The organism is Pseudomonas sp. MEJ086, assembly GCF_030209025.1.
Classification (GTDB): Bacteria; Pseudomonadota; Gammaproteobacteria; order Pseudomonadales; family Pseudomonadaceae; genus Aquipseudomonas; species Aquipseudomonas fulva_A.
Map to the genome: position 1 here is coordinate 1 of NZ_JARVSV010000025.1, position 112,354 is coordinate 112,354.

The 112,354-nt window shown below is 62.8% G+C and carries 109 protein-coding genes and 2 pseudogenes (1 of these 111 cut by a window edge); 63 read left to right on the top strand and 48 right to left on the bottom strand.

The features are described 5' to 3' along the window. Positions 1-619 precede the first annotated feature (619 nt). The 5 genes from queD to pnuC form a co-directional block, all read right to left on the bottom strand. A complete protein-coding gene (gene queD, locus QRN22_RS16145; RefSeq protein WP_082045780.1) occupies positions 620-976 on the bottom strand; it encodes a 6-carboxytetrahydropterin synthase QueD in 357 nt (118 codons plus the stop codon). Between the two features lie 68 nt (positions 977-1,044). After that, positions 1,045-2,187 carry a catalase family protein gene (locus QRN22_RS16150; protein ID WP_042553822.1) on the bottom strand — a complete coding sequence of 381 codons (1,143 nt, stop codon included), beginning with the start codon at positions 2,185-2,187 and terminating at the stop codon, positions 1,045-1,047. Further along, the gene (locus QRN22_RS16155) at positions 2,180-4,090 is read right to left on the bottom strand and encodes a c-type cytochrome (RefSeq protein WP_042553821.1); all 1,911 of its coding nucleotides are present in this window, start codon (positions 4,088-4,090) and stop codon (positions 2,180-2,182) included. The genes QRN22_RS16150 and QRN22_RS16155 overlap by 8 nt, the downstream gene beginning before the upstream one ends. Before the next feature lie 175 nt (positions 4,091-4,265). After that, a complete protein-coding gene (locus QRN22_RS16160) occupies positions 4,266-4,796 on the bottom strand; it encodes an AAA family ATPase (protein ID WP_042553820.1) in 531 nt (176 codons plus the stop codon). Further along, positions 4,793-5,359, bottom strand: coding sequence for a nicotinamide riboside transporter PnuC (pnuC, locus tag QRN22_RS16165; RefSeq protein ID WP_042553819.1), 567 nt, complete (start codon positions 5,357-5,359; stop codon positions 4,793-4,795). The genes QRN22_RS16160 and pnuC overlap by 4 nt, the downstream gene beginning before the upstream one ends. 244 nt (positions 5,360-5,603) lie before the next feature. Between pnuC and QRN22_RS16170 the strand changes: the two genes are divergently transcribed. Together QRN22_RS16170 and QRN22_RS16175 are read left to right on the top strand one after the other, a co-directional pair. Next, the gene (locus QRN22_RS16170; RefSeq protein ID WP_042553818.1) at positions 5,604-6,434 is read left to right on the top strand and encodes an undecaprenyl-diphosphate phosphatase; all 831 of its coding nucleotides are present in this window, start codon (positions 5,604-5,606) and stop codon (positions 6,432-6,434) included. A 25-nt stretch (positions 6,435-6,459) separates the two neighbouring features. Continuing rightward, positions 6,460-7,194, top strand: coding sequence for a DUF1294 domain-containing protein (locus QRN22_RS16175; protein WP_042553817.1), 735 nt, complete (start codon positions 6,460-6,462; stop codon positions 7,192-7,194). On the opposite strand, the gene QRN22_RS16180 is transcribed toward QRN22_RS16175, so the two are convergent. Genes QRN22_RS16180 through QRN22_RS16190 form a run of 3 tightly spaced genes read right to left on the bottom strand, consistent with a single transcriptional unit; the run spans position 7,189 to position 9,717 of the window. Continuing rightward, positions 7,189-7,542 carry an MmcQ/YjbR family DNA-binding protein gene (locus QRN22_RS16180; protein ID WP_042553816.1) on the bottom strand — a complete coding sequence of 118 codons (354 nt, stop codon included), beginning with the start codon at positions 7,540-7,542 and terminating at the stop codon, positions 7,189-7,191. The two genes, QRN22_RS16175 and QRN22_RS16180, sit on opposite strands and share 6 nt — an antisense overlap. Then, positions 7,539-8,738 (bottom strand): MFS transporter, encoded by a 1,200-nt coding sequence (locus tag QRN22_RS16185; RefSeq protein WP_042553815.1) that lies wholly within the window; start codon positions 8,736-8,738, stop codon positions 7,539-7,541. The genes QRN22_RS16180 and QRN22_RS16185 overlap by 4 nt, the downstream gene beginning before the upstream one ends. A gap of 25 nt (positions 8,739-8,763) precedes the next feature. Further along, positions 8,764-9,717, bottom strand: a complete 954-nt coding sequence (locus QRN22_RS16190; protein WP_042553814.1) for a LysR substrate-binding domain-containing protein — start codon at positions 9,715-9,717, stop codon at positions 8,764-8,766. Between the two features lie 148 nt (positions 9,718-9,865). Between QRN22_RS16190 and QRN22_RS16195 the strand changes: the two genes are divergently transcribed. Continuing rightward, complete coding sequence (locus QRN22_RS16195) at positions 9,866-10,474, top strand: FMN-dependent NADH-azoreductase (protein ID WP_042553813.1); 609 nt, start codon at positions 9,866-9,868, stop codon at positions 10,472-10,474. Positions 10,475-10,589: 115 nt separating this feature from the next. Continuing rightward, positions 10,590-11,369 carry a dienelactone hydrolase family protein gene (locus tag QRN22_RS16200; protein WP_042553812.1) on the top strand — a complete coding sequence of 260 codons (780 nt, stop codon included), beginning with the start codon at positions 10,590-10,592 and terminating at the stop codon, positions 11,367-11,369. 47 nt (positions 11,370-11,416) lie between these two features. Here the strand turns inward: QRN22_RS16200 and QRN22_RS16205 are convergent, their stop codons facing one another. The 3 genes from QRN22_RS16205 to QRN22_RS16215 form a co-directional block, all read right to left on the bottom strand. Beyond that, entirely contained in the window at positions 11,417-12,202 is a 786-nt protein-coding gene (locus QRN22_RS16205; RefSeq protein ID WP_231570155.1) for a DUF4394 domain-containing protein, read from the bottom strand. A gap of 152 nt (positions 12,203-12,354) precedes the next feature. Then, positions 12,355-13,059, bottom strand: coding sequence for an anti-sigma factor (locus QRN22_RS16210; RefSeq protein WP_042553811.1), 705 nt, complete (start codon positions 13,057-13,059; stop codon positions 12,355-12,357). Next, positions 13,056-13,604, bottom strand: a complete 549-nt coding sequence (locus QRN22_RS16215; protein ID WP_042553810.1) for a sigma-70 family RNA polymerase sigma factor — start codon at positions 13,602-13,604, stop codon at positions 13,056-13,058. Before QRN22_RS16215 ends, QRN22_RS16210 begins: the two co-directional genes overlap by 4 nt. A gap of 182 nt (positions 13,605-13,786) precedes the next feature. Here QRN22_RS16215 and QRN22_RS16220 point away from each other — a divergent pair, with 182 nt between their 5' ends. Together QRN22_RS16220 and QRN22_RS16225 are read left to right on the top strand one after the other, a co-directional pair. Next, positions 13,787-14,815 (top strand): amidohydrolase family protein, encoded by a 1,029-nt coding sequence (locus tag QRN22_RS16220; RefSeq protein ID WP_042553809.1) that lies wholly within the window; start codon positions 13,787-13,789, stop codon positions 14,813-14,815. A gap of 61 nt (positions 14,816-14,876) precedes the next feature. Then, positions 14,877-15,341 carry a DUF3859 domain-containing protein gene (locus tag QRN22_RS16225; protein ID WP_042553808.1) on the top strand — a complete coding sequence of 155 codons (465 nt, stop codon included), beginning with the start codon at positions 14,877-14,879 and terminating at the stop codon, positions 15,339-15,341. Between the two features lie 91 nt (positions 15,342-15,432). On the opposite strand, the gene fabB is transcribed toward QRN22_RS16225, so the two are convergent. The 5 genes from fabB to QRN22_RS16250 form a co-directional block, all read right to left on the bottom strand. Beyond that, complete coding sequence (gene fabB / locus QRN22_RS16230; RefSeq protein WP_042553807.1) at positions 15,433-16,653, bottom strand: beta-ketoacyl-ACP synthase I; 1,221 nt, start codon at positions 16,651-16,653, stop codon at positions 15,433-15,435. Positions 16,654-16,665: 12 nt separating this feature from the next. Then, complete coding sequence (fabA, locus tag QRN22_RS16235) at positions 16,666-17,181, bottom strand: 3-hydroxyacyl-[acyl-carrier-protein] dehydratase FabA (RefSeq protein WP_042553806.1); 516 nt, start codon at positions 17,179-17,181, stop codon at positions 16,666-16,668. Positions 17,182-17,411: 230 nt separating this feature from the next. Next, the gene (locus QRN22_RS16240) at positions 17,412-19,325 is read right to left on the bottom strand and encodes an ATP-binding protein (RefSeq protein WP_042553805.1); all 1,914 of its coding nucleotides are present in this window, start codon (positions 19,323-19,325) and stop codon (positions 17,412-17,414) included. After that, positions 19,322-20,245: an ABC transporter substrate-binding protein gene (locus tag QRN22_RS16245; RefSeq protein WP_042553804.1), complete on the bottom strand. Its 924-nt coding sequence runs from the start codon at positions 20,243-20,245 to the stop codon at positions 19,322-19,324. Before QRN22_RS16245 ends, QRN22_RS16240 begins: the two co-directional genes overlap by 4 nt. Continuing rightward, on the bottom strand, positions 20,246-22,351 hold the full coding sequence (locus tag QRN22_RS16250; RefSeq protein WP_042553832.1) for a TonB-dependent receptor plug domain-containing protein: 2,106 nt from the start codon (positions 22,349-22,351) through the stop codon (positions 20,246-20,248). Positions 22,352-22,541: 190 nt separating this feature from the next. Between QRN22_RS16250 and QRN22_RS16255 the strand changes: the two genes are divergently transcribed. From QRN22_RS16255 to QRN22_RS16290, 8 genes are all read left to right on the top strand, one after another. Beyond that, positions 22,542-23,564, top strand: coding sequence for an NAD(P)H-dependent glycerol-3-phosphate dehydrogenase (locus QRN22_RS16255; protein ID WP_042553803.1), 1,023 nt, complete (start codon positions 22,542-22,544; stop codon positions 23,562-23,564). Positions 23,565-23,575: 11 nt separating this feature from the next. Further along, a complete protein-coding gene (locus tag QRN22_RS16260) occupies positions 23,576-23,914 on the top strand; it encodes a DUF4389 domain-containing protein (protein ID WP_042553802.1) in 339 nt (112 codons plus the stop codon). Between the two features lie 10 nt (positions 23,915-23,924). Further along, complete coding sequence (gene sixA, locus QRN22_RS16265; RefSeq protein ID WP_042553801.1) at positions 23,925-24,389, top strand: phosphohistidine phosphatase SixA; 465 nt, start codon at positions 23,925-23,927, stop codon at positions 24,387-24,389. Between the two features lie 97 nt (positions 24,390-24,486). Then, positions 24,487-24,930: a hotdog fold thioesterase gene (locus QRN22_RS16270; RefSeq protein WP_042553800.1), complete on the top strand. Its 444-nt coding sequence runs from the start codon at positions 24,487-24,489 to the stop codon at positions 24,928-24,930. 156 nt (positions 24,931-25,086) lie between these two features. Beyond that, the gene (locus QRN22_RS16275) at positions 25,087-25,890 is read left to right on the top strand and encodes an alpha/beta fold hydrolase (RefSeq protein WP_042553799.1); all 804 of its coding nucleotides are present in this window, start codon (positions 25,087-25,089) and stop codon (positions 25,888-25,890) included. Next, a complete protein-coding gene (locus QRN22_RS16280; RefSeq protein WP_042553798.1) occupies positions 25,887-26,750 on the top strand; it encodes an alpha/beta hydrolase in 864 nt (287 codons plus the stop codon). The genes QRN22_RS16275 and QRN22_RS16280 overlap by 4 nt, the downstream gene beginning before the upstream one ends. A gap of 159 nt (positions 26,751-26,909) precedes the next feature. Then, positions 26,910-27,710, top strand: a complete 801-nt coding sequence (locus tag QRN22_RS16285) for a DUF4892 domain-containing protein (RefSeq protein WP_042553797.1) — start codon at positions 26,910-26,912, stop codon at positions 27,708-27,710. Between the two features lie 46 nt (positions 27,711-27,756). Further along, positions 27,757-28,830 (top strand): AI-2E family transporter, encoded by a 1,074-nt coding sequence (locus QRN22_RS16290; protein ID WP_042553796.1) that lies wholly within the window; start codon positions 27,757-27,759, stop codon positions 28,828-28,830. A gap of 13 nt (positions 28,831-28,843) precedes the next feature. Here QRN22_RS16290 and QRN22_RS16295 read toward each other — a convergent pair whose 3' ends face one another. Continuing rightward, on the bottom strand, positions 28,844-29,893 hold the full coding sequence (locus tag QRN22_RS16295) for a patatin-like phospholipase family protein (protein ID WP_042553795.1): 1,050 nt from the start codon (positions 29,891-29,893) through the stop codon (positions 28,844-28,846). Positions 29,894-30,034: 141 nt separating this feature from the next. Here QRN22_RS16295 and QRN22_RS16300 point away from each other — a divergent pair, with 141 nt between their 5' ends. Then, a complete protein-coding gene (locus QRN22_RS16300) occupies positions 30,035-30,307 on the top strand; it encodes a hypothetical protein (RefSeq protein WP_042553794.1) in 273 nt (90 codons plus the stop codon). Between the two features lie 48 nt (positions 30,308-30,355). Then, positions 30,356-30,964: a flavin reductase family protein gene (locus tag QRN22_RS16305; RefSeq protein ID WP_042553793.1), complete on the top strand. Its 609-nt coding sequence runs from the start codon at positions 30,356-30,358 to the stop codon at positions 30,962-30,964. Between the two features lie 3 nt (positions 30,965-30,967). Here QRN22_RS16305 and QRN22_RS16310 read toward each other — a convergent pair whose 3' ends face one another. Continuing rightward, the gene (locus QRN22_RS16310) at positions 30,968-31,276 is read right to left on the bottom strand and encodes a hypothetical protein (RefSeq protein ID WP_042553792.1); all 309 of its coding nucleotides are present in this window, start codon (positions 31,274-31,276) and stop codon (positions 30,968-30,970) included. Positions 31,277-31,565: 289 nt separating this feature from the next. Between QRN22_RS16310 and QRN22_RS16315 the strand changes: the two genes are divergently transcribed. From QRN22_RS16315 to QRN22_RS16335, 5 genes are all read left to right on the top strand, one after another. After that, positions 31,566-32,483, top strand: coding sequence for an AAA family ATPase (locus QRN22_RS16315; protein ID WP_042553791.1), 918 nt, complete (start codon positions 31,566-31,568; stop codon positions 32,481-32,483). After that, the gene (locus tag QRN22_RS16320; protein WP_042553790.1) at positions 32,480-33,436 is read left to right on the top strand and encodes a DUF58 domain-containing protein; all 957 of its coding nucleotides are present in this window, start codon (positions 32,480-32,482) and stop codon (positions 33,434-33,436) included. Before QRN22_RS16315 ends, QRN22_RS16320 begins: the two co-directional genes overlap by 4 nt. Beyond that, on the top strand, positions 33,433-35,427 hold the full coding sequence (locus QRN22_RS16325; RefSeq protein ID WP_042553789.1) for a transglutaminase TgpA family protein: 1,995 nt from the start codon (positions 33,433-33,435) through the stop codon (positions 35,425-35,427). Before QRN22_RS16320 ends, QRN22_RS16325 begins: the two co-directional genes overlap by 4 nt. A gap of 21 nt (positions 35,428-35,448) precedes the next feature. After that, positions 35,449-36,210 carry a CHAD domain-containing protein gene (locus QRN22_RS16330; protein ID WP_042553788.1) on the top strand — a complete coding sequence of 254 codons (762 nt, stop codon included), beginning with the start codon at positions 35,449-35,451 and terminating at the stop codon, positions 36,208-36,210. Positions 36,211-36,314: 104 nt separating this feature from the next. Continuing rightward, the gene (locus tag QRN22_RS16335) at positions 36,315-37,112 is read left to right on the top strand and encodes an acyl-CoA thioesterase (protein WP_042553787.1); all 798 of its coding nucleotides are present in this window, start codon (positions 36,315-36,317) and stop codon (positions 37,110-37,112) included. Here QRN22_RS16335 and QRN22_RS16340 read toward each other — a convergent pair. The 4 genes and pseudogenes from QRN22_RS16340 to QRN22_RS16350 form a co-directional block, all read right to left on the bottom strand. Then, positions 37,088-37,318, bottom strand: coding sequence for a hypothetical protein (locus QRN22_RS16340; RefSeq protein WP_042553786.1), 231 nt, complete (start codon positions 37,316-37,318; stop codon positions 37,088-37,090). The two genes, QRN22_RS16335 and QRN22_RS16340, sit on opposite strands and share 25 nt — an antisense overlap. 139 nt (positions 37,319-37,457) lie before the next feature. Further along, positions 37,458-37,964 (bottom strand): annotated as a pseudogene (locus QRN22_RS26675) (methyl-accepting chemotaxis protein); the annotation flags it as partial. 360 nt (positions 37,965-38,324) lie between these two features. Continuing rightward, positions 38,325-38,942, bottom strand: a pseudogene (locus QRN22_RS26680) (HAMP domain-containing protein); the annotation flags it as partial. A 152-nt stretch (positions 38,943-39,094) separates the two neighbouring features. Then, complete coding sequence (locus QRN22_RS16350; RefSeq protein WP_042553784.1) at positions 39,095-39,928, bottom strand: TatD family hydrolase; 834 nt, start codon at positions 39,926-39,928, stop codon at positions 39,095-39,097. Between the two features lie 206 nt (positions 39,929-40,134). Between QRN22_RS16350 and QRN22_RS16355 the strand changes: the two genes are divergently transcribed. The 3 genes from QRN22_RS16355 (at position 40,135) to QRN22_RS16365 (ending at position 42,605) form a co-directional block, all read left to right on the top strand. After that, positions 40,135-41,553, top strand: coding sequence for an MltF family protein (locus QRN22_RS16355; protein WP_042553783.1), 1,419 nt, complete (start codon positions 40,135-40,137; stop codon positions 41,551-41,553). Positions 41,554-41,653: 100 nt separating this feature from the next. Next, a complete protein-coding gene (locus tag QRN22_RS16360) occupies positions 41,654-42,088 on the top strand; it encodes a DoxX family protein (RefSeq protein WP_042553782.1) in 435 nt (144 codons plus the stop codon). A gap of 217 nt (positions 42,089-42,305) precedes the next feature. Next, complete coding sequence (locus QRN22_RS16365; RefSeq protein WP_042553781.1) at positions 42,306-42,605, top strand: hypothetical protein; 300 nt, start codon at positions 42,306-42,308, stop codon at positions 42,603-42,605. On the opposite strand, the gene greB is transcribed toward QRN22_RS16365, so the two are convergent. Genes greB through QRN22_RS16380 form a run of 3 tightly spaced genes read right to left on the bottom strand, consistent with a single transcriptional unit; the run spans position 42,606 to position 46,324 of the window. Then, positions 42,606-43,103: a transcription elongation factor GreB gene (gene greB, locus QRN22_RS16370; RefSeq protein ID WP_042553780.1), complete on the bottom strand. Its 498-nt coding sequence runs from the start codon at positions 43,101-43,103 to the stop codon at positions 42,606-42,608. A 33-nt stretch (positions 43,104-43,136) separates the two neighbouring features. Beyond that, the gene (locus tag QRN22_RS16375; RefSeq protein ID WP_042553779.1) at positions 43,137-45,641 is read right to left on the bottom strand and encodes an ABC transporter permease; all 2,505 of its coding nucleotides are present in this window, start codon (positions 45,639-45,641) and stop codon (positions 43,137-43,139) included. Next, complete coding sequence (locus tag QRN22_RS16380) at positions 45,641-46,324, bottom strand: ABC transporter ATP-binding protein (RefSeq protein ID WP_042553778.1); 684 nt, start codon at positions 46,322-46,324, stop codon at positions 45,641-45,643. The genes QRN22_RS16375 and QRN22_RS16380 overlap by 1 nt, the downstream gene beginning before the upstream one ends. A gap of 10 nt (positions 46,325-46,334) precedes the next feature. Here QRN22_RS16380 and QRN22_RS16385 point away from each other — a divergent pair, with 10 nt between their 5' ends. The 3 genes from QRN22_RS16385 to QRN22_RS16395 are packed head-to-tail and all read left to right on the top strand — an operon-like array spanning position 46,335 to position 48,309. Next, the gene (locus QRN22_RS16385) at positions 46,335-46,952 is read left to right on the top strand and encodes an arylesterase (protein ID WP_042553777.1); all 618 of its coding nucleotides are present in this window, start codon (positions 46,335-46,337) and stop codon (positions 46,950-46,952) included. Positions 46,953-47,010: 58 nt separating this feature from the next. Further along, entirely contained in the window at positions 47,011-47,292 is a 282-nt protein-coding gene (locus QRN22_RS16390; RefSeq protein ID WP_042553776.1) for a hypothetical protein, read from the top strand. 60 nt (positions 47,293-47,352) lie between these two features. Further along, on the top strand, positions 47,353-48,309 hold the full coding sequence (locus QRN22_RS16395; RefSeq protein WP_042553775.1) for a L,D-transpeptidase family protein: 957 nt from the start codon (positions 47,353-47,355) through the stop codon (positions 48,307-48,309). 122 nt (positions 48,310-48,431) lie between these two features. Here QRN22_RS16395 and oprI read toward each other — a convergent pair whose 3' ends face one another. Then, positions 48,432-48,683 (bottom strand): outer membrane lipoprotei OprI, encoded by a 252-nt coding sequence (gene oprI / locus QRN22_RS16400; protein ID WP_042553774.1) that lies wholly within the window; start codon positions 48,681-48,683, stop codon positions 48,432-48,434. 360 nt (positions 48,684-49,043) lie between these two features. Between oprI and QRN22_RS16405 the strand changes: the two genes are divergently transcribed. After that, on the top strand, positions 49,044-49,325 hold the full coding sequence (locus tag QRN22_RS16405; RefSeq protein ID WP_042553773.1) for a GNAT family N-acetyltransferase: 282 nt from the start codon (positions 49,044-49,046) through the stop codon (positions 49,323-49,325). Positions 49,326-49,386: 61 nt separating this feature from the next. On the opposite strand, the gene QRN22_RS16410 is transcribed toward QRN22_RS16405, so the two are convergent. After that, the gene (locus QRN22_RS16410) at positions 49,387-50,463 is read right to left on the bottom strand and encodes a 3-deoxy-7-phosphoheptulonate synthase (RefSeq protein WP_042553772.1); all 1,077 of its coding nucleotides are present in this window, start codon (positions 50,461-50,463) and stop codon (positions 49,387-49,389) included. A gap of 133 nt (positions 50,464-50,596) precedes the next feature. Continuing rightward, positions 50,597-51,013, bottom strand: coding sequence for a PilZ domain-containing protein (locus tag QRN22_RS16415; RefSeq protein ID WP_042553771.1), 417 nt, complete (start codon positions 51,011-51,013; stop codon positions 50,597-50,599). Between QRN22_RS16415 and QRN22_RS16420 the strand changes: the two genes are divergently transcribed. From QRN22_RS16420 to cysB, 3 genes are all read left to right on the top strand, one after another. Beyond that, positions 51,012-51,398, top strand: coding sequence for a thioredoxin family protein (locus tag QRN22_RS16420; protein ID WP_042553770.1), 387 nt, complete (start codon positions 51,012-51,014; stop codon positions 51,396-51,398). The two genes, QRN22_RS16415 and QRN22_RS16420, sit on opposite strands and share 2 nt — an antisense overlap. 125 nt (positions 51,399-51,523) lie before the next feature. Further along, positions 51,524-52,021 (top strand): universal stress protein, encoded by a 498-nt coding sequence (locus tag QRN22_RS16425; RefSeq protein WP_042553769.1) that lies wholly within the window; start codon positions 51,524-51,526, stop codon positions 52,019-52,021. Between the two features lie 105 nt (positions 52,022-52,126). Continuing rightward, positions 52,127-53,101, top strand: a complete 975-nt coding sequence (cysB, locus tag QRN22_RS16430; RefSeq protein WP_042553768.1) for an HTH-type transcriptional regulator CysB — start codon at positions 52,127-52,129, stop codon at positions 53,099-53,101. Positions 53,102-53,156: 55 nt separating this feature from the next. On the opposite strand, the gene QRN22_RS16435 is transcribed toward cysB, so the two are convergent. Beyond that, entirely contained in the window at positions 53,157-53,777 is a 621-nt protein-coding gene (locus QRN22_RS16435; RefSeq protein ID WP_042553767.1) for a phosphoadenosine phosphosulfate reductase domain-containing protein, read from the bottom strand. 133 nt (positions 53,778-53,910) lie between these two features. Here QRN22_RS16435 and thrH point away from each other — a divergent pair, with 133 nt between their 5' ends. Next, complete coding sequence (gene thrH / locus QRN22_RS16440) at positions 53,911-54,528, top strand: bifunctional phosphoserine phosphatase/homoserine phosphotransferase ThrH (RefSeq protein ID WP_042553766.1); 618 nt, start codon at positions 53,911-53,913, stop codon at positions 54,526-54,528. Positions 54,529-54,571: 43 nt separating this feature from the next. Here thrH and QRN22_RS16445 read toward each other — a convergent pair whose 3' ends face one another. Genes QRN22_RS16445 through rloA form a run of 3 tightly spaced genes read right to left on the bottom strand, consistent with a single transcriptional unit; the run spans position 54,572 to position 57,624 of the window. Further along, positions 54,572-55,558: an alpha-L-glutamate ligase-like protein gene (locus QRN22_RS16445; RefSeq protein ID WP_042553765.1), complete on the bottom strand. Its 987-nt coding sequence runs from the start codon at positions 55,556-55,558 to the stop codon at positions 54,572-54,574. A gap of 4 nt (positions 55,559-55,562) precedes the next feature. Then, on the bottom strand, positions 55,563-57,089 hold the full coding sequence (gene rloB, locus QRN22_RS16450) for an osmotic stress tolerance membrane protein RloB (protein ID WP_042553764.1): 1,527 nt from the start codon (positions 57,087-57,089) through the stop codon (positions 55,563-55,565). Between the two features lie 4 nt (positions 57,090-57,093). Continuing rightward, positions 57,094-57,624 carry a retropepsin-like aspartic peptidase RloA gene (gene rloA, locus QRN22_RS16455; protein ID WP_042553763.1) on the bottom strand — a complete coding sequence of 177 codons (531 nt, stop codon included), beginning with the start codon at positions 57,622-57,624 and terminating at the stop codon, positions 57,094-57,096. A gap of 308 nt (positions 57,625-57,932) precedes the next feature. Here rloA and QRN22_RS16460 point away from each other — a divergent pair, with 308 nt between their 5' ends. The 5 genes from QRN22_RS16460 (at position 57,933) to prpF (ending at position 64,681) form a co-directional block, all read left to right on the top strand. Next, a complete protein-coding gene (locus QRN22_RS16460) occupies positions 57,933-58,640 on the top strand; it encodes a GntR family transcriptional regulator (RefSeq protein WP_231570154.1) in 708 nt (235 codons plus the stop codon). Beyond that, the gene (prpB, locus tag QRN22_RS16465; RefSeq protein WP_042553761.1) at positions 58,637-59,521 is read left to right on the top strand and encodes a methylisocitrate lyase; all 885 of its coding nucleotides are present in this window, start codon (positions 58,637-58,639) and stop codon (positions 59,519-59,521) included. Before QRN22_RS16460 ends, prpB begins: the two co-directional genes overlap by 4 nt. A 71-nt stretch (positions 59,522-59,592) precedes the next feature. After that, positions 59,593-60,753 carry a bifunctional 2-methylcitrate synthase/citrate synthase gene (prpC, locus tag QRN22_RS16470; protein WP_042553760.1) on the top strand — a complete coding sequence of 387 codons (1,161 nt, stop codon included), beginning with the start codon at positions 59,593-59,595 and terminating at the stop codon, positions 60,751-60,753. Between the two features lie 13 nt (positions 60,754-60,766). Continuing rightward, entirely contained in the window at positions 60,767-63,376 is a 2,610-nt protein-coding gene (acnD, locus tag QRN22_RS16475; protein ID WP_042553831.1) for a Fe/S-dependent 2-methylisocitrate dehydratase AcnD, read from the top strand. Positions 63,377-63,493: 117 nt separating this feature from the next. After that, positions 63,494-64,681 carry a 2-methylaconitate cis-trans isomerase PrpF gene (gene prpF, locus QRN22_RS16480; protein ID WP_042553759.1) on the top strand — a complete coding sequence of 396 codons (1,188 nt, stop codon included), beginning with the start codon at positions 63,494-63,496 and terminating at the stop codon, positions 64,679-64,681. A 9-nt stretch (positions 64,682-64,690) separates the two neighbouring features. Here prpF and QRN22_RS16485 read toward each other — a convergent pair whose 3' ends face one another. Together QRN22_RS16485 and ppsR are read right to left on the bottom strand one after the other, a co-directional pair. Further along, on the bottom strand, positions 64,691-65,329 hold the full coding sequence (locus tag QRN22_RS16485) for a LysE family translocator (protein ID WP_042553758.1): 639 nt from the start codon (positions 65,327-65,329) through the stop codon (positions 64,691-64,693). Between the two features lie 25 nt (positions 65,330-65,354). Next, complete coding sequence (gene ppsR / locus QRN22_RS16490) at positions 65,355-66,173, bottom strand: posphoenolpyruvate synthetase regulatory kinase/phosphorylase PpsR (protein WP_042553757.1); 819 nt, start codon at positions 66,171-66,173, stop codon at positions 65,355-65,357. Positions 66,174-66,348: 175 nt separating this feature from the next. Here ppsR and ppsA point away from each other — a divergent pair, with 175 nt between their 5' ends. From ppsA to QRN22_RS16530, 8 genes are all read left to right on the top strand, one after another. After that, positions 66,349-68,721 (top strand): phosphoenolpyruvate synthase, encoded by a 2,373-nt coding sequence (gene ppsA, locus QRN22_RS16495; protein WP_042553756.1) that lies wholly within the window; start codon positions 66,349-66,351, stop codon positions 68,719-68,721. A gap of 168 nt (positions 68,722-68,889) precedes the next feature. After that, positions 68,890-69,894, top strand: a complete 1,005-nt coding sequence (locus QRN22_RS16500) for an alpha/beta fold hydrolase (RefSeq protein WP_042553755.1) — start codon at positions 68,890-68,892, stop codon at positions 69,892-69,894. A gap of 106 nt (positions 69,895-70,000) precedes the next feature. Beyond that, positions 70,001-70,486, top strand: coding sequence for a ribonuclease E activity regulator RraA (gene rraA / locus QRN22_RS16505; RefSeq protein ID WP_042553754.1), 486 nt, complete (start codon positions 70,001-70,003; stop codon positions 70,484-70,486). 51 nt (positions 70,487-70,537) lie between these two features. Continuing rightward, positions 70,538-71,533, top strand: a complete 996-nt coding sequence (gene cmaX, locus QRN22_RS16510; RefSeq protein ID WP_042553753.1) for a divalent cation transporter CmaX — start codon at positions 70,538-70,540, stop codon at positions 71,531-71,533. A gap of 54 nt (positions 71,534-71,587) precedes the next feature. Beyond that, positions 71,588-71,836: a hypothetical protein gene (locus QRN22_RS16515; protein WP_042553752.1), complete on the top strand. Its 249-nt coding sequence runs from the start codon at positions 71,588-71,590 to the stop codon at positions 71,834-71,836. A 1-nt stretch (position 71,837) separates the two neighbouring features. Next, positions 71,838-72,662, top strand: a complete 825-nt coding sequence (locus QRN22_RS16520) for a mechanosensitive ion channel family protein (protein WP_042553751.1) — start codon at positions 71,838-71,840, stop codon at positions 72,660-72,662. 90 nt (positions 72,663-72,752) lie between these two features. Then, positions 72,753-73,343, top strand: a complete 591-nt coding sequence (gene sigX, locus QRN22_RS16525; protein ID WP_082045778.1) for an RNA polymerase sigma factor SigX — start codon at positions 72,753-72,755, stop codon at positions 73,341-73,343. A gap of 106 nt (positions 73,344-73,449) precedes the next feature. Continuing rightward, positions 73,450-74,430, top strand: coding sequence for an OmpA family protein (locus tag QRN22_RS16530; RefSeq protein WP_042553750.1), 981 nt, complete (start codon positions 73,450-73,452; stop codon positions 74,428-74,430). A gap of 292 nt (positions 74,431-74,722) precedes the next feature. On the opposite strand, the gene QRN22_RS16535 is transcribed toward QRN22_RS16530, so the two are convergent. After that, positions 74,723-75,037: a hypothetical protein gene (locus tag QRN22_RS16535; protein ID WP_042553749.1), complete on the bottom strand. Its 315-nt coding sequence runs from the start codon at positions 75,035-75,037 to the stop codon at positions 74,723-74,725. Between the two features lie 190 nt (positions 75,038-75,227). Between QRN22_RS16535 and QRN22_RS16540 the strand changes: the two genes are divergently transcribed. Next, a complete protein-coding gene (locus tag QRN22_RS16540) occupies positions 75,228-75,620 on the top strand; it encodes a hypothetical protein (RefSeq protein WP_042553748.1) in 393 nt (130 codons plus the stop codon). Between the two features lie 10 nt (positions 75,621-75,630). Here the strand turns inward: QRN22_RS16540 and QRN22_RS16545 are convergent, their stop codons facing one another. Next, the gene (locus QRN22_RS16545; protein WP_042553747.1) at positions 75,631-76,569 is read right to left on the bottom strand and encodes a LysR family transcriptional regulator; all 939 of its coding nucleotides are present in this window, start codon (positions 76,567-76,569) and stop codon (positions 75,631-75,633) included. A 142-nt stretch (positions 76,570-76,711) separates the two neighbouring features. On the opposite strand from QRN22_RS16545, the gene QRN22_RS16550 reads away from it, so the two are divergent. After that, on the top strand, positions 76,712-77,917 hold the full coding sequence (locus QRN22_RS16550) for an acyl-CoA dehydrogenase (RefSeq protein WP_042553746.1): 1,206 nt from the start codon (positions 76,712-76,714) through the stop codon (positions 77,915-77,917). A gap of 7 nt (positions 77,918-77,924) precedes the next feature. Here the strand turns inward: QRN22_RS16550 and QRN22_RS16555 are convergent, their stop codons facing one another. The 4 genes from QRN22_RS16555 to xthA form a co-directional block, all read right to left on the bottom strand. Then, entirely contained in the window at positions 77,925-78,119 is a 195-nt protein-coding gene (locus QRN22_RS16555; RefSeq protein WP_042553745.1) for a hypothetical protein, read from the bottom strand. After that, entirely contained in the window at positions 78,116-79,108 is a 993-nt protein-coding gene (locus QRN22_RS16560) for a TerC family protein (RefSeq protein WP_042553744.1), read from the bottom strand. The genes QRN22_RS16555 and QRN22_RS16560 overlap by 4 nt, the downstream gene beginning before the upstream one ends. A gap of 154 nt (positions 79,109-79,262) precedes the next feature. Further along, the gene (locus tag QRN22_RS16565) at positions 79,263-80,639 is read right to left on the bottom strand and encodes a substrate-binding domain-containing protein (RefSeq protein WP_042553743.1); all 1,377 of its coding nucleotides are present in this window, start codon (positions 80,637-80,639) and stop codon (positions 79,263-79,265) included. Positions 80,640-80,717: 78 nt separating this feature from the next. Next, entirely contained in the window at positions 80,718-81,530 is an 813-nt protein-coding gene (gene xthA / locus QRN22_RS16570) for an exodeoxyribonuclease III (RefSeq protein WP_042553742.1), read from the bottom strand. Between the two features lie 147 nt (positions 81,531-81,677). Here xthA and QRN22_RS16575 point away from each other — a divergent pair, with 147 nt between their 5' ends. The 3 genes from QRN22_RS16575 to tpx all read left to right on the top strand — a co-directional run bounded on the left by QRN22_RS16575 (position 81,678) and on the right by tpx (position 87,647). Continuing rightward, positions 81,678-83,411, top strand: a complete 1,734-nt coding sequence (locus tag QRN22_RS16575) for an autotransporter assembly complex protein TamA (RefSeq protein WP_042553741.1) — start codon at positions 81,678-81,680, stop codon at positions 83,409-83,411. Further along, positions 83,408-87,079 carry a translocation/assembly module TamB domain-containing protein gene (locus QRN22_RS16580; RefSeq protein ID WP_042553740.1) on the top strand — a complete coding sequence of 1,224 codons (3,672 nt, stop codon included), beginning with the start codon at positions 83,408-83,410 and terminating at the stop codon, positions 87,077-87,079. Before QRN22_RS16575 ends, QRN22_RS16580 begins: the two co-directional genes overlap by 4 nt. A 67-nt stretch (positions 87,080-87,146) precedes the next feature. Then, a complete protein-coding gene (gene tpx, locus QRN22_RS16585; protein WP_042553739.1) occupies positions 87,147-87,647 on the top strand; it encodes a thiol peroxidase in 501 nt (166 codons plus the stop codon). A gap of 54 nt (positions 87,648-87,701) precedes the next feature. Here the strand turns inward: tpx and QRN22_RS16590 are convergent, their stop codons facing one another. Next, positions 87,702-88,634, bottom strand: a complete 933-nt coding sequence (locus QRN22_RS16590; RefSeq protein ID WP_042553738.1) for a LysR family transcriptional regulator — start codon at positions 88,632-88,634, stop codon at positions 87,702-87,704. A gap of 239 nt (positions 88,635-88,873) precedes the next feature. On the opposite strand from QRN22_RS16590, the gene chvE reads away from it, so the two are divergent. From chvE to QRN22_RS16645, 11 genes are all read left to right on the top strand, one after another. Continuing rightward, positions 88,874-89,938: a multiple monosaccharide ABC transporter substrate-binding protein gene (gene chvE, locus QRN22_RS16595; protein ID WP_042553737.1), complete on the top strand. Its 1,065-nt coding sequence runs from the start codon at positions 88,874-88,876 to the stop codon at positions 89,936-89,938. Positions 89,939-90,043: 105 nt separating this feature from the next. Then, positions 90,044-91,567, top strand: coding sequence for a multiple monosaccharide ABC transporter ATP-binding protein (mmsA, locus tag QRN22_RS16600; protein WP_042553736.1), 1,524 nt, complete (start codon positions 90,044-90,046; stop codon positions 91,565-91,567). Between the two features lie 14 nt (positions 91,568-91,581). Beyond that, the gene (gene mmsB, locus QRN22_RS16605) at positions 91,582-92,769 is read left to right on the top strand and encodes a multiple monosaccharide ABC transporter permease (protein ID WP_042553829.1); all 1,188 of its coding nucleotides are present in this window, start codon (positions 91,582-91,584) and stop codon (positions 92,767-92,769) included. 71 nt (positions 92,770-92,840) lie between these two features. Then, positions 92,841-93,623 carry an SDR family NAD(P)-dependent oxidoreductase gene (locus QRN22_RS16610; protein WP_042553735.1) on the top strand — a complete coding sequence of 261 codons (783 nt, stop codon included), beginning with the start codon at positions 92,841-92,843 and terminating at the stop codon, positions 93,621-93,623. After that, the gene (gene araD, locus QRN22_RS16615; RefSeq protein WP_042553734.1) at positions 93,620-95,365 is read left to right on the top strand and encodes an L-arabinonate dehydratase; all 1,746 of its coding nucleotides are present in this window, start codon (positions 93,620-93,622) and stop codon (positions 95,363-95,365) included. The genes QRN22_RS16610 and araD overlap by 4 nt, the downstream gene beginning before the upstream one ends. A gap of 20 nt (positions 95,366-95,385) precedes the next feature. Further along, positions 95,386-96,315, top strand: a complete 930-nt coding sequence (locus QRN22_RS16620; protein WP_042553733.1) for a 2-dehydro-3-deoxygalactonokinase — start codon at positions 95,386-95,388, stop codon at positions 96,313-96,315. A gap of 2 nt (positions 96,316-96,317) precedes the next feature. Beyond that, positions 96,318-97,205, top strand: a complete 888-nt coding sequence (locus QRN22_RS16625; protein WP_042553732.1) for an SMP-30/gluconolactonase/LRE family protein — start codon at positions 96,318-96,320, stop codon at positions 97,203-97,205. 253 nt (positions 97,206-97,458) lie between these two features. Beyond that, positions 97,459-98,673, top strand: coding sequence for an MdtA/MuxA family multidrug efflux RND transporter periplasmic adaptor subunit (locus tag QRN22_RS16630; protein ID WP_042553731.1), 1,215 nt, complete (start codon positions 97,459-97,461; stop codon positions 98,671-98,673). Further along, complete coding sequence (locus tag QRN22_RS16635) at positions 98,670-101,762, top strand: MdtB/MuxB family multidrug efflux RND transporter permease subunit (protein WP_042553730.1); 3,093 nt, start codon at positions 98,670-98,672, stop codon at positions 101,760-101,762. The genes QRN22_RS16630 and QRN22_RS16635 overlap by 4 nt, the downstream gene beginning before the upstream one ends. Before the next feature lie 94 nt (positions 101,763-101,856). Continuing rightward, positions 101,857-104,958: an efflux RND transporter permease subunit gene (locus tag QRN22_RS16640; RefSeq protein WP_042553729.1), complete on the top strand. Its 3,102-nt coding sequence runs from the start codon at positions 101,857-101,859 to the stop codon at positions 104,956-104,958. Beyond that, positions 104,955-106,418 (top strand): efflux transporter outer membrane subunit, encoded by a 1,464-nt coding sequence (locus tag QRN22_RS16645; protein WP_042553728.1) that lies wholly within the window; start codon positions 104,955-104,957, stop codon positions 106,416-106,418. The genes QRN22_RS16640 and QRN22_RS16645 overlap by 4 nt, the downstream gene beginning before the upstream one ends. Before the next feature lie 96 nt (positions 106,419-106,514). Here the strand turns inward: QRN22_RS16645 and QRN22_RS16650 are convergent, their stop codons facing one another. The 7 genes from QRN22_RS16650 to gltA all read right to left on the bottom strand — a co-directional run bounded on the left by QRN22_RS16650 (position 106,515) and on the right by gltA (position 111,351). Next, positions 106,515-107,516 carry a glutathione S-transferase family protein gene (locus QRN22_RS16650; RefSeq protein ID WP_042553727.1) on the bottom strand — a complete coding sequence of 334 codons (1,002 nt, stop codon included), beginning with the start codon at positions 107,514-107,516 and terminating at the stop codon, positions 106,515-106,517. A 74-nt stretch (positions 107,517-107,590) separates the two neighbouring features. Next, positions 107,591-108,586, bottom strand: a complete 996-nt coding sequence (locus QRN22_RS16655) for a glycosyl transferase family protein (protein WP_042553726.1) — start codon at positions 108,584-108,586, stop codon at positions 107,591-107,593. Continuing rightward, the gene (locus QRN22_RS16660) at positions 108,583-108,918 is read right to left on the bottom strand and encodes a TusE/DsrC/DsvC family sulfur relay protein (protein ID WP_042553725.1); all 336 of its coding nucleotides are present in this window, start codon (positions 108,916-108,918) and stop codon (positions 108,583-108,585) included. The genes QRN22_RS16655 and QRN22_RS16660 overlap by 4 nt, the downstream gene beginning before the upstream one ends. Beyond that, a complete protein-coding gene (gene tusB / locus QRN22_RS16665; RefSeq protein ID WP_042553724.1) occupies positions 108,915-109,214 on the bottom strand; it encodes a sulfurtransferase complex subunit TusB in 300 nt (99 codons plus the stop codon). The genes QRN22_RS16660 and tusB overlap by 4 nt, the downstream gene beginning before the upstream one ends. After that, positions 109,214-109,567: a sulfurtransferase complex subunit TusC gene (gene tusC / locus QRN22_RS16670; RefSeq protein WP_042553723.1), complete on the bottom strand. Its 354-nt coding sequence runs from the start codon at positions 109,565-109,567 to the stop codon at positions 109,214-109,216. Before tusC ends, tusB begins: the two co-directional genes overlap by 1 nt. Before the next feature lies 1 nt (position 109,568). Then, positions 109,569-109,961 carry a sulfurtransferase complex subunit TusD gene (tusD, locus tag QRN22_RS16675; RefSeq protein ID WP_042553722.1) on the bottom strand — a complete coding sequence of 131 codons (393 nt, stop codon included), beginning with the start codon at positions 109,959-109,961 and terminating at the stop codon, positions 109,569-109,571. Between the two features lie 121 nt (positions 109,962-110,082). Next, a complete protein-coding gene (gltA, locus tag QRN22_RS16680; protein WP_042553721.1) occupies positions 110,083-111,351 on the bottom strand; it encodes a citrate synthase in 1,269 nt (422 codons plus the stop codon). Between the two features lie 364 nt (positions 111,352-111,715). Between gltA and sdhC the strand changes: the two genes are divergently transcribed. Then, positions 111,716-112,090: a succinate dehydrogenase, cytochrome b556 subunit gene (gene sdhC / locus QRN22_RS16685; RefSeq protein ID WP_042553720.1), complete on the top strand. Its 375-nt coding sequence runs from the start codon at positions 111,716-111,718 to the stop codon at positions 112,088-112,090. Further along, positions 112,084-112,354: the 5' portion of a succinate dehydrogenase, hydrophobic membrane anchor protein gene (gene sdhD, locus QRN22_RS16690; protein ID WP_042553719.1), read on the top strand. It continues 98 nt past the right edge of the window; only the first 271 of its 369 coding nucleotides appear in the window; its start codon is at positions 112,084-112,086; its stop codon lies beyond the right edge, outside the window. Before sdhC ends, sdhD begins: the two co-directional genes overlap by 7 nt.

Genomic DNA, 112,354 nt, shown 5'->3' on the forward strand with positions numbered 1-112,354 from the left:
CCCCAGATCTCGACAGAGGTCTGGGGTTTCGTCTTTTCGGCGCCAGAAAAGGCTGGGGCGGCCCGCACGTAGGCGCGAGCTTGCTGGCGAGCTGCGATCAAGAGCATCGCCAGCAAGCTGGCTCCTACAGCAGGTCGTCCTGCGCGTGGGGCTGTGGTGGAAGGGTGAAGCGTCTTCCACCCTACGGATCGAGGGCTCGCGTCGCTCAGCCCAGGCTACAGGACACGTGTAGGAGCCAGCTTGCTGGCGAACCGCGCTCAAGAGCATCGCCGGCAAGCCGGCTCCTACAACAGGTCATCCTGCGCGCGGGGGCAGTGGTGGAAGGGGGCGGCGTCTTCTGCCCTACGGATCGAGGGCTCGCGTCGCCAGCCCAGGCTACGGGGCACGTGTAGGAGCCAGCTTGCTGGCGAGCCGCGATCAAGAGCATCGCCGGCAAGCTGGCTCATACAGCAGGTCGTCCTGCGCGTGGGGCAGTGGTGGAAGGGTGAAGCGGCAGGCTTTGTAGCCTGGGCGGCCGAAGGCGTAACCTGGGGCGGCGTGCGGTTCGCTGGGTCGCTCGAATGAAAAAACAAAACCCGCACAAGGCGGGCTTTGGTCTTTCCACGAGGTGTGGGAGGGGTCAGTCGCCGCGGTATTCGCAGCCGCTGCTGCAGGTCTCGTGAATACGAATGCGCGACAGTTCAGGGAGCAGCGGTTTGAGTTGCTGCCACACCCACTTGGCAAGTACTTCGCTGGTCGGGTTTTCCAGACCAGGTATGTCGTTTAAGTAGTTGTGGTCGAGCTGTTCGTAGATGGGCTTGAAGATGGCCTTTATCTCCGAAAAGTCGCGGATCCATCCGGTATGCGGGTCGACCTCTCCCTCGATATAGACCGCGATGCGGAAGGAGTGGCCGTGCAGGCGCCCGCATTTATGGCCTTCAGGCACGTGGGGGAGCCGGTGGGCGGCTTCGAAGATGAATTCTTTGAACAGTTCCAAGGCCAGTCTCTTTGTCTACAGTGCGAACAGGCTGCGATTCTAGCAGCCTGCTGCACATTGTAGGGCCTTCACTGGGGCTGGGCGGCGTTACGTTCGTGGCGATAGACGCTTACCGCTTCGTAGACTGCCTTGCGCAGACGATTGATACCGCCGATTGGGCGATGCTCCGGTAAGGCGTGCCAGGGATTGAACGACAGGTTGTCGCAAAACAGGTTTTGCTCCGAGCTGTCGAAGTCCTGGGCTGGAAGGCGAATGTCGGCGACCGTTTCGAATGGAGAAATCCGCTCGTCCCATTCCACGCTGGGATCCTCGATCGGCATGTAATGGCTCGGATTCTGCCGCTGCACCTGCAGGGCGAAGCAGGCCGGCATGCGGTCCAGTGACAGCTGCTGATAAAGCGCGCTGCGCAGGAAGTTGGGCAGGTCGGTGTTGGGCTTGGGGATTGCGTAGGCCGGACAGCTTTCGGGGCTGGGGATGACCCGATACTTGATGTTGTGTGGCCCAAGCTTGAAGGGGGCGATCGAGTTGTAGGTCGTCTCGACCGGGCTGCTCGGCGCCGGCGAAAGCGTCTTCAAGGCAATTATCAGGTGGCGGATCTCCCAGGTGCGGGGATCCCAGCTGGGGAAGAAGGCCAGCGCCTTCTTGCCATCCGCCTGGGCGGCGAAGTTGCTGCGGTACTCTGCGACGTCACGCACGAAGAATGCCGGATGATTGAACATCACGAAATCCTGCTCGTCGGCATGGCGTGGATTGGCCATCAGCTTGTTGCCTGGTACGTCGAGCAGCTTGATGGCCATCCCTCTGGCATCGCGAGCACGGTCGAACTGCGGGTAAGCGTTTCCGTTGGACAGGCGCATCCAGGCCGGCCAGGTCTTGCCCGGCTCACTGAGTACGCCATGGCGCAGGGTTTCATCGAGCTCGGCACGCACCGTTACTTCGGCTTTCACACAGCCGTGAGCCTTGGCATGGGCGTCGCGCAGCACGCGAGTGTTGTCGCGGTGCTGCTCGACCACACGAATGGCGTCCTCGATGATGCCCTCGGTATAGGCTGCCTCGTTGGCAGGAATCTGTTCCTCGCTGGAAACCGGCCCGGAAAACTTCCAGCTGTAGTAGGCGGTGCCTATTGCCCAGCCACCGAGGCCGACGACCAGCAACACAACAAGCGTTTTGCCCAGAAGCCTGCCAAGCCAAAGCCAGAATCGTTTAAGCATCGTTGGACTCCTCATCGTTGGCCGTCACGCTGCCCTGGCAGAACGGGCCGGGACTCCATGGTTTGCTCGGCATTTCGCTCAATTGGTTTTCCAGCTGCGCATTACCCAGCACTTTCAGGTACTCGACCAGCGCCCAACGCTCCTCCGGCTGCAGGCCTCGGCCGATGGCGCCGTCGTTGCGGCAACCGTCGCGGAACTCGTGACCGTTGTTGCCGTTGCCTTTGATACGGGTATCGAGAAGGAAGCCGCCGGGGAACTTGTCGCTTACGAAGCCGACATGTTGGGGATCGAATTCGAAGTTGCCGACCCAGAATTGGCTGGGACGCTCCGAGACCGGCGACAGCAGATGAAAGAGCGTGGGTACCGAGCCATTGTGCAGGAAGGGCGGGGTGGCCCAGATGCTGTCCAGAGGGCGTGCCTTGTAGCCGCGGATCTCCTGTACGCCGATTTTCAGGCCATAGCCGTCCATGCGTTTGCGCTGCTCCGGCGTGATGCCGTTGTCACGATAGGCCCGTTCTTCGACATAGGCGGTGATGTAGGCCAGCGCTTCGGCGGTGGAGATGGCGCGCAAGTCGACGTTGTCGAGGCTGTTGCTGAACAGTTTGACGTCGAGTTTCGCGAGCTTGGCTTTCGTCCAGCCCAGTTTGCTGACGTCGAAACGATGGTCCGCGATATTGTCGGCGGTGGTGGAGTCGGTACCGACTATGGACGTTGGAATGACCCGCAGGTACCACTCGGGGTCGCGCTCCGGGGCCATGCGCTTGTCTGGCGGAACGACCTGTGGCGCATGACAGTGGGCGCAGTTTTCCTGGAACAGGGCACGCCCTCGGCTGGCCAGGGCGATATCCACCTTGCCAAAGATCTTTTCCGGCCACGCTGGTGGTTGCAGGCGCTTGAGCGTCTCTTCCAGTTCATAGAGATCATGGATGCGGACGCTGGAGGCATAGCGCTGATTTTCCGCGACAGCCTGGCCGTTCTCGTCGAGCAGATGCAGCGTCGCGCCAACGCCGAGCGCTTCGCCGACGTTGCGTGCCATGGGCTGCATGGCCGAGCCGTTCCACTGTACCCAGTCGAATTTCCAGATATCCCAGAGGTGCGGATAGCTGACCGGTGCATCGGCAATCCGGTAATTGGCCGCGTCGATGCTGTCACCGAACACGGTATTGGCGATGCGCCCGAAAGCATCGGTACGGCCGAAGCCTTCTTCGGTCGGGTACAGGCCTCTGTGCCAGTCGTTGTAAGCGGTACTCAGCAGCCGATCGAGGACTTGCTTGAATTCTACCCGCAGGGTGTCGTACTCGCGCTCGTAGCGCTCGCCCAATACCTCCCGGGCGAAGCGGCGGAACTTCAGCGGGTTGTAGTAGGTGAACGCCATGCTCATGCCGAGGGACTGGCCAAAGCTGCCCCCCTTTAGGGTCGGCACGGTGGAAGCCAGGGAGTGCAAGGCTGCGCCGCCGTCGATACGCACCGCCTGGCCCTTGAAGCGCAGCTCGCCGGTGTGACAGGCGGCGCAGGTGATGTCCAGGTACTCAACGCCGCTTTCGTCATCCTGATGGCGTGCGAAGCCCACCGGCAGGTTGCCAGGATTGAGTGGCGTGGCCTTTTGCCCGGGCTGGGTGAGAAAGCCGAAACGTGCCAGGTAGTCGGGGTCGGCGAACTTGGCCTTGCCGAAGGGCAGCTCCAGCGCCGAGAACCATGCGTACTGCAGACCCTTCACCCGCGTTCCCTGGGGGGTGTAGTAGTAGAACTGACGTTCCTGCTCGCTCCATTGCCCAAGGTAATGCACCTTATCTGCCGGCTTGTAGTCGGGAAGATTGGGGTTGGCGATGAAGTAGACGACAATCAGTAATGCGATGAGCAACAACAGAAGCATGATCTGCAAGGTGCGGCGAATCAGGCGCATCGGTGACGTCCTTGTGGCGTTCTTCTAGTCGTGCTCCTTTATGCCCATGCTGGCGGATAATGGCAAGATGCCACGCATGCATCCCGTGAAATTCGTAGGGTTTTTGTTGGTCTGCGACCCCCAGCGACCAAACTGCGGATCGCCGTAGGGGCATCAGGATTTCTCCCGGAGATTTTTATTCGCCAGTTGCCAGCCAGGTTTCAACCAGGCCAATCACTTCGTTCTGACGCTCGCTCCAGGTCCCTGCAATTTCCACCACGGTCTGCTCATGGGCTGTCAGCCATGCAGCGCAGGCTTGATGAAACGCGATCCGTTGTGCGAGCTCCGGCTGGCAACGCTGGCCGTCACTGACCCATTCGACCCCGCGAGGGTCGAGCAATAGATGCAGATGGTATTGGCGCTCGAGCAGGGCCTGTTCCATCCAGTCGGGGCAGTCACCGAACAGCTCATGGCTCCAGAGGATATTGCTCAGCAGGTGGGTATCGAGAATCAGCAGCTGAGGAAGCTTCTCCCGTGCGGCGTCTTCCCAGGCCAACTGGCCCCTGGCGATGGTGGGTATGTCGGCGTAGCAGGTATCGCGTTGCTCGCTGTCGATGAAGTGGCGCACGTACTCACCAACGATGATTCCCCCGAAGCGCTGCTGCAACCCATTGGCCAGCCAGCTCTTGCCACTGGACTCCGGACCCGTCAGTACCAGAACTTTCATGGTGCACGCACCGCCAGTTCGCGGCGCCAGGTCAGCCAACCGTGGCAGGCCAGCAGGGTGAACAGGCCGTACAGGGCGGCGGTTGAATAGAGCGCCTGGTCGATGAACAGCGCGACGAACAGCAGGTCGAGGACGATCCACAGCGCCCAGCATTGCAGGCGCTTCTTGGCCATCCACACCTGCGCGACCAGGCTGAAGGCGCACAGCGTGGCATCCTGCCAGGGGGCGTTGGCATCGGTGTAGGTGGTCATCAGCACGCCCAGCATGATCGAGCCCAGTAGGCCAAGTGCCAGTCCCGTGGTTGTCTGGCGCAGGTTCAGGCGTGACACGTGGAGGCGCTCGTCGGGGCGGTCGCCCCGAGTCCAGTGCCACCACCCGTAGAGCTGCAGGGCGGCGTAGACGAATTGCAGCAGCACGTTGGAATACAGCCGAGCCTCGAAGAATACCCAGGCATAGAGCACCACCATGACCAGGCCGACGGGCCAGCACCAGGGATTCTGGCGCACGGTCAGCCATACGGCGAGCAGGCCGAGCAGGGAGGCGCAGGCTTCGAGCGGTGACATGGAACCCCTGAATGCGTGGTGGTGTAGGGGGCGCATTCTATCCCGTGCCACTCGGGGCGTCTTGCCACAGCACGTTGCGTTAGGGCGGCAATTCGAGAGATTGCATTGATAGCTGTTTGAAATTGAAAACAACTGCTTTATAACTGCCGCTTTTTTCGGCCTTGCTGGAACCTACACCAGCCGCTCCAGTCCGAGAATCATCCCCTTTCCAGCCAGCCTGTCTGGCACATCCGTAGGAGTTCTGATGGACAGTTGGCTCGCATTTCAGGCGCTGATCCTGGGTATCGTTGAAGGCCTCACCGAATTTCTGCCCATTTCCAGCACCGGGCACTTGATCGTGGTTGGCGATCTGCTGTCGTTCAATGGTGAACGCGCCACGGCCTTCAAGATCATCATCCAGCTCGGCGCGATCCTGGCGGTGATGTGGGAGTTTCGTCAGCGCATCACTTCGGTGGTGACCGGCCTGGGCAGCGATCCGATGGCGCGGCGCTTCACGGTCAACGTCCTGGTCGCCTTCATTCCTGCGGTGATTCTCGGCCTGCTGTTCGCGGATATCATCGAGCACTGGCTGTTCAATCCCATCACCGTCAGCGCTGCTTTGATCGTCGGTGGTGTGGTGATGATCTGGGCGGAGAAGCGCCAGCACCGCATCGTCGCCGAGTCGGTCGATGACATGGATTGGAAACTGGCCCTCAAGGTTGGCTGCGCGCAGTGCCTGGCACTCATCCCGGGTACATCGCGCTCCGGCTCGACGATAATCGGCGGCCTGCTGTTCGGCCTGTCACGCAAGGCGGCCACCGAGTTCTCGTTCTTTCTGGCCATGCCGACCATGGTCGCGGCCACCGTCTACTCGCTCTACAAGTATCGTGAAATCCTGCAGTGGAGCGATCTGCCGATGTTCGCCATCGGTTTCGTCACCACGTTCATCGTTGCCATGCTGACGGTACGCGCACTGCTGGTGTTCATCGCCAACCACAGCTACGCGGTGTTCGCCTGGTACCGGATCGCTTTTGGCCTGGTGATCCTGGCGACCTGGCAATTCGCCTGGATCGACTGGAGCACGGCAGAGGGCTGATTGCCTCGCCAGACAGTGAAGACCTATGCAGACCAAGGAACAGGCCGGCCGAATCAAGAGCTGGAATGACGACAAGGGCTTCGGCTTCATTCAGCCCGCAGCGGGCGGTGCCGAAGTCTTCGCGCATATCTCGGCGATGCGCGGTGATCGCAGACCCAATGCCGGCGATCAGGTGCTGTTCGTCGCTGGCCGTGACGAGAAAGGGCGCTTGCGTGCCGAGCACCTGCGCCTGGCGGGTGAGCTGGCCGTCGATCAGCCGCAGATTCGTGTCAAGCCGCGGGCTGCCGCACCGTCCCGTACATCGCCGCCCGCGGCAGGGCGCGCAGCCAAGCCACATGCGCGCGATGCCCGCCGGACATCGAGCGCACTGCGCAATCCAGCTGCCAAGCTGATGATCTTCGCGGCGCTGTGTAGTTTGCCGGCGTTTGGCGCGCTGCGCTGGCTATCCGAGGGGCAGAGCATCTGGCCGCTGCTGCTTTACCCGCTGGCCAGCGTCCTGTGCTTCATTCTCTACTGGCGCGACAAGAGCAGTGCTCAGCGTGGCCGTCAGCGCATTGCGGAAAACACCCTGCATCTGGTCGAGCTGGCAGGCGGCTGGCCGGGCGCCTTGCTGGCGCAGCAAGCGTTCAGGCACAAGACGCGCAAACTTTCCTATCAGGGGCTGTTCTGGATCATCGTGGTGTTGCACCAGCTGTTCTGGGCTGACCAGGTATTCATGGCCGGGGCTTACACCGGCGGCCGGCTGGGCGGTTTGCTATAGGTCGAGCAGCAAGCCGACCTGATGTTTCCGGGGCAGCCGCCGCACGACCAGTTGGTGAGAGCGGGTCAGCAGCTCACGTAGCTCTTCGTCGCCGATGGGCGGCTTGCTACCGTTCATGCTGATCCAGTGAGCACGGGCCAGGTAGGGCGCCGGGCGAACGCCCGGGCGGTCGGTTAAACCGAGAAACAGTGCGTCATCCACCTTGAAGGCCAGGTTGTCCCCGAGAAAATCGACGATGGCGAACATCTTGTTGTGCGCCACGGAAAACACTTGGTTGCTGCCCCATTTGTAGTCGACACGAGCCCCTGGCAGGTGCAGGCAGAAAGCAACGAGCTCTTCGCGGGTCATGGCTGCACTTCCTTCGGGCGTTCCGCACGGCGCAGCAGCAGTAGGCTCAGCCCAAGGCCAAGCAGCGAGAGCAGGCCGGAGGCGAGGAACACGGCACCGTAGTCATAGGCGCTGGCGAGCAGGCCCATCAGCGGGCCGGCGATGCCCAGTGCCAGGTCGAAGAACAGCGCGTAGGCGCCCAAGGCCGAGCTGCGGCTGGCTGCGGGTATATTGCCGATTGCCTCCACACCCAGTGCGGGGTAGACCAGCGACAGTCCGAAGCCAGTCAGCGCGGCGCCACAAAGCGCCAGCGCTGGTATTGGGGCAAGCCAGAGCAGCAACAGCCCGAGGGTTTCGATCGCCAGGCAAATGGTCGCGACCCGGTAGCCGCCGCGCCGCTCGATCGTGCCGGCGAACAGCAGACGGGCGACGATGAAGGCCACGCCAAAGGCGCTCAGGCAATAAGCCGCGTGCTCCCAGCCGAGGCTGGCGTAATACAGGGTGACGAAGGTTGCCAGGGTGCCGAAACCGATGGAGCCCAACGCGAGTGCGACCCCATTGGGGGCAATGGTCAGGAATACGTGATGGAACGGCAGGCGCTTGCCTTGGATGATCGGAATGGCGGGTTTGTCGCGTGCTACCCAGAGGGCACCAAGGCTTAGCAGGGTGATCGCCAGGCCGATGCTCCAGAGGCCCAGGGCGGAGGCCATCAAGACGCCGAGCGGAGCACCTACGGCGATGGCGCCATAAGACGCGATGCCATTCCAGGAAATCACCCGCGCGGTGTTCTCCGCGCCGACCCGGCCGATGCCCCAGGTGATCGAGCCGGTACCGATCAGCGCCTGGGAGATGCCCAGCGCTACCCGCCCAGCGAGCAGCAAGCCCAGACCCACCTCACTGGACAGACCATGCAGGCTGGTAGCCGCAAGGGTCAGCACGCCGCTGCCCGCGGCACCGGCGAGGCCGTAAACCACTGCGCGCTTTGGCCCGATACGGTCGATCAGCACACCTGTGATGGGGCGTGAAACCAGAGTGACGAGGTACTGCAGGCTGATCACCAGGCCAGCCATCACCGAGCCATAGCCCAGATCGTTGAGCACGAAGCCAGGCAGCACTGCCAGAGGCAGGCCGACACACAGGAAACCGATGAAGGTGAAGAAAACCACAGCAAGAATTCGGGCGGTCTGACCGGGAACGTGGGGCTTGCGGGCGGTCATCGGGCATCCTGTTTGATAGAAAAGGCTATTGAGAGTCGTCAGGCGGATCTGACAGGGCAAGGCGCGTGTCCGTTCCAGGCATGAGCCAGCCATCGGCGCTGGCCTGGATCATGTGTTCGATCCAGGCCCTCACTGCCGGCAGCATGCCCTGACGATGAGGATAGACGGCTTGCAGATGGCCGCCGGGCAGTTCCCAGTCCGGCAGCAGACGAATCAGGCGGCCAGCCTCGATATCGGCCAGGCACTTGGTATGCGGCAGCATGGTGAAGCCCAGACCCTGAAGTGCCGCTTCCCGACGTATATCGAAGTCTTCGATGCTCAGACGTGCCTCGAAAGTCACCTCACGGCGCATTCCCGACTGACTTTTGAAAACATGGTGAATGCGCCGGTCACTTCCCACCGCGCCGAGTGCGGGAAGCTGCTGCAGATCGTCCGGGGTCTGAATGCTCAGCCCTTGTAGCAGGGGCGGGGAGGCCACCAGAAAGGCCGATGCAGGCGCCAGCTGGCGGGCGATCAGCGAGGGATCCTCATCACCTTGATCGCGTACCCGCAGAGCGACGTCGACACCCTCCTGGAGCAGATCAACCCGGCGATTGGTGAGTACCACGTCGAGCTGAACCAGCGGGTACTTCAGCAGGAAGCTGCTGATCACCTGATGCAGCCCGGCGCGGGCCAGTTCACTGGGGCAGGACATGCGAATCCTTCCGCGCGGTTCGCTGCTCAGCGAAGCCACTGCCTCCTGCGCCTGCTCGGCCTCCAGCAGCATCGCCTGGCAATGGCGCAGGTAGCGTTCACCGGTCTCGGTCAGCGCCAGCTTGCGCGTGGTGCGTTGCAGCAGACGCACGCCCAGGCGTGCCTCGAGTTCGGCCACTCGCCGCGACAGGCGGGATTTGGGAATGCCCAGTTGTTGCCCGGCAGCGCTGAATCCGCCGTGCTCGATCACCTTGGCGAAGTACATCAGGTCGTTGAGATCCTGCATCACAGGCTCCAGCTCAGGAAAAATACGGGGTTTGTTCTATCAGTAGAACGCATCATCGCATTTTTACTGACTAATCAGCGATTGGCTTCACCGGTAGGATTAATCCATCGAACATCTACTGATGAACCTGAACGTTCAAGGAGCCACCATGAAACTTCTCCATCTCGATTCCAGCATTCTCGGCAATGCGTCCGCTTCCCGTCAGCTCAGTGCCGCTGTGGTCGACGCCTGGAAGAGCGGTCAGGCCGATCTGCAGGTCACTTACCGCGACCTGGCCAGCGATGCCCTGAGCCACTTCTCGGCTGCCAGCCTGGTTGCCGGTGGTACCCCCGCCGAGCTGCGCGATGCCGCCCAGGCTCATGAAGTGGCGCTGGCCGACGCCACGCTGGAAGAGTTCCTCGCCGCTGACGCCATCGTGATTGGCGCACCGATGTACAACTTCTCCATTCCGAGCCAGCTCAAGGCCTGGATCGACCGTGTTTCCGTGGCCGGCAAGACGTTTGCCTATGACGAAAACGGCCCCAAGGGGTTGGCAGGTGGCAAGAAAGTGATCATCGCCTCGACCGCTGGTGGTCTGCATGCGGGGCAAGCCAGTGGCCAGGCTCACGAGGATTACCTGATTTTCGTGCTGCGTTTCCTTGGTATCACCGATATCCAGGTGGTGCGTGCCGAAGGCCTGGCCTATGGCGAAGAGCCGAAAGCCAATGCCCTGCGCGGGGCTCAGGAGCAGATCGACGCGCTGTTCGCCAGCGCCTGAATCCACTCCCGGCTGCGGCGTCATGGGTTTCCCTGACGCCGCAAATGTGCTTCCTTGTGGCTCTGGCGCAGCTTCGGCTGTATCGAGTGGGCACATGCACGATGGGAGTCAAACAATGAAGAAATCACTGTTGTCGGTAGCGTTGCTGGGGCTGGCGGGGTTGGCCGAAGCGGGTGTGGTGGTTAAGAACGTCCCCTACGAAATCGATGGTGAGCCGTTCGAAGGCCTGCTGATCTATGACGATGCCGTTACCGACCCGCGTCCAGGCTTGCTGATGGTGCCCAACTGGATGGGCGTCAACGATGCGTCTGCCCAGAAAGCGGCGCGTGCGGCCGGAGACAAGTACGTGGTGTTCATGGCCGACATGTATGGCAAGGCCATCCGCCCCAGCAATGCCGACGAAGCCAAGGAAGCGGCCACCGCCGTGCGCAGTGACCGGGCATTGATGCGCAAGCGCGCCCAGGCTGCGGTCGAAGTCCTCAAGGCGCAGACCACTCAGGTCGCTCTGGATACCTCCAAACTGGGTGCGATCGGTTTCTGCTTCGGTGGCGGAACGGTTCTGGAACTGGCCCGTTCGGGGGCTCCGCTGAAGGCTTTCGTGTCCTTCCACGGCAATCTGGATACGCCCAACCCGGCTGACGCGAATAACATCAAGGCACCGGTACTGGTGCTCCACGGCGCGGATGATCCGGCAGTTCCGCAGGCGCAGGTCGACGGTTTCGTGGCGGAAATGAAGGCCACCAAGGTGGACTGGCAGCTGGTGAGCTACGGTGGTGCGGTGCATTCGTTCACCAATCCGAAGGCCAATACGCCGGGTAGCAATCAATACCACCCGCTTGTCGCGGCGCGTGCCTTCAAGGCGATGAACAATCTGCTCGATGAGGTGTTCGAGTAACGCGAACCGATACAGGGGAAGGCCGCTCGGCCTTCCCCTGCTGGTGTTTACTTGGCTGGCAGGACAGTGATGTCGATGATGTCGGCAGGCAGATTCTTGATCTCGCCCAGCGCGCTGGCCTTGCCGGTTTCCAGATTCACCTGGTGCAGCGTGGTGCCGGTCAGCAGGTAAGCGGTGTTTCCGCCTTTACCGTCACTTTTGATGTCCAGAGCCGCACTTTTAAGGCCATCGGCGATCTTGCCCACGACTTGCTGAATACCGTCATTTGGCGGGTTCTGCAGCATCAGGTTGCCGGTAGCCAGGTCGACGGTGTACAGCGCGGTTTTCTCGGTGCCCTTGTAAGAATTGGTGTAGGCACCCGCGACTACCTTGGCGGTCTTGCCCGCGTACGGACCGTCTTTGGCATAGGCGACCTTGCCGTCTACCACGACTTCACCGCTCTCGACGTTGACGCGCAGGCTGGTGCCGTCGGCAGCCAGCAGGCGCAGACGATCGGCTACCGGGTTGAAGTCCACCACGGCCTGGCCGTTGCCTGGCAACGCCTGGCTTAGTTTGGCAGCCTTGCTGGCCGCGCCAGTTTTGGCGTCGACGGTGTAGAGCTGGCCAGCGTCATCCAGGCCATAGATCGAACCGTTGGACGGGCGTACATCGAGGCCGCGCAGGCTTGATACGCCGCTGAGTTTCACGTCGGAAGCGACGGTGAGGGTCTTGGTGTCGATGTGCAGCAGTTTGCCGTCCGCACTCAGCGCCAACAGATTGTCGGCGTTGGCAGTGGCACAACCCAGAGCAGCGGTGGTGATGGCGATACCGAGCATTTTCTTGGAAATGTTCATGAGCGTCCTCTCTATGGGTAAGGCGCGAAGGTCTCTTCGCGCTCGCATCCAGGCACCGTGATGAAGCACCTGATACCTATACCCATGAGATGAAGCGGCAGATGTCGGTGGAAATGTTTGCTTACATCTGCCGATCTTTCATGTGCATCCGCTCAGTCCAGCGCCGCCACCACAGCGCGGCCGATGTACAGCACCTCGCCCGTCGGTCTGTTCAGTGGCGAGCCACCGGACGGCTCCAGGGTCAATTCGAACAGCTGGCCGGCACGTACTGCCCCGATCTGCTCGGCGGACAGGGTCAGGCGTTCGCCCGGCTCGACCAGACCGAGCGAGCGCGGGCCGTCCTTCGGATCGACCAGCGTCCAGAACTGCACCGAGCGGTCTGCGGCGACCTGGTCTTCACGCAGTGGCTCAAGCAGCAAGGTGCCCGTGGCATCGATATGCACCACCCAGCCCGGTGCTGCCGCTTCGCCAGGCGGCTGCAACACGGCGGTGTAGGAGGGCGGCAGCACGTCACTGCGCCACGGCATCGGCAGCAGGGCGATGATCAGCGCCATCGCCAGGGCCGCGCTGGTCAGGCGCCAGGTGTTGAGGCTCGACCACCAGGCCTGCCAATTGCTGGCCCGCTGCCCCAGATTCAGCGTTTGCTGCAGGCGCGGCCACAGGCCCGGCGAGGGCGTGCTGGGCTCGAGCCTGTCGCTCAGTTCGAGAAAGTGCTGCTCCCATTCCAACGCCATGGCGGCAGCTTGGGGATCGTGCTCTATCAGCTCGGAGACTTCACGGGCCTGATCCTGCTCGAGCAGGCCCAGAACGTACTCGCCGATGAGCGCACGGCGTTCTGCGGGGTCGGTGCTTATCATCGTTGCAAACACTCCTGCAGTGCGCGCAGACCGCTGCGAATGCGCCCTTTGATGGTGCCCAGTGGGGTGGTCAGGCGCTCTGCAATCTGCTCATGGGTCAGGCCGCGGTAGAACGCCAGCAGAACCGGATGACGCCGTGGGCGCTCGAGCTTCTGCAGGCAGGCGCGCAGATGACGCTTGTCCGACTGTTGTTCGTGTTGCTGAGCGGCCGAGGGACTGTCGTCGATCAGGTGATCGGCGATGTCGTCCGCCAAGGCCACGGTGCGGCTGCGCTGGCGCAGCTGGTTCAGCGCGCGGTAGCGCAGGATGCTGTAGATCCATGCCCGGCCGCTGCCCAGCGAACGCTGGAAGCGCCCGGCATTGCGCCAGATCTGCACGAAGGCATCGTGCAGGCAGTCCTCGGCCGAGTCGCGTTGGCCCAGCAGGCTGATTGCCAGACCGAGCATTTGCGAGGCTTCCTGGCGATACAGTGCCTGGAAGGCGCGCTCGTCACTGCGGGCGCAGGCTTCCAGGGTTTTTTCGTAGTCGAACATCGGGTCAGACATGCCGTCGTCCTGTCATGGGCTGCGTCCTGAATGTGACAAGGGTTATACCCGAGACAAGGGGTTACGGATGCCTCGGCAATGAAACAAATAGTCTCGCCTGAGCCTTCGCCGATCCGCCATATTGGCTGAACTTGGTACGAGCGCTCACAGTCTATGCTGCTCAACGTCAGGAGGACGCCTGCATGCATCTGATTCGTCTGGGTTTTTTATTGTCTGCAGGGCTGCTGGCCGGTCTTGTCGAGGCGCGTGAATATCGTTACAGCGACGCCCATTTGCACTACGTCGATTTCTTCCAGGAAAGCGCAGGCATGGACACACTGCTGCAGCGCATGGACGAGGCGAAGGTCGATCACGTGATGTTCTCGGGCATACCGGTCGCCAAGAAATGGCACGAAGACGAGCCCAAGCGCCCGCGCTATTACGCCGGTGACGATGCCGCGGCCTACTGGTACAGCGCCACCGACGTACTGATCGCCCACGCCTACAAGCAGGTGCCGGAGGCGCAGCGCCATCGTTTTCACCCGTTCCTGTCTGGTTTCAACCCCAACGACAAGAATTCGGACGCCCATATCCGTCGGATGCTGGAGCTCGATCCGGGGCTTTGGCAGGGCATCGGCGAAGTGTTCACGCGCCACGACGACCTGACCTCGCTGATCGAGGGCAGTACCCCGCGGGCCAACAACGAGGCCATGACGCGGGTCTATCATCTGGCGGCAGAATACGATCTGCCGGTGATGGTGCATTCCAACATCACCTCCAAGCGCGAGCGTAATCCGCTCTATCTGCAGGAGATCGAAGAGCCGCTGCGCAATCATCCCCACGTGCGTTTCATCTGGGCCCACGCGGGCACCAGCATGGAGATCCATCGTCATCAGGAGAAGCTGGACTTTCTCTTCGACACCCTCGCGCGGATGCTGGAAAGCTACCCCAATCTGTACGTCGATCTGTCCTGGACGATGCTCAGGCCGTACCTTACCGACGAAAATGGCAAGCCGGACCCTAAGTGGGTAGAGCTGGTCGGCCGCTACCCGGAACGTTTCATGATCGGTTCCGATGTAGTCGGTCGCTTCGACAGCATGGGCGAGTACATGCAGGGCTTCGATCGCTTCCTCGATGCGTTGCCCGAGGAGGTCGCCCACAAGGTGGCCAGAGACAACTTTCTCGCCATCCTGCCGCGCAATGTCCGCGAGGCGCAGCCTGCGTCACGCTGATTGTCATCAGCCTGTCATCGCCGCGTCATAGCCTCGCGCCATTCCAAAGAAGGAGCGTGAGATGCAACACATCAGATTCGCAACGATGACGGCGCTGCTGCTGGCAGCAGGTCTGGCTCAGGCTGAAGTTCGCGTACAGGGGCCGGTCGAGTACGGTGTCTTCATCAGTCAGCACAAGGATTTCCAGCCGGGCGAGCGCGTGCTTACCCGATCCAGTCAGGAGATCGAGCAGACCCGCGTGGTGCCGGCCAAGCTGGGCACCAAGTTCGGCATGCGCTACACGCTGACCGGCAAGACCGTCGACGGCGAGCCGCTGACGCTGCTGTACCTCACTCCGGGCGTGACCGGTAGCGATGGCCAGCGCCGCGACAAGTTCGTGGTCACGCAGAAACTGGTGCCCGACGCCTCGCAGGACGTCATGGCATTCGAGTTCTCCGAGAATAACGAAGTGGTGCCCGGCGAGTGGCATTTCCTGCTTTTCCAGGGTGACCGCAAGTTGGCCGAGCAGCGCTTCGAGGTGCGCTGAAGCGCCGAAATACACTACCCGGGCTTGTAGTGATAAACCCGGAGCATAAAAAACGGCGCCCAAAGGCGCCGTTTTTCGTATCAGGCAGTTATCAGTTGCCGGCCCAGCGCTTCAGTACCAGGGTGGCGTTGGTGCCACCGAAGCCGAAGCTGTTGGACATGATGGTGTCCAGCTTGGCATCTTCGCGGGTCTCACGCAGGATCGGCAGATCAGCGACAGCCGGGTCCAGCTCCTCGATGTTGGCCGAGGCGGTGATGAAGTTGCCTTCCATCATCAGCAGGCAGTAGATCGCCTCGTGTACACCGGCTGCGCCCAGGCTGTGGCCGGAGAGGCTCTTGGTGGAGCTGATGGCTGGAGCCTTGGCGCCGAACACTTCGCGTACACCCTTCATTTCCGCAACGTCACCGACCGGAGTCGAGGTGCCGTGGGTGTTCAGGTAGTCGATCGGGGTGTCGACGGTGGCCAGCGCCTGCTGCATGCAGCGCACCGCGCCTTCGCCGCTCGGGGCAACCATGTCGTAACCATCGGACGTGGCACCATAGCCGACGATTTCGGCGTAGATCTTGGCTCCGCGGGCCAGTGCGTGCTCCAGTTCCTCGACGACCACCATGCCGCCGCCACCAGCGATGACGAAACCGTCACGTTGGGCGTCGTAAGCGCGGGAGGCCTTTTCCGGGGTGTCGTTGTACTGGGTGGAGAGGGCGCCCATGGCGTCGAACAGGCAGCTCTGGCTCCAGTGTTCTTCCTCACCACCGCCGGCGAAGACGACGTCCTGCTTGCCGAGCTGGATCTGCTCCATGGCCTGGCCGATGCAATGCGCACTGGTGGCGCAAGCCGAGGAAATGGAGAAGTTGACGCCCTTGATCTTGAACGGGGTCGCCAGACAGGCGGAAACGGTGCTGCCCATGGTGCGGGTCACGCGGTACGGGCCAACGCGCTTGACGCCTTTCTCGCGCAGGGTGTCGATGGCTTCCATCTGGTTCAGCGTGGACGCGCCACCGGAACCAGCGATCAGGCCGGTGCGTGGGTTCGAGACCTGATCTTCGCTGAGACCGGAATCCTTGATCGCCTGATCCATCGCCAGGTAGGCGTAGGCCGCGGCATCACCCATGAAGCGGAACAGCTTGCGGTCGATCAATTCTTCCAGGTTCAGGTCAACGGAGCCCGATACATGGCTGCGCAGACCCTTTTCGGCGTATTCCGGATTGAAGCGGATACCGGGGCGGCCAGCGCGAAGGTTGGCGGAGACGGTTTCTTTGTCATTGCCCAGGCAGGAAACGATGCCTAGACCGGTAATAACGACGCGACGCATGGAAAGGATCCTTTAGAAACTGTCGGTGGAAGTGAACAGGCCGACGCGCAGGCTTTCGGCACTGTAGATCTCGCGACCATCGACACTCACGCTGCCATCGGCGATTGCCAGGATCAGCGAACGGGTGATGGTGCGTTTGATATGGATGTTGTAGGTGACTTTCTTGGCGGTAGGTAGAACCTGGCCGAAGAATTTGACTTCGCCCGAACCCAGCGCACGGCCGCGGCCAGGGTTGCCCTGCCAGCCGAGGAAGAAGCCAACCAGCTGCCACATGGCATCGAGGCCCAGGCAGCCCGGCATCACCGGATCACCTTCGAAGTGGCAGCCGAAGAACCACAGATCAGGATTGATATCGAGCTCTGCGACAATTTCGCCCTTGCCGTACTTGCCGCCCGTTTCGCTGATGTGGACGATGCGATCGATCATCAACATGTTGGGGGCGGGCAGTTGCGCATTACCCGGGCCGAACAGTTCGCCGCGGCTGCAGCGCAACAGATCTTCCTGGGTGAAGGCGTTTTGTTTGGTCATGCGAGCTCCTCAATAATCCCCACGCGCCTCGGCTGGGTAAATCGTCCTGGCCGGCTGCGCATCGGTGATGCGCCTGCCAGCAGCCTAGTCATAGACTGTTGCGTTGTGGTGAAAGTCACAGTGTGGTGAGTACAGTTGTACTCTGCTGCGGCCAATGGTGTCACAAATGCCCCTTTGACGCCCACTTCAACCAGCAAGCGTGCAACATTTCCGTCGATATGACTAGTCATCTAATGGTTGGGTGACAGCCAGCGATCGAGCAATTCCTGCAGTTCCATGCGTTTGAACGGTTTGGCGAGGTAATCGTTCATTCCAGCCTGCAAGCAGGCCTCACGGTCGCCCTGCAGGGCATTGGCGGTCAGGGCGATGATCGGCAGCTTGCCCCGCGTGCCCAGCTCGCGGATGCGCCGGGTAGCCTCGTAACCGTCCATGATCGGCAGGCGGCAGTCCATCAGCACCGCCGCGAAATGGCCCTGGCTGACCGCCGATACGGCTTGCACTCCGTCGACGACCAGGGTGACCTGATAGCCCAGGCTGCGCAGCATGGCCTCGATCACCGTCTGATTGACCGCATTATCCTCCACCAGCAGCACCGAGTGGGCTTCCTGTAATGCAGGCTCGGAAATCGAGGTTTCGGGTAGCGATTGCGGCTGTTGCGCCGAAAACGGCAAAGGAATCTCCAGAGTGAAGCAGGAACCATGGCCCGGCTCGCTCTGTGCCCTCAGGGTGCCGCCCATGCGTTCCGCCAGCGTACGGGCGATAGGCAGGCCCAGGCCGGTACCGCCATAGCGGCGGGAAATCGAATTGTCGGCCTGCTGGAAGGCGTCGAACATGGTTTCCAGGCGTTCGCTGCTGATACCGATGCCGGTGTCGTGGACGCTGCAGGTGAACCACAGCACCTGATTGTCCAGAGCCTGCCAGTGGGCCTCGACCCGTACCTCGCCACGCTCGGTGAATTTCAGGGCGTTGCCGATCAGGTTGACCAGAATCTGGCGCAGACGGGTGGGGTCGCCCTGCACCTGCAGTGATGGCAGGGCCTCGCCAAGCTCCAGACGCAGCGCCAGGCCGCGCTGCTGAGCGCTGTGCTGGAAGGCTTGCAGCGCGGTTTTCAGCAGCACCGACAGATTGAAACTGATCAGTTCGAGTTCCAGCGCCCCGCGTTCGATCCGCGAGAAATCCAGGATGTCGTTGATCACCTTGAGCAGGTGTTCGGTCGACTCGGTCGCCAGGGCGGCATATTCACTCTGCTCCTGGTTCATGTCGGTGGTTTCCAGCAATTGCAGCATACCCAGAACGCCGTTCATGGGGGTGCGCAGTTCGTGGCTCATCATCGCCAGGAAGTCCGATTTGGCGCGGTTGGCCAGTTCGGACTCCTCACGGGCCTTGATCAGCAGAGTCATGGCCTGCTGTTGCTCCAGGGCCGCGTTGTTGAGACCGCTGGCGAGGTTGTTGATGTGCCGCGCCAGGGTAACCAGTTCGCGGCCGCCCACTTCCGGGAGCGTCGTCTGATAGTTGCCGCTCTGGATCGCCGTCACCGCATCGCTCATCGCGCTCAACGGCCGCGACAGGCGGCTGGCGAGGCGCCGGGCGAGCAGGAAGGTCAGCAACAGCGCAAACAGCACCAGCATCGCGACCTTGAAGAGAATCTCCTGCTGGCGCGTGTTGAAGGCTTCACCGGACATGCCGACGACGACGCGGCCCAGGTAGTCGCCGGTGAGTGGCGAGGAGGCGTTGGCATTTTCCTGGATGAAATCCGAGCCCAGATCGACCTGCTGCTGCTGGATGGGCGACTGGAATATCTCGATATGGCCGTGACCGGCCTGCAGGTGTTCGGACTGCTGCTCGAGGTAGACCAGGATGTTGTCGTCGCGATCGCGTACTTCCACGAAGCGTACGTGAGGTGTTTTCAGGGTGGCCTGCAGCAATGACTCCAGCACCTTGCCGTTGCCCGAGATCACCCCATATTCCGTGGCCGGAGCGAGTTGGCTGGCGATCAGCTGTCCGGTGTGGTTGATCTCGACCCGCAGGTCCTGCAGGCGATTGAAGGTCAGAAACCCGGTCAGCAGAAGCGTCAGCAGCAGGGCGGGGCCGACACTGATGAGCTGGGTGCGGATGTGGATGTTCCAGCCGCGCCACAGTTTCATGGCGTTTCTCCTTCTGACAGATGCCTGGCGAGATCCTCGTCACTGGGTAGGTCCACGGCGAGGGCGCGGGCTACCTGAGGATTGCCAAGTACTTTGAATGTGTTCGAGTAGGTGCCATGAGGCCAGCTTTGCGGCGGCTGATCGAGCAACTGGCCAAGGGTGGTCAGCCAATCGTTCTGGTCGCTGTAGGTACTGGCCAGGCTACCGGCGCGGACGAAGCCGGCGCTGGGGCCGATCAGCGCGTGCTGCTGTCCATAGCTGGTCAGCAGCAGGTTCTTGGCGGTTTGCGGGTTGTACAGATCATCGTCGGCAACGCCAAGCAGTATGTCGCTGTCGCGCAGCAGGCTCAGCAGGGGGCGGTTGTCGCGGGTATTCTGCCAGCCCTGCGAAACGATCTTCAGGCCCAGGCTGCTGGCCGCTTGCTGGATCTCGTCGAGCAGAAACGCACTGTGCTGGTCATGCAGCACGCCGACCCTATCGATATGCGGCAGCAGACGTTTTGCCAGACGCAGCTGGCGCAGCGGTGCAGCATCCTGCCAGAGCACGCTGAGGTTGGCCGGGGTGCGTTCGCCAAGGGTCGCCCGGGCCTGGGTCCTGTTGACCTGCAGCACCAGCGTCGCCGGGCCGTCTTGCGAGCTGACGCGCCAGGCCAGAGCTGGCTGGCCAAAGAGAATGAGGCGGGTATCGGCTGACAGTTCGTTGAGCGGCGGCATTTCGTTGAGGGGCACGATACGCACACGATCCTGGGGGCGCGCCGCCGCCAGCGCGGTGCCGAAGCCATGCAGAACGCTGGTGTCCCCAGCGCTGCTCAGCAGCAGCTCGGCAGCCTGTGACGGGGATTGCAGCAGACACAGCACGAGCAGCGCGCAGCGCACCCACGTGCGGTTGCCTGGCCATGCCATCGAGCGGTTGGCAGCCATCTAGAATTCGAGCTCGGCGCTGAGGTAGAACAGGCGGGGCTCGTCGTAGTTGTTCTCGCGCCAGGTCAGGGCTTCGTCATCCAGACGCCACTGCAGCACGCCTGCCACTTCCAGTTGGCTGCGGCCTATGGGCGTGCGTTTGGCCAGGCGCAGGTCCATGCGCTCGAAGCGGCGCTCGTTGAGGCGATCCGCAGCGTAGTAGAACAAGCCGCTCGACCAGCCCAGCCCCCAGTCACGCAACCAGCCGGCAGAGCCGCTGTTGCGGGCGGTTAGGCGCTGGTCGGTCTTGCTGGTGGCGCTGTGGTCGACGTAGGCGTAGGTCAGACGCAGGCGGTCGTGCACGCCGAGATTCCAGTCCAGCTGGGTTTCCGCGCCGCTGAAACGCATGCGATGGGTGTTGTTGGGCGCGAAGCGATCGACGCGCAGCGGTTCGCTGATCATGTTGTGGATTTCGTCGTAGAACAGCTTCACGTCGACGCTGACACCCGCTTCGGCGAACAGGCCGTTGTAACCCAGCTCGTGGGACCGTATGACTTCCTGCTCGAGATCGCGCGGTCCCTTCGCATTGATGAAGTAGTAGGCATCGCGCTGACCGAATGGCTGTGGCTGCAGGCCGCGAATTCGGTAGCGCCAGTCGACGTTGTTCTCGTACATGTCGGGCGAACGCAGCGCCTCCGAGTAGACAGCGCGCAGGCCGTGTCGCGGGGTGATCAGGTAGTTGACGGCGAGGCGTGGGGTCAGCGACGACCCGGTGAGCCGATCGTCCTCGAGCATGGCACCGCCTTGCAGCAGCCAGTGGTCGTCCACCTGCCATTCGAGGTGGCCGAACAGGCGCCATATCTGGTTGCTGAGACGGCCGCTGAAAAAAGTCTCCGAGTCTGCCTGGTCGTAGCGATAACCCAGGCCGCTGAGCAGCCGCAGGTTATCGGCAAGGCTGAGGGTGTCCTGCAGTTCGAGGTCGTAACGGGTTTCGCGGATGTTCTGGTTGGCCGTGCCGCAGACCTCGCGAGTCGCCCCCGACGCCAGTTGCTGCTGAATTTGCGTCGCCAGCGCGCGTTCCTGGGTGGTACCCGCAGGCACGCTGCCGAATGGATTGCGGGTGAAGCGCGTCACGTACCCGGGATTGAGTGACCATAGCTCGGCGAGCTGAGGGCTGAAGGCGATTTCCGCTTCGCACGCTCGCCAGTTTTCCAGGCGCTCCCAGTGCTGGACGGAACTCTGTAGCGACAGGCTGTGGTTGGCCGTCTGGTCGAAGCTCCAGCGCAGCGAGCCGGCGTAGTCTCGCGCCTTGATGTCAGAGTCGGTATCGCCCAGACCGATACCTGGAAACAGAGGCTCATAGAGGTAGGGGCGCTGATTGCTGCCTTCCTTCGCGGCAAGTTGCCAGTCCAGGCTCTGGCGTTCATCGAGCTGATGGCTGACCGACAGGTTGATGCGCTCGAGACGGCGGCTGTCACGGTAGGGCGCATCAAATTCATCGTGGTCGAAGCCGTCGTCCTGCTGGCCGCTGATCGACAGGCGCATCGCCCCCGTGTCCCAGTTGCTGCCCTGGCTGGCGTAGTAATCGGCGATGCCGCGTTGCCCGCGGGTGACCTTGAGGCGAGTGCCGTGACTGTCTCCCGGGCGTCGGGTGAAGATGTTGACGACCCCCATCAGCGCATTGGCGCCATAGCTCACGGTATTGGGGCCGCGAAATACCTCGATACGCTCGATGTCTTCCAGGGCCACTGGAATGTCCGACCAGTCGACGGTCGCCAAGCCTGGGTGATACACCGAACGGCCGTCGACCATCACCTGCAGGCGGCGTGCTTCCGAGGCGCTGGAGCCGTGGTAGTTGAGTGTCGGCTGATTGCCGTTGCGGTAGCCGACCATCATGCCCGGCACCAGGCGCAGCAACTCGGCGATATCGCGTGCTCCGCTGGCCCTGATCAGGGCGCCGTCGAGCACCGTCACGCTACCAGGCACCGCAGCGGGCGCCTGTTTCAGGCGCGTGGCGGTCAATACTTCGGGAACCGCCCGGCCGCCGCTGAACAGGTCATCGGCCACGGCGTCGCCATTGGCCAGGAGCGCCAGCAGCAGAAGTTTGAGAGGAGGGGAGGCTTTGATCACGCAACGACCCTGTTCGCGCAGTGTGGTGCATGTTAACCGAGCGGCGCGGCGTTGCCAGCCATGTGTCGGTAAAACACCGATTTTAGTTCAAGGGTCGATCTACCGGGGCCTGCAGTGGCAAGGCTGGTCCTGGCGCGAGTGACCCGTATAATGCCGTTATTACCACAGGGCTCACTACGGATCGGTCATGACTCAACAGCAACCTATCGCGGTGCTTGGCGGCGGCAGCTTCGGCACCGCCATCGCCAACCTGCTGGCGCAGAATGGTCATCGGGTTCTGCACTGGATGCGTGACCCCGTGCAGGCCGAGGCCATTCGGGTCAACCGCGAAAATCCCCGCTATCTCAAGGGTGTCAAGGTGCTCGACGGTGTCGAGCCGACCACCGATCTGTCGGCTGCGCTGAACAGCTGCGCACTGGCGTTCGTGGCCTTGCCGTCCAGCGCATTGCGTCAGGTGCTGCAACCCGTGTCGGCGCTGCTGGCCGGCAAGATGCTGGTCAGCACCACCAAGGGCATCGAGGCGCAGACATTCAAGCTGATGAGCCAGATCCTCGAGGAGGTTGCCCCCGAGGCGCGTATCGGCGTGCTTTCCGGGCCGAACCTGGCGAAGGAAATCGCTGCGCATACGCTGACCGCCACGGTCGTCGCCAGTGAAGACGAGGCCCTGTGCCGTGAGGTTCAGGCGGTTCTGCACGGACGCACCTTCCGCGTCTACGCCAGCACCGACCGCTTTGGCGTCGAGCTTGGCGGTGCGCTGAAGAATGTCTACGCGATCATCGCCGGCATGGCGGCGGCGCTTGGCATGGGCGAAAACACCAAGAGCATGCTGATCACCCGGGCACTGGCTGAAATGACCCGTTTCGCCGTGCATCTGGGGGCCAATCCCATGACTTTCCTCGGTCTTGCCGGGGTCGGTGATCTGATCGTTACCTGCTCGTCGCCGAAAAGCCGCAATTATCAGGTCGGCTTTGCGCTCGGCGAGGGCCTGAGCCTGGAAGATGCCGTCCAGCGTCTCGGTGAGGTTGCCGAAGGGGTCAACACTATCAGGGTACTCAAGGCCAAGTCCGACGAGTTGCAAGTCTATATGCCGCTGGTCGCCGGGCTGCATGCGATCCTGTTCGAGGGGCGCACCCTGGATCAGGTGATCGAGGCGCTGATGCGCGCAGAGCCCAAGACCGATGTCGATTTCATTCCAGCCACTGGCTTCTGAGGGATTCGTATATGAGTGAGCACCAAAAAGGCGAGCCCATCGGGTTACGCATCGTCTGGATGTTGCTGTTCCTGCTGGTCTGGCAAGTGGCCGAGCTGCTGCTGGCCGGTGTGGTTCTGCTGCAACTGATCTGTCGCCTGGTATACGGCGCGCCAAATGCTGGTTTGCTGGGTTTCGGCGACAGCCTCAGCCAGTATCTGGCCCAGATCGGCCGTTTCGGCACGTTCAACAGCGAGTCCAAGCCCTGGCCGTTCGCCGACTGGCCCACGCCGCGCCCAGCGCAGGGCGAATTTGCGCACAGCGTGCAGCCGGACGTGCCGCCGGCCAGGGACGAGGAGCCGAAACTGTGAGTCATCAGCCATGAGAATCTGGTTGTTGCGCCATGGCCAGGCCCACCCTGAAGCACGCACCGATGCCCAGCGGGAGCTGACGGACTACGGTCGTGACGAAGTGCGCCAGTCCCTCGAGCTCCTGCGTGGCCGTTCGCTGGACGCGATATTCGTAAGCCCCTATGTGCGGGCTCAGCAGACAGCCGCGCTGGTGCGCGATGCCCTGGCGTCGAGCGCCGAACTGCACACGGTTCCCTGGCTGACCCCGGAAAGCGATCCCCGTGACAGCCTGGGCAAGCTTCAGCGCCTCTCGGGCCAGGAGCTTCTGCTGGTTTCCCATCAGCCCTTCATCGGCGCGCTCGGCGGGCTGCTGGTACATGGTCATCGGCAGCAGCCGCTTTCCATGCATACCGCCAGCCTGGCGATGCTCGAAGGTGAAGAGCTGATTGCCGGGCTGATGTCGCTCGAGCTGCTGGCCCATCCCGACCTGCGCTGATACGGCTGCGCAAGGCGTGGGCGCTGTGTCACGATCCTGCTGTGCTCGCCATCGCAGGCGAGCCGGTAGAGTCCACCGCTAATGACAAGGATCGACCATGAGCCTTTGGCGACAGCCCCCAAACCTCGATGAAATCAATGCTGCCCAGCGCAACACCATCGGCGAGTTGCTGGACATTCGCTTCGAGTCCTTCGATGACGAGTCAATCACCGCCAGCATGGTGGTCGATGCGCGTACCCATCAGCCCTACGGCCTGCTGCATGGCGGCGCGTCGGTGGTGCTGGCGGAAAGCCTGGGTTCCACGGCCAGTTACCTGTGCATCGATACGCAACGGTTTTTCTGCGTGGGCCTGGAGGTCAATGCCAACCATTTGCGGGGCCTGCGCTCGGGGCGTGTCACCGCAGTGGCCAAACCGGTGCATCTGGGCCGTACCACCCATGTATGGGATATCCGCCTCAGCGGCGAGGATGGCAAGACCAGTTGCATCTCGCGGCTTACCATGGCCATCGTGCCCCACGGCAGCCCGCCGCCCGAGCGTTAGGCGCTGCTGGCTTTTCGGCCGGTGCTGTGCGCCGAGATCGATAGCCCTGGGGGCGGAATTTGGCCGGAGCGTCGTCCTTCCTGACCGTTACGGTCATTGCCGTGGGCTGGGGGCTGGCTGACAATCCCCGCATTGCCTGCCACCAGCGCGACGACCATGTCCCAGCTCATCTTCTTCGCCCACGCCAACGGCTTCCCATCGGGGACCTACGGCAAGCTGTTCGCCGCGCTCGCACCGGAGTACCGGGTACAGCATCTGGCACAGCACGCGCACGACCCGCGCTTCCCGGTGAATGACAACTGGAGCAATCTGGTCGATGAGCTGTTGCATCATCTGCAGCTTTGCGCCGGGCCGGTGTGGGGTGTGGGCCATTCGCTGGGTGGTGTGCTGCACTACCATGCGGCGTTGCGCAGGCCCGATCTTTACCGCGGTGTGGTGATGCTCGACTCGCCTGTGCTGAGCCGTGCCGATCAGATGGTGATTCACGCTGCCAAACGGTTTGGTTTCATCGACCGTCTGACCCCAGCCAGGCGCACCCTGGGGCGCCGCGAGGCGTTTGCCGATGCCCTGGAGGCGCGCCAATACTTCGCCGAGCGGGCGCTGTTCAGTCGCTTCGATCCCGATTGCCTGGATGCCTATGTCGAGCATGGTCTGCACCTCCACCAGGATGGCATGAGGTTGCGTTTCGAGGCCGCTACCGAAATCAGCATCTACCGCAGTGTCCCGCACACCAGCCCCGGGCTGCCACAGCAGTTGCAGGTGCCGCTGGCGCTGGTCAAGGGCGCCCAGAGCCGTGTGGTACTGGCCCATCATGGCCGCATGGCGCGCCGTGCACCGCTTGGCGAGTTCCTCACGTTGCCTGGCGGCCACATGTTTCCTCTGGAGCACCCGAACGAGACAGCGCAACTGATTCGCGTGCTGTTCGCGCGCTGGCAACAACCTGTAGAGGCCATTCCATGAGCCTCGGGTTCGAAGAGGTGCGGCTCCGGCTGCCGCATATCGAGCTGGCTGCCCAGCTACATGGTCCGGAAGACGGTATCCCGGTAATCGCCCTGCATGGCTGGCTCGACAATGCCGCGAGCTTCGCCCGGCTGGCCCCGAAGCTTTCAGGGCTGCGCATCGTGGCCCTGGATTTCGCGGGTCATGGCCATTCGGACCATCGTCCGCCTGGCGCCGGCTATGCACTCTGGGATTACGTGCACGACGTACTGCTGGTCGCCGAGCAGTTCGGCTGGCAGCGCTTCAGCCTGCTCGGCCATTCGATGGGCGCGATCGTCTCGCTCGTGCTGGCCGCCACTTTCGCCGAGCGTGTGCAGCGTCTGGCATTGATCGATGGCCTGGTTCCGCCGACCACCGAGGCCGATGCTGCGGTGGCCAACCTGGGCGACTCGCTGCGTGCGCAACTGGCCCTGTCGGCCAAGCGCAAGCCGGTTTACCCGAGCCTGGAGCGTGCCGCCCAGGTGCGCCAGCGCGGCGTGGGGCTGGTCAGTTTCGAGGCCGCCGAGCTGCTCGCGCAGCGTGGGCTGATGCCCGTGCCTGGCGGCTACACCTGGCGTACCGACAACCGCCTGACGTTACCGACGCCCTTGCGCCTGACCCGCGCCCATGTACAGGCCTTCGTGGCGGCGCTGCGCTGCCCGACCAGCCTGGTATTGGCCGAGCATGGCCTGCTGGCGCAGCGTGAGGGCCTGCAAGGCTTGCTGGCGGCGACGGCGATCAGCGTCGAGCGGCTGCCAGGAGGGCATCATCTGCATCTGGACGACGAGCGCGGGGCGCAACTCGTAGCAGACTGTTTCAATCCTTTCCTGAACGCGCCTTGACGGCCTGCTGCAACTGGGGAAAGGTGTCGGCATTGCAATGGAGACCCGCATGACCGACATGTATACCGTCGCGCTGGAAGCGCTGCTCCCGTCTGATGCTGTTCACGCTCTGCCACCTGCCTCGCAGACCCTCGACCCGACTGAGCAACGAGGGGCTTCATGCGTCTGAGTTACCTGTTTCCCCTGATGCTGGTCAGCGCCGCTGCCACTGCTGATGTAGCGGGCAGCCGCGATCTCGATGTATTGCCGCGCTTTCCCGGCAGTGAAATCGTCACGTTCAAGGAGCAGGCCGATCAGGAGCGGCTCTATCCGCAAGGCACCATCCGCCGTATCAGCGGGCGCCTGCGTTACGAGCGCGAGGTACTCGTCACCGGGCAGCTCACCGCTATCACCTATGAGCTGCCACGCACCCATAATGCCAATGAAGTGTTTTCCGCCGCGCGCGAAGCGCTGCAGGATAAGGACGCCCACATCCTTTACTGGTGCGAGGGCCGCGAGTGCGGGTCCAGCAGCCTGTGGGCCAACGCGGTGTTCGGCAATTCGACCCTGTACGGTTCCGATGATCAGCAGGCCTATGCTTTGCTGCGCCTGGCCGAACCCAATCAGGACAGCCTCGTAGCGCTGTACAGCATCACCCGTGGCAACCGCCGTGCCTACCTGCATGCCGAGTTGCTGGCAGCCAGCCAGCCATTGGCGAAAGTGCTGCCCACGCCTGCCACTCTGCTGCGTCAGCTGAAAAGCACCGGCGACCTGCGGCTGCCCGGGCAGGAAGAACCTCAGGAAGAATGGACGGAGCTCCTGGCGCGTAGCCTCAATCAGGACAGTACCTTGCGTGTCAGCTTGTCCGGTGCGCATGCCGAAGCCTGGCGAGAAGCGCTGATCGAGCAGCGGGTGAGGGCGGCTCGCCTGGAACTCGGTGAGAGCGACGGCGACGGTTTGCGCATCGACGTGCTACGTTGAACGCGCCCATCAGGGCCTGAGTCTGGTTTTCTGGAAACACTGAAAAATGCCGAATAACGACCGTTTGCTGGTGCAGATCCTGCTACTGGGGTTGCTGGGCGCCAGCCTCTGGGTGCTGGCGCCGTTCTGGTCGGCGCTGTTCTGGGCCGCCGTGCTGTCCTTCGCCAGTTGGCCGGTGATGCGCTGGCTGACGCGCCTGCTCAAGGGGCGACAGTCCGTCGCTGCCGGGCTGCTGACCGGCGTCTGGATCGTGCTGGTCGCGGTGCCTCTGGTCATGCTTGGCGTCAATCTGGCCGATCACATTCGCGATGCCACCGCCGTGATCAAGGGGTTTCAGGTCGAAGGCCTGCCACCCCCGCCGACCTGGTTGCACTCGGTCCCTCTGGTCGGTGCGCGCCTGGTCGGCATCTGGGAAACCCTCGATCAGCAGGGCTCGGCGCTGTTTGCCACGGTGCAGCCTTATCTCGGCCAGGTCGGCAACTTCCTGCTGGTGCGCAGTGCCAAGATCGGTGGAGGCATTCTCGAGCTGGCGCTGAGCCTGATTCTGGTGTTCTTCTTCTATCGAGATGGCCCTCGGCTGGCGGCGTTCGTCGAAAGCCTGCTCGAGCGGCTGATCGGCGACCGCGCCGAGCATTACCTCGAGCTGGTGGCCGGAACCGTGCAGCGGGTGGTGAACGGCGTGCTGGGCACTGCGGTCGCGCAGGCGATTCTCGCCTACATCGGCTTCATGATCGCTGGCATTCCAGGCGCCCTGTTGCTGGGCCTGCTCACCTTCGCCTGCAGCCTGATCATGGTGCCGCCACTGATCTGGGGGCCGGCGGTGGCCTGGCTGGTCTGGCAAGGCGAGATCGGCATGGCGATCTTCCTCGGTATCTGGGGCTTCTTCATCATCAGCGGCGTGGACAACATCCTCAAACCGTACCTCATCAGCCGCGGCGGCAACCTGCCGCTGGTGGTGGTGCTGCTCGGCGTGTTCGGCGGCATTCTGGCGTTCGGCTTCATGGGCCTGTTCCTCGGGCCGACCCTGCTGGCGGTTGCCTACAGCCTGCTCAGCGACTGGGTCGCACACAAGGCACCAGCCGGGCTCCCTCCGCGCGAAGAGCGTACGCCTCCAGGCTGAATGGCGGCGCCCTTCAGTGGTCGCCGCGTTCGTATTTGTCGAGTGTGTCCCTGGCAATCTGCCGACCCAGCATGATCAGCTCCGGCGCCTTGTAGAACTCGAAGAAACGACACACCCGCTTGGGCACGTTGATCAGGATGTCCGGCGGATAGCCGGCGATCTTGTACTGCGACAGCGATGTCTGCATGACCTCGAAGCTCTGGTTGATCAGCTCCAGCAGCGACGCCGGCCCGACCATGTTGGCGACCCGCGAGCCACTTGCCGATTTCGGTGCGGCGCCACTCTGTGGTGCTGCCGCGGGCTGCTGGGCGTGAGGATCGACCGGGTCCTGCAGCCACAGATCGGGCTGCAGCGGAGTCGTTGGTTGAACACGGTTTTCCAGCAGCAGAAGCTGGTCGTCCTCGCCACCCTTGCGGCGCAACGACGGCAGCCGTGAACCCAGTGATGCCATCAGTTGATCGAAGCGGCCTTTGAGCGCCGGCGTGCGTTCGATCACCGGCAACTGATAGTGCTGCTGTTGTGCCGAATTGAGGTTGACGGCGATGATCAGATCGCAATGGCTGGACACCACCGGCACGATTGGCAAGGGGTTGAGCAGGCCACCATCGACCAGCATGCGCTTGCCCTGAATGACGGGTGTGAACAGGCTGGGAATCGCCGCCGAGGCGCGCATCGCCTGATGCAGGCAACCTTCCTGGAACCAGATTTCCTGCTGGTTGGTAAGGTCGGTGGCCACGGCCGTGAAAGGGATGTTCAGCGCTTCGATATTGATTTCGCCGACGATGTCGCGAATCCGCCCGAAGACCTTTTCGCCACGAATGGCGCCCAGACGAAAGCTCACGTCGAGCAGACGTAGCACATCCAGGTAATCGAGGCTCTGTGTCCAGTCGCTGTAATCCTTCAGCTTGCCGGCCGCATAGATGCCGCCGACCACGGCGCCCATGGAGCAGCCAGCGACGCAGCCTATCTCGTAGCCGCGTGCTTCCAGTTCCTCGATCACGCCAATATGCGCGTAACCCCGTGCACCGCCGGAGCCCAATACCAGGGCCACTTTCTTGCTCATCCTGCTCCCCCTGAAGGTCCACTCTGGTTACTGCCAATCATGTGCCATGGCAGTGCCTGTGATAGTGGCACTTTTTCTTCGGCGCGCCGTCATAATCAGCACCGGCAACATGATTGCCGGACAACCTCTGGAGTATGCGACATGAAAGCCTGGATTCTCTTACCGATTGCGCTGTTGGCGGGCTGCTCAGCGACCACCTCCTACCGCGACAGCTGTGCGACCCAGCTGGATGCCGCGTGGCAGGAACTCGACCTGGCCAAGGCCGAAGGCTTTGCCGGAACCGTCAGTTACTCCAAGGCGGCATCGCTGATGACAGCGGCGAAAACTCAGCAACAGTTCGAAGCTTTCCGCGGCTGCACCAACAAGTCGGAGAAAGCTCGGTTCTATATCCGTGAGTCTCGGGCGGGCCGCTGACGCCTGACTGGAGTAAGCTGGCAGCCACTCGACTCGCTGGAGAATGGGATGTTGCTCGACTTCGCCAATCTGACCCCGCTGGACCGTTACCGCTGGCTCGCTGCAACCGTCACGCCCAGGCCAATCGCCTGGGTGTCGAGTCTCTCAGGGGAGGGCGTCGCCAACCTGGCGCCCTTCAGTTTTTTCCAGGTAATAAGCGATGAGCCGGCGACCCTGATGGTCAACGTCGGCACCCGTGATGACGGCGCCCTCAAGGACACCCTGCGCAACGCTCAGGAAACCGGTGAGCTGGTGATCCATCTGGTGTCGTTCGCGCAGGTCGAGGCGATGAATGCCAGCGCCGCGATCCTGCCGCGCAGCAGCAGCGAATTCGAACATTGCGCGATCGCATCGATTCCCAGCACTCGGGTCGCTCCGCCCCGCGTGGCTGGAGCAGCCGTGGCATTCGAATGCCGGGTGGCGGAAATCATCGGCTACCCGCAGCAGCACCCCAATCATCACCTGATCTTCGCCGAGGTGCTGCTCGCCCATGTGGACGATGGCGTGCTCAACGAAAAAGGCCGTATCGACCCGCATCGTCTCGATCTGGTCGGGCGCCTGGGCGGTACCGCTTACAGCAGAACCCGCGACACCTTCGATTTGCAACGACCGAGCTGAGTTCTACCAGTAGAGTTCGATGCGTGAGCGTGGCGAGCGCTCGTCCAGCCGTGTGACGGTCTGTGCCAGCGCTTCGCGATCGATGCGCGTGTCGGCATTCTGGTAGCGAATGCGGTAACCGTCCCGGCAATCGTGGTTGGTCAGCAGCAGCCCCTGGCTCTCGGCAAGGCTGTCGACCTGACAGGCGCTGTGCACAGCCAGGCGGATGCCCACCTCACCGCCAGCCATCTCGGCGAAAGCCTGGCCGCTGGTCAGCAGAGCGCCCAGCAGCAGGATCGAGGGGTAGAGGTTGTTGCGCGAGGTACTGGGCATGGTCGGTGTCCTGCCGACGCTCTGTCGGCTCAGTAGGCGAACCGATTCTAGCAATGGATTCTGGATGCTGGCGAGGTGCTATTGCGGCCGTCCGTCGCTCGCCCTTGCCATCTTCGCTCCGAGATCCGCTCACACGAAGACGCTTCGGCAACCCATGGCGCCGCTCGATCTTGGGCCTGGTGCACAGTTTTGTCAGCAAAGGTTACCTATTCGTCAGCAAAGGTTACGTAGCGCTTTGCCCGATGCCACGGGGCCAGTAGCATCGAGCCACTTGCATGAGGAGTGGACGATGCACACGAAACTGGATGCCTGCCTTGATACCGTCAACCAGGTGCTGCTCGGCAAGGAGGCGCAGGTGCGCCTGGCACTGACCTGCCTCTTGGCACGGGGTCACCTGTTGATCGAAGATCTGCCCGGCATGGGCAAGACCACCCTCAGCCACGCCCTCGCCAAGGTCCTGGGCCTGAGTTTTCAGCGCGTTCAGTTCACGTCCGATCTGCTGCCCGGCGATATCCTCGGAACGTCGGTATTCGACAAGGATACCGGGCAGTTTCTGTTCCATCCCGGGCCCATCTTCGCTGAGCTGGTCCTGGCTGACGAAATCAACCGGGCCACACCCAAGAGCCAGAGCGCCCTGCTCGAGGCCATGGAGGAAGGGCAGGTGACCATCGAGGGCGCCACGCGGCCATTGCCGGATCCGTTCTTCGTGATCGCCACGCAGAACCCGATCAGCCAGAGCGGCACTTTCGCTTTGCCGGAATCGCAACTGGATCGCTTCCTGATGCGCCTGTCGCTCGGTTATCCGGCCCGGGCGGCGGAGAAGGCGTTGCTACTGGGCGAGTCACGTCGTTCGGTGCTGCCGACCCTGGATGCGGTGCTCAACCACGCCGAGCTGGCGAAGTTGCAGGCCGAGGTGCCCAAGGTGCGGGTCAGCGATGCACTGGTCGATTATGTGCTGCGCCTGGTCGAGGCCACGCGCACCCAGCCGCAGTTCGCCTGGGGGCTGTCACCGCGTGGCAGCCTGGCGCTGCTGGCGGCGGCGCGTGCGTGGGCGCTGCTGGCTCAGCGAGATTATGTGATACCCGAGGATGTACAGGCCGTGCTGCCGTCGGTTGCCGGTCACCGGCTGCGCGACCAGGCCGACCCCGCCGGGCATGGTGGCGGGGCATTGGTGCAGTGGCTGCTGCGCGAGGTGCCTGCACTTTGACGAGTGCCCTGAAGCAGCGCTGGAGTCGCTGGCTGGACAAGCGCATTCCGGCGGCCGCTAGCATTCAGCTCAGTCAGCGGCGGATCTTCATCCTGCCAACGCGAGTCGGCGTGGCGTTTCTGTTTGCGCTGCTGGTGATGTTGCTGGCGGCAATCAACTACCAGAGCAGTCTGGCCTATGCGCTGACCTTCCTGTTGGGCTCGGTGTTCGTGGTGACCATCCTGCATACCTACCGCAACCTGGCCGGGCTGGTGCTGCATGGCGGTGGTGCCGGTGCCGTGTTCGCCGGCGAGCAGGCACGTCTGCGGGTACGCCTGGAAAGCCGCGGGCGGGTTCATGAAGCCGTGGCACTGGGCTGGCCGCCTGCCGATACGCTGCAGCAGGACGTCGCTGCCGGCGGCGCTACCGAGTGTGAACTGAGCCTGCCGACCCAGCGTCGTGGCTGGCTGCACCCCGGCAGGCTGAGGGTAGAGAGCCGTTTTCCTCTGGGCATGCTGGTGGCATGGAGCCTGATCGACCTGGATCAGGCGGTGCTGGTCTATCCGCGGCCACTGGAAGGCGAGTTGCCGCTGGCTGCCGGTGGCAGTGAGGACGATCAGGAGCAGGGGCATCTGAGCATGGGGCAGGGGAGCGATGACTTCCAGGGGCTGCGAACCTATCAGCCAGGCGACTCACGCAAGCGTCTGCACTGGAAAGCTTATTCGCGTGGCCAGGGCCTGCTGGTCAAGGACTTCGCCGCCCAGAGCGGTCGCGACCTGCTGCTGGATTTCGACGTGCTGAGCGGTGACCTGGAAAGCCGGCTATCGCTGCTCTGCCACTGGGTGCTGGTGCTCTCCGAACGGCAGCAGCCATTTGCCCTGCATCTGCCTGGCAGCCTGTTCGCAGCGGATATCGGCGAGCGCCACCGTGAGCAGTGCCTGCGTGCCCTGGCGTTGCACGGAGCTCGCGCATGAGCGCCATTCAGGGTATTCCACGGATCAGCCTGACCTGGCTGCTGGTGGCGCAGGCGCTGGTGATCGTGCCGCATCTGGGGCACCTGCCGCTGTGGGTGATCGGCCTGTGGCTGGGCTGCGCCTTCTGGCGGGTACAGATTTTCCGCATGCGTGCCGGTTATCCCACGCGTGTGCTGCGTATCGGTCTGATCGTTCTGGCCGGGTTAGGGGTATTCCTTTCTCGCGGAACGCTTGTCGGGCTGGATGGCGGCGTGGTGCTGCTGATCGCCGCCTTCATCCTCAAATTGCTGGAGATGCGTACCCGCCGTGATGCGCTGGTGCTGATCTTCCTCGGCTTCTTCGTGGTGGTGACCGCGTACCTGTTCGATGACAGCATCCTCGTCGCCCTATTCAGCCTGTTGCCGGTCTGTGCCCTGCTGGCGGCGCTGATCGGTCTGCAGCAGAGCGGTACGGCGACCCGCCCCTGGCGCACGCTTCGGTTGTCCGCCAGCCTGCTGCTGCAAGCGCTGCCGCTGATGCTGTTGCTGTTCCTGTTCTTCCCGCGCCTGGGGCCGCTCTGGTCGCTGCCTGTACCCAATGAACGGGGCGCTGTCACCGGCCTTGCCGACAGCATGGCTCCCGGAGACATCGCCGAGCTGACCCGTTCTGGCGAGCTGGCCTTTCGCGCCAGTTTCGAGGGCGAGGTGCCGCCGCGCAGCGAGCTGTACTGGCGGGCGCTGACCCTCGATCATTTCGATGGGCGGCGCTGGTCGCAATCACCGGTCGCGCAGTTCTCGCCACCGCCGCAATGGCAGCCGCGTGGTGAACCGTTGCGCTACAGCATCGTCATGCAGCCCACCACGCGGCCCTGGCTGTTCGCCCTCGACGTCGCCCAGACCGACTTGCAAGGCACCCGGCAGATGGGCGATTTCCGTCTGCAGCGCAACCGGCCGGTGGACCGTGCGCTGCTCTATGACGTCAGTTCCTGGCCCCAGGCGATTCGCGAACCGCAGGAGCGCCGCAATGGCATGCAGACCTGGCTACGCCTGCCTCAGCAGGGGGACGCACGCAGCCGCGCGTGGGCGCAGGAACTGCGTCAGCAGCACCCACAAGACGAGCAACTGGTCGCCGCGCTGCTCGGCCACTTCAACCGCCAGCCTTACGTCTACACCCTGACACCGACGCCGCTGGGCGCCGACTCCATCGATGAGTTCCTGTTCGATACGCGCAGTGGCTTCTGCGCCCACTATGCGGGTGCCATGACGTTCGTGCTGCGTGCGGCGGGGATTCCCAGCCGGGTTGTCGCCGGCTATCAGGGGGGGGAGCTGAGCGGCAACGGTCGTTATGTTCAGGTACGCCAGTTCGATGCCCATGCCTGGGTCGAATACTGGCAAGCGGGGAAGGGCTGGACAAGCGTGGACCCTACCTTCCAGGTTGCCCCCGAGCGCATCGAGCAAGGTCTGGAGCAGGCCCTGGCAGGTGAGCAGAGCTTCCTCGCCGACTCGCCTTTCTCGCCCTTGCGCTATCGCAACCTGACCTGGCTGAACGAGCTCCGCCTGGCCTGGGATGACCTCAATTACGGCTGGCAGCGCTGGGTTCTCGGTTATCAGGGCGCTCAGCAGTTCGAATTGCTGCAGCGCTGGTTCGGTCAGGTCGACAGCGGTCGCCTGATACTCGCATTGGTGGGGGGCGGCGGCTTGCTGCTGGGGCTGTTGTCGTTATGGCTGTTCAAGCCCTGGCGCGTCGAGCGGGACTCCCTGCTACGGGTGTTCGTGCGCTTCGAACGCCTGCTGGCGCAGCATGGCGTGCGGCGAGATACCGGCGAGGGCCCTCGGGCGTTCGCTGCCCGTGCCGCTCAGGCACTGCCCGGGCAGGCCGAGGCCATCGCTGCGTTCGTACGGGCCTATGAGGCGCAGCGTTATGCAGGGCAGAACGTATCCCCCCGAGCACTACTCCAACAGCTGAATGCGCTTCGCCGTCAGCTACCGTGGCGTTGGAGTCGACCCCATTGACCGGTTTCAGGAGTACCCGCGATGAGTGGTTTCGTCAGCAATTTGCGCAGTGAAGTGCTGCGTTTGCAGGTAGCGCTCTACGCCTGCCGCGAGCGTCTGCAGGCACAGACCGATGGTGAGGCGCTGCATGATCTGCGGGTGTGCCTGCGCAGACTGCGCAGCCTGCTCAAGCCCCTCAAGGGGGCTGCCGGCAGCGACCCGTTGCAGCAGCGTGCGGCCGAGATCGGGCGTCTGAGTGGTCCGCTGCGCGACCTCGAGGTGTTGATCGACACCTTGAGGCAGCATGGCGAGCATGTTGCTGCCGACCGGCGTGTGGCCGAGCGGGCCAGAGGCGACGCGATGTTGCTCGCCAGCCGTTCGCTGCCGGCGCTGTTTCGGGCGCTGGACGAATGGCCCCAGGAGCTGGCCCGACAGCAGGCCAGCGGTGAGCTCGATGACCTGCACAAGAAGGTTCGCCGCTACCTGCGCAAGCAGCGTGCCCGCCTGGTCGAGGCGTTGGCTGATGCCGAGCATGACCGCCATCGAGTCCGTCTGCTGATCAAGCGGGTGCGCTACACGACGGAGGCGTATCCGCAACTGTCGCCGCTATCCGCAGCCCAGGTTCGCCTGCTCAAGAAGGGGCAGGCGGTACTTGGCGACTGGCACGACCACCTGCAGTGGCTGGCGAGGGCCGAAACGGAGACGGACCTGCAGGTCTTCGAACAGCCATGGCGCCGCTCGATGCAGGAGGCCGAACGGGCCTCGGAAGTGATTCAGGCGCGTTTGCTCGCGGCGCTGGAGTAGGCACGCCGCTATTTCCTTACAAATGACCGAACTGGCGCCTGCCGCCGCCTCGCCGCCGGGCAGCGAGTCTCTTACTATCGTGGTGACGTCCATGGGAGGTGAGCATGAATTTCTCTGCATTGCTGGAACAGGTACGGCGCACGCCCGAGTCGCTGTCGATTCCCGCTGACTGGGGCCAGGGGCGCGCCAGTTTCGGGGGCTTGGTGGCGGCATTGGTGTACGACGTGATGCGCAACAAGGTGGCGGCGGATCGGCCACCCCGTTCGCTGGCGATTACCTTCGTCGCGCCGGTCGCGCCTGATACCGCGACCTGTTTCGAGGCCGAGGTGCTGCGCGAGGGCAAGGCCGTCAGCCAGGTGTTGGGGCGCGCGCTACAGAACGGTGAGGTCGTGGCTCTGGTGCAAGGCAGCTTTGGCGCGCCTCGTCCTTCTTCGGTCAGCGTCGAGGCGCAGCCAGCGCCTGTGCTGGAGGCCGTGGAAGGTAGCCAGGAGCTGCCTTACATCCCCCAGGTCACCCCGGAATTCACCCGCCATCTGGCAATGCGTTGGGGGCTGGGTGGCTTGCCATTCAGTGGCAGTCAGTCGCGGGAGATGGGTGGCTGGGTACGCTTCCGTGATCAGGAGCGTGTCGAAACCCTTGGTGAAGCGCATCTGCTGGGACTGGTCGATGCCTGGCCACCGGCTGTGCTTTCTCTGCTCAAGGGGCCTGCGCCAGGTAGTTCGCTGACCTGGACCATCGAGTTCATCCAGCCGCTGGTCTCGGTGACCTCGGATCAGTGGTGCCTGTATCGTGCGCAAATCGAACACGCCCGTGATGGCTATGGACACGTCGCTGCGGCACTCTGGACCGCCAGCGGTGAACTGCTGGCGATCAGTCGTCAGACGGTTACCGTGTTCGGCTGAGCCGCGGCAGCAGGCAACAGCGCCTGCCGTGCCAGGGCATAGGCTGCAATCGCTCCCAGCCCCGACAAGACCAGCGCCAGGGGGCCTGACCCACTGCCGGCAAGAGCGAGCGACACCAGCAGCAGTGGCAGGGCGATGGCCAGCGATGGCATGTCGATCGATTCGGTGCTGGCCGAGTGGGCGAGGGTAGCGTTTTGCGTGCTCATGAAAGGTCTCCTGCATCAGATGGAGCCAGTCTATGGGGCAGCCGGCCCGGCAGCGAATTGATCCCTCCTATGTGGCAGATAGCTTTTGTACTATCTGCCCAAACCTCGCTAGCGCCTCACGGCCACCAGGCAGCATGCCCTAGGGCTTGAGTTGGCGGATGGCACGCGATAGCTCGCCCGCCAGTTCTGCCAGTTCACTGCTGGTCGTGGCCGACTCCTGGGTCTGCTCGACGGTTTGTTCGGTGACGTCGCGAATGCCGATCACCGAGCGGGTCATCTCCTCGGCCACCTGACTCTGCTGCTCGGCGGCCACGGCAATCTGCGTATTGCTTTCACGCATCTGCGCCACTGCACTGGTAATCGCAGCCAGCGCCTCGCCGGCTTCATGGGCGGCCTGTACGCAATCGTCGGCTTTCAGCGTACTTTCCTGCATGAATTCCACGGCATCCCGGGTGCCTGCCTGCAGGGTGCCGATCATGCTGGTGATCTCGTCGGTGGAGTCCTGCACGCGCTTGGCCAGGTTGCGTACTTCGTCGGCCACCACGGCAAAGCCACGGCCCATCTCGCCAGCGCGGGCCGCTTCGATGGCCGCGTTGAGTGCCAGCAGGTTAGTCTGTTCGGCGATGCCATGAATGACGTTCACCACACTGCTGATCTTCTGGCTGTCGCCCGCGACCTGCTGAATCATCGTGGCCGTCTGCTGGACACCGCTGGATAGCCCGGTGATGGAGTGTACGACGCGACTGACCACGGCCTGGCCGGCGCCCGCGAGCTGGTCGGCGGTCTGGGACTGGTCGCGCGTGGTCGCCGCATGCTCGGCGATGTGGTGCACGGTGGTCGACATCTCGTTGATGGCCGTTGCGGCCTGGTCGGTTTCGCTCTGTTGACCGAGCATGCCCTGGCGCACGTCTTTCATGCTCCGTGCCAGGCGCGCAGTGCCGTCATCCAGCCTCGAGGCTGCCTGGATGACCGTGTCGACGACGCGCTGGTAGCCATCCTGCATGGCGTTGAAGGCACCTGCCATCTGCCCGACTTCGTCGCGGCTCTGCAGGGGAACGCGTGCCGACAGGTCGCCGCTCCTCTCCACGTGCAGCATGACGTCCTTGAGGGTGTTGAGGTGGCTGAGCAGAAAGCGGATCAGCACCTGCGAGGCGCCGAGCAGCGCGAGCATCAGCAGGGCTACCGCCAGCGCATAGCTGCCGGCACGCTCGGCGAATACTTGCGCCAGGCTACGACCATATGCCGGTATCGCCACCCGTTCATCGCCGCCGCGCGCGCTGATCAGCACACCGATCAGCGGATCACTGCCGAACACGCCATCGTGGGGGAGCTCGACCCAACCGTGGGTGTTGCGCAGTGCGCCGGCGTTCGTGTTACCGGGCAGGCGTGGTGTCTCGCCGCTGGTGTACGGGATCAGATCAGCGCTGCCAGGCAGTTCGCCCTCGGCCGGCCAGGCGGCGATCAGGCGTGCCTGCCTTTGCGCCGCTTCGCGGGCTGCCTGGGCGAAGGTGTCCTGTTCCTGATGCATGGCGAACAGAACGAGCAGCAGGGTGGTGAAGAAGGCGACGGCGTTGACCGCCCAGAACTTGTGTTTCAGGGATACATCGCGAATCCAGACGGGCATGTTTTTCTGCTCTCGACATGAATGAGGTTGCTAGCAAGGCGCCATCATTCTTCCACGGGCAAAATGTCCATCCCTTGATGTGAGTCAATGACTCGAAAGCTGTGCGGTTGCATCCGGATCAACGGCGGTGGTCGCTCGGGCGCGTTGGCTGGTCATCCATTTTCTTCGTCGTCAGCTCGCTCGACGATCGGTGGCAGCGCAAAAAAGGCGCGGGCACAGGCGGTGGTGTGTCGTGCCACTTCGGCCACGGATTCCTGGCGATGCAGGGCCACCTCGCGCAATACCTCACTTAGGTAGGCAGGTTCGTTACGCCCGTTTTTCGGCTTGGGTCTGAGGCTGCGGGGGAGCAAGTAAGGGGCGTCACTTTCCAGCATCAGGCGGCCAGCGGGAATTTCCCTGACCAGCGGGTGCAGGTGGGCGCCGCGACGCTCGTCGCAGATCCAACCGGTGATACCGATGTGCAGATCCAGATCCAGGTAATCGAACAGCGCGCGCCGCTCGCCGGTGAAACAGTGCACGACTGCGGCTGGCAGGCGATCGCGGTAATCACGCAGGATCTGCGCGAAGCGTGGATGAGCGTCACGCTCGTGCAGAAACACCGGCATCTGCAACTCCACCGCCAGGCTGAGCTGCTCTTCCAGGGCTTTTTCCTGCTGCGGGCGTGGCGAGAAGTCTCGGTTGAAATCCAGACCGCATTCGCCCACGGCTCGTACCTGAGGCTCGGCCAGCAGGGCACGCAGGCTTCGCGAGTGGTCGCTGCTCCAGTCCCGCGCGTTGTGCGGGTGCAGACCAGCAGTACTGAACAGGCGGTCACCGCTCTCATCCAGTTGTCGGCAAAGCGCCAGGGCATGCTCGCTTTCCTCCAGACTGGTGCCGGTCAACACCAGTTGGCAGACGCCCGCCTCGAAGGCTCTTTCGAGCAAGGCCTGGCGCTGGTCATTGAAGCTTGCATGGGTCAGATTGACGCCGATGTCGATGAGTTGCATGGTGTGACCCTGTGAAACCTGAAGGCCGCAGCATAACAGAGCTTTTCTTGGCATCTAAAAAGCTATCGATTACAAAGAGTTGTGCGTTCTTTGTAATGTGAAACCAACAATTATTGGCGTCAGAACTCCGGCTGTGCGACTCTCCGCGCCCAGCTTTCGGCTGACCGCCACTGGCCGTCGGCCGGTTTTTCGCCTCCGGAGCGTCGATGTTGCGTGTCCTTCTTGTGCTGTGCATGTTGCTCTCGCTGCCGCTCTCGGCAGTGGCGCGCATTGCCGGCCCGGTGGAAGTGACCCAGCCAGCGGCGGTTCGTGATTTACCCAGCATTCGCAAGAGTGGCGAGCTGCGTGTACTGGTCAACCAGAGCCGCAACAGTTCTGGTGAGGTCAAAGGGCAGAGCATCGGTGTCGAATACCAGCGGCTGCGTGCCCTGGAGCAGTACCTCAACCGCAATGCGCGGGATGGTCGCAGCCTGCACCTGAAGATGATTCCCAAAGCCAAGGATCAATTGCTTGCCGCTCTACAGCGCGGCGAGGGTGACCTGGTGGCGCCGGGTGAGTTGCTCAGCAGCAAGGGTGGTGCGAGCGTCATCGCCAGTGAGGCGATTCGCCGTGATGTGCCGGTGGTGATCGTCGCGCGACAGGGCAATCGGCGCTATCAGCGTCTCGAACAACTGGCTGGGCGCAGCCTGTCGCTGCCGGTGGGGAGCATCGCCAAGGATGCCCTGCACGGCATCAACCTGAAACTCCAGGAGCGCAAGCTGCCGCCCATCGTGGTCGAGTGGGTGGATCCGACGCTCGCCGTCGAGGACGTGCTGGAGATGGTTCAGGCCGGTATCTTCGACTTCACTGCCGTGGAACTGCACATTGCCGAGCGTTGGGCCAAGGTGATGCCCAAGTTGCGGGTCGATCGCCATCTGGTGCTCGATGATCAGGGCGATATGCGCTGGTACATGCGCCGCGATGCGCCGATGCTCAGCGCCAGTGTCGATCGCTTTCTGGAAGGCTACCGGGTGCCCGATGATCAGGATGCTGCCTTTCAGCGTGTCTATCGGCGGCTTTACAAGGTGCACTCGCCCATGGGACGCACCGAAAGGCAACGCCTCGAGCGCGTGCGCCCGGTCTTGCAGCGCTATGCCGAACAGCATGATTTCGATTGGCTGGCGCTGGCCGCTCTGGCTTTCAAGGAGTCGACCCTGAATCCCGGTGCGCGGGGCAGCAGCGGTGCCACCGGGTTGATGCAGATCACCCCTGCGGCGGCGCGAAGTGTCGGTGTCAGCGATATCACGCGGGTGGAGAACAACGTGCAGGCCAGCGCCAAGTATCTGGCCAAGATTCGTCGCGGTTTCTTCAACAGCCCGCGCCTCAACGAGCGCGAGCGTATGGCCTTCGTGCTGGCGGGCTACAACCTCGGTCCGCAGCGGGTGCAGAGCCTGCGTGCGGAAGCCCGCAGGCGTGGCCTGAATCCGGATCAATGGTTCTTTCAGGTAGAGCGCGTCGCCATGGAAGAGCTGGGCATGGGCGTGGTCAGTTACGTCAATGCGGTGAACAAGTACTACCTGGCCTATGCGCGGGAGCGCTATTCCCTGGAGTCTGCTGCAAAGCAGGAAGTGAGCATGCGTAAGTGATCGATTGGTTCGATTTGTTTTAGCGGTTTTATTCGGTATTCATATTTGATAATTAAATTAATATGGCGCCATCTCACTCACATAGCAAAGGAATCGCCCCATGATCGCACTCATCAAATCCCTGGCAGCCACTCGTGCAGGCTATGGCCTGACCATCCTGCGGGTGCTGGTCGGCATCACCTTCGTGGCCCATGGCGCGCAGAAACTGTTCGGCTGGTTCGGCGGTTACGGCCTGGCGGGTGTCGCGCAGTGGATGGAAAGCATCGGCCTGGCGCCCGGCTACCTGATGGCGTTGATGGCCGGTAGTGCCGAGTTCTTCGGTGGTCTGGCGCTGATTATCGGCTTGCTGGTGCGCCCCGCTGCGGCGGTACTGACCTTCACCCTGTTGGTGGCCATCTTCTCCGTGCACATCGGTAACGGTTTCTTCATGAGCGACAACGGCTATGAATTCGCCCTGGCGCTGATGGCCGCTACGCTGGCACTGCTGATCGAAGGCGCTGGCCGTCTGTCTGTCGACAAGCGCATCGCCGGTTAAACGACGAGAATCGCTGAAAAGCCCGCTGATGCGGGCTTTCTTCGTTATTGACAGGGCGATCCGCAACTCTCTAGGATTGACGTCTGCGCCGATTTAAACAGCTACTTGCGGGGCGCCTCAGAGACTCTTCAACGACTCTCGAAATTCCGCTAAAGCGCTGGTTCGGTGTTGCCTCTCACCGCTGCCCAGCGGGATTTTCGAGGCGGAGACAACACCCATGACCTGCCCACAGGCCACCCAGATTCGTATCGCACCCATCACTTCCGGCCTGCTGCGGCGTAACCCGCGCATCCTGCTAGGTGGTACCCACCAGCCAACCCTGTTGCGCTACCTCGATGGCTGGCCGAGTCGCCGTGAGGGGCGTCGCGCCTTTCTCGTGCAGTTCGCCGAACACGGCGAATCGCTGCAACGCTTCGCCGCCGACAGCTTCGATTTCGCGGTGCTGCAGCGCCCGAGTGCCGAGGCGCTGGGCCAACTGACGCGTATCGCCCGACAGGGGCTGATCACCCTGCGCTGACTACGGATAGTCGATGGTGATGATGTACCAGTACTTGTCGCCGGTTGGCGTTTCCACGCGCACTTCGGCGTCCAGACCCTTGCCGATCAGCGCCCGCGCAAGCGGTGAGTCGATGCTGATCAGGTTGAGCTTCAGGTCGAGTTCGTCGGGGCCGACGATGCGGTAGCACGAGGCGTTGCCGTCTTCATCTTCCAGGGTCACCCAGGCGCCGAAGTAGACCTTGTCCGGGTCGCTCGGGCGGGTATCGACCACCTTGAGCTTTTCCAGGCGCTTGGTGAGAAAGCGCACGCGGCTGTCGATTTCCCGCAGCATTTTCTTGCCGTAGGTGTATTCCGCGTTCTCGGAGCGGTCACCCTGGGCAGCTGCCTCGCTGACCGAGCGCGTCACCTCGGGGCGGCGTACGTGCCAGAGTTCGTGCAGCTCTGCGCGCAGACGCGCCTCACCTTCGGGGGTGATGAGGGGCGTTCCGGCGGCGCGGGGTGGGCGGTATCGGCTCATGCTGGGCTCGGTCTGGTGCGGATGCGCAGTCTATCAACCCTCGCGCAGAACGGTGAGAGGGCTGGCATCGAGCGAGCGCCGCGTGCCGAGAACGCCTGCGGTGGCGACCAGCAGCGCGCCGATCAGCGGCAGCAACAGCAGCCACGGATGCGGTTGCCAGGCCATCTGGAAGGCGTAGCGGTAGAGCAGGAAGCTGACCAGTTCACAACCCAGGGCCGCCAGCAGGCCGCTGGTTGCACCGAGCAGGCCGAACTCGGCGCGGCGTGCCTGGATCAGCAGCTTGCGTTCCGCACCCAGAGCGCGTAACAGGGCGCCCTGGTGAATGCGTTCATCCAGCGTCGATTGCAGGCCGGCGAACAGCACGGCCAGGCCAGCCGCCAGGACGAACAGCAGGACGAACTCGATGGCGATGGTGACCTGGGCGAGGATGCTGCGCAGTTGATTGAGCAGCGCCTCTACCTGCAGCAGGGTGACCGACGGGAATGCGCGCGACAGCTCGACCAGTTGCCGCTCCTGCTGTGGCGGCAGGTAGAAGCTGGTCAGGTAGGTAACAGGCAGATCCTGCAAGGTGCCAGGCTCGAAGATCATGAAGAAGTTGGGCTGGAAGTTGTTCCAGTCGACTTCACGCAGGCTGGTCACCAGCGCATCGCGGTTGACGCCACCCACGGTGAACGTCAGCCGGTCGCCCAGCTTGATCTGCAAGCTTTCCGCCAACTCGTCTTCCACCGATACGCCGGGCAGTTCCTGGCTCTTGTCGCCTGTCCACCACTGGCCCGCGGTGAGGGTATTGCCCTCCGGCAGGTCGGCGCCCCAGGTCAGGCTAAGGTCGCGACGTACCGCGCGCTCGCCACGGGAGTCCTTGCTGACGTACTGACGAACCGGATCGCCGTTGACCATCACCAATCGGCCCGGCACCACCGGGTAGAGCGGCGCGGGGTGGGGGGACAACTGCTCCAGGCGTGCGGCGAACGCGTCCCGCTCGGCAGGCAGTACATTCAGTGCGAAATGGTTGGGGGCATCGGCAGGCAATTGGTCCTGCCAGGTGTCCAGCAGTTCGCCGCGCAGCAGAGCGATCAGAGCCATGGCCAGCAGGATCAGGCCGAAGGCCAGGGATTGCCCCGCGGCAGCCAGAGGCCTGCGCAGCAGTTGGCCGAGCCCCAGGCGCCACGGCAGCGAGGCGCGAGCCAAGAGGCGGCGCAGGCTCTGCAAGCCGAGCAGCAACAGACCGCCGAGCAGTAGCGCAGTGACCAGGCCGCCGCCGAGCAGTGCCAGGGTCAATGGCAAATCCAGACTCAGGCGCCACATGATCAGCCCGAGGGCGAGCAGGGCGGTGCCGTACACCAGCCAGGAGCTGGCTGGCACCGGCAGCATGTCGCGACGCAGCACGCGCAGTGGCGGCACACGGCCGAGAGCGGCCAAAGGCGGCAGGGCGAAACCGGCCAGTGCCACCAGGCCCGTGGCGATGCCGGCCAGCGCCGGCCACAAGCCGCCGGGTGGAATCTGTGTCGGCAGCAAACCCTGCAGCAGTTGGAACAGCAACTGTTGGGCGAGCCAGCCGAGCAGGGCACCGCTGAGGCTGGCGACCAGGCCGAGAATCGCCAGTTGCAGACTGAACAGGCCAAGTGCCTGGCGACGTGACAAGCCCAGGCAGCGCAGCAAGGCGCTGGCGTCGAAGCGACGGCTGGCGAAGCGCGCAGCGGACAACGCCACGGCGACCCCGGCCAGCAGAACGGCGGCCAGGCTGGCCAGATTCAGATAGCGTTCGGCGCGATCGAGGGCACTGCCGACGCTGCGGCTGCCATCGCGGGCGTCATCGAAGCGCTGGTGGGCGGCCAGGTCTGGTTCGAGGGCCTGGCGGTAGCTGGCCAGGGCGTCGCTCGAGCCATTCCATTGTTCGATGTAGCGGACTCGACTGCCTGGTTGCACCACGCGGGTGGCGGGCAGGTCGTCCAGGTGCATCAGCACATGGGGCGTCAGGCTGTAGAAGTCGCCGGCTTCATCCGGCAGGTAGGTCAGGACGCGGGTCAGGCGCAGTGTCTTGGCGCCGACTTCGATGTCGTCCCCGGTTTTCAGATTCAGGGCAGCCAGCAGGCGCGCCTCGGCCCAGACCTCACCCGGGCGTGGACCCTGGCTCACAGCCTCCTCGGCGTAGGGCTCGGCAGCGCTCTTCAGTTCGCCGCGCAACGGGTAGCCATTGCCGGCAGCTTTGACGCTGGCCAGCTGGATGCCTTCGTCGCTGGCGATCACGCTGGAGAACTCGACCACCTGGGCGTGTTCCAGACCCCGTGACGTGCCTGCGTCGATCTGCTCGGCAGATGCCGGCGCGCTGCCGCGCAGAATCAGGTCGGCACCGAGGAACTCGGTCGCACGCAAGCTCATGCCTTCATTCAGGCGAGCGCCGAAATAGCCGATGGCGGTACTCGACGCGACGGCGATCAGCAAGGCGAAGAACAGCACGCGCAACTCGCCGGCACGTGCATCGCGCAGCAGTTGCCGGCCTGCGAGCGACAGCAGGCTGAAGAAGGACAGGGATTTCATCAGGCGTTCACCGGTGCCACGAGGTGGCCACCCTCCAGACGGATCAGGCGCTGGCAGCGGGCCGCCAGGCGTTCATCGTGGGTGACCAGTACCAGGGTGGCGCCACGCTCCTGATTGAGCTCGAACAGCAGGTCGCTGATCCGCTCGCCGGTGTGGCTGTCCAGGTTGCCGGTGGGCTCATCGGCGAACAGCACATCCGGATCGGCAGCAAAGGCGCGGGCGATGGCGACCCGCTGCTGTTCACCACCAGATAGCTGGCGCGGAGTATGGGTCAGACGTGCGCCCAGGCCGACCCGCTCGAGCAGTTGCGTGGCGCGCTGGCGGGCATCGCTTCGACCTTCGAGCTCCAGCGGCAGCATGACGTTCTCCAGCGCATTGAGGCTGTCGAGCAACTGAAAGGACTGGAACACGAAGCCGACGTGCTCGGCACGCACACGGGCGCGCTCATCCTCGCCCAGGCTGCCCAGATCGTTATCGGCCAGCAGGATGCGCCCGCTGCTTGGCAGGTCGAGCCCGGCCAGCAGGCCAAGCAGGGTGGATTTGCCAGATCCCGAGCTACCGACGATGGCCAGACTGCCACCTTTTTCCAATTCCAGTGAAAGGTCGTGCAGGATGGTCAACTCGCCTTCCGCGCTGGAAACCACTTTGTTAAGGTTCCGCGCAGACAGAATGCTTGAGCTCATGAGGAATCCGATGCGTGCGATATGGAAGGGGACCGTTCTCGGCCTGCTGCTGTTGGGACAGATTGCGGTACAGATGGCGCAGGCGGGGACCGTACTGGTCGTCGGCGATAGTATCAGTGCGGCTTTTGGCATGGATACCCGCCAGGGCTGGGTTCATCTGCTCGATGAGCGCCTGCAGAGCGAGGGTTTCGAGCATCGACTGGTGAATGCCTCGATCAGCGGCGACACCAGTGCTGGCGGTGCCGCGCGGCTGCCGGCGCTGCTTGCAGAGCACAAGCCGGATCTGGTTGTGGTGGAGCTGGGGGGCAATGATGGCTTGCGCGGGCTGCCTCCAAGCCAATTGCAACAGAATCTTGCGTCGATGATCGATGCGTCCCGCGAGGCTGGCGCCAAGGTACTGTTGCTGGGGATGCGCATTCCGCCCAACTACGGGGAGCGCTATACCAGCGCTTTTGCCAAGGTGTACGACGACCTGGCGGCAGAGAAGGATGTGCCACTGGTGCCATTTCTTCTCGAGGGGGTGGGTGGTGTCGACACGCTGATGCAGGACGATGGCGTGCATCCCGCCGTGGAGGCGCAGCCGATGCTGCTGGAGAATGTTTGGCCCACCCTGAAACCGTTGCTCTGACGGGCTTTTCCACTGGCGGAGTTTCGGCTAATGTGGCGCCCCCGCCCTGGAGCCCCCAATGCTGCGACCCGTCTGGTCTCTGTACGCCTATCAACTGATCGAGCCTGACGAACAGCTCGATCTGTTCGCCTGCCGTGAGGTTCGGGTGCACCTGGTCGCTCGGCAGTTGGAGCTCGGTGGCTATGCCGACCGCACGCTATGTGGCGGCCTGCTGCCTGCGCAGCCGCTGTGGCGCGATCTGCAGCGGGAGATGTTGCAGGATCGGCGGCTGTGTCCGGCGTGCCGGGCGACGCTCGAGGCGCAACGGCGCGGAGATCGCCCGGCCTGGCCGGGGCGCTGAGCCGGGCAGCGGTATACACTTCACGCCTCACCATCATTTCCAACCTCAAGGGTTTCCTGCATGTCGCCGCGCGTTTCAGCTCTCGCTCGCTGTCTGTCGTTGAGTGCTTTCTGTCTGGCAGGTTCTACTGTCGCGATGGAATTGCCGCTGCCGCCGCCTGGCGAGGATGTGGTGGGCGAGATTCAGGTGATCAAGGCGCGCTACGAAGACACCTTCGCCGATATCGGTACCGCCAATGATCTGGGTTATCTGGAAATGGTCGCCGCCAACCCCGGTGTCGATGCCTGGTTGCCGGGCGAGGGCACGGATATCGTGCTGCCGACGCGTTTCATCCTGCCGCCGGGGCCGCGTGAAGGCATCGTCATCAACCTCGCCGAGTACCGTCTTTACTATTTTCCGAAAGGCCAGAACGTCGTCTACACCTACCCGCTGGGAATCGGTCGTGAGGGCTGGAGCTCGCCGGTTACCGACGCGCGCATCACTGCGAAAACACCGAACCCCGGCTGGTACCCACCGCAATCGATCCGCGATGAACACGCCGCTGACGGTGATCCATTGCCCAGTTACGTGCCGCCAGGTCCGGACAATCCGCTGGGGCCCTACAAAATGTCGCTTTCGGTGCCGGGTTACCTGATCCATGGTTCGAACAAGAAATTCGGTATCGGCATGCGAGTCAGCCATGGCTGTTTCCGCATGCTCAACAACAACGTGCTAGAACTGGCTGGCAAGGTGCCGGTTGGCACGCCGGTGCGCATCATCGACGAGCCCTACAAGTTTGGCGTGAGCAACGGCAAGGTCTATCTCGAAGCCCATGCGCCGCTGGAGGCGGAAGAGGGCGCTGTGCTCGGTGACCAGCATGCGGCGGTGGTCAATGCGCTGATCAAGCGCAGTGATCTGAACGCGCAGAATCTGGATTGGGCTGTGGTGCGTGACGTGGTGGCTGCACAGGATGGGTTGCCGATCGAGATTGCCGCGCCGCGTGATGGCGTCATTCAGGCGCAGTCACCGGCTCTCTGAGGTGGTCAGCCATCGAGCGACCGTTGTTGTTCAGCGGCTGCTCCAGAGGCGCCAGTACGGCGAGTGCTGCAGCAACGAAAAAACCGGCCATTGGGCCGGTTTTTTCGTTAGCCCTGGGGCTATTACTTGCGGCTGGCTTTTTCCAGCATACGCAGAGCGCGCTCGTTGGCTTCGTCAGCAGTTTGCTGAGCCTTCTGAGCAGCGGCCAGCGCTTCGTCAGCCTTGCGGTAGGCTTCGTCGGCACGGGCTTGCGAGCGAGCTGCTGCGTCTTCGGTTGCAGTCAGGCGGGCTTCGGTTTCTTTGGTAACGCTGCTGCAACCGGTAGCCAGAACTGCGGCCAGAGCCAGAGCAGAGAATTTCAGAACGTTGTTCATCGTGTTCCCCTTGGGGTAAGTTTTTTGCTTGTTGAAGCCACATCCCGAACCCGGAAAATGACCGGCGTACATACTACCTGTAACTTTTAGTAAGTAAACGGACGACGAGCAAGGGTTCCGGTTTTTTTACGCCTGCCGCGCTTGCCGGCAATTAACGGAGTTCGCGGCATTGCTCGCTTGTTCAACGAATGTGCAAGGTGAACGATGGACGAATCACTCTGATCGATTTGCCAGGTGCGGCCAGTACGGATTTCGCCTTGCCCTTTATCATCTAGAATGGCTTTATATCCTATTGTTACCGGATGTGCGCAGGCCACAATGGCCGGATGTCGATGTCCGACCCAATCGAGAGGAGTAGTAATGAGCGAGCCACTGTCCATTCACCATGACCTTGCTGGTCACCAGTTCGAGACCACAGTGGATGGTGATCGCGCTTACCTCTCGTACATGGACCTGGGTAAACAGACGCTGGATATCTATCGGACTTTCGTTCCCAACTCGCTGCGTGGGCGCGGCATCGCGGCAGCCCTCACCAAAACGGCCCTCGACTACGCCGAGCGCATGGGCTACACGGTGATTCCGTCCTGCTCCTACGTGGAGCGTTACATGGCACGCCTCGAAGGCTCCACCGAACAGCGCTGAACGCAGGCACTGCGAACGAAAACGCCGGGCATCTGCCCGGCGTTTTCATTGCTGCGCCTGGTTAGCCGCGCCTGCGCTTGGGCAGTACGTCCTTGAGTTTGACGTGCATGCTGCGCAGGGTCTTCTCGGTACTTTCCCAATCGATGCAGGCGTCGGTAATCGAAACACCGTACTTGAGCTGCTGCAGGTCTTTGGGGATCGACTGGCTGCCCCAGCCCAGATGGCTTTCGACCATCAGACCGACGATCGACTGGTTGCCTTCGAGGATCTGATTGGCGACGTTGTCCATCACCAGAGGCTGCAGGGCCGGGTCCTTGTTGGAGTTGGCGTGGCTGCAGTCGACCATGATGTTCGGCTGGATACCGGCCTTGTTCAGTTCCTGTTCGCAGATGGCCACGCTGACCGAATCATAGTTCGGCTTGCCGTTGCCACCGCGCAGCACCACGTGACCGTAGGCGTTGCCCTTGGTGGTGACGATCGAGACGCCGCCCTGCTGGTTGATGCCCAGGAAGCGGTGTGGGCTGGAAACCGATTGCAGGGCGTTGATGGCGACGGTAAGGCCGCCGTCGGTGCCGTTCTTGAAGCCGACGGCCGACGACAGGCCCGAAGCCATTTCGCGGTGTGTCTGGGATTCGGTGGTGCGCGCGCCAATGGCGGACCAGCTGATCAGATCCTGCAGGTACTGCGGCGAGATCGGGTCCAGCGCTTCGGTGGCGGTGGGCAGGCCCATTTCCGCGAGGTCGAGCAGCAGTTTGCGACCGATATGCAGGCCATCCTGGATCTTGAACGAGTCGTCGAGGTACGGATCGTTGATCAGGCCCTTCCAGCCGACGGTGGTGCGTGGCTTCTCGAAGTAGACGCGCATCACCAGATACAGGGTGTCGGAAACCTCTTCGGCCAGAACCTTCAGGCGCTCGGCGTATTCATGAGCCGCCTTGATGTCGTGGATGGAGCAGGGGCCGACGACCACGAACAGGCGGTGATCCTTGCCGTCGAGGATGTCGCGCACTACCTGGCGGCCTGCGGAAACCGTGCGTTGAGCACTCTCGGTCAGCGGAATCTCGAGCTTGATCTGCTCGGGGGTGATCAGGGTTTCGTTGGAGGCGACGTTAAGGTCGTTAATCGGTAAATCAGCCATCGTGCTTTTCATCAATTGCGTCATCGGGTCACGGGAGCCGGCCGCCAGCGATCCCCGTGCAGCGGGCACAGCATTATGGGCACAGCGGGGAAGCCGAACCTTAGCGCGTTAGCGCCCGGCTAGACAATGAAATTTAGGACGCAGGAGCGCTAAAACTGGCAGCGTGCTGCTCCCGCCATTCCTTGGCGATGAGCTCCAGCGGGAGTGCCTGACCGACCTGCTGCTCGCGGTGCCTGCGGTATTGTTCGATACGACACACCTGTTCGACCATGTAGGCGCGCAGCCCGGTGTCGTGGCCACTGAAGGCGACGCCGACCAGATAGGCATCGGACTGTTTGCTGCACCAGGCGACGAGGCCGGGGTAGGATGCCTGCTCACCCAACAGCGGAATGTGCAGCTCCACCGCAGTTCCTTGCGAAATGGGACGGGTCGAGTGGCAGGCCGCGCCACCGAGGCCGATATTGTCGAGGCGTTGCCACGGGTTGGGGGCTTGCCTGCGTAATCGCAATTCCACCGGCAGATCACTGTTATGACGAAGAAAGCGACGCATGAAAGACCACTCTGGCTGCCAGCAAATGGATAGTGCCCGGACCAGTATAGCCACTGAATTGGAACTGTCGGATTTTGATGCCGATCAGCGATTACTGAGCCTGCCGGGGATTTCACTGGTGATCTTCACCAGTCCCGGGTGTGCCGCCTGCCGTTATGCGCGTGAGCGGCTGCCGTTGTTTTCCGTGCCTGTCGATCGACTGGCGTGGATCGATGCGGGTGACAACAACGGTCTGGTTCAACGCTATGACGTGTTCCATCTGCCAGCCATGTTTCTGGTTCGTGATGGGGGCTTCCATGGCCCGCTGCACAGCCGGCTCGCCGCTGTCGAACTGCACCATGCCATAGACGAGGCGCTTGGCCGCGAGCCCCAGGAACTGCCCTGATTCACGGCTTCCATCAGAGCGATAGCCCCTAGTCATTAATACTAAACGACTGCCCGCCACCCACTTGTGAAAGCTGCTGCTAAGCTCAAGCGAGGCGCCGCCGTGTCGGCAGTCGGGGAGGCCCCATGATTCGCTCGATTCTCTATGCAACCGATCTCGGCCTTTATGCACCTTATGTCTTGCAGCACGCGCTGGCCATGGCCCGCAGCTTCAAGGCGCGCCTCTACGTGGTGCACGTGGTCGAGCCGATGGGGCTGTTTGCCGAGTCGGTCCTGCAAACCTATGTGGACGAGGCGCGTCTCAAGGAATTGCGCAGCACCGGGCTGGATACGGTGATGAACAGCATCGAGCTGCGTGTGCTCGAGGGCTTTCGCGATGAGCTGGGCGACAACCGTGATGACCTCGACCTGATCGGCTCCGTGCGAGTGCTGCGGGGCGATCCACCGATCTCCATTCTCGAGGAGGCGCAGAAACTCGGTGTGGATCTGCTGGTCGTAGGCAGTCACAGCCATGGCGCAGCGCTGGAGGTACCGATGGGCAGGACGGCGTCGAGATTGCTGCAATTGTCCGATGTGCCGGTGTATCTGGTGCCCATGTTGCAACACCGCTCTCGTTACGAATGATCGCCGCGCGAACCGAATAAAAAATCTATATTTACTGTCTCAACCATTAATATGGTTATATATCGAGCCGACGATCAGGCTGCCTATCCGCTTTGAGGGATTTATATGAAGCTTCAGCAATTGCGCTACATCTGGGAAGTCGCGCACCATGACCTCAACGTCTCGGCCACGGCGCAGAGCCTCTATACCTCGCAGCCGGGTATCAGCAAGCAGATTCGTCTGCTCGAGGACGAGTTGGGCGTGGAAGTCTTCGCCCGCAGCGGCAAGCACCTGACGCGCGTCACTCCAGCGGGTGAGCGGATCATCACCACGGCCGGTGAGATCCTGCGCAAGGTCGAGAGCATCAAGCAGATCGCCCAGGAGTTCTCCAACGAGAAGAAGGGCACGCTGTCCATCGCGACCACTCACACCCAGGCACGTTATGCGCTGCCGCCGGTGATCAGCAGTTTCATCAAGCAGTACCCGGAAGTCGCCCTGCACATGCATCAGGGCACGCCGACGCAGATTTCCGAGATGGCCGCCGACGGCACCGTCGATTTCGCCATCGCCACCGAAGGTCTCGAGCTGTTCAACGATCTGGTGATGATGCCTTGTTATCGCTGGAATCGCTGCGTGATCGTGCCTCAGGGGCATCCATTGGCGAAGTTGCCCAAGCTGACCCTGGAGGCACTGGCCGAGCACGAGATCGTTACCTACACCTTCGGTTTCACCGGTCGTTCCAAGCTCGACGAAGCATTCAGTCATCGCGGCCTCACCCCCAAGGTGGTGTTCACCGCGGCCGACGCCGACGTGATCAAGACTTACGTACGCCTTGGCCTCGGTGTCGGCATCGTGGCCAAGATGGCCGTCGATTCGACCCTCGACCCGGACCTCGTGGTGCTCGATGCCAGTGAACTGTTCGAGTCCAGCGTGACCAAGATCGGCTTCCGTCGTGGCACCTTCCTGCGTGGCTTCATGTGCGACTTCATCGAGAAGTTCGCCCCGCACCTGACCCGAGACGTTCTGGCCAAGGCCGTGCAGTGCCACAACAAGGTCGAGCTCGAAGAGCTGTTCAAGGGCGTGGAACTGCCGCTGCACTGATCGCTGTGGCAAACGAAAATGGCGCCCGTGGGCGCCATTTTCTTGCGTGCCGAGATCAGTGGCTCAGGTGCAGGCCGCACTCACGGTTGTCTTCGCCCTTGGTGGGGTCGAAGTAGTCGAAGTTGTTCGGCAGACCGTGGGCGGTAAGGTACTGATACAGGTCCTTGGACGACCAGTGCAGCAGCGGCGCGACCTTGATCAGGCCATCCGGGTTGATGCTGACCGGCTGCATCTGTGCGCGCACGGCCGTGTCGGTGGCGCGCAGCGCCGTGAACCAGACGCTCGGTGCGGTTTCGCGCAGCGCACGGGCGAAGGGCTCCAGCTTGACCTCTTCGGTGAACGCCGCATGGCGCGGATCATCCAGTGCCGGTGTCGGGCCGTCGATGGCTTCGCGGTGAGCGCGGCTGCGCTTGGGCAGGTAGGTGATCAGGTTGAGGCCGAGCTGGCGGGTCACTTCGTCAGCGAACCTGTAGGTGGCGTCGGTGTTGTAGCCGCTGTCCATCCACACGATCGGGATGTCGGCCTTGGCCTGGCTGACCATGTGCAGGATGACGGCCTCGAACGGGCGGAAGTTGGTGGTGCAGATCGCTGGTTTACCCAGGCCGATCGCCCACTCGATCAGCTTTTCCGGCTGATTGGCGAATTCGGCGTTGAGTCTGTCCAGGTCGAGATCCATTGCGGGCTCCAGAGCATGTGGATGAGAGTGGCGATGGTAGCAAATCTGCGTGCTGGGCGGCGGCCGTATCGTCAAGGTGCCTTGGCTTCTGTAAAGTTGCCGGCAACTTTCAAGCCCAACGTAGGAGTGTGCCGTGGAAATCGCTTGCCTCGATCTGGAAGGGGTACTGGTCCCCGAGATCTGGATCGCCTTCGCCGAGAAGACTGGAATCGAATCCCTCAAGGCGACCACCCGGGACATTCCCGACTACGATGTCTTGATGAAGCAGCGCCTGCGTATCCTCGACGAGCATGGTCTGAAACTCTCGGATATCCAGGAAGTGATCGCCACGCTCGAGCCGCTGGAGGGCGCCGTCGAATTCGTCGACTGGCTGCGCGAGCGTTTCCAGGTGGTGATCCTTTCGGACACCTTCTATGAGTTCTCTCAGCCGCTGATGCGTCAATTGGGCTTTCCGACCCTGCTGTGCCATCGCCTGATCACCGACGAGACCGACCGTGTCGTGGACTACCAACTGCGACAGAAGGATCCCAAGCGTCAATCGGTATTGGCCTTCAAGAGCCTCTACTACCGTGTGATCGCAGCCGGCGACTCCTACAATGACACCACCATGCTCAGCGAGGCCCATGCCGGCATCCTGTTCCATGCGCCGGAAAACGTGATCCGTGAATTTCCGCAGTTCCCGGCCGTGCACACATACGCGGACCTGAAGAACGAGTTCCTCAAGGCGTCCAATCGTCAGCTGAGTCTGTAACAGGATTGCCTGCTGCCGACGGGCGTCGGCAGCAGGGCAGGGCTCAGATTTCAGCCACTGGAACGTGGCCGAACAGTTCCTGAGAGAAGCGCGTGCGCTCTTCGGCGTTTTCCTGGATGCCCTTGGCGGCCAGTTCTTCCAGGCGAGCCTCCACCGCATGGGCGCGATGGGTCAGGCCGCAATCGTTGGCGATCTGGATGTTCAGGCCGGGGCGGGCGTTGAGCTCGAGAATCAGCGGGCCCTTGTCCTGGTCCAGCACCATATCCACGCCAATGTAGCCCAGGCCGCACAGCTCGTAGCAGCCGGCGGCGAGCTTCATGAAGCCATCCCAGTTCGGCAACTGCACGCCGTCCACCGCGTTGGTGGTGTCCGGGTGCTTGGTGATCTTGTTGTTCAGCCAAGTGCCGCGCAGGGTCACGCCGGTTGCCAGATCCACGCCGACGCCGATGGCGCCTTGGTGGAGGTTGGCCTTGCCGCCCGACTGGCGGGTCGGCAGGCGCAGCATGGCCATCACCGGATAGCCCATCAGCACGATGATGCGGATATCCGGCACGCCTTCGTAGCTGATGCTCTTGAAGATGGCGTCCGGGGTCACCCGGTATTCGATCAGGGCACGATCGCGGTGTCCGCCGAGGGAGTAAAGCCCCGAGAGGATGCTGGAGATCTGCTGCTCGATTTCGGAGTGGCTGACGATCTTGCCCGACACCGTCTTGAAGCGATCCTCGAAGCGGTCGGCGATCACCAGAATGCCGTCTCCGCCGGCACCCTGGGCCGGCTTGACGACGAAATCGCTGCGCTCGCCGATGATCTTGTCGAGGTTGTCGATTTCCTTCTCGGTGGAGATCACCCCGTACATTTCCGGCACGTGAATGCCGGCCTGAATCGCCCGCTCCTTGGTGATGATCTTGTCGTCGACGATGGGGTACAGGTGCCGTTTGTTGTACTTCAGCACGTAGTCCGCATTGCGTCGGTTGATGCCCATGATGCCTTTGGCTTCAAGGGCCTTCCAGGTTTTCCAGAGACCTAGCATTGGCTCAATCCTTCAGGAAGGCTTTGAAGCGGAACAGTTCGGTCAGGCGGTAGCCGCGGTAGCGACCCATCGCCAGCATGAAGCCCACCAGAATCAGCAGAATTGCCGGGAAGGTGAAGACGAAGTAGACCAGTTCCGGCACGCTCATCAGCAGGTGCGCGATGGTGGCGGCGAACAGGGTGCCGATGGCGACCTTGAAGGCATGACCACCGCCACGTTCCTCCCAGGTGATCGACAGACGCTCGATGGTCATGGTCAGGATCACCATCGGGAACAGCGCCACGGACAGGCCGCGTTCCAGGCCGAGCTTGTGACTGAACAGGCTGATGGTGGCGATCAGCACGACCACGAAGGTCAATACCACCGACAGGCGTGGCAGCATCTGCAGCTTCAGGTGCTCCAGATAGGAGCGCAGCGAGAGGCCGAGAGCGGTGATTACCGTGAACAGGAAGATGCCGAAGCCCAGCTGGGTCTCACGGAAGGCCAGGGCGATCAGCACCGGGGTGAAGGTACCCAGGGTCTGCAGGCCGCCGAGGTTGCGCAGGATCAGGATGACCAGCACGCCGATGGGGATCATCACCATGATCATGAAGGTCTGCTGGGTCTGCAGCGGCAGGCCGTACAGCGAATACTCCAGGAAGTCGGCGTCGGTGTTCTCGTCGGTCAGCTGAGCGAGGCGGATGGCGTTCATCTCGCTGTTGTTGAGGGTAAAGGTGGTGGTTGCCTGACGGCCGCCATCGAGGGTGACCAGCGGCTCGTCACCCGTCCACCAGACCAGGCGATCGCTCGGCAGGCCTTGCTCCCCGGTTTCCGGGTTGAAGTACAGCCAGCGGTCGCCGTTGAAGCTGCGCAGCCAAAGCTCCGGGCTCTGCTGAATGTCGGCTGCCAGGCGAATGGTGTGTACGCGCTCCATCGGTACGTGGGCGATGGACAGCAGCAGTTCGACGGCCTGGGCCTTCTTGGTCGTCGAGGCATCGCCGCCGAGCAGCAGCTTGGCGTTGTCGTCATTGGTGTTGTTGACGCGCTTGATGGTCTCGCTGATGAAGGTCTCGACGTCGGCCGAGTGCTGGCGAATCGGCGCCAGCAGCGCTTCTGCCGCGATCTTCTCGGGACCTTCTACCGGAATGCTGTCACGGAAGATCGGCCCTTTGGCCTTGGCCTGCTCGCCGCTGTAGCGCTTGGTCAGCACCAGACGGTAATAAAGAGTCTGCTTGCCGCTGGCACGGCGCGCCGACCAGGTCACCTTGCGGTTGCTGTCGGCACGGTTGACGCTCACACCATAGTTGTTGGAGATGAAGCTCTCGTTGAGGCTGACGTAATCCTGATTCAGGGGCGGCACGAACATCTGCAGCTTGATCGGGTCACGACCATTGGCCTGGAATTCAACGCGGGTGTCGATGTTCCACAGGTCATCGGTCTCGTCGCTGCTGACCGGAATGCCAAGCACGAATATCTGATAGGCCGTAATCGCGATCCCCAGGCTCACCAGGATGGTGATGAGGACTTTCAGGTGCAGGGTGAGAGAGCGCATGGGATTACTCGCCGGATTTTGCGGTGGTACAGGCAGGTTTCCCTGCTGCGTATTTCAAACTTGGGTCGATCAGGGCGTCGAAGCGTTTGAGCGCATCGGAGCCGATCAGTAGCGGGTATTGAAAGGCGCTACGATCGGTAAGGTTCACCTCGATCTGGCGCCTGACCCCGCCCATGCAGACGTCCAGCTCGACGACCGGGCGCGCGGTGTAGGTCTTCTCGTCATCCGAATCGACATCGCCGGCTCGCCGCTTGATCTTGCTGATGCGCGCCAATGGACGTTCGATCGGGTGCGCATGGGCATCGTCGATGGCCAGATAGAACCGCACCCAGCGCTCGCCGTCACGCTTGAAGCGTTCGATGTCACGAGCGCTGAGCGAAGCGGTCTGGGCGCCGGTATCGAGCTTGGCGGCCACCTCCACGTCGATGTCGAGGCTGACGTATTCGTTCAGGCCGTAGATGGTCTTGTCCGCTGCCACGGCGAAGCCGGGCAGGAGCAATAGGCAGAAAAGCAGGGGAAGGGGCTTGAGTCTCATAAATCCTGTCGGGTGGATCGCGATCGGTAGAGCGAATCTCGGGCAGGGCCGCCGTTCGCTGGCTTGGAGTCTAGCAGGCGCCCTGAGACACCCCGTCCAGGCATGGATGGCGCGCATTCTAACATGGGGTTTTTCCGTGGTGACAGACGGTTTTCCGCCTTTCTATGTCTGCCTGTTATTGGTCGCGCTTATGGCAGTGCTGGGCCTATTGTCGACAATGCGATTTTTGATTTGTGTGTTCATGGCTTTTTATCTATCGTTGCTGAACGAAATTCTATCGATGTGTCGACAATATGCGGGAGTCAAGTGTGTTTGCCCTGACCGCCGAGCAGGATGCGGAGACTCGCTCCGAACAGGTATTTCGCCGTATCCAGGCGGCCATCGTGAAAGGCGAGATCGCCCCCGGCAGCAAAATCTCCGAACCCGAACTGGCGCGCACCTACGGGATCAGTCGGGGCCCGCTGCGCGAGGCGATTCATCGCCTTGAGGGGCAGCGCCTGCTGGTGCGTATTCCTCACGTTGGCGCGCGAGTGGTATCGCTCGACCGTGACGAGCTGATCGAGCTCTACGAAATCCGTGAATCGCTCGAGGGCATGGCCTGTCGCCTAGCTGCCGAGCGCATGAGCGAAGCCGAGATCGACGATCTGCGCCGCGTGCTGGATACCCACGAGCGCGATGAGGCCTTCCAGGCTGGCGTGGGCTACTACCAGCAGGAAGGGGATTTCGACTTCCATTATCGGATCATCCACGGCAGCGGCAACCGTACCCTGGTGAAGATGCTCTGCGGCGAGCTCTATCAACTGGTGCGCATGTACCGCATCCAGTTTTCCGCCACGCCCAACCGCCCACCCCAGGCGTTCGCCGAACACCACCGTATTCTCGATGCCATCGCCGATCGTGACGGCGAACTGGCAGAGCTGCTGATGCGTCGTCACATCGGTGCATCCAGACGCAATATCGAGCGTCACTATCAAGGCGCCCATCCTTCCACCGTGAAATCCCGAGGAACGTCATGAGTCAGAGCACGCCAGGCCGGCGCTTTCGCGATGCGATCGCCAGTGAACAGCCGCTGCAAGTCGTCGGTGCCATCAATGCCAACCATGCACTGCTGGCCAAGCGCGCCGGTTTCAAGGCCATCTATCTTTCCGGTGGTGGGGTCGCGGCCGGGTCGCTGGGGCTGCCGGATCTGGGTATCAACACCCTGGACGACGTATTGATCGATGTGCGTCGTATCACCGACGTGTGCGATTTGCCGCTGCTGGTCGATATCGACACGGGCTTCGGCCCGTCAGCTTTCAACATCGAGCGCACCATCAAGAGCCTGATCAAGGCCGGTGCTGCCGCTGCGCACATCGAGGATCAGGTGGGTGCCAAGCGTTGTGGCCATCGCCCCGGCAAGGAAATCGTCTCGCTCGAGGAAATGGTCGACCGCGTGAAGGCCGCCGCAGATGCCAAAACCGACCCGAATTTCTTTCTGATCGCCCGTACCGATGCCATTCAGGCCGAAGGGGTGGAGGCTGCCATAGAGCGCTGCCAGCGTTACGTCGAAGCGGGCGCCGACGGCATCTTCGCCGAAGCGGCTTATGACCTGCCGACTTACCAGCGCTTTGTCGATGCCCTGAAGGTGCCGGTACTGGCCAACATCACCGAGTTCGGTGCCACGCCATTGTTCACCCGGGACGAGCTCGCTTCGGCAGGCGTGGCCATCCAGCTCTATCCGCTGTCTGCCTTCCGCGCAGCCAACAAGGCCGCTGAAACGGTTTATTCCGCCATTCGCCAGGATGGCCATCAGCAGGCTGTCATCGAGCTGATGCAAACCCGTGCTGAACTGTACGAGCGCATTGGCTACCACGCCTTCGAGCAGAAGCTGGATGCGTTATTCGCTGCAAAGAAGTGATTATCCGGCAGGGCCGCACGGCGCCCCGCTCATAACAATAAATAGTCCCCAGTGGCTGAGAGGAGATACCGATGACTGCTACCGATAATGCCGTCCCCGGCTTCAAACCGAAGAAGTCCGTTGCCCTCAGCGGTACGGCTGCCGGCAATACCGCGCTGTGCACCGTCGGCCGTACCGGCAATGACCTGCACTACCGTGGCTATGACATCCTCGATGTCGCCACCACCTGCGAGTTCGAGGAAATCGCCCATTTGCTGGTGCACGGCAAGCTGCCGACGGCTGCCGAGTTGGCTGGCTACAAGGCGAAACTCAAGGCGTTGCGTGGTCTGCCAGCCGCGCTGAAAACTGCGCTGGAGCAGTTGCCGCCTTCTGCCCATCCGATGGATGTGATGCGCACGGGCGTATCGGTCCTGGGCTGCCTGATGCCGGAGAAGGACGACCATAATCACCCTGGTGCCCGCGACATTGCCGACAAGCTGATGGCCTCGCTCGGCTCGATGCTGCTCTATTGGTACCACTTCAGCCACAACGGCAAGCGTATCGAGGTCGAGACCGACGACGATTCCATCGGTGGCCACTTTCTCCATCTGTTGCACGGTGAAGCGCCCGGCGAGTCCTGGGTGCGCGCCATGCACACCTCGCTGATCCTGTATGCCGAGCACGAATTCAACGCCTCGACCTTTACCACCCGGGTGATCGCCGGTACCGGCTCGGACATGTTCTCCGCCATCGCCGGCGGTATTGGCGCCTTGCGTGGGCCGAAACACGGCGGTGCAAACGAGGTGGCCTTCGAGATCCAGAAACGCTATGACACGCCGGACGAAGCCGAGGCCGATATCCGCGCGCGGGTCGAGAAAAAAGAAGTGGTGATCGGCTTCGGCCACCCGGTCTACACCGTGAGTGACCCGCGCAACAAGGTGATCAAGGAAGTCGCCCGCGAGCTGTCGGCCGAGCAGGGCAACAGCAAGATGTTCGATATTGCCGAGCGTCTGGAAACCATCATGTGGGACATCAAGAAGATGTTCCCCAACCTCGACTGGTTCAGTGCCGTCAGCTACCACACCATGGGCGTGCCCACTGCCATGTTCACGCCGCTGTTCGTCATTGCCCGCACGTCGGGCTGGGCCAGCCATGTCATCGAGCAACGCATCGACGGCAAGATCATCCGCCCGAGCGCCAACTACACAGGCCCCGAAGACCTGACGTTCGTGCCGCTCAAGGATCGCCAATAACATGACCACGACCGTGAATACCCAGTACCGCAAGGCACTGGCGGGCACTGCGCTGGATTACTTCGATGCCCGCGAGGCGATCGATGCGATCCGGCCTGGTGCCTACGCCAAGCTGCCCTATACCTCCCGCGTGCTGGCAGAACAGCTGGTGCGCCGCTGCGAGCCGGGCCTGCTCACCGACGCACTCAAGCAGCTGATCGAGCGCAAGCGCGATCTGGATTTTCCGTGGTACCCGGCGCGCGTGGTCTGCCATGACATTCTTGGCCAGACCGCACTGGTCGATTTGGCCGGCTTGCGCGATGCCATCGCGCAAAGGGGCGGCGACCCCGCCAAGGTCAACCCGGTGGTGCCGACCCAGCTGATCGTCGACCATTCCCTGGCCGTCGAGGCGGCGGGCTTCGACCCCGATGCCTTCGAGAAGAACCGCGCCATCGAGGATCGTCGCAACGAGGATCGCTTCCATTTCATCGAGTGGACCAAGACGGCGTTCAAGAACGTCGATGTGATCCCGGCTGGCAACGGCATCATGCATCAGATCAACCTGGAGAAAATGAGCCCGGTGATTCAGGCGCGTGGTGGACTGGCGTTCCCTGACACCTGTGTCGGCACCGACTCGCATACCCCGCACGTCGACGCGCTGGGCGTGATCGCCATCGGTGTCGGCGGCCTGGAAGCGGAGACCGTGATGCTCGGTCATCCGTCGATGATGCGCCTGCCCGATATCGTCGGTGTCGAACTCACGGGCAAGCGTCGACCTGGCATCACCGCCACGGACATCGTCCTGGCCATTACCGAGTTCCTGCGCAAGGAACGCGTGGTGGGCGCCTGGGTGGAGTTCTTTGGCGACGGGGCGGATAGCCTGTCCATCGGCGACCGGGCGACCATCTCCAACATGTGCCCGGAATATGGCGCCACGGCAGCGATGTTCTACATCGATCAGCAGACCATCGAGTACCTCACGCTCACCGGTCGCGAGCCCGAGCAGGTGGCGTTGGTGGAGCATTACGCGAAGACCCTTGGGCTCTGGAGCAGCGCGCTGAAAACCGCCGAGTACGAGCGCGTGCTGACATTCGACCTGAGTAGCGTGGTGCGCAACATGGCCGGCCCGAGCAACCCGCACAAACGCTTGCCAACCTCGGCATTGCAGGAGCGGGGTATCGCTGACGGTGCCAAGCTGGCGTCAGCCAGAGCCGAGGAAGCCGGCGGGCAATTGCCCGATGGTGCGGTGATCATCGCTGCCATCACCAGTTGCACCAATACCTCGAACCCGCGAAACGTGATCGCCGCTGGCCTTGTGGCGAAAAAGGCCAATGCTCTGGGCCTGGTTCGCAAGCCATGGGTGAAGACGTCATTCGCGCCTGGCTCCAAGGTCGCCCGGCTGTACCTGGAAGAGGCGGGGTTGCTGACCGAGCTGGAGCAGCTCGGTTTTGGCATCGTCGCTTACGCCTGCACCACCTGTAACGGTATGTCTGGCGCGCTGGAGCCGAACATCCAGCAGGAAATCATCGCGCGTGATCTGTATGCCACGGCCGTGCTGTCGGGCAACCGTAACTTCGATGGGCGTATCCACCCCTACGCCAAGCAGGCTTTTCTGGCTTCGCCGCCGCTGGTGGTGGCATACGCCATCGCCGGCACCGTGCGCTTCGATATCGAGCAGGATGTGCTGGGCTACGATCAGGTTGGCAGCCCGATCACGCTCAAGGATCTGTGGCCGAGCGACGAAGAAATCGACGCCATCGTCGCCACTGCGGTGAAGCCGGAGCAGTTCAAGCAGGTCTACATTCCGATGTTCGATCTGGGCACCGTGCAGGAAGCCGAAAGTCCGCTTTACGAATGGCGCCCGACGTCCACCTACATCCGTCGGCCACCCTACTGGGAAGGCGCCCTGGCGGGGGAACGCACCCTCAAGGGCATGCGTCCGCTGGCGATCCTGCCGGACAACATCACCACCGATCACCTGTCGCCCTCGAATGCCATCCTGGCCGATTCGGCCGCTGGCGAGTACCTGACGAAAATGGGCTTGCCAGAGGAGGACTTCAATTCCTATGCCACCCACCGCGGCGACCATCTGACCGCGCAGCGTGCGACCTTCGCCAATCCGCAACTGGTCAACGAGATGGCCGTTGTCGATGGCCAGGTGAAAAAGGGCTCGCTGGCTCGCGTCGAGCCGCAAGGTACGGTAATGCGCATGTGGGAAGCGATCGAAACCTACATGAACCGCAAGCAGAACCTGATCATCGTTGCCGGCGCCGACTATGGCCAGGGCTCTTCCCGAGACTGGGCGGCCAAGGGGGTGCGCCTGGCGGGCGTGGAAGTGATCGTCGCCGAAGGTTTCGAGCGCATCCACCGTACCAATCTGGTGGGCATGGGCGTGCTGCCGGTGGAGTTCAAGCCGGGCACCACGCGCCTGACCCTCGGCCTGGATGGCACCGAAACCTATGACATCGAAGGCGAGCCCTCGCCAGGCTGCGATCTGACACTGATCATCCATCGCGGCGAGGCTGGCGTGGTCAGGGTTCCGGTGACCTGTCGCCTGGACACGGCCGCCGAGGTGAAGGTCTACAACGCCGGGGGCGTGTTGCAGCGTTTTGCCAAGGATTTCCTCGAAGGCGCCGTGGCTTGATCCCCAGGGTGGAGCGGGCGCTTGGCTGGCGCCTTTCCATCCTGCTTCAGGCTTCCAGAGTCGATCTTCGAAGGGGTATCCGCCCGACGTTCTTTCATTGTTCAGCCAGGACGAATCATGGCTTATCAACAGCAAATCAAAATCCCCGCTACTTACATGCGTGGCGGCACCAGCAAGGGCGTGTTCTTCCGTCTGGACGATCTTCCCGAGCGCTGCCAGGTGCCGGGTCAGGCTCGCGACAAGCTGTTCATGCGCGTCATCGGCAGCCCCGATCCGTATTGCGCGCATATCGATGGCATGGGCGGTGCCACCTCCAGTACCAGCAAATGCGTGATTCTGGCCAAGAGCAGCCGGCCTGACCACGACGTGGATTACCTCTACGGTCAGGTGTCCATCGACAAGGCCTTCGTCGACTGGAGTGGCAACTGCGGCAACCTCTCCACCGCTGCGGGCGCATTCGCCTTGCATGCCGGGCTCATCGACCCGGTGCGCATTCCGCAAAACGGCACCTGCGTGGTGCGCATCTGGCAGGCCAATATCCACAAGACCATCATTGCCCACGTTCCAGTCAGCGACGGCCAGGTTCAGGAAACCGGCGACTTCGAGCTCGACGGGGTGACCTTTCCGGCCGCGGAGATCGTGCTCGAGTTTCTCGAGCCGTCAGACGACGGCGAGGAGGGGGGCTCGATGTTCCCGACCGGCAATCTGGTCGATGACCTTGAAGTGCCCGGTGTCGGCACCTTCAAGGCCACCATGATCAGTGCCGGCATTCCCACGGTATTCGTCAACGCCGAGGACATCGGCTACCTGGGCACCGAGTTGCGCGAAGCCATCAATGGCGACCCGGCGCAGCTCGCGCGCTTCGAGAAGATCCGCGTGGCAGGCGCCCTGCGCATGGGCCTGATCAAGACCGCTGAAGAGGCGGCGACCCGGCAGCACACGCCGAAAATCGCTTTCGTCAGCCCACCGAAATCGTACACGTCATCGAGTGGCAGAACGGTCGACGCCGCGGAGGTGGACCTGCTCGTGCGAGCGCTGTCCATGGGCAAACTGCACCATGCGATGATGGGCACGGCTGCGGTCGCCATCGGCACGGCGGCAGCCATTCCCGGCACATTGGTGAATCTGGCGGCGGGTGGTGGCGAGCGCAGTGCGGTGCGTTTCGGTCATCCGTCCGGCACGCTGCGGGTGGGCGCCGAGGCCCGCCAAGATGGCGAGCATTGGCAGGTGACCAAGGCCATCATGAGCCGCAGCGCGCGGGTATTGATGGAGGGCTGGGTGCGCGTACCAGGCGACGCTTTCTAGTGGGCCGGCTCAGTGGTGCGTCGTGCCGATCAGCAGCCCGCCTGCACCCATGAAGAACGCACCGGTAGTGCGGTTGAGGCGCTGCGCGCCCCGGCTGGTGCGGATGAAACGACGAATTTGCCGGCCGAACAGGGCGTAGACCAGCGACGCGGCATACTCGGCAAGCAGGTAGGTTGCGCCCAGGTAGACGAACTGCTCGATGGCGGGCTGGCCCGGCTTGATGAACTGCGGGAACACCGCAGCGAACAGCAGGATGGCCTTGGGGTTGCTGATACCGATCAGGAACTCCTGCAGCATCAAACGGCCAATTCGCCGTTGCGGCTGCACGGCAGGCACCGCGCCGTCCAGATCCAGGCCGCTGAATTCCCGGCTGCGCCAGGCGCTGATGCCCAAGTAGAGCAGGTACAGCGCGCCCACCCATTTGATCGCCGTGAACGCGGTTTCCGAGGCCAGCAGCATGGCCCCCAGGCCGATAGCGGAAATGCTCAGAAAGATGGCGAAGGCCACGGCGCGGCCAGTAGTGGCCAGCACGGCCGCGCCGATGCCATGGCGAATGCCGTTGTTCATCGCGCAAAAGTTGTTCGGCCCTGGCGTGAGTGCGATCAGCATGGCGACAGGGGCGAAGAGCACGGCATCGAGCAGGGTCATGGGGCACGTCCAGGGAGGGTGCGGGTTACTTGAAGCGCCGTTCGACGCCTTTTTCCACCAGGATCTTGGCGGAGATTTCTTCCACCGAGAAGTGCGTGGAGTCGATGAAGTTGATCGATTCGCGACGGAACAGGCTTTCCACCTCGCGCACCTCGAACTCGCACTGAGCATAGCTGGAGTAACGGCTGTTGGGCTTGCGTTCGTTACGAATGGCGGCCAGGCGATCGGCATCGATGGTCAGACCGAACAGCTTTTCACGGTACTTCTTCAGCGAAGCCGGTAACTGCAGGCGTTCCATGTCGTCTTCGGTCAGCGGGTAGTTGGCGGCACGGATGCCATACTGCATGGCCATGTACAGGCAGGTCGGGGTCTTTCCGCAGCGCGATACGCCGACCAGAATCAGATCTGCCTTGTCATAGTAGTGCGTGCGCGCGCCATCATCGTTGTCGAGGGCGAAGTTGACCGCCTCGATGCGCTCCATGTAGTTGGCGTTGTGAATGATCGAGTGCGACTTGCCCACCGAGTAGGAGGAGTGCGAGTTCAGCTCCTGCTCCAGGGGTGACAGGAAGGTCGAGAAGATATCGATCATGAAGCCGCGCGACTCGGCCAGAATGTCGTGGATCTGCTGATTGACGATGGTGGCGAAGATGATCGGGTTGGCGCCGTCCTTGTCGGCGGCGTTATTGATTTGTTGTACCATCGCACGCGCTTTTTCCACGCTGTCGACGTACGGCCGCGTGAGCTTGGTGAAGCCGATGGTCTCGAACTGGGCCAGCAGGCTCTGCCCCAGCGCTTCTGCGGTGATACCGGTGCCGTCGGAGATGAAGTACGCGGTTCGATTCATTGCGACAATGGCCTTAAGCTGAGAGCGAATCTTGGCTATGATGGGCCAGTTTTGCGGCCCCCGATGGGCTTGCATTGTTACTTATTTTCCAGGGCCAGGCCATTGTCCACACGGCGCGAGCCGGCGGCTTTTCCAGCCCCATGAGCTTTTCCAACACTGAAGTGGAGAGATCACCTTGGCAGAGTACGTAGTTTCCCTCGATAAGCTCGGCAATCATGATGTCGAGCACGTAGGGGGCAAGAACGCCTCCCTCGGCGAGATGATCAGCAACCTGGCGGGGGCCGGCGTCTCGGTTCCCGGTGGTTTCGCCACTACGGCACAGGCCTATCGCGACTTCCTCGAGCAGAGTGGACTCAACGCGCAGATTCACGAAGCGCTGGACGCTCTGGATGTCGAGGACGTCAACGCCCTGGCCAAGACCGGTGCGCAGATCCGTCAGTGGGTGATGGACGCCGAGTTCCCCAGCGAGCTCAACGAGCAGATCCGCACCGCCTTCGCCGCCATGGCGGGTGGCAATGACAACATGGCCGTCGCCGTGCGCTCTTCGGCGACCGCCGAAGACCTGCCCGATGCGTCCTTTGCCGGCCAGCAGGAAACCTTCCTGAATATTCGCGGCGTGGAAAACGTCATCCGTGCTGCCAAGGAAGTCTTCGCTTCGCTGTTCAACGACCGCGCCATCGCCTACCGCGTGCACCAGGGCTTCGATCACAAGCTGGTCGCACTGTCTGCCGGCGTGCAGCGCATGGTGCGCTCGGAAACCGGTACCGCTGGGGTGATGTTCACCCTCGACACCGAATCGGGCTTTCGCGACGTGGTCTTCATCACCGGCGCTTACGGCCTCGGTGAGACCGTCGTGCAGGGCGCGGTCAACCCCGACGAGTTCTACGTGCACAAGCACACCCTCGAAGCGGGTCGCCCGGCGATTCTGCGCCGCAACCTGGGCAGCAAGGCGATCAAGATGATCTACGGCGACGAGGCCAAGGCCGGCAAGTCGGTCAAGGTCGTCGACGTCGACCGCGCCGAACGCGCACGCTTCTGCCTGAGCGATGCCGAGGTCACCGAGTTGGCCAAGCAGGCGGTGATCATCGAGAAACACTACGGCCGCCCGATGGACATCGAGTGGGCCAAGGACGGTGACGACGGCAAGCTGTACATCGTCCAGGCGCGCCCCGAGACCGTGAAGAGCCGCGCCAACGTCACCGTGATGGAGCGCTACCTGCTCAAGGAGACCGGCACCGTGCTGGTCGAAGGTCGCGCCATCGGCCAGAAAATCGGTGCCGGCAAGGTGCGGGTCATCAACGACGTGTCGGAAATGGACAAGGTTCAGCCTGGCGACGTGCTGGTTTCCGACATGACCGATCCGGACTGGGAGCCGGTGATGAAGCGCGCCAGCGCCATCGTCACCAACCGTGGCGGACGCACCTGCCATGCGGCGATCATCGCCCGTGAGCTGGGCATTCCGGCCGTGGTTGGTTGTGGCAACGCCACCCATGTGCTGCGTGATGGCCAGGGCGTGACCGTTTCCTGTGCCGAGGGTGATACCGGTTTCATCTTCGAAGGCGAGCTGGGCTTCGACATTCGCAAGAACTCCGTCGACGCCATGCCCGAACTGCCGTTCAAGATCATGATGAACGTCGGCAACCCGGATCGCGCCTTCGACTTCGCCCAGTTGCCCAACGCGGGCATCGGCCTGGCGCGTCTGGAGTTCATCATCAACCGCATGATCGGCGTGCACCCCAAGGCGCTGCTGAACATGGACGGCCTGCCGCCGGAAATCAGGGAAAGCGTCGAAAAGCGCATCGCTGGCTATGACGACCCGGTGAATTTCTACGTCGAGAAACTGGTCGAGGGCATCAGCACCCTGGCCGCTGCGTTCTGGCCGAAGAAAGTCATCGTGCGCCTGTCCGACTTCAAGTCCAACGAATACGCCAACCTGATCGGCGGCAAGCTGTACGAACCGGAAGAAGAGAACCCGATGCTCGGTTTCCGCGGTGCCTCGCGCTACATCAGCGAGTCGTTCCGCGACTGCTTCGAGCTGGAATGCCGGGCGTTGAAGAAGGTTCGCAACGAGATGGGCCTGACCAACGTCGAGATCATGGTGCCTTTCGTGCGTACCCTGGGCGAAGCCAAGCAGGTGGTCGATCTGCTGGCCGAAAATGGTCTGGCACGTGGTCAGGATGGCCTCAAGGTCATCATGATGTGCGAGCTGCCGTCCAACGCCATTCTGGCTGAAGAGTTCCTCGAGTACTTCGACGGCTTCTCCATCGGCTCCAACGACCTGACGCAGCTGACCCTGGGCCTGGATCGCGATTCCGGTATCGTCGCTCACCTGTTCGACGAGCGTAACCCGGCGGTCAAGAAGCTGCTGGCCAATGCCATCGCCGCGTGCAACAAGGCGGGCAAGTACATCGGTATCTGCGGCCAGGGGCCTTCGGACCATCCGGATCTGGCCAAGTGGCTGATGGAGCAGGGCATCGAGAGCGTTTCCCTGAACCCGGATTCGGTGCTGGAAACCTGGTTCTTCCTCGCTGAAGGCCAGCCTGGCTGACCGACACGCACTCAACGGTGACCCGAGGGCAGGTTCTACCTGCCCTTTTTTGTGACCCGCATTCCCGCTGGCCGGCTTTTCTAAGGCGCCAGCTGTTTACCGACATTTGTGGCCTGCCGGCGGGCGATTTCTCGCCATCGGCAGCGTGGCTGTACCAGAGCGAAGAAGATGCAGAGCAGTAGTGAGTTGTTTCCCGTTGCGCTGATCAGTGCCGATCTGCGTGGCGACCTGAGTGAAGATGTCTACCGCCTCAAGCCAGGTAACAGCCCGGATTTCAGCGTTGAACTGGTGTTGACCCGACTGGCCGTGGCAGGGCAGGAGGGGGCCCGTGGCGAGCCGGTGATCCTGCTGCACGGCAGCTTTTCCAATCGGCGCTTCTGGTATTCACCCAAATGCATCGGCCTGGCACCGTATCTGGCTCGCGCCGGGTTCGATGTGTGGATCGCGGAAATGCGTGGCCATGGCCTTTCACCGCGCAACCTCGCCTATCGCCACAACTGCGTGGCCGACTATGCGCGTTACGACCTGCCGGCAATAGCCGCCTTTGTTGCTGAAAAGAATCCGCGTCCTGCGCACTGGCTCGGCCATTCGCAGGGCGGCCTGACCCTCGCCGCAGCGTTGGGCGGCGGCTATCTGCAGCAGGGCGGGATCGCCAGCGTCGGCCTGTTCGGTACCGAGATCAGCCGCCGCTACTGGCCGCTGAAGGTGCCGCCGCTCGAATGGCTGGCGCGTTTGCTGCTCAAGCGTTTTGCGCTGCTGTCGGGCTCGCGGCTCAAGCGCGGGCCCGAAGACGAGCCCATCGGCATCGCACTGGAGATCCTCCGCTGGCATCGCTTGTTCGGCCGATTCGGTGATGCCGAGCGCGATTGGTGGGCCGGTTTGCATGAGGTGCAGGTGCCGTTGCTGGCAGTGGCGGGCGAGGGTGACCTCAAGTGTCCACCTGCGGCGTGCCGGGCGCTTTTCGAGCAATTCGCCTCGCGGGATCGGCAGTTCATCCAGCTGAGCCGTGCTCAGGGCTTTCAACAGGATTACGACCACGTGCAGATGCTGGTCAGCAAGCCGGCGCAGGACGAAGTCTGGCCGCTGGTTCGCCGTTGGCTCGAGGGGGAGCGGCAGGCGCCGCTCGCCACCGCGCCGGAGGAAAGCGCCGCGGCCATTCCTGCCACGCCGTGATCCGGCTAAGATGGCCTCGTCAATCGCTGCGACGTCTTCACCATGTCCGTAGCGCCGCTGAGAAGACTATGCTGCAGGCCTCGATCACCTACTCAGGAGCTTCGCCATGCAATACATCACGCCCGATCTGTGTGACGCCAACCCGGAACTGGTCAGCGTCGTGGAGCCGATGTTCAGCAATTTCGGAGGCCGCGATTCTTTCGGTGGGCAGATCGTCACCGTCAAATGCTTCGAGGACAATTCCCTGGTCAAGTCCCAGGCCGATGAGCCCGGTGCTGGCAAGGTGCTGGTGGTCGACGGCGGGGCCTCGCTGCGTTGTGCGCTGCTGGGCGACATGATCGCCGAGAAGGCCGCGAAGAACGGCTGGGAAGGCATGGTGATCTATGGCTGCGTGCGTGACGTCGATGTGCTGGCGCAGACCCATCTCGGCGTTCAGGCCCTGGGCAGCCACCCGATGAAGACCGAGAAGCGTGGCTTGGGTGATCTCAACGTTGTGGTCACCTTCGGTGGCGTGACCTTCCGCCCTGGCGAGTACCTGTATGCCGACAACAACGGCATCATCGTTTCGCCGCAGGCCTTGCAGGTCGAGTAAATCAGCTTGTCGTAGCCACCCGGCTGCAGTGAAAAATCACCAGGGGTATGGATGTACGAGGAAGACAACGCGCAGTGGGGCCTGGTGCACGGCTTCGTGCTCGATGGTAAAGGTGGCGCCTGCGCGGTCGCGCGCGAGCAACTCGATGAATTACAGCTGGCGCAGGGGCAGAGCCTCTGGCTGCACTGGGATCGCAGTCACCCGCAGACCCAGAGCTGGCTGCGCCGCGACAGTGGTTTGAGCGAGTTCGCCTGCGATCTGTTGCTCGAAGAAAATACCCGGCCGCGGGCATTGCCACTACCCAACGATGAGCTGCTGGTGTTTCTGCGTGGCGTCAACCTCAACCCGGGTGCCGAGCCCGAGGACATGGTGTCGGTGCGGATTTTCGCCGAAGAGCGCCGCATCATCTCCCTGCGTTTGCGCCCGTTGCGCGCCACCGAGGATCTGATCGAGCGGCTGCAGGTCGGCAAGGGGCCGAAGACCGCCTCCGAACTGGTGCTGCAGCTCAGCGATTACCTGACGGACAAGGTCGAGGATCTGGTGGCCGAGCTCTCCGAACTGGTCGACGGCCAGGAAGAGAAGGTCGATGGCGACGAGCGGGCCTTGCCCGATCACGGCCTGCTGCTGCAAATCCGTCGGCGCGCAGCGAACCTGCGACGCTTTCTGTCGCCACAGCGTGACATCTATGTACAGCTGACGCGCAGCCAGCTGCCCTGGCTGACCCACGAAGACGGCATCTACTGGAACGAATTGAACAACCGCCTGCTGCGCTACCTCGAGGAGCTGGAGCTGACTCGCGAGCGCATCGGGCTGCTGCTGGAAACGGAAAATCGGCGCATGGACGTGCGCATGAACCACATCATGTTCCGTTTCGGCATCATCACCTGCGTCTTCCTGCCAATGAGCTTCGTCACCGGGCTGCTGGGCATCAACGTCGGCGGTATCCCGGGAGCTGACAGCCCGTACGGCTTTCTCGTCGCCTGCCTGTTGATGCTGTCCATCGGCTTTGGGCAGTGGCTGCTGTTCCGGCGCTTGCGCTGGGTCTGATGTGACTTGCGTCTCAGGCGCTTCGTCTAGCGAAGACGTTCTATGAGGTCTGCCATGCACGATCCATTCGAAGAATCCCTGCGTGATCTGTTGAAAGCCTCGTCTTCGCCATCGCGCGATGACGACGCTTGTCTGAACCGCGTCCTGAAGACCGCCAACCGCCAGGTCGGCGCGGGCGACCTGTTCGGCTTGATGGGGCACTGGGCCGGCGCCCTGATGATTGCCCTCAACAATGGCTCTTCCCATGTAGCACCGGTGTCGCGTCGCCGTGCTGCTGCTCGCTCTTCTGATAAGGCTGAATGAAATGGAACTCGACCCTTGGACTCATAGCCTGGTCGCCGCGATGACGGCGTTGTGGACGAAAGTCGCCAGCTTCATTCCCAACCTGTTCGTGGCCCTGGTGCTGGTGCTGCTCGGTTTCGTTGTCGCCAAGCTGCTCGATACGCTGCTTTCCAAGCTGCTCGGCAAACTGGGCCTCGACCGCCTGATGGCCGGTACCGGCCTGACCAAGATATTGGGCCGGGCGGGCTTTCAGGTTCCGGTTTCGACCCTCATCGGCAAGATCGTCTACTGGTTCGTACTGCTGATATTCCTGGTTTCCGCTGCCGAATCTCTGGGGCTGGAGCGTGTTTCCGCAACGCTGGACGTGCTCGCCCTGTACCTGCCGAAGGTGTTCGGCGCCGCGCTGATCCTGCTGGCCGGTGTGCTGCTGGCTCATCTGCTCAGCGGCCTGGTGCGCGGGGCTGCGGAAGGCGTCGGCCTGGACTACGCCCATGGCCTGGCGCGGCTGGCCCAGGGGCTGGTGATCATCATCAGCATCTCCGTGGCGATCGGCCAGTTGGAGGTCAAGACCGACCTGCTCAACAACGTCATTGCCATCGTGCTGATTTCCGTGGGCCTGGCAGTCGCACTGGCGCTGGGCCTCGGCAGCAAGGAGCTGGCCAGCCAGATTCTCGCCGGTATCTACGTGCGTGAGCTGTATCAGGTGGGGCAGGAAATCGAGGTCGGGGGGGTAGAAGGCCAGATCGAAGAAATCGGTACGGTGAAGACCACGGTGTTGACGGACTCTGGCGAGCTGATATCGCTCTCCAATCGGGTGCTGCTCGAGCAGCGGGTAAGCAGCCGCTGAGGGTGCATTTCTGCTACCCTATGCGCCCAGCCAGCGGCCTGTACGGATAGGTGCTGGCTGTTTTCGTCCTGACCGTTGGCCCGATCTGCTTTGAACGCACCCCAATCACCGTCACTGCGCTATGACCCACGCGAGCTCTCCGACGAGGAGCTGGTGGCGCGTGCCCATGACGAGCTGTTCCACATCACGCGTGCCTACGAGGAGCTGATGCGGCGTTACCAGCGTACCCTGTTCAACGTGTGTGCACGATATTTAGGGAACGATCGAGATGCGGACGATGTCTGTCAGGAAGTGATGCTGAAAGTTCTATACGGACTGAAGAACTTCGAGGGTAAATCGAAGTTCAAGACCTGGCTCTACAGCATTACTTACAACGAGTGTATTACCCAGTATCGCAAGGAGCGTCGCAAACGTCGTTTGATGGATGCGCTGAGTTTGGATCCACTAGAAGAAGCGTCCGAAGAAAAGGCGCCGAAGGTAGAGGATCGAGGTGGTTTGGATCGCTGGCTCGTGCATGTGAACCCGATTGACCGTGAGATTCTGGTGTTGCGCTTCGTTGCGGAGCTGGAGTTTCAGGAGATTGCCGACATCATGCACATGGGCCTGAGCGCCACGAAAATGCGCTACAAGCGCGCGCTAGACAGATTGCGGGAGAAGTTTGCAGGAATTACCGAAAGTTAGTTCGGGGCGAACTTTCACTAGCATAGGTGAGTTTTGTTAAACTTACCGACGACTCGCATGTCTATCTGCATGTGAATCAATCAATCTATAGATGGGGATTTAACGGATGAAACTGAAAAACACCTTAGGCGTTGTCATTGGCTCCTTGGTAGCCGCAACCTCGATGGGCGTGCTGGCTCAAGGCCAAGGCGCTGTCGAGGTGGAAGGCTTTGCCAATCGCTACTTCACCGACACTCAGCGTGATTTCGCTCATGACGAAGGCAACCTGTTCGGCGCCAGCGTTGGTTACTACCTGACCGACGACGTTGAACTGGCTCTGTCCTACGGCGAGTACCACGACCTGCGTGGCGAAGGCGCTGCTGGCAGCAAGAACATCAAGGGCAACCTGACTGATCTGAAAGCCCTCTACCACTTCGGTCAGCCGGGTGTTGGCCTGCGTCCGTACGTTTCCGGCGGTTTCGGCCACCAGAGCATCGGCGACGCCAACAAAGGCGGCCGCGATACTTCCACTCTGGCCATCGCTGGCGCTGGTGCCAAGTACTACTTCACCGAAGTTCTGTACGCACGTGCTGGCGTTGAAGCGCTGTACAACATCGACAAAGGTGACACCGAATGGCAAACCGGCGTTGGTGTCGGTCTGAACTTCGGCGGTAGCACCCGTCAGGTTGCCCAGGTGACTGAGCCGGCTCCAGAGCCAGTTCCAGCTCCGGCTCCGGTCGTTGAAGAAGCCCCGCAAGTGGTTCGTGTTGAGCTGGACGTCAAGTTCGACTTCGACAAGGCCGCTGTCAAAGAAGAAAGCTATGGCGATATCAAGAGCCTGGCTGACTTCATGAACCAGTACCCGCAAACCAGCACCACCGTTGAAGGTCACACTGACTCCGTCGGTACTGACGCTTACAACCAGAAGCTGTCCGAGCGTCGTGCCAACGCCGTTCGTGACGTACTGGTCAACCAGTACGGCGTAGGCGCTAACCGCGTCAACTCCGCTGGCTACGGTGAGTCCCGTCCGGTTGCTGACAACGCTACCGAAGAAGGCCGCGCGATCAACCGTCGCGTAGAAGCCGAAGTAGAAGCCCAAGCCCAGTAATAGGCTCAGGTTTCAGGAAAACCCGGCTTCGGCCGGGTTTTTCTTTGCCTGTAGAAAAGTGCTAAAGGCGCAAATAAAAACGGCATCTACCAGGCCACCCGATGGGGGAAGGAGACCTGGCAGACGCCGTGTTCGTTACTCGGCTTCCCAACGAATGGCCGCCGATTTGATGTCCGAATGATACAGCAAGTATCGCGCCATGTGGTCGTACAAGTGCAAATCCATTGCTTGCGGGCACAACCCATCGCGGATCATGGGCCATTGCTGGGCGTGGCCGGTTGCGAATGGATCGTTATGAGGCAGGGCAGGCCTGAGCCTCTTCCACGTAGTCTCGCAGCCAGCGCAGCACATCCACGGCCTCCCAGCGATTGGGGTCGAACATGGCATAGGCCAGACCCTGGTAGCCCACCACATCGAGCTGCCGGTGATACCCCGCACGCTGCAACAAGGCCTCGATCTCAGCGAAGCAGGTGTTGAAGTGCAGGCGGTTGAAGGGGGTTTTACCTTCGGTAACGATTCCCTCCAGATGCAGTTCCTCGACGATGGGCCGAACCTTGTCCAGCTGCATCCGGTTGATCGAGTGCTTGAGTTGCATTACGTCCAGCATAGTAGGCTCCCGCTTTACGCCTTGACCCCAGCCGGGGCAATCCCGGTTTTCGATCAGTGATGACGCTAGGGTAAATCAAAAGTACTGTACAAATAAACAGTATTCGGTAATAGTGAGCTTCGACGCTTCATGACTCCCATATCCGCGAGCGCTGCAGAGCGCCCGTGGCCGATGCCGAGGGCTCCGAACAATGCAACAGATACTCATGACAATTGTGCTGTTGGTGACGCTTACGGGCTGCGTGCAGCCGCACGTCGAGCAACCCAGGGTCAATGCCAATTACCTGATCATCGAAGACAGCCAGGCCTGGGCCGTACTGGTTTCAGACGGCAAGCGCGTGGAAGAGCATGGTGTGGTGGTCGATGCGATCAAGCTGGCTGGCAGCGATGCACCGATAGCTGCCAGTTACGTGATCGATACGCCTAACTGCGGCAAGGTGCAGTGGCTGGTCGAGCGTCAGGACGCCGCGGATGGGGTGACCACCCGCATGACCCTGCATGACAACAATCAGTTGGGTGGTTCGGGCTGCGTGATCGGCGAAGGCCTGACGCGAGTCTGGACGGTTCTCGATTACTCCAGCTGACACCCGCAAACTAGCAGGCGGCCGCTGCGATGGACGCCTTGCGCTCTTCGGCGGTGATGCGTTGGCAGATCTCGATGATCTGCTCACGCATCCAGCGATTGGCTGGGTCCTGGTCAGTGCTCTCATGCCAGTAGAGATGGGTTTCCAATAGCGGGATGCTGGCAACCGGTAGCTCGCTGAAATGCAGGTCGTTGTCCCGGGCGAAGCGCTCCGGCACGGTGATCGCCATGTCGGTGTCGCGCATCACACGGCAGGCCATCAGGTAATGCTGAGAGCGCAGGGCGATGCGCCTTTGAATGCCCATCTTGCCCAAGGCCAGGTCGACATAACCCAGGCCGCTGCGGCGGCTGGAAATGTGGATATGGGTCAGTGACAGGTATTTCTCCAGACTCAGCTTTTCATTGCCCAGCGGATGACCATGGCGCATCGCGCAGACGTATCGGTCTTCCATCAGTTTGACGTGGCGCACCTGCGGGTCGATGTTCAACGGCGCATCCACGGCGAAGTCCAGGCGTCCTGCAGCAAGCTCCTTGGTGGTTTCCCGGCGACGTACCAGCATGCTTTCGATGGTCACGCTCGGCGCCTGACGACGCAGGCGCTGGAACACCGGTGGCAACACCACGGCTTCGGTCAGGTCGGTCATGCTGATGCGGAAGGTCTTGTTCGCCTGGGCCGGGTTGAAGGTACGGCTTTCCTGCACCGAGATACGCAGCTGCTGCAGGGCGGTGCGCACCGGGGTGATGATGTTCTGCGCCATTGGCGTCGGTACCATGCCCTGGGCGGTGCGTACGAACAGCGGGTCGTTGAAGGTCTCCCGCAGGCGTGCCAGGGCATTGGATACCGCTGGCTGGGTGATGCCGACGATCTGTCCGGCACGCGTTAGATTGGCTTCGGTGTAGATGGCATCGAAGACCACGAAGAGATTGAGATCCACCTTGTTCAGGTTCATGCCTGAGCGACTCCGCAATGTTGTTCTTGTCGGGTGATCTTATATCGGTGATGAATGTTTATACACGCCGAAAATAGCTTAGATAAATCATGCGGCCTCCACTAGCATCCTTTGCACACGAAAAAGCAGCCGAAGGTGTGCCATGGATTTCGCCTATTCCCCCCGGGTTCAGCAGTTGCGTGAGCGCGTCAGTGCTTTCATGGAGGCCCATGTCTATCCGGCCGAGGCGGTGTTCGAGCGCCAGGTGGGCGAAGGTGATCGCTGGCAGTCGACTGCGATCATGGAACAGCTCAAGGACAAGGCGAAAGGCGAAGGCCTGTGGAACCTGTTTCTGCCTGACTCCGAGCGAGGGGCAGGGCTGAGCAACACCGAATACGCGCCTCTGGCGGAGATCATGGGGAGCTCGCTGATCGGCCCCGAACCGTTCAATTGTGCGGCGCCTGATACCGGCAACATGGAGGTACTGGTGCGCTATGCCAGCGAGGAACAGAAACGCCAGTGGCTCGACCCGCTGCTCAGTGGCGAGATTCGCTCGGCCTTCGCCATGACCGAACCGGAGGTCGCCTCGTCCGATGCGACCAACATGCAGGCCAGTGCCGTGCGTGATGGTGATCACTGGGTGATCAACGGGCGCAAGTGGTGGACCTCAGGCGCCTGTGACCCACGCTGCAAGATCATGATCTTCATGGGGCTCACCAATCCCGAGGGGCATCGCCACCAGCAGCACTCGATGATTCTGGTACCGATGGATACGCCAGGTGTCAAAGTGGTCCGGCCCTTGCCGGTGTTCGGCTATGACGACGCGCCTCACGGTCACGCGGAAGTGCTGTTCGAGGATGTTCGGGTTCCTTACGACAACGTCCTGCTAGGCGAGGGGCGCGGCTTCGAGATCGCTCAGGGGCGCCTCGGTCCCGGGCGTATCCACCATTGCATGCGCTCCATCGGCATGGCCGAGCGGGCGCTCAAGCTGATGTGCGTGCGAGCGCTGGAGCGAAGTGCGTTCGGCAAGCCGCTGGCGCGCCTCGGCGGCAACATCGACCTGATCGCCGAGTCACGCATGGAAATCAACATGGCGCGCCTGCTGACGCTGAATGCGGCCTACATGATGGATACGGCCGGCAACAAGGTGGCCGCCAGCGAGATCGCGCAGATCAAGGTAGTGGCACCCAACGTGGCATTGAAGGTGATCGATCGTGCCATCCAGATGCACGGTGGGGCAGGGGTCAGTGCGGATTTTCCGCTGGCTTACTGGTATGCGATGCAGCGCACCTTGCGCCTGGCCGATGGTCCGGACGAGGTGCATCGTGCGGCAATCGGCAAATACGAGCTGGGCAAGTACATGAAATGAGGCCGGCTCAGGTGCCAGGTGGCTCGTCGAGCCCTGGCACCAGAGTCAGCTTCGTCGCGTTGACGCGCATGTGCAGTTGCGCGGCGAAGGTGCGTGCAGCGAGCTCATCCTCGAACATCAGCGTGCGCTTGCCCAGGCGTACGCACCAGCGTACGCCGTCGCCTTTGTCTACGCATTCGATCTGCACGTCTTGCTGGGTCACGTCGTCTCTGCAGGCTTCTTGTCGCGGGTTTTCAGCAGCGACAGGATGACGCCGCCGGCCAGTACGCCCATGGTAACGCCGAGCGAGAGCAAAGCGGGAACCTTGATGAAGCCATGCAGGAAGATCTTGCAGCCGATGAACATCAGCACGATGGCCAGCGCATACTTGAGGTACACGAAGCGGTGCATGAGGGCCGCCAGTGCGAAGTACAGCGCCCGCAGGCCGAGAATCGCGAAGATGTTCGAGGTGTAGACGATGAACGGATCCTGGGTGATGGCGAACACCGCCGGCACGCTGTCCACGGCGAACACCAGATCCGCCAGTTCGATCAGCACCAGGGCCAGCAGTAGCGGAGTCGCGAATAGCAGCATCTTGCCGCTGGCCGGATCCTGCTGACGGACCAGGAATTTGCCGCCGTGCAGGTCATCGGTTACCCGGATGTGCTTGCGCAGAAAGATCAGGAATTTGTTTTGCGACAGATCCGGATGCTCGTCGTGATCCTTGCTGAACAGCATCTTGATGCCGGTGAACAGCAGGAATGCGCCGAACACGTAGAGGATCCAGTCGAATTCCTGAACCAGGGCCGTTCCCAGGCCGATCATGATCGCCCGCAGCACGACCACGCCGATGATTCCCCAGAACAGCACGCGATGCTGATATTTGCGGGGAATGCCGAAGAAGCCGAGGATCATCGCCATGACGAACACGTTGTCCATCGATAGCGACTGTTCGACCAGGAAGCCGGTGTAGAACTCCAGCGCCTTGGTGGCGCCAAGCTCCCACCAGACCCAGCCGCCAAATGCGACGCCTACGCTGAAGTAGCCAGCGTAGAGCAGCAGGCTTTCGCGCATTTCGATTTCATGCTGGTCGCGATGCAGGACGCCGAGATCGAAGATCAGCAGCGCGAAGACGATGACGATGAACGCCAACCAGAAATAGTACGGCGTGCCGAGAAACGGCGTGGACATAAAGGCATGTAGAGCTGTCATGGGCCCTCCCTGTTAATGCCTAAGTTGAGATTCAACTTAGTGACTCCGACATCACGATGAGATGAACTCATCGCCAGAGGGGCCCGGCGTCACATCTCCATAAGGCTAGGATGAATCGCGCGGTTGAGCAAGTGCTTGGCGCGCCTCGAAAAACTCAATACACCCAGACTTCCACGCGGCGATTCTTGAACCTGCCGCTGTCGCCTTCGTTGTCGGCGACCGGCAATTCATCGCCAAGGCCGGCGACTTCACGCAATACCACACCTTCGCGCACCAGCTCTCGGCGTACCGCCATGGCCCGCAGCTTGGACAACAGCTCGGCGCGTGCCGAAACCGCTTTCGGGTCGCCGAAACCGACCAGTACCACCTTGCGCTGCAGCTTGTCGTGCTGCCTCAGGTAGTCGAGCACCCGGCGCAGATCCTGCTGCGCCTTGTTGTCGAGGCTGGCGCTGCCTTCCTGGAAGCGGAAGTTCACCGACAGTCGTTTGGCCTCCCGGGTCAGGGTCTGATAGGCGGCAGGCATATCGGCGGTGGCTTCGATGCTGACCGCCTGCACGGTCTGCGCGATGAAGCCGTTCTGAGCGACGATTTCCTGACCCTGCGGGCTCTGCGCGAACTGCAGCAGGGCTTCGGCCCATGGGTTGGTGTTCTTCGGTGGCCCGTAAAGGAACAGGCGCCGCGACAGCGGGTAGTCCTCGGTGGCGATCAGCGTCACGCTGGGCAGCATCGGCTGCGACTCGCCGGCGGCGATGGCCACCGCTTTCGCCTTGCGCACGTAGGGCAGGCCGATGAAGCCGATGCCGTTTGCATCGGCGGCGACCGCATCGGACAACTGCTCGCTGGACTCGAAGCGTTTGGCCTTGGCTGACAACTGCTTGCCGTTGGCGGTCAGTACCAGCTCCTTGAACGTATCGAAGGTGCCGGAGTTGTCGTCCCGGGCGTACAGGTCGATGCTGCCAGGGCGACCGCCCAGCTGTGCCCAGTCGCTCACTTCACCGGAGAATATCTGCGCCAGTTGCTCGGTACTGAGGGTGCTGACGGGGTTGTCAGGATGCAGCACGATGGCCAGCCCATCGATGGCGATGACCTGCTCGGCGTCCCGGCTTTTCATGTTGCCCAGCGATGACAGGGTCGCCACTTCGCTGTCCTTGATCGGTCGTGACGAGGCCGCCAGTTCAGCGTTGCCCTGGCCTATGGCACTGAAGCCGGTGCCTGAGCCGTGAGCGGCAATTTCCACGCTCACCGTACGGCCGGCCGCATTGAGGGCGGAAACCACCTGTTCGTTTTCCCGGCTCGTGGCTGTACGGATATTGCTCAGGCCCTGTTGCTGCATCAGGCCCTTGACCAGCGCCGGGCCCAGGCTGGCACCAATGGTGTTGGAGCCCTGAATGCGCAGCGCCGGAGCGTCTCCGACGGGCAGTGGCAGGGCGGCGAATGCCGTCCAGGGGCTCAGGTAGCAGACGAAGCCGAGCAACAGAAACGTTGCGGTTCGGCTCCAGGTTTCGCGGTCACAGACGGGGGCGCGCAGCATGCGGCAAACACCTTGCAGGGGGTGGCTGAAGTGCTGCGACGATAAGACAGAAAAATGACTGGAAGATGACGGTGCGCGTCAGCTCAGTTCCAGCCAGATCGGCGCGTGATCCGAAGGCTTCTCCATGCCCCGCAAGTCATAGTCGATACCGGCGTCCTTGAGGCGTTCCTGCAACACCTGGGAGGCGAGGATCACGTCGATGCGCAGGCCGCGTTTGGGTTCGTCCTCGAAGCCGCGACTGCGATAGTCGAACCAGCTGAAACGGTCGTCGACCTGCGGATGCAGCGACCGGAAACTGTCGACCAGCCCCCAGCCTTTCAGCGTGGCGAGCCACTCGCGTTCCTCTGGCAGGAAGCTGCATTTTCCGGTCTTCAGCCAGCGCTTGCGGTTGACCTCGCCGATACCGATGTCGCAATCCTCCGGGGAAATATTGATATCACCCATGACGATCAGCGGCTGGTCGTGGGCGAAACGGCCGGTCAGCAGTTCCTGGAGGTCGGCATAGAAGCGCTGTTTGGCAGGAAACTTGGTGGGGTGGTCGCGGCTCTCGCCCTGGGGAAAGTAACCGTTCATCACGGTGACCGGGTTGCCGTTGGCGTCGGCGTAGGTGCCGTAGATGAAGCGTCGCTGGGCCTCCTCGCTGTCGTTCGGAAATCCCTTGACCAGCTCCAGTGGCGCCTGGCGCGATAACAGGGCGACACCATAATGGCCCTTCTGGCCGTGGTAGTGAACGTGGTAACCGAGCGCGCGAATGTCCGCTTCGGGAAACTGATCGTCGCTGACCTTGGTTTCCTGCAGGCCGATCACATCCGGCTGGTGCTTCTCGATCAGCGCTGCGAGTTGGTGCGGACGTGCCCGCAAGCCGTTGATGTTGAAGGAAACGAGTTTCATATCGGCGATCCTGGTGATTCTGTGGCGTTGAAGCGGCGATGCTAGCCGATCAGGGCGGCGCACGGCCAGCGGCCGGGCAAGACCTGGTAATGCTTTGGGAGCGTGCCAGCACTGGAATGGGGCGCTTGGCGTGATAGCATCGCGGGCATGAGAGTTATTTCTACACTAGGCGCGGGATGCGCGCTGTTGTTGTTCAGTTCGACGCTGCTCGCCGAAGACGCTCGTCTGGTGGTCAGTGTGCAGCCTGCCAACAATGCCTTGAAGAGCAATGTCGAGGGTTACATCGGCAGCCTCGGTGAGCGTGATGCCGAGGCGCTGCAGCGCTTGCGTCGAGTGGTCGAGGGCCAGGCGGAAAAAGCCGCGCAGGCGCTGGGCTATTACCAGGCGCAGATCACCACCGAAGTGGTCGAGCAGACGCCGCCGCGGCTGAACGTGCGCATCGTGCCCGGTGAGCCGGTGCGCATCGGCAGCGTGACCGTGCGGGTCGATGGGCCGGCCGCTCAGATGCGCGCCTTCCAGATCCCCAAGGATGCACAGCTCACTCAGGGCGCTCGGCTCAATCACGGTCGTTACGAGGCCGCCAAGCGGCACATCCAGAACCAGGCCTCGCGCTACGGGTTCTTCCGCGGACGCTTCACCCAGCAGCGCCTGAGCATCGACCCCCAGGCTGGCCTGGCCGACATCGAATTGATCTACGACAGTGGCCCGCGCTACATCCTCGGCAGCGTGGCCTTCGAAGGCGACATGCCGTTCGACGATGATCTGCTGCAGCGCATGGTGCCGTTTCCCGCCGACACACCTTACGATTCCGAACGCATCGCCGAGCTCTATCAGGCGCTGCGTTCCAGTGGCTATTTCGAATCGGTGCGTGTCGATGCCAGCCCCACCGTGGCGGAACAACAAGTGATTCCGGTCAAGGTTCACCTGCAGACCCGCTTGCCGCGCACCATGGGTCTCGGGCTTGGCTTCTCCACCGACGTCGGTCCCCGTGGTCGCGCCAACTGGGAGCGCCACTGGGCCAATTCCCGAGGGCACAGCTACGGCGCGGAAATGGAACTCTCGGCACCTCGGCAGAACGTTGGTCTGTGGTATGACGTGCCGCTGGATCCGCCGCTGACCGACAAGCTGCGCATGGCTGGCGGTTACCAGTACGAAGAGATCGCCAACACCGACAGCCTCAGCCGCCTGCTGACCGTCGGGCCGGAATGGCACAGCAGGCTCGATAGCGGTTGGCAGCGGGTGATTTCCCTGAAATGGCAGCGCGAGGAATACCGTCTCGGTGACGATTCGGGGCTCAGCACCCTGTTGATGCCCGGTATCAGCTACTCCTACCTGCAAAGCGACAATCGCATCGACCCCAACCACGGTTACCGCCTGCAGTTCGATGCTTCGGTCGCCAAGGAGGGGTTGCTGGCCGACTCCGATGTGATCCACGGCAACGTGCTTGCCAAAGGCCTGACCACCTTGTGGCAGAACCACCGTTTCCTCGGTCGGGCACAGTTTGGCGGCACCGAGTCCAAGGGGTTCAACTCGTCCGTGCCGCCCTCGCTGCGCTTCTTCGCCGGTGGTGACCAGAGCGTGCGCGGTTATGACTACCAGAGCCTGTCGCCGGAGAACAATCAGGGCGACAAGATCGGTGCACGTTACATGTTCGCCGCCAGCGCCGAGTACCAGTACAGCGTGGCTGACAAATGGCGGGTGGCGACGTTCTACGACACCGGTAACGCGTTCAACTCGCTGGATATGCCGACGCTCAAGAGTGCGGTCGGTATCGGTATGCGCTGGGTGTCGCCGGTTGGGCCGCTGCGCCTGGACCTGGCTCATCCCCTGGACGACGAGGGTGGCGTGCGGCTGCATTTCTCCATGGGGCCCGAACTGTGAAGCGGGCGCTCAAGTATGCCGGGCTCAGCCTGGCGAGCCTGCTGGCACTGCTGATCGTGCTGCTGGTGTGGATGCTGGCGACCTCTGCCGGCAGCCGCTGGACCCTGAGCCTGGTGCCCGGGCTGCAGGTGGATGGATTCGAGGGACGCCTGGGCGGCCGCTGGACGGCCGACCAGGTGCTCTGGCGCCAGGGTGACGACCAGGTGCTGGTTGGCCAGCCGTTGCTCGACTGGTCGCCGGCCTGCCTGCTGCGCCTGACCCTGTGCATCGATACGCTACGCAGCGAACGCATCGAGCTGAACTTCGCCGCCAGCGACACACCGCCGAGCGAGGAGCCTTTCAGCCTGCCGCAGATCGATCTGCCGCTGGCCGTGCAGGTGGGTGAGATATGGATCGGCAGCCTGCAGCTCAACGGTGATGACCAACTGCAGGGGCTGGAACTGGCGGCCAACTGGGCGAGCGACGGTCTGAATATCAGCAGGCTGCATGTACAGCGTGATGATCTGGTCGTCGACCTGCAGGGCAGGCTGCTGCCGAGCGGCGAATGGCCGCTGAGCTTGCAGGGCAGCGCTGCGCTGCCGTCGCCGGATGGCAAAGAGTGGGACCTGGCGCTGCGGGTCGAGGGTGATCTGCGTCAGAGTCTGGCGCTGACGGTCGACAGCAGCGGCTACCTGGCAGGGCGTCTGAGCGGTGAGGTTCAGCCGCTGGTCGAGCACCTTCCGGCGACACTGACGTTCACCGCCGACGGCTTCAAGGCCGAAGCATCGCTGCCCGATACCCTTCGCCTGAACGGTTTGACCTTGCGGGCCGCGGGCAATCTGCAGGACGGTTACGGTATCGATGGCGTCGCCACCCTGCCAGCCGAAGGTGGTCCGGTCGCCCTGGCGCTGCGCGGACGCATCGACGCCAAGGGGGCGGATATCGCCACCCTGCGCCTGGCGGCAGCGGAGAACCAGTACCTGGCTGTCAACGGACGCCTGGACTGGCAGCAAGGCTTCAGCGCCGACAGCCATGTCGATTGGCAGGACTTTCCCTGGCTGCGCCTGTATCCGCTGGAGGAGGCGCCACCGGTCACCCTGAAAAAGCTCACCGGCGACCTCTCTTATGAGAACGGCAACTACCTTGGCAATCTGTCCGCGGCACTGGATGGCCCAGCCGGCGCCTTCAGCGTGCAGACGCCGCTCAGTGGTGACCTGCAGCAGGTGCATTTGCCGCAACTGCAGGTCCGCGCCGGGCAGGGCAAGATCGATGGCCAGGTGACGGTCGGTTTCGCCGATGCGGTGAGCTGGGATGCGCAACTGCAGGTCAGTGATTTCGATCCCGCCTACTGGGTCGCCGAGCTGCCCGGGCGTATCGCCGGGCCGGTGCGCAGCAAGGGACAGTTACGCGATGGTCGCCTGGAACTGACCGGTGATCTTGACCTGCAGGGGCGCTTGCGTGGTCAACCTGCACAGCTGCAGACCACGGTAGCCGGCGCTGGAGAGCGCTGGGAGTTGAGCGCGCTCAGCGTGCGCCTGGGCGACAACCGTATCGACGGCCGTGGCCAGCTCGATCAGCGCCTGCAGGGCGAGCTGCGCATCGCTCTGAACCGCCTCGGCCAGCTATGGCCAGGGTTGCAGGGGCAGGCCACCGGGCGCCTCGATCTGGCCGGCAGCCTGCAGGCTCCGCAGGGCACGTTCGACTTGAACGGCCAGGGCTTGGCATTCGAGGACATGCGTCTGCGTCAACTGGGGCTGGACGCCACCCTGGATGGCAATGGGCAAGCCAAGGTGCAAGTGCGTGGCCAGGGGATCGCCAGTGGTGATACCCAGGTGGGCGACCTGACCATCAACGGCAATGGCAGCCAACGTCAGCAGCAAATGGATCTGAGCCTGCAGGGCCCCCAGCTGCAGACCCATCTGGCGCTGGACGGCACCCTCGATCAGGGCAACTGGCGCGGTCGTCTGAGCCGTGTCGAGGTGCAGGCCGGTGGGCAGGATTGGCGTCTGCAGCAGCCTGCCTCCCTGGTGCGGCTGGCCAGCGGTGAGATCGACCTGGGCGCACATTGCCTGCGCTCCGGCGAGGCCAGTCTGTGCGGCGAGAACCAGCGCCTGCAGCCGGAGCCGAAAATCCGTTATCGGCTTGCCGATTTCCCTCTCGACAGCCTGTCACCCTGGTTTCCAAAGGACTTCGCTTGGGAAGGCAAGCTCAACGCCGATGTGCATCTCGATCTGCCAGCGGCCGGGCCCAGCGGGCGGGTGGTGGTGGATGCCGGCAGCGGCACCTGGCGCGCCCGCGATGACGGGCAGTGGGTGGACTTCACCTACGACAGCCTGCGCCTGAGCAGCGAGCTGAAGCCTCAGCGTATCGACACCGAGCTGAACCTGCGCGGGCCGAAGATCGGCGAGCTCATGGTGCAGGCGCAGCTCGATCCGCGCCCGCAGAACAAACCACTGTCCGGGCAATTCCGCCTGAGCGGCCTCGACCTGGCCATCGCGCGGCCGTTCGTGCCGATGGTGGAGAGCCTTTCGGGGCGTCTGGACGGCAGCGGCAATCTGTCCGGCGATCTGCTCAAGCCGCTGGTCAACGGGCAGTTGGCGCTCAGCAATGGGGAAATTTCCGGTGGGGAATTGCCGACCAGCTTCGAGGATCTGCAGATCCGTGCACTGATCGCCGGTGAGAGCCTGCAGCTCAACGGCAACTGGCGCAGTGGCGAACGTGGGCAGGGCTCGCTCAACGGTGAGCTGGCCTGGGGCGAGCAACTGAGCGGCAGCCTGAGCGTGCAGGGCAGCCGCCTGCCGGTGGTCGTCGAGCCCTATGCGAATCTGGAAGTGGAGCCGGACATGCAGGTTCGTCTGGCCAATGATCAACTCTCGGTCAGCGGCAAGGTGTCCATTCCCCGCGGCAAGATCGTGGTGCGCGAATTGCCGCCGTCGACGGTCAAGGTCTCCGATGATGCGGTCATCGTCGGCGCCGAGGCACGGGAGCAGCAGGCGGTGGCCATCAGCATGGACATCGACGTCGAGGTCGGTAGCGACAAGTTGACCTTCAGCGGCTTCGGCCTCAACGCCGAGTTGGCCGGACGAGTGCACATCGGTGACGACATGGACACCCGCGGTGAGCTGAACCTCAACAAGGGCAATTTCCGCGGCTACGGCCAGCGCCTGACCATCCGCCGCGCGCGCCTGCTGTTCGCCGGGCCCATCGACCAGCCGTTCCTCGATATCGAGGCGATCCGCAAGGTCGACGAGGTGGTCGCTGGCCTGCGTTTGACCGGCAGCGCCGATCAGCCGCGTACCGAGGTGTTTTCCGAGCCGGCGATGAGCCAGGAGCAGGCGTTGTCGTATCTGGTGCTGGGGCGACCCCTATCGACGGGCAGCGAAGACAGCAACATGCTGGCACAGGCGGCATTGGCTCTTGGCGTGGCGGGCAGTTCCGGGGTTACCGGCTCGGTCGCGCAGAGCCTGGGCATTCAGGACTTCCAGCTGGATACCGAAGGCAGCGGCAACAGCACCAGCGTGGTCGCCAGCGGTAACCTTTCGGAGCGCCTGAGCCTGCGCTACGGCGTTGGCGTATTCGAACCGGTGAACACCGTGGCACTGCGTTACGCGCTCAGCCGGCGCCTGTATCTTGAGGCTGCGAGCGGTCTGGCGAGTTCTCTGGACCTGTTCTACAAACGTGACTTCTAGCTGGCGTCGTCCTGACGTAGGATGGCCGCCCAAGCGTGTTTTACCCACATAGAAAAGGATCATTTTCATGGCACAAGTAACCCTGCGCGGTAACCCGGTTCAGGTCGAAGGCCAACTGCCGCAAGTCGGTCAGCAGGCGCCGGCCTTCAATCTGGTCGGCGCCGGCCTGGCCGATGTCAGCCTGAGCAGCCTGGCGGGCAAGCGCAAAGTGCTGAACATTTTCCCGAGCGTCGACACTCCGACCTGCGCCACCTCGGTACGCAAGTTCAACAGCGAAGCCAGCCAGTTGGCCAACACCGCCGTGCTGTGCGTGTCCGCCGACCTGCCGTTCGCCCAGGCACGTTTCTGCGGCGCCGAAGGCCTGGAAAACGTGATCAACCTGTCGACCATGCGCGGTGCCGAGTTCCTCAAGGACTACGGTGTGGCCCTGAGTTCCGGCCCGCTGGCCGGCGTGGCTGCCCGCGCCGTGGTGGTGCTGGATGAAAACGACAAGGTGCTGCACAGCGAGCTGGTTGCCGAGATCGGCAGCGAGCCGGACTACGAGGCCGCTCTGGCCGTCTTGAAGTAAGTTTCTCGTCACGCGAAAACGGCCTGCTTTGCAGGCCGTTTTCGTTTCAGTGGCTCATTGCTTGTTCAAGCCCGCAGCCACCAGCCGGCGCAGGCGGTTGGCGACCGGCGACAGCTGCCTGCCTTTGACCAGCAGCAGGTAGTACGGCGACATCTCGATGCTCACGTTGAGCGGCAGCACCTTCAGCCTGGCGCCGACCTGATCGCCCAGCAGCAAGTCAGGAACCTCGCTGGCCAGCGGGGCGATGGCCGATGACGAGACCAGAATGGCGATCATCGCCAGCAATGAAGTGGTGTTGGTGATGTTGGTCGGCAGCGGCGCGCCAGCGCTGAGAAAGGCCGTCTCCATCGCTTCGCGGATCGGTGCCCGGTGGCTTTGCATCACCCATTCGTAAGGAGACAGGTCGCGCAACGTCACCTGATCGACGTTGGCCAGCGGATGATCCTGGCGCACCATCAGCTTCAGGGTTTCGGTACGCGCCGGGAAGATCTCGAAGTCCGCCGGGTTGACGCCGCGGGGCAGGCGGGCGAGCACGAAGTCGTTCTTGCCGGCCGCCAAGTCATGCACCAGCACGTCGCTGGCCGCCACGTTGACGTGCACGTCGGCCCGTGGCGAGATCGCCTTGAGCTGGCGAATGGCCGGAATCACGAAACCCACCGCCGCTCCGGTCACCGCGCCCACCGTGGTGATACCGCCTTCGCCGCGCTTGAGCTCCTCGACGTCCTGCGCCAGGTCACGCAGTTCCACCAGCATGTTGTGCGAACGCTGCGCCAGCGCTCGGCCGATCAGGGTCGGCAGCATGCCTTTGGCATTGCGCTCGAACAGTCGTGCGCCGAGGGTATGTTCGATCTCCGCGAGCATGCGCGAGGCGGCTGGTTGAGTGATGGTCAAATCGTCCGCCGCCAGGCCGAGCTGGCCGTGCTCGGCGATCGCGGCGATCAGGCGCAACTGGGGAATCTTCAGGTGTCGGGCGATCCCGATGTCCATGGCAGCTCTCACTTTATTGTCGTTATCGGAGGCACTGAACGGATTCTGCGACGGGGCAGGGTGCTTGTCGACTGCTACATACCAGTATTGGTATGGCAGTGAGCGGAATATGAATTTGATTGATATGGGGGCTGGTTCTATCGTCATGCCTGCTTTGAAAGCTCTTCGCTGACCGAACAACAATAACTGCGATGCCCCGTGTGCTCAGGCCCACTGCAGGCTTCGCCCAGGAGAAGCTGATGAACACTGTCCGTAAACTCGTGGCTGCCGTGGCCATGGGCGCCAGCCTGTTGAGTGCCGCGTCCGCAGGGGCCGCCGAAAAGGGTTACGTGGGTATCGCGATGCCCACCAAGTCGTCCGCCCGCTGGATCGACGATGGCAACAACATGGTCAAGCAACTGGAAAAGGCCGGCTACAAGGCCGACCTGCAGTACGCCGAAGACGACATCCCCACCCAGGTCTCGCAAATCGAAAACATGATGGTCAAGGGCGTCAATGTCCTGGTCATCGCGGCGATCGATGGCACTACCCTCACCAATACGCTGGAAAACGCCAATGCTGCGGATATCAAGGTCATCGCCTATGACCGCCTGATCCGCGACAGCGAGTACGTGGACTACTACGCCACCTTCGACAACACCAAGGTCGGCGTGCTGCAGGCCGAGTCGCTGGTCAAGGGCATGCAGGCGCGGGGCCCAGGCCCATACAACGTCGAGCTGTTCGGCGGTTCGCCAGACGACAACAACGCCTACTTCTTCTACGACGGCGCCATGTCGGTGCTGCAGCCACTGATCGACAAGGGCGAGATCAAGATCCTCTCCGGGCAGACCGGCATGGGCAAGGTCGGCACCCTGCGCTGGGATGGCGCCACTGCCCAGTCGCGCATGGACAACCTGCTGTCCGCCAACTACACCAAGGAGCACCTCGACGGTGTGCTGTCGCCCTATGACGGCATTTCCATCGGCGTTCTCTCGTCCTTGAAAGGCGTTGGTTATGGCTCCGGCGACATGCCGATGCCAATCGTCACTGGCCAGGACTCGGAGGTGCCCTCGGTGAAGTCCATCCTCGCCGACGAGCAGTATTCCTCGATCTTCAAGGACACCCGCCAGCTCGCCGAAGTGACCGTCGGCATGGTCAAGGCCCTGCTCGAAGGCGGCGAGCCGCAGATCAACGACACCAAGACCTACAACAACGGCAAGAAAGTCGTGCCGGCCTACCTGCTGCAGCCGGTCACGGTCGACAAGAGCAATTGGGAAAAGGTGTTGATCGACAGCGGTTACTACACCAAGAACCAGGTCCAGTAGCGCGACTGCGCCGGCAGCCAGGCGCTGCCGGCCATCCACCTTTTCGTTTACCTGAGCATGGCGCGCCCGCTGCGGTAGGCGTGTGCCTTGCGGACGGATAAAACCATGCAAGACATCATTCTAGAAATGCGCGGCATCACCAAGACGTTTCCGGGGGTAAAAGCCCTGAACGACGTCAATCTCAAGGTGCGCCGCGGCGAGATCCATGCCCTGTGCGGTGAGAACGGCGCCGGCAAATCGACCCTGATGAAGGTGCTCAGCGGCGTCTACCCCCACGGCAGCTACGAGGGCGAGATCGTCTACGAAGGCAAACCACTGGCGTTCGGCGGCATCCGCGACAGCGAGCGGGAAGGGATCATCATCATTCACCAGGAGCTCGCACTGGTGCCGCTGCTGTCCATCGCCGAGAACCTGTTTCTCGGTAACGAGATCGCCAGCAACGGTGTGATCGACTGGCCAGAGGTCTATCAGCGTACCGAGGTGTTGCTGAAAAAGGTCGGCCTCGACGAAATCGCCACCACGCCGGTCGAGAAGCTCGGTGTTGGCAAGCAGCAACTGGTGGAGATCGCCAAGGCGCTGGCCAAGGACGTCAAGCTGCTGATCCTCGATGAGCCCACAGCGGCCCTGCAGGAGAACGACAGCCAGAAGCTGCTCGATCTGTTGCTGGAGTTTCGCGCCCAGGGGATTTCCTCGATTCTGATTTCCCACAAGCTTAATGAAGTCAGCCGCGTCGCCGACAGCATCACGGTGCTGCGCGACGGCGCATCGGTCAGCAGCATGGATTGCCATACCGAGGCGGTCAGCGAAGAGACCATCATTCGCGGCATGGTTGGCCGCGACATGGAAAACCGCTACCCGGAGCGCATTCCCGAGATCGGCGAAACCCTGCTGGAGATCCGCGACTGGAACGTCTGGCACCCGGAGTCGGCATCCCGGCAGATGATCCGCAACGTCAACCTCAGCGTGGCTGCCGGTGAAGTGGTGGGCATCGCCGGGCTGATGGGGGCAGGGCGCACCGAGCTGGCCATGAGCGTGTTCGGCAGGAGCTACGGGCGCAACATCTCCGGCTCCGTGCACCTGCGCGGCAGGGAGATCGACGTCTCCACGGTGCGTCGCGCCGTCGACAACGGCATCGCCTACGTCACCGAGGACCGCAAGTCCCTGGGCCTGGTGCTCGACGAGAGCATCCTCTGCAACACCACCCTGGCCAATCTGCCGGGCGTATCGAGCCACGGCGTGATCGACGAGCACGAGGAGCGACGCGTCGCCGAGCAGTACCGCGAAGCGTTGCACATCCGCACGCCCGGGGTGTTCCAGAAGGTGCTCAACCTGTCCGGTGGCAACCAGCAGAAGGTGGTGCTGAGCAAATGGCTGTTCGCCAAACCCGAGGTGCTGATTCTCGATGAGCCGACCCGGGGCATCGACGTCGGCGCCAAGTTCGAGATCTACAGCCTGATCAACCAGCTCGCCGCCGACGGCAAGGGGGTGATCATCATTTCTTCGGAAATGCCCGAACTGCTCGGCATGTGCGACCGCATCTACGTAATGAACGAAGGCGCCTTCCTGGGCGAACTGGCGCGCGCAGACGCGAGCCAGGAAAAGATCATGTCGATGATCGTCAAGGCGTGAGCGAGGTGAACGCAATGGATACGAAAACCCAACCGACCCGGCCCTCGTTGCTGGCCCACCTGAAGAACCACGTGCGCGACTACGGCATGCTGATGACCCTGGTGGTCATCATGGCGCTCTTCGAGGTGCTCACCGACGGTACCCTGATGCGCCCGGTGAACCTGACCAACCTGTTCCTGCAGAACAGCTACATCATCATCATGGCCCTGGGCATGCTGTTGGTGATCGTCTCCGGGCACATCGACCTGTCGGTGGGCTCGGTCGTCGGCTTCGTCGGCGCCGCAGCCGCGGTAATGATGGTGCAATGGGGCTGGTCGACCTCAGTGGTGGTGCCGGTGTGCCTGCTGATGGGCTGTCTGATCGGCGCTGCCCAGGGCTACTGGATCGCCTATTGGCAGATTCCCTCGTTCATCGTCACCCTGGCCGGCATGCTGGTGTTCCGTGGTCTGACCCTGGCCGTGCTCGATGGTCAGTCGATCGGCCCGTTCTCGAGCAGCTTCCAGTTGATGAGCAACGGCTTCATCCCGGACATCTTCAGCGATACGCGGCCGAACATCACCGCCATCGTGCTCGGCGCGCTGGCGGCCGTGCTGATCATCTACCTGGCCGTGCGTGCCCGGCGGCGTGCCAAGCGCTACGGCATCGTCGACGAGCCGGCGCTGTTCTTCGTCATCAAGAACGGCCTGATCGCCGGGGCCATCGTCTACATCGCCTACCTGCTGGCCACCTACCGGGGGCTGCCGAACGTACTGATCATCATGGCCATGCTGATCAGTGCCTACACCTTCCTGACCAACCGCACCACCCTGGGCCGTCGCATCTACGCCATCGGTGGCAACGTCAAGGCCGCCAAACTGTCGGGCATCAACACCGAACGGCTGACCTTCTTCGCCTTCGTCAACATGGGCATGCTCGCCGCTCTGGCCGGGCTGATCTTCGCCGCGCGCCTGAATACCGCCACGCCCAAGGCCGGGGTGTCCTTCGAACTCGACGTTATCGCCGCGGTGTTCATCGGTGGCGCATCGATGTCCGGCGGCGTGGGCAAGATCATCGGTGCAGTGATCGGCGCCCTGATCATGGGCGTGATGAACAACGGCATGTCGATCCTCGGGATCGGCATCGAGTGGCAGCAGGTGATCAAGGGCCTGGTGCTGCTGGCTGCGGTGATCTTCGACGTGGTCAACAAGAACAAATCCCGCTGAGGCGGAGCCATCCGCTCCCGTCGCGCCAGGCGCTGCCTGCGCGTCACGGGACGAACACGAGGTAACAGGCCATGAATAGCCAGAATCTGACCCCAGGCAAGGCCGTGTACGCCGACCTGGCCGAGCGCACCGTGCTGATTTCCGGTGGCGCCACCGGCATTGGCCGGGCATTGGTGCAAGCCTTCGCCCGTCAGGGTGCACGTACCGCGTTCGTCGATATCGACGACAAACACGGCCAGGCCCTGGCCAGCCAGTTGAGCGAGGCGGGGCACCAGGTGCGCTTCCTGCGCTGCGACATCACCGACATCAAGGCCTACCAGGCGGCCATCCACAAGATTGCCGAACAGTTCGGGCCGATCACCGCCTTGCTCAACAACGCCGCCAACGACGTTCGCCACGCGCTGGATTCGATCAGTGCCGAGCGCTTCGACGACCTGATCGCGGTCAACCTGCGCCACGCCACCTTCGCCACCCAGGCGGTGGTGCCGATGATGCGCCAGGCTGGCGGCGGCTCGATCATCAACTTCGGCTCGGTGGGCTGGATGATGGCATCGGCCGGCTACCCTGTTTACGCGGCGAGCAAGGCTGCCACTCACGGCCTGACCCGAGGCCTGGCGCGGGATCTGGGCAAGGACCGGATTCGCGTCAACACCCTGGTGCCCGGCTGGGTGATGACCGAGAAGCAACTGGCCATGTGGGTCGACGAGTCGGCCAAGGAGCAGATTCGCCAGAACCAGTGCATGCCGGGCCAACTGCTGCCCGAACATATCGCCGACATGGCGTTGTTCCTGGCTTCGGACGCCGCGGCGATGTGCACGGCGCAGAATTTCATTGTCGACGGAGGCTGGGTATGAGCACCTTCAAACCGGCGGTATGGCCACGCAAGCTGCGCTCCACCGAATGGTTCGGCGGCAACTCGCGGGATCACATCTACCACCGCAGCTGGATGAAGAATCAGGGGCTGCCGGCCGACCTGTTCGACGGCCGCCCGGTGATCGGCATCTGCAACACCTGGTCGCAGCTGACGCCCTGCAACGCGCACCTGCGCGACCTTGCCGAACGGGTCAAGCACGGCATCTACGAAGCCGGTGGTCTGCCGCTGGAGTTCCCGGTGTTCTCCGCCGGGGAAAGCTCGCTGCGTCCGACCGCGATGATGTACCGCAACATGGCGGCGATGGATGTGGAAGAAGCGCTGCGTGCCAACCCGCTGGACGGGGTGGTGCTGCTGGCCGGTTGCGACAAGACCACCCCGGCGCTGCTGATGGGCGCGGCGAGCGTCGACATTCCGGCCATCGTGGTGTCCGGCGGGCCGATGCTCAACGGCTGGTTCCGTGGCGAGCGAGTCGGCTCGGGCACCGCGCTGTGGCAGATGTCGGAAGACATCAAGGCCGGCAAGATGAGCCGCGAGGATTTTCTCGAAGCCGAGCAGTCGATGTCCCGTTCGCCGGGCTCCTGCAACACCATGGGTACCGCCAGCACCATGGCCAGCATGGCCGAAGCGCTGGGCATGGCGCTGTCCGGCAACGCGGCGATTCCGGCCGTGGACAGCCGTCGCCGGGTGGTCGCGCACCTGACCGGGCGGCGCATCGTGCAGATGGTCAAGGACGACCTGAAACCGTCCGACATCATGACCCGCCACGCCTTCGAGAACGCCATCCGGGTCAACGGCAGCATCGGCGGTTCGACCAATGCGGTGATCCACCTGCTGGCCATCGCCGGCCGCGTCGGCGTCGACCTGACGCTGGATGACTGGGACCGTCTCGGTCAGGACATTCCCACCATCGTCAACCTGATGCCCTCGGGCAAATACCTGATGGAAGAGTTCTTCTACGCCGGTGGCTTGCCGGTGGTGATCCGCATGCTCGGCGAGGGCGGCAAGCTGCACAAGAGCGCACTGACCGTGTCCGGCGAAACCATCTGGGAAGAGGTCAAGGGCGTTCGCAACTGGAACGAGGATGTCATCCGTCCGGTGGACAAGGCGCTTACCGCCAAAGGCGGGATCGCCGTGCTGCGGGGCAACCTGGCGCCTCGCGGCGCCGTGCTCAAACCCTCGGCAGCGTCGCCGCACCTGATGCAGCACCGTGGTCGCGCCGTGGTGTTCGAGGACATCGACGACTACAAGGCGAAGATCAACGACGAAAGCCTGGATATCGACGAACACTGCGTGATGGTACTGAAGAACTGCGGGCCGCGCGGTTATCCGGGCATGGCCGAGGTGGGCAACATGGGCCTGCCGCCGAAGGTGCTGCGCAAGGGCATCACCGACATGGTGCGCATCTCCGACGCACGCATGTCCGGCACCGCCTACGGCACCGTGGTCTTGCACACCACGCCGGAGGCCGCGGCCGGCGGGCCTTTGGCGGTGGTGCGCGATGGCGACATGATCGAGCTCGATGTGGAAGCCAGGCGCATTCACCTGGACATTCCCGAGGCCGAGTTGCGCCAGCGCCTGGCCGAGTGGCAGCCGACCGTCGAGCCGCCTACCAGCGGCTACATCAAGCTGTTCCACGACCACGTCGAGGGCGCCGATAGCGGAGCGGACTTCGATTTTCTCAAGGGCTGTCGCGGTGCCGGCATTCCCAAGGACAGCCACTGAGACCTGCGAGGAAATCAGCGATGACAGAGAACAGCCGAGCTGCGGTGGGCTGGATAGCCGTCGACTGGGGCACGACCCAGGTGCGCGCGTGGGCGCTGTCGGGCAGCGGGGAGATCCTCCAGCGCGCGTCTTCGGCACGCGGCATGAGCACCCTGACGCCCGATCAGTTCGAAGGGGCGCTGCTGGAACTGATCGAGCCCTGGCTGGATCACGAGCGGACCATCGACGTGGTCGCCTGTGGCATGGTCGGTGCCCGTCAGGGCTGGCGCGAAGCGCCGTATACCGAAGTGCCCTGTGCACCCCAGGCGGTAGAACGGATGATCAGACCCGAGGTGAGGGATGCGCGCTTGCGCGTCTCGATCATTCCGGGGCTGTGCCAGCGTGCGCCTGCCGATGTATTGCGTGGCGAGGAAACCCAGGTCGCCGGCCTGCTCGCCGAGCATGCCGATTACAGCGGCGTGGTCTGCCTGCCAGGCACCCACAGCAAGTGGGTCGAGGTGCGCGATGGCCGGGTAACGGCCTTCCAGACGTTCATGACCGGCGAGTTGTTCGCCTTGCTGAGTCAGCAATCGGTATTGCGCCATGGCATGCAGGGTGACGCGGGGCACCTGGACCAGCAGGCGTTCGATAGCGGGTTGCAGGCAGGGGCAGGGCAGGCGCAGCGTCTGGTCGGCGCCTTGTTCGGCCTGCGTGCCGAAGGGTTGCTGGCAGGGCTGGGGCCGGTCGCCGCACGTTCCCGGTTGTCCGGGCTGCTGATCGGCGAGGAGCTGGCTGCGCTGGATGAACGCTGGCGGGGCCAGCAGGTCTGTGTAATCGGTGACGGCGAATCGGCCGAGCGCTACCGCCATGCGCTCGACACGCTGGGGGTGACGGCGCTGACCGTGAGCGCCGAGCGAGTCACCCTGGCTGGGCTGTCCGCCGCCCATGAGCACATCCAACGAGGAATCTAGGCATGGCCACTACCCCGAATGGCAGGACCGAGGCACGTATCGCCGACGCACGCCGCTGCACCCTGGGGGAGGGCTTGCTGTGGCACCCGCAGCGCGGGCAATTGTTCTGGTTCGACATTCTCGGTCGACGCCTGCTCAGCCAGCGCAACGACCAGCCGCTGGAGTGGCTGTTCGACGAGCGGATATCCGCAGCCGGCTGGGTCGATGAAAATGTTCTGCTGATCGCCAGCGAGACGGCGCTGCTGACCTTCGACCTGGCCAGTGGCGCACGGCAGAGGGTCTGCGCTCTAGAGGCGGACAACCCGCTGACCCGTTCCAACGATGGCCGCGCCGATCCCTGGGGCGGCTTCTGGATCGGCACCATGGGCCTCGATGGCGAGAAGCAGGCCGGTGCCATCTACCGGTACTACCGTGGTGAGCTACGCCGTCTGTTCGCGGACATCAGCATCAGCAATGCCATCTGCTTTTCCCCGGATCGGCGCCATGCCTACTTCGCCGACACCGCTCGCCAGCAGATCTGGCGACAGCCGCTGGACGAGCGGCATGGCTGGCCGCAGGGCGATGCACAGCCGTTCATCGATGGCCGGGTGGCTGGGGTCAACCCGGACGGTGCGGTGGTCGACAGCCAGGGGCGCTTGTGGAACGCGCAATGGGGGGCTTCGCGGGTGGCCTGCTATGACCCCGAAGGCCGCTTTCTGCAGGCGGTAGCCTTCCCGGCCTCGCAGATATCCTGCCCGGCGTTCGGCGGGCCTGAGCTGTCGACGCTGTTCGCGACGTCGGCGCGCGATGGCCTCGACGACGACGAACTGGCTGCCGAGCCCCAGGCGGGCAGACTGTTCGCCGCCGATGTCGCGGCCCAGGGGCAGATCGAGCACCGGGTCATCCTGTAGGGCCTGTGACGCTCCAGTGTCCGTCCCAGGGGCTTGCCGGAAGGTCGACAGAGCCTGACGTCCGTCGCGCCAGGTAATACCAGGCAATACATCCAGAACAGCGCGCATCACGCTCGTCCGGCTGCTGCCGCGCGCAATTTTCAGTGCATTTCTTCCACTCAACCCACTTCTGGAGGTAAATAGCCCGTAAAGAGGCTTTGCTTCGGGCCTTACAGTGCTTATCGTTCACGCTCCCCAAGGAAGCGATTGGCCCATGTCCGAAGTAAATACACCGCGCAATGCTCCATCCTCGACACGTCAGTGGTTCATCGGTCTGCTCCTGCTGACGGCTGTCATCGTATTGATCTGGTGGTTCTGGCCGGCCGAACCGGCACCGGAAGACGACATGGGCTGGGGCTTCAATAACGTGCCGGTGCGCATCGCTCACGTCGAGTCGCGGGACTTTCCCATCGTCCTGAAAGCCCTGGGTACGGTTACCGCCTACAACACCGCCAATGTGCGCAGCCGGGTGGATGGCCAGTTGGTCAAGGTGCTGTTCAAGGACGGGCAGCCGGTCAAGGCCGGCGACGTGCTGGCGCAGATCGACCCGCGGCCGTTCGAGATCGCGCTGCAGCAGGCTCAGGGCACGCTGGCGGAGAACCAGGCACAACTGCGCAATGCCGAGAAGGATCTGGCCCTGTATCGCGGCCTGTTCGCCGAAGATTCCATTGCCCGGCAGACCCTGGACACCCAGGAGGCGCTGGTCAACCAGTACCGCGGCACGCTGCAGAACAATCAGGGTTCGGTGGCCGAGGCCAAGCTCAACCTGGACTTCACCAAGGTACGCGCGCCCATCGATGGCCGCCTGGGTATCCGTCAGGTCGATCAGGGCAATCTGGTGAACTCCGGCGATACCAATCCCATCGTGGTGATCACCCAGACGCTGCCGATTTCCGTCACCTTCACGCTGCCCGAGGCCGAACTGCCGGCCGTACTCGCCCAGGTGCGCAAGGACCGCGAACTGGTGGTACAGGCCTGGGATCGCGGTGATAACAACAAGCTGGCCGACGGCGTGCTGGAGAGCCTGGACAACCAGATCGACACCACCACCGGCACGGTCAAGCTCAAGGCGCGCTTCGAGAACGCCGAGGAAATGCTGTTCCCCAACCAGTTCGTGAATACCCGCTTGCAGGTTTCCGTGCGCCAGAACGCTCTGCTGGTGCCGGTCGCAGCGCTGCAATTCGGCGCCAATGGCACCTTCGTCTACGCCATCGACGGCGAAGACAAGGTGCAGGTTCGCCAGGTCAAGGTCGGCCCGAGCGACGGCGAGTTCTCGGTGATCGAAGACGGCGTGGCCGCCGACGAGCGAGTGGTGGTCGAAGGTACCGATCGCCTGCGTGACGGCAACAAGGTCGAGGTGATCGGTGAGGGCACGCGCGAGCCTTCTGCCACCGAAGAAAATGCACCGCGGGTGCGTACCGCTTCATGAACGTCTCCCGCCTGTTCATCCTGCGACCGGTCGCCACCACCCTGATCATGCTGGCGATCTTCCTCAGTGGGGTGATCGCCTACCGGCTGCTGCCCGTTTCCGCGCTACCCGAGGTCGACTACCCGACCATCCGCGTGATGACCCTGTATCCGGGCGCCAGCCCGGATGTGATGACCAGCGCGGTGACGGCACCCCTGGAGCGTCAGTTCGGCCAGATGGCCGGGTTGCAGCAGATGTCGTCGACCAGTTCCGGTGGCGCTTCGGTGATCACCCTGCGCTTCAACCTGGAAGTGCAGCTGGATGTGGCCGAGCAGGAAGTGCAGGCGGCGATCAACGGCGCCACCAACCTGCTGCCCAACGACTTGCCGGCGCCGCCGGTGTACAACAAGGTCAACCCGGCCGACACCCCGGTGCTGACCCTGGCGGTGACCTCCAAAGAGTTGCCGCTGCCCCAGGTCAACGATCTGGTTGACACCCGGCTGGCGCAAAAACTGGCACAGACCACCGGTGTCGGCCTGGTCTCCCTGGCCGGTGGTCAGCGTCCGGCCGTGCGCATTCGCGTCAATCCCGAGGCGCTGGCGGCCTATGGCCTCAATCTGTCCGACGTGCGCACGCTGATCACCGCCAGCAACGTCAATCAGCCCAAGGGCAATTTCGACGGCCCGACCCGGGTCACCCAGCTCGATGCCAACGATCAGCTGCGCTCGGCCGACGAATACCGCGACCTGATTCTCGCCTATGCCAACGGAGGCGCGCTGCGCCTGCGTGATGTCGCGTCGATCGTCGACGGCGCGGAAAACCAGCGCCTTGCGGCCTGGGCCAATCGCAATGCGGCGGTGTTGGTCAATGTGCAGCGCCAGCCCGGCGCCAACGTCATCGACGTGGTGGATCGCATTCAGACCATGCTGCCTCACCTGACCCAGGGCCTGCCGGCCAGTGTCGAGGTGACGGTGCTCACCGACCGCACCCAGACCATCCGTGCCGCGGTGCGCGATGTGCAGCACGAACTGATGCTGGCCATCGCCCTGGTGGTGATGGTCACCTTCCTGTTCCTGCGCAAGGTGTCGGCGACGCTGATTCCTTCGGTGGTGGTGCCGCTGTCGCTGATCGGTACCTTCGGCGTGATGTACCTGGCCGGTTTCACGGTCAACAACCTGACGCTGATGGCGCTGACCATCGCCACCGGCTTCGTGGTCGACGATGCCATCGTCATGCTGGAGAACATCGCGCGCCATCTCGAGGATGGCGAAACCCCGCTAAACGCCGCCCTCAAGGGCGCCAGGCAGATCGGTTTCACCCTGGTCTCGCTGACCCTGTCGCTGATTGCCGTGCTGATCCCGCTGCTGTTCATGGCCGATGTCGTGGGGCGGCTGTTCCGCGAATTCGCCATCACCCTGGCGGTGGCCATCCTCATCTCTCTGGTGATTTCCCTGACCCTGACGCCCATGATGTGCGCGCGTCTGCTCAGGCACGAACCGGAGGCGGAGCAGGGGCGGTTCTACAAGGTCAGCGGCGCGGTCATCGATCGCATGATCGAACGCTACTCGGTTGGCCTGCGCTGGGTGCTGCGCCATCAGCCGCTGACCCTGCTGGTGGCCATTGGAACCATGGCGCTCACGGTGGTGCTCTACCTGGCCGTGCCCAAGGGGTTTTTCCCGGTGCAGGACACCGGGGTGATCCAGGGCATTTCCGAGGCACCTCAGTCGATTTCCTTCTCGGCCATGAGCGAGCGTCAGCAACGCCTGGCCGACGTGATCCTCAAGGATCCAGCGGTTACCAGCCTGTCTTCCTACATCGGTGTGGACGGGGACAATCCGACCCTGAACAGCGGGCGCATGCTGATCAACCTCAAGCCCCACGCCGAACGTGACCTCAGCGCCGCTCAGGTGATCGAGCGGTTGCGTCCGGAACTGGCCAAACTGAGCGGCATCGAGCTGTTCCTGCAGCCGGTGCAGGATCTGAGCATCGAGGATCGGGTCAGCCGCACCCAGTTCCAGTTCAGCGTGGAGTCCCCGGACCCCGAGATGCTGGAAACCTGGTCGAACAAGCTGGTCGAGGCGCTGCGTCAGCAACCCGAGCTCAGTGACGTCACCAGCGACCTGCAGAGCCGTGGCCTGCAGGCGTATCTGAAGATCGACCGCGACCTGGCCGGGCGTCTCGGCGTCAGCGTCGCGGCAGTCGACGATGCGCTCTACGATGCCTTTGGCCAGCGGCAGATTTCCACCATCTACACCCAGGCCAGCCAGTACAGGGTGGTGCTGGAAAGCGCCGATGGCGGCAGCATCGGGCCGGCGGCCTTGCGCCAGATCCACGTCGCGACCGCCGAAGGTGGTCAGGTACCGCTGTCATCCCTGGCCCAGGTCGAGGAGCGAGCGGCGAGCCTGCTGATCAACCATATCGGCCAGTTCCCGGCGGCCACGCTGTCGTTCAACCTCAGCCCCGGCGTCGCCCTGGGCGATGCGGTGGCGGTGATCGAGCGGGTGCAGCAGGATATCCAGATGCCGGTCAGCGTACAGGTGAACTTCCAGGGCGCCGCCGAGGCCTTCCGCGCCTCGCTGTCGTCCACACTGCTGCTGATCCTGGCGGCGATCGTCACCATGTACATCGTGCTCGGCGTGCTCTACGAGAGCTATATCCACCCGATCACCATCCTTTCCACGCTGCCGTCGGCGGGCGTCGGTGCCTTGCTGGCGCTGCTGTTGACCGGTAACGATCTGGGGCTGATCGCGATCATCGGCATCATCCTGCTGATCGGCATCGTCAAGAAGAACGCCATCATGATGATCGACTTCGCCCTCGAGGCGGAGCGGCATCAGGGCATGACCCCACACGATGCGATCTATCAGGCGGCGCTGCTGCGTTTTCGGCCGATTCTGATGACGACCCTGGCGGCGCTGTTCGGTGCCATCCCGTTGATGCTGGCGTCAGGCTCGGGCGCCGAGCTGCGTCAGCCGCTGGGCCTGGTGATGGTCGGCGGCCTGCTGCTCAGCCAGGTGCTCACCCTGTTCACCACGCCGGTGATCTACCTGTACTTCGACCGCCTGGCACGGCGTGTCAGTGGCCGCAGTGCCGCGGGCGTGGCCGTATGAGCGGCAAGCTGCAAGCGACAGGCCACAGGTTGAAGGCGGGTCGTTGCCTGGCTTTTGCTGCTCACTGGCCGCTTCAAGCGAGTGGCTGGCCGCTATGAATCTGTCCGCACCCTTCATTCGGCGGCCGGTAGCGACCCTGCTGCTGAGCCTGGCCATCATGCTGCTGGGCGGTGTCAGCTTCGGCCTGCTGCCGGTGGCGCCGCTGCCGAACATGGACTTCCCGGTGATCACCGTGCAGGCCAGCCTGCCCGGTGCCAGCCCCCAGGTTATGGCGGCCACGGTGGCCACACCACTGGAGCGCTCGCTGGGCGCCATCGCCGGCGTCAGCCAGATGAACAGCAACAGCAGCCAGGGCAGTACGCGAATCATGATCGAGTTCGATCTGGATCGCGATATCAACGCCGCGGCGCGGGAGGTGCAGGCCGCCATCAATGCCTCACGGGAGCTGCTGCCCAGCGGCATGCGCAGCATGCCCACCTACCGCAAGATCAATCCCTCCCAGGCACCGATCATGGTGTTGTCGCTGACCTCCACGGTGCTCGACAAGGGCCAGTTGTACGACGTCGCCTCGACCATCGTCGGCCAGAAGCTGTCGCAGATCAGCGGTGTCGGTGAGGTGCAGATCGGCGGCAGCTCGCTGCCTGCCGTGCGGGTGGCGCTGGAGCCACGCTTGCTGGATCAGTACGGTGTGGCGCTGGACGACGTGCGTGCGACCATCGCTGCCGGCAATGCCAAGCGACCCAAGGGTGCCGTGGAGGACGAGCTGCGCCACTGGCAGGTGCAGGCCAATGACCAATTGGAACGCGCCGCCGACTACGAGCCGATGATCATCCGCTACCAGGACGGTGCGGCGATCCGTCTGGGTGATGTCGCCCAGGTCACCGATGGCGTGCAGGACCGTTACAACAGCGGCTTCTACAACGATAAACAGGCCGTTCTGGTGGTGGTGAACCGGCAGAGCGGGGCGAACATCATCGAAACGGTCGCCGGTATCCGTGCCCTGCTGCCTGAATTGCGGGGGGTGATTCCAGCCAGCGCCAACCTGGAAGTGGCGATGGATCGCTCGCCGGTGATCCGTGCCACCCTCAAGGAAGCCGAACACACCCTGCTGATCGCTGTGGCGCTGGTCATTCTGGTGGTCTTCGCCTTTCTCGGGCGCTGGCGGTCGGCGCTGATTCCCGCGCTGGCAGTGCCGGTCTCGCTGGTCGGCTCGTTCGCGGCGATGTACCTGCTGGGGTTCTCGCTGAACAACCTGTCGCTGATGGCGCTGATCATCGCCACCGGCCTGGTGGTGGACGATGCCATCGTCGTGCTGGAGAACATTTCCCGGCACATCGAAGCGGGTGAAACCCCCATGGCCGCGGCCTTCAAGGGATCTCGCGAGGTGGGTTTCACGCTGTTGTCGATGAACGTCTCGCTGGTGGCGGTATTCCTGTCGATCCTGTTCATGGGCGGGCTGGTCGAGCGGCTGTTTCGCGAGTTCTCCATTACCCTGGCGGTGGCCATCGTCATTTCCCTGCTGGTGTCGCTGACCCTCACGCCGATGCTCTGCGCGCGCTGGCTGAGGCCAGAACCCGAGCGGCAGGGGCACCGGGCAGGGCGCCTGCAGGCCTTGGGGGCGCGCATAATGCGCGGCTACGAGCGCAGCCTGGACTGGGCGTTGCGTCATTCCCTGCTGATGCTGATCAGCCTGTTCGCGACCATAGCGCTGAATGTCTTCCTGTTCGTCATCGTTCCCAAGACCTTCATGCCCCAACAGGATACCGGCCAGTTGATGGGCTTCATTCGGGGCGACAACGGCCTGTCGTTCCAGGTCATGCAGCCGAAGATGGAAGCCTATCGTCGCTCGATCCTGGCGGACCCGGCCGTTGAGAGCGTGGCTGGTTTCATCGGCGGCAGCAGTGGTATCAACAACGCGATCATGATCGTGCGCCTCAAACCCATGAACGAACGCGACCTGTCCGCCCAGCAGGTGATCGATCGTTTGCGCAAGAATGCGCCGAAGATTCCGGGTGGGCGCATGTTCCTCATGCCCGACCAGGATTTGCAGGTCGGCGGGCGCCAGGGGCGTAGTTCCGAGAACGAGTACATGCTGATGTCCGGCGATCTCGATGCGCTGCGCGAGTGGTTGCCGAAGGTGCGCGAGGCACTGCGAGCCCTGCCGGAACTGACCGACATCGATGCCAGCGAAGACGGGGGGGCGCCGCAGATCCGTCTGGTGGTCGACCGTGACGAGGCCAAACGCCTGGGCATCGACATGAGTCTGGTGACCGGCGTGCTCAACAACGCGTTCAGCCAGCGGCAGATCTCCACCATCTACGACAGCCTCAACCAGTACAGCGTGGTCATGGAGATCAACCCACGCTATGCCCAGAGCCCCGAGGCCCTGGCGCAGATCCAGCTGATCACCGCGGACGGCGCGCGGGTGCCACTGTCGGCCATCGCGCACTGGGAACGCAGCCTCGAAGACGACCGCGTCAGCCATCAGGGCCAGTTCGCGGTGGAAAACATCGGCTTCTCCCTGGCGGAGGGGGTCAGCCTCGACCAGGCAACCACCGCCATCGATCGTGCCGTGGCGCTCATCAGCCTGCCCAGCGAGGTGCAGGGTGTGCTGGGCGGCACCGGTGGCGCTTTCCAGCAGACGCAGAAGAATCAGCCCTGGATGATCCTGATGTCACTGGTCGTGGTGTACATCGTGCTCGGTATCCTCTACGAGAGTTACGTGCACCCGCTGACCATCCTCTCGACGTTGCCGTCGGCGGGCGTGGGTGCCTTGCTCGCTCTGCAGCTGCTCAATACCGAGTTCAGCCTGATCTCGCTGCTGGGGCTGTTCCTGCTGATCGGGGTGGTGAAGAAGAACGCCATTCTGATGGTCGACCTGGCGCTGCAGCTGGAGCGTAACGAGCACCTCAGCCCGGCCGACTCGATCCGTCGTGCCTGCCTGCTGCGCTTCCGACCGATCATGATGACCACCTTGGCGGCCTTGCTCGGCGCCTTGCCACTGATGTTCGGCAGCGCCGAGGGTTCGGAAATGCGCCAGCCGCTGGGCATCACCATCGTCGGTGGCCTGATCCTCAGCCAGATCCTCACGCTTTACACCACTCCGGTGGTCTATCTCTATCTCGATCGCCTGCGCCACCGGGTCAACCGTTGGCGTGGCGTGCGTACCGATGCCGCTTTGGAAACGCCTCTATGACTCATGCAACCCGCCGTACCCTTGGCCTGCTGGCGCTCAGCGTCGCCCTGGCCGGCTGCGCCATCGGGCCGGATTATCAGCGTCCGGAAATCAGCACCCCGGCGCAGTTCAAGCAGGCCGAAGGCTGGAAGGCCGCGGTGCCTGCCGACGCGCTCGAGCGCGGTACCTGGTGGGAGTTGTATGGCGATGGCGAGCTGAATGCGCTGGTCGGCCGGCTGAACGTTTCCAACCAGAATCTGGCCGCCTCCGAGGCCCAGTACCGCCAGGCCCGGGCGTTGCTGCGCAGCGGTCGTGCAGCCTTCTTTCCGACCCTGTCCACCAGTGCCGGCATGACCCGTGCCGGGCAGGGCGGTGGTGACAGCACGCTGCGCACCTCCGATGGCATTGCCATCGGCGGCTCCAACTCGGCGAGCATTTCGAAGAACTACGACCTGAGCCTCAACGCCAGCTGGGAGCTGGATGTGTGGGGCAAACTGCGTCGTGGCCTGGAATCCAATCGTGCGGCGTTCGAAGCCAGCGCCGCGGACCTCGCTGCGATGCGCCTGAGCCTGCAATCCGAGCTGGTGCAGAGCTACCTGCAATTGCGTGTACTGGATGAGCAGCAACGCTTGCTGGACGCCACGGTGGCGGCCTACCAGCGTTCGCTGCGTCTCACCGAAAACCAGTACCGCGCCGGCATCGTGCCGCGCTCCGACGTCGCCCAGGCGCTGACCCAACTGCGCAGCACCGAGGCCCAGGCCATCGACCTGCAATGGCAGCGCGCGCAGCTCGAGCATGCCATTGCCGTGCTGATCGGCGTGCCGCCCAGTGAGGTGAGCATCGCCCGCCGTGAAAGCCTGCCGACCTTGCCGCAGGTGCCGGCGAGCGTGCCGTCGCAGATGCTCGAACGTCGGCCTGACGTGGCCGCCGCCGAACGACGGGTGATCGCCGCGAATGCCGAGATTGGCGTAGCCAAGGCCGCCTGGTTCCCGGACCTCACGCTGTCCGCAAGCGGTGGTTACCGTGGCAGCAGCTTTGCCGACTGGGTCAACCTGCCCAATCGCTTCTGGTCGGTGGGGCCGCAGCTGGCCCTGACGCTGTTCGACGGCGGCCGGCGCAGCGCCGAGAGTGAGCGGGTCGAGGCCGCTTACGACCAGACCGTCGCGCAATATCGCCAAGCCGTGCTCGACAGCTTCCGCGAGGTCGAGGATTACCTGGTGCAGCAGCGTGTACTGGGCCGCGAGGCCGAGGTGCAGTCGCAAGCGCTGGATGCCGCACGCGAATCCCTGCGCCTGATCGAAAACCAGTATCGCGCCGGCACCGTGGACTACAACAGCGTGGTCAACGTGCAGGCCACGGCGCTGAGCAACGAGCGCAACAGCCTGACGCTGCTCGGCAGCCGCCTGACCGCCAGCGTGCAGCTGATCGCTGCGCTGGGCGGTGGCTGGGATCAGCAGTTGCGCGAAGAAGACGGCGAGTAAGCGTGATCCGTAGCCCGGGTTGGCCGCAGGCGTAACCCGGGACCCCAGGTGAGTCGATCCCGGGTGTCGCTGCGCTCGACCCGGGCTACTGGACCATTACCCGTGGCGATATACGCCCTTGCCCGGCAGGCGCGCTCGGTCGTGCGGCGCGTCGAAGTCCAGCGCCGGCCCCTTGGGTACGACACCGGTGGGGTTGATGGTCTGGTGGCTCGCGTAGTAATGGTGCTGGATGTGCCACATGTCCACGGTCGCCGCCACGCCTGGCCACTGGTACAGCTCGCGCAGCCAGTTGCTGAGGTTCGGGTAGTCGACGATACGCCGCAGGTTGCACTTGAAGTGGCCGTGGTACACGGCATCGAAACGCACCAGGGTGGTGAACAGCCGCCAGTCGGCCTCGGTCAGGTGCTCGCCCGTCAGGTAGCGGGACTGCCCAAGACGGGTCTCCAGCACCGACAACTCGCGGAACAGCTCGTCGAAGGCTTCTTCGTATGCCGCCTGGGTGGTGGCGAAACCGGCAAGGTAAACGCCGTTGTTGACGCTCGGGTAGATGCGCGCATTGAGCGCGTCGATATCGGCGCGCAAGGCTTGCGGGTAGAAGTCCAGATGGTTGCCGGTCAGCCCATCGAATGCCGAGTTGAACATGCGGATGATCTCCGCCGACTCGTTGCTGACGATGCGTTGCTGCTGTTTGTCCCACAACAGCGGCACGGTGACCCGCCCGGTGTACTCGGGGTCGTCCCGGGTATAGCGTTGATGCAAAAAGGCGAAATCATCCAGAGCGTCACCGCTGGAGCCGTGCTCGGGGTCGAAGGTCCAGCCATTCTCGCGCATCAGCCAGCTCACCACCGACACCTCGATCAGCGCGTCGAGGCCCTTGAGGGTACGCAGAATCAGGGTGCGATGGGCCCATGGGCAGGCCAGCGACACATACAGGTGGTAGCGGCCGGCTTCTGCCGCGAAGCCACCTTCGCCCGTGGGGCCGGGCGCGCCGTCGGCGGTGATCCAGTTGCGCCGCTGAGCGTTCTCGCGCTTGAAGCGGCCACCGGCACCGGTGTCGTACCATTGGTCGTGCCATTGGCCTTCGATCAGCAAGCCCATGTCGTTTACTCCCGTGTCGTTCGATGCCTGGAGTCTACCCAGTCAGCTATGGACACAGGCCGTAAAAACCGGGTTCAACGAATCGGCTGGCTCGATAGGTGGCGCGCTTGCCAGCGTTCTTCCGCCTCCGCGAAGGCCGCCTCGCGCTGCAGGCCCAGCCCACGTAGGGCCAGGGCCATGGTGGCGATGATCGCCAGTTGACCGTAGGCATCGTCCGCTTCTCCCTGCCATACGGCTTGCAGGTGGGCCGGGTCCAGGCGCTCGGGTTTGACATGCCGGCGCTCGGAAAGCATCGGCCAGTCCTCGTCCCAGTTGACCCCGCCCTCGGTGCCGTACAGGTGGCAGATGGCGTCCGGGTTGAGCTCGATTTCGCCGCCATCGCCCTTGACCACGATGGCGCGATCACCCAGCAATTGGCTGGCCTCACGGTGCACCGCCTGATAGCCCGGATGGAAGATGCTCTGCAGACCGCAGCGTGCCGCCAGTGGATTGAGAATGCGAGCCAGGGAGTGGATAGGCGAGCGCAGGCCGAGCACGTTGCGCAGGTCGATCATGCGCTGCAGTGCCGGCATCCAATTGCCCAGAGGCATGAACGCCAGGTTCTGCTCGTCCAGACTTCGCGCGACCTGGTTCCAGTCCTTGCACAGCGGTATGGCCAGCTCGCCGAGCAGTTGCTCGCTGTACAGGCGCCCGGCGGTGTGCGCGCCGCCGCCGTGCATGAAGATGCGCAGGCCGCTGTTGGCCAGAGCCTTGGCAGCCAGCAGGAACCAGGGCAGGTGGCGTTTCTTGCCCGCGTAGGTGGGCCAGTCGAAGTCGACGGCGATAGCCGGTGCAGGCAGGCGCGCACGTACCGCTTCGGTGAAACCGGCCATCTCCTCGGCACTTTCCTCCTTGTGGCGCAGAAGCATGAGAAAGGCGCCAAGCTGGGTGTCTTCGACCTGGTCGTCGAGAATCATGCCCATGGCCTCGCGGGCTTCTTCGCGGGTCAGGTTGCGCGCGCCGCGCTTGCCCTTGCCGAGAATGCGCACGAAGAGGGCGAAAGGGTGTTCGGCTGGGGTAATCAGGTTCATAGGCAATTCGTGGGCTTGGGCAGGCCCGCCAGCTTGGCGGCGAGTTTGGCAGGAGTGCCATTGAACAGGCGATTGAGGTGCAGGCTGTTGCCTTTGTCCGGGCCCAGTTTGAGGGCAACGTACTTGATCAGCGGGCGATTGGCCGGCGACAGCTGGAATTCAGCGTGGAAGGCGCGCAGCAGCACGAGAATTTCCCAGTGCTCGTCGCTTAGTGGCAGGGCTTCACGCTCGGCCAGGGCGGCGGCCACGTCGTTGGACCAGTCCTGAAGATCGAGCAGATAGCCATCCTTGTCCAGTTCGATGGCGCGGTCATTGACGATCAGGGCGCTCATAGCCAGCTATTGACCTTGTCGAAGCGCGCGGCGAGGGCAACGAAGCCTGGATAGTCGATTTGCTGCAGGTCATCGGCAGGCTGCAGGCCGCGGGCCTGTATGTCTTCTTGCAGTGCGAACAGGGCAATCCCCGCGCCCAGGGCGCTCAGCGACTGCGCGTGCAGCGTGCCGGGCTGGCTGGCATAGGTGGCATCGCCACAGAGCAGCAGGCCGTCGCCGTTGCCCAGCAGGCGCAGGCAACTGCCCAGGCGGTCATCGCTGTAGGGAGAACTGGATAGTACGTGCAGGGTCGTCATCAGAGGGTGATCACTTGGTCGTATCGGTCGATGAGGTCACGCAGTCCGGCGCTGTCCAGGCGTTCGACCTCCAGCGAGGTTTCACGCAGGCCACGTTGTTGCAGGCTGTGACTGCAAGCGTACAGCGCTTCGACACCGAACATCGGCAGGGCCTGCAGGTTGGCGGTTAGGTCCTTCTGCTGCAGGGCCTGGGACTGCTGCCGGTGAGCCAGCTGCAGCACGCCATCATCGAGAAACAGCAGGCCGATGGGCAGATCGAAGGCACCACCAGCCAGGGCGATATCCAGCGCTTCACGGGCGCCGGGGCCCTGCCAGGGCGCCTTGCGGCTGATGATCAGCAATGAGCGGTTCATGTCAGTCGCCTCCGAAGCAGATCAGTCGGTCGGCCTGTTGCGCTGCCTCATGCAGCTGGCCAAGGCCGGAGAGCACCCAAGGCGCTGGCAGATTGGCGGCCTGGCGTTCGTAGCGGCGCGCCTCCTGCTCGTCGAGCACGCCACGGCGCAGGGCGGCGGCGATGCACACCACGCCGTCGAGTTGCCGCTCGGCGATGAACGCACGCCACTGGCGAGCGACATCGATTTCATCCTGAGGACTGACGACGTTACCCGAGGCGCTGTGCACGCCCTCGGCGTAGAAGAACAGGCGCACGATCTCGTGGCCGCCTTGCAGTGCCGCTTCGGCGAAACGCAGGGCGCGGCGGGAGGAGGGAGCCGTAGGTGGCGAAAACAGGGCAATGGCGAATTTCATGAGCGGCCCGGTTGCGGAAACAGGGCGCCATGATAAGGCCTGAGTGCTTGGGAACAGAAATGAAAAAGCCCATATCCGCAGATATGGGCTTTCTTGTCACAGCCTGCTCGGCTCGAGCGGATTACTTGATATCGCGCTTGGTCGGGCCGGTGTACAGCTGGCGTGGACGGCCAATCTTGTACGGGCTGGAGAGCATTTCTTTCCAGTGCGAGATCCAGCCGACGGTGCGCGCCAGAGCGAAGATCACGGTGAACATGCTGGTCGGAATGCCGATGGCCTTGAGGATGATGCCCGAGTAGAAGTCGACGTTCGGGTACAGGTTACGTTCCTTGAAGTAAGGATCGTTACGGGCGATTTCGTCGAGCTTCATCGCCAGTTCCAGCTGCGGGTCATTGATGCCCAGCTCGGCCAGTACTTCATCGCAGGTCTGCTTCATGACCTGGGCGCGTGGGTCGAAGTTCTTGTAGACGCGGTGCCCGAAGCCCATGAGCTTGAACGGATCGTCCTTGTCCTTGGCCTTGGCGATGAACTTGTCGATGTTCGATACGTCACCGATTTCGTCCAGCATCGCCAGAACCGCTTCGTTGGCGCCACCGTGGGCCGGGCCCCAGAGCGCAGCGATACCGGCCGCGATACAGGCGAACGGGTTGGCACCCGAGGAGCCGGCAAGGCGAACGGTGGAGGTGGAGGCGTTCTGCTCGTGGTCGGCGTGGAGGATGAAGATCCGGTCCATCGCCTTGGCCAGCACCGGGCTGATCGGCTTGGTCTCGCACGGCGTGTTGAACATCATGTGCAGGAAGTTTTCCGCGTAGCTCAGGTCGTTGCGCGGGTACATCATCGGTTCGCCCTTGGAGTACTTGTACACCATGGCGGCGATGGTCGGCATCTTGGCGACCAGGCGCATCGCGGAAATATCGCGGTGCTGCGGGTTCTTGATGTCCAGGGAGTCGTGATAGAAGGCGGAGAGGGCGCCAACCACGCCACACATGACGGCCATCGGGTGGGCGTCACGGCGGAAACCGTTGAAGAAGGTCTTCAGCTGTTCGTGAACCATGGTGTGGTTCTTGATGGTGCTGACGAAGGCGGCTTTCTGCTCTTCGTCTGGCAGTTCACCATTGAGCAGCAGGTAGCAGGTATCCAGGTAGTCGGCTTTCTCGGCAAGTTGCTCGATCGGGTAGCCGCGGTGCAGCAGGATGCCCTTGTCACCATCAATGTAGGTGATCTTCGACTCGCAGGAAGCGGTCGACATGAAACCGGGGTCGAAAGTGAAATTGCCCGTGGCGGTCAGGCTTCGCACGTCGATCACATCAGGGCCAACGGTGCCGGATAAAACGGGCAGCTCGACGGGGGCTGCGCCCTCGATGATCAACTGCGCTTTTTTGTCAGCCATGTTTGGCCTCCTAGTTATGCTTGGAATCATCAGTCGGCCCCCCACGCAGGGCCCGCATCACTATAGTGTTATGAATCTGAAAGTCAATTTGCGAAAACCCAGGCAATAGAAGGGTTTGAGTGCGCTACCTGCGACAAAAGGGCGCGGCCTTTTACGCCATTTTCGGGCTTGACGCAATCGGTAGAAGGTCGAGGTGTCCGCGTTGTCATTAGCGACCTAACTGTCTATACTCTGCGCCCGACTGCCAAGGGCCTTACAGCCCGGATTCTGGTAGTTGTCACTTCTTGGGTGATGGGTACCTGACCAGTGCGCTTCCCGACAACTCAGCCCTGATAGCTGGGGCTCTCAGTGTGATAATAAAGCCGTGAATAGCCAACGACCTGTAAACTTAGACCTTCGGACGATAAAACTCCCAGTCACTGCTTACACGTCCATTCTTCACCGTATATCCGGCGTGATCCTTTTCCTCGGCATTGCCGTGCTGCTGTTCGGGCTCGACAAATCGCTGTCATCGGAAGAGGGCTTCGCCCAGGTGAAAGAATGCTTGACCAGCCCGCTGGCCAAGTTCGTGATCTGGGGACTTCTGTCCGCTCTGCTGTACCACCTGGTGGCCGGTGTGCGCCACTTGATCATGGATGCTGGAGTCGGTGAGACGCTGGAAGGCGGCAAGCTGGGTTCCAAAATCGTACTCGTCGTATCGGCGATCCTGATCGTGCTGCTGGGGGTGTGGATATGGTAACTAATGTCACGAATTTCTCGCGTTCGGGCCTCTATGACTGGATGGCACAACGCGTTTCTGCGGTCGTTCTCGCGGCTTACGTCCTGTTTCTGCTGGGCTACATCGTCCTGAATCCAGGCATGGGCTACGCCGAATGGCATGGTCTGTTCTCCAATAACGCAATGCGCATCTTCAGCTTGCTGACCCTCGTCGCGCTGGGCATCCACGCCTGGGTCGGCATGTGGACGATCTCCACCGACTACCTGACGCAGACCGCGCTGGGCA

Bases quoted from the DNA above. Each gene is read 5' to 3' on its own strand.
- QRN22_RS16530 (WP_042553750.1), top strand. From the start codon at position 73,450: ATGAAACTGAAAAACACCTTAGGCGTTGTCATTGGCTCCTTGGTAGCC.
- QRN22_RS16360 (WP_042553782.1), top strand. From the start codon at position 41,654: ATGATCGCACTCATCAAATCCCTGGCAGCCACTCGTGCAGGCTATGGC.
- prpF (WP_042553759.1), top strand. From the start codon at position 63,494: ATGGCTTATCAACAGCAAATCAAAATCCCCGCTACTTACATGCGTGGC.
- QRN22_RS16325 (WP_042553789.1), top strand. From the start codon at position 33,433: ATGAGCGCCATTCAGGGTATTCCACGGATCAGCCTGACCTGGCTGCTG.
- fabA (WP_042553806.1), bottom strand. From the start codon at position 17,181: ATGACCAAACAAAACGCCTTCACCCAGGAAGATCTGTTGCGCTGCAGC.
- QRN22_RS16410 (WP_042553772.1), bottom strand. From the start codon at position 50,463: ATGGCTGATTTACCGATTAACGACCTTAACGTCGCCTCCAACGAAACC.
- rloB (WP_042553764.1), bottom strand. From the start codon at position 57,089: ATGCGCTCTCTCACCCTGCACCTGAAAGTCCTCATCACCATCCTGGTG.
- rloA (WP_042553763.1), bottom strand. From the start codon at position 57,624: ATGAGACTCAAGCCCCTTCCCCTGCTTTTCTGCCTATTGCTCCTGCCC.
- QRN22_RS16355 (WP_042553783.1), top strand. From the start codon at position 40,135: ATGTTGCGTGTCCTTCTTGTGCTGTGCATGTTGCTCTCGCTGCCGCTC.
- QRN22_RS16200 (WP_042553812.1), top strand. From the start codon at position 10,590: ATGAAGAAATCACTGTTGTCGGTAGCGTTGCTGGGGCTGGCGGGGTTG.
- QRN22_RS16330 (WP_042553788.1), top strand. From the start codon at position 35,449: ATGAGTGGTTTCGTCAGCAATTTGCGCAGTGAAGTGCTGCGTTTGCAG.
- mmsB (WP_042553829.1), top strand. From the start codon at position 91,582: ATGGATACGAAAACCCAACCGACCCGGCCCTCGTTGCTGGCCCACCTG.
- QRN22_RS16500 (WP_042553755.1), top strand. From the start codon at position 68,890: ATGCAGAGCAGTAGTGAGTTGTTTCCCGTTGCGCTGATCAGTGCCGAT.
- prpB (WP_042553761.1), top strand. From the start codon at position 58,637: ATGAGTCAGAGCACGCCAGGCCGGCGCTTTCGCGATGCGATCGCCAGT.
- greB (WP_042553780.1), bottom strand. From the start codon at position 43,103: ATGAGCCGATACCGCCCACCCCGCGCCGCCGGAACGCCCCTCATCACC.
- QRN22_RS16590 (WP_042553738.1), bottom strand. From the start codon at position 88,634: ATGGACATCGGGATCGCCCGACACCTGAAGATTCCCCAGTTGCGCCTG.
- QRN22_RS16395 (WP_042553775.1), top strand. From the start codon at position 47,353: ATGTCGCCGCGCGTTTCAGCTCTCGCTCGCTGTCTGTCGTTGAGTGCT.
- QRN22_RS16535 (WP_042553749.1), bottom strand. From the start codon at position 75,037: ATGCTGGACGTAATGCAACTCAAGCACTCGATCAACCGGATGCAGCTG.
- QRN22_RS16375 (WP_042553779.1), bottom strand. From the start codon at position 45,641: ATGAAATCCCTGTCCTTCTTCAGCCTGCTGTCGCTCGCAGGCCGGCAA.
- QRN22_RS16380 (WP_042553778.1), bottom strand. From the start codon at position 46,324: ATGAGCTCAAGCATTCTGTCTGCGCGGAACCTTAACAAAGTGGTTTCC.
- QRN22_RS16170 (WP_042553818.1), top strand. From the start codon at position 5,604: ATGGACAGTTGGCTCGCATTTCAGGCGCTGATCCTGGGTATCGTTGAA.
- ppsR (WP_042553757.1), bottom strand. From the start codon at position 66,173: ATGAATCGAACCGCGTACTTCATCTCCGACGGCACCGGTATCACCGCA.
- QRN22_RS16205 (WP_231570155.1), bottom strand. From the start codon at position 12,202: ATGAACATTTCCAAGAAAATGCTCGGTATCGCCATCACCACCGCTGCT.
- QRN22_RS16650 (WP_042553727.1), bottom strand. From the start codon at position 107,516: ATGGGCTTGCTGATCGAAGGCCAATGGCACGACCAATGGTACGACACC.
- QRN22_RS16275 (WP_042553799.1), top strand. From the start codon at position 25,087: ATGTCCCAGCTCATCTTCTTCGCCCACGCCAACGGCTTCCCATCGGGG.
- QRN22_RS16300 (WP_042553794.1), top strand. From the start codon at position 30,035: ATGAAAGCCTGGATTCTCTTACCGATTGCGCTGTTGGCGGGCTGCTCA.
- rraA (WP_042553754.1), top strand. From the start codon at position 70,001: ATGCAATACATCACGCCCGATCTGTGTGACGCCAACCCGGAACTGGTC.
- QRN22_RS16415 (WP_042553771.1), bottom strand. From the start codon at position 51,013: ATGCGTCGCTTTCTTCGTCATAACAGTGATCTGCCGGTGGAATTGCGA.
- QRN22_RS16335 (WP_042553787.1), top strand. From the start codon at position 36,315: ATGAATTTCTCTGCATTGCTGGAACAGGTACGGCGCACGCCCGAGTCG.
- QRN22_RS16180 (WP_042553816.1), bottom strand. From the start codon at position 7,542: ATGACCCGCGAAGAGCTCGTTGCTTTCTGCCTGCACCTGCCAGGGGCT.
- prpC (WP_042553760.1), top strand. From the start codon at position 59,593: ATGACTGCTACCGATAATGCCGTCCCCGGCTTCAAACCGAAGAAGTCC.
- QRN22_RS16545 (WP_042553747.1), bottom strand. From the start codon at position 76,569: ATGAACCTGAACAAGGTGGATCTCAATCTCTTCGTGGTCTTCGATGCC.
- QRN22_RS16425 (WP_042553769.1), top strand. From the start codon at position 51,524: ATGATTCGCTCGATTCTCTATGCAACCGATCTCGGCCTTTATGCACCT.
- QRN22_RS16340 (WP_042553786.1), bottom strand. From the start codon at position 37,318: ATGAGCACGCAAAACGCTACCCTCGCCCACTCGGCCAGCACCGAATCG.
- chvE (WP_042553737.1), top strand. From the start codon at position 88,874: ATGAACACTGTCCGTAAACTCGTGGCTGCCGTGGCCATGGGCGCCAGC.
- QRN22_RS16540 (WP_042553748.1), top strand. From the start codon at position 75,228: ATGCAACAGATACTCATGACAATTGTGCTGTTGGTGACGCTTACGGGC.
- QRN22_RS16575 (WP_042553741.1), top strand. From the start codon at position 81,678: ATGAGAGTTATTTCTACACTAGGCGCGGGATGCGCGCTGTTGTTGTTC.
- QRN22_RS16280 (WP_042553798.1), top strand. From the start codon at position 25,887: ATGAGCCTCGGGTTCGAAGAGGTGCGGCTCCGGCTGCCGCATATCGAG.
- araD (WP_042553734.1), top strand. From the start codon at position 93,620: ATGAGCACCTTCAAACCGGCGGTATGGCCACGCAAGCTGCGCTCCACC.
- QRN22_RS16385 (WP_042553777.1), top strand. From the start codon at position 46,335: ATGCGTGCGATATGGAAGGGGACCGTTCTCGGCCTGCTGCTGTTGGGA.
- QRN22_RS16520 (WP_042553751.1), top strand. From the start codon at position 71,838: ATGGAACTCGACCCTTGGACTCATAGCCTGGTCGCCGCGATGACGGCG.
- QRN22_RS16185 (WP_042553815.1), bottom strand. From the start codon at position 8,738: ATGACCGCCCGCAAGCCCCACGTTCCCGGTCAGACCGCCCGAATTCTT.
- QRN22_RS16290 (WP_042553796.1), top strand. From the start codon at position 27,757: ATGCCGAATAACGACCGTTTGCTGGTGCAGATCCTGCTACTGGGGTTG.
- tusD (WP_042553722.1), bottom strand. From the start codon at position 109,961: ATGAAATTCGCCATTGCCCTGTTTTCGCCACCTACGGCTCCCTCCTCC.
- QRN22_RS16365 (WP_042553781.1), top strand. From the start codon at position 42,306: ATGACCTGCCCACAGGCCACCCAGATTCGTATCGCACCCATCACTTCC.
- QRN22_RS16620 (WP_042553733.1), top strand. From the start codon at position 95,386: ATGACAGAGAACAGCCGAGCTGCGGTGGGCTGGATAGCCGTCGACTGG.
- sixA (WP_042553801.1), top strand. From the start codon at position 23,925: ATGAGAATCTGGTTGTTGCGCCATGGCCAGGCCCACCCTGAAGCACGC.
- xthA (WP_042553742.1), bottom strand. From the start codon at position 81,530: ATGAAACTCGTTTCCTTCAACATCAACGGCTTGCGGGCACGTCCGCAC.
- QRN22_RS16175 (WP_042553817.1), top strand. From the start codon at position 6,460: ATGCAGACCAAGGAACAGGCCGGCCGAATCAAGAGCTGGAATGACGAC.
- pnuC (WP_042553819.1), bottom strand. From the start codon at position 5,359: ATGTCACCGCTCGAAGCCTGCGCCTCCCTGCTCGGCCTGCTCGCCGTA.
- QRN22_RS16215 (WP_042553810.1), bottom strand. From the start codon at position 13,604: ATGTCTGACCCGATGTTCGACTACGAAAAAACCCTGGAAGCCTGCGCC.
- QRN22_RS16625 (WP_042553732.1), top strand. From the start codon at position 96,318: ATGGCCACTACCCCGAATGGCAGGACCGAGGCACGTATCGCCGACGCA.
- QRN22_RS16285 (WP_042553797.1), top strand. From the start codon at position 26,910: ATGCGTCTGAGTTACCTGTTTCCCCTGATGCTGGTCAGCGCCGCTGCC.
- QRN22_RS16640 (WP_042553729.1), top strand. From the start codon at position 101,857: ATGAATCTGTCCGCACCCTTCATTCGGCGGCCGGTAGCGACCCTGCTG.
- QRN22_RS16610 (WP_042553735.1), top strand. From the start codon at position 92,841: ATGAATAGCCAGAATCTGACCCCAGGCAAGGCCGTGTACGCCGACCTG.
- QRN22_RS16195 (WP_042553813.1), top strand. From the start codon at position 9,866: ATGAAACTTCTCCATCTCGATTCCAGCATTCTCGGCAATGCGTCCGCT.
- QRN22_RS16660 (WP_042553725.1), bottom strand. From the start codon at position 108,918: ATGAGCGCCCTGATCGTCAATGACCGCGCCATCGAACTGGACAAGGAT.
- tusC (WP_042553723.1), bottom strand. From the start codon at position 109,567: ATGAACCGCTCATTGCTGATCATCAGCCGCAAGGCGCCCTGGCAGGGC.
- QRN22_RS16565 (WP_042553743.1), bottom strand. From the start codon at position 80,639: ATGCTGCGCGCCCCCGTCTGTGACCGCGAAACCTGGAGCCGAACCGCA.
- QRN22_RS16210 (WP_042553811.1), bottom strand. From the start codon at position 13,059: ATGATAAGCACCGACCCCGCAGAACGCCGTGCGCTCATCGGCGAGTAC.
- QRN22_RS16485 (WP_042553758.1), bottom strand. From the start codon at position 65,329: ATGACCCTGCTCGATGCCGTGCTCTTCGCCCCTGTCGCCATGCTGATC.
- gltA (WP_042553721.1), bottom strand. From the start codon at position 111,351: ATGGCTGACAAAAAAGCGCAGTTGATCATCGAGGGCGCAGCCCCCGTC.
- QRN22_RS16270 (WP_042553800.1), top strand. From the start codon at position 24,487: ATGAGCCTTTGGCGACAGCCCCCAAACCTCGATGAAATCAATGCTGCC.
- cmaX (WP_042553753.1), top strand. From the start codon at position 70,538: ATGTACGAGGAAGACAACGCGCAGTGGGGCCTGGTGCACGGCTTCGTG.
- tpx (WP_042553739.1), top strand. From the start codon at position 87,147: ATGGCACAAGTAACCCTGCGCGGTAACCCGGTTCAGGTCGAAGGCCAA.
- QRN22_RS16630 (WP_042553731.1), top strand. From the start codon at position 97,459: ATGTCCGAAGTAAATACACCGCGCAATGCTCCATCCTCGACACGTCAG.
- mmsA (WP_042553736.1), top strand. From the start codon at position 90,044: ATGCAAGACATCATTCTAGAAATGCGCGGCATCACCAAGACGTTTCCG.
- QRN22_RS16655 (WP_042553726.1), bottom strand. From the start codon at position 108,586: ATGAACCTGATTACCCCAGCCGAACACCCTTTCGCCCTCTTCGTGCGC.
- QRN22_RS16225 (WP_042553808.1), top strand. From the start codon at position 14,877: ATGCAACACATCAGATTCGCAACGATGACGGCGCTGCTGCTGGCAGCA.
- QRN22_RS16305 (WP_042553793.1), top strand. From the start codon at position 30,356: ATGTTGCTCGACTTCGCCAATCTGACCCCGCTGGACCGTTACCGCTGG.
- QRN22_RS16150 (WP_042553822.1), bottom strand. From the start codon at position 2,187: ATGCTTAAACGATTCTGGCTTTGGCTTGGCAGGCTTCTGGGCAAAACG.
- QRN22_RS16420 (WP_042553770.1), top strand. From the start codon at position 51,012: ATGAAAGACCACTCTGGCTGCCAGCAAATGGATAGTGCCCGGACCAGT.
- QRN22_RS16190 (WP_042553814.1), bottom strand. From the start codon at position 9,717: ATGCAGGATCTCAACGACCTGATGTACTTCGCCAAGGTGATCGAGCAC.
- QRN22_RS16245 (WP_042553804.1), bottom strand. From the start codon at position 20,245: ATGGCTGCCAACCGCTCGATGGCATGGCCAGGCAACCGCACGTGGGTG.
- QRN22_RS16240 (WP_042553805.1), bottom strand. From the start codon at position 19,325: ATGAAACTGTGGCGCGGCTGGAACATCCACATCCGCACCCAGCTCATC.
- QRN22_RS16155 (WP_042553821.1), bottom strand. From the start codon at position 4,090: ATGCGCCTGATTCGCCGCACCTTGCAGATCATGCTTCTGTTGTTGCTC.
- QRN22_RS16560 (WP_042553744.1), bottom strand. From the start codon at position 79,108: ATGACAGCTCTACATGCCTTTATGTCCACGCCGTTTCTCGGCACGCCG.
- tusB (WP_042553724.1), bottom strand. From the start codon at position 109,214: ATGACGACCCTGCACGTACTATCCAGTTCTCCCTACAGCGATGACCGC.
- QRN22_RS16645 (WP_042553728.1), top strand. From the start codon at position 104,955: ATGACTCATGCAACCCGCCGTACCCTTGGCCTGCTGGCGCTCAGCGTC.
- QRN22_RS16550 (WP_042553746.1), top strand. From the start codon at position 76,712: ATGGATTTCGCCTATTCCCCCCGGGTTCAGCAGTTGCGTGAGCGCGTC.
- QRN22_RS16310 (WP_042553792.1), bottom strand. From the start codon at position 31,276: ATGCCCAGTACCTCGCGCAACAACCTCTACCCCTCGATCCTGCTGCTG.
- QRN22_RS16435 (WP_042553767.1), bottom strand. From the start codon at position 53,777: ATGGATCTCGACCTGGACAGACTCAACGCCGAATTCGCCAATCAGCCG.
- fabB (WP_042553807.1), bottom strand. From the start codon at position 16,653: ATGCGTCGCGTCGTTATTACCGGTCTAGGCATCGTTTCCTGCCTGGGC.
- QRN22_RS16255 (WP_042553803.1), top strand. From the start codon at position 22,542: ATGACTCAACAGCAACCTATCGCGGTGCTTGGCGGCGGCAGCTTCGGC.
- QRN22_RS16405 (WP_042553773.1), top strand. From the start codon at position 49,044: ATGAGCGAGCCACTGTCCATTCACCATGACCTTGCTGGTCACCAGTTC.
- QRN22_RS16390 (WP_042553776.1), top strand. From the start codon at position 47,011: ATGCTGCGACCCGTCTGGTCTCTGTACGCCTATCAACTGATCGAGCCT.
- QRN22_RS16635 (WP_042553730.1), top strand. From the start codon at position 98,670: ATGAACGTCTCCCGCCTGTTCATCCTGCGACCGGTCGCCACCACCCTG.
- QRN22_RS16160 (WP_042553820.1), bottom strand. From the start codon at position 4,796: ATGAAAGTTCTGGTACTGACGGGTCCGGAGTCCAGTGGCAAGAGCTGG.
- QRN22_RS16315 (WP_042553791.1), top strand. From the start codon at position 31,566: ATGCACACGAAACTGGATGCCTGCCTTGATACCGTCAACCAGGTGCTG.
- QRN22_RS16260 (WP_042553802.1), top strand. From the start codon at position 23,576: ATGAGTGAGCACCAAAAAGGCGAGCCCATCGGGTTACGCATCGTCTGG.
- cysB (WP_042553768.1), top strand. From the start codon at position 52,127: ATGAAGCTTCAGCAATTGCGCTACATCTGGGAAGTCGCGCACCATGAC.
- QRN22_RS16295 (WP_042553795.1), bottom strand. From the start codon at position 29,893: ATGAGCAAGAAAGTGGCCCTGGTATTGGGCTCCGGCGGTGCACGGGGT.
- QRN22_RS16515 (WP_042553752.1), top strand. From the start codon at position 71,588: ATGCACGATCCATTCGAAGAATCCCTGCGTGATCTGTTGAAAGCCTCG.
- QRN22_RS16445 (WP_042553765.1), bottom strand. From the start codon at position 55,558: ATGCTAGGTCTCTGGAAAACCTGGAAGGCCCTTGAAGCCAAAGGCATC.
- QRN22_RS16350 (WP_042553784.1), bottom strand. From the start codon at position 39,928: ATGCAACTCATCGACATCGGCGTCAATCTGACCCATGCAAGCTTCAAT.
- oprI (WP_042553774.1), bottom strand. From the start codon at position 48,683: ATGAACAACGTTCTGAAATTCTCTGCTCTGGCTCTGGCCGCAGTTCTG.
- QRN22_RS16220 (WP_042553809.1), top strand. From the start codon at position 13,787: ATGCATCTGATTCGTCTGGGTTTTTTATTGTCTGCAGGGCTGCTGGCC.